The organism is Streptomyces sp. NPDC031265 (assembly GCF_055570295.1).
In genome coordinates this window covers 11,653-102,641 of record NZ_JBVIHM010000008.1, presented here as the reverse complement: position 1 = coordinate 102,641, position 90,989 = coordinate 11,653, and the positions used below count along the sequence as shown (strand labels likewise).

Here is a 90,989-nt window from a genome sequence, read left to right as displayed (position 1 = left end):
GCTGGGACGGGCGCGCTTGCCGGCCAGACCAACGCGCCAGGCGGCTCTGGGGAACGGCCGCACGAAACGGGCGCAGGGCGCCCACCCGCGACACCTCGCGGGGGCGTCTGCAACCACCGGGGTGGCTGCAGACGCCTACACCGTTTCGGGGCGGGTCCGCAGAGCGTCAGCCCAGGGACCCGTCCGGCAAGCAGCCAGGATCCTGTTGTCCATGGAGGGTCAGTCCCGCCCTGGGCAACCCTCGCGCTGCCGGGTGGCTTACCCGGGTCAGCTGCGCCAGCGCCCGAGCCAGCCGCCGGCCTTCGATGCCTGCGCCGCCTCCTTCTGGAGCTCCTGCTCCAGGCGCTCGCGTTCGGCCTGTTCCGCCTGCCGCTCCGCCTCGAGCTCCCGGGCCTTGCAGTCGTCGTACAGGTGCGGGCGACTGTCCCCGCGGCCCCAGTCGACCACGATGCTGGCCTTCCACCTGTCGTCGGTGAACTTGGCCCTGCAGCTGGCGCACACCGGACGCTGAGCCTCACGTTCGGCTGCTTCCCGCGCGAGAGACGGCGCCGCGCGTCTTCGGCGCGGCGGGCGAGGGCGGCCTCCCGGCGGGGGTTGCCGATCGCGTCCCAGAGGTTCTGCCGGTCCTCGCGGCCGAAGCGCCAGAACGCGGGCCCGGCTGTGCCGTGCTTGCGCAGCAGCTCCAGCGTGGTCGCCAAGATCGGCATCTTCTCCCTGTAGAGGTGGAAGCCGTCGGCCTCTTGGCCCTGCCAGTGCTCGCGGGTGAGGGCGGCAACCTTCTTCGTCTGGCTCAGCGCGGGCCGCGGGCCGACCTGGCGGCAACCGGGTGGGTGCCGCCGCTCGGCGTTGACGCCGGGGTCAGGGTCGGCGCCGACGGCGGGTGAGGTCGGGCACGGAGGTTTGGGCGGCCACCTGCTGCTCCAGGGCCGCGTTACTCTCCTTGAGCTTGCTGTTCTCGATCTCCAGGACATGGACGATCCGGACCAGGAGCTGCGTCTGTCCGCGCAGATCGTCGCGTTCGGCGCGGACGCGGGCCAGGTCCTGTTGCTGATTGGCCGCGCGGGCCCGCGCCGAGTCGGGCAGCGCTTCGCCGATGGGAGTGCGGGCCTTGACCAGGGCGTAGAACAGGTCTTTGAGGCCGGTGTGCTTGTGGGTGAGCTTGTTGCGGCGCAGTCCGGCTTCGGTGGCCAGGGAGACGATGGTCAGCTTGCCGTCGGAGTGCAGCGGGGCGCCGATCAGCAGGCGAACCATGGCGTCGGTGATAGCTCTGGTCTCGGCGGCGTCCTCGGTGTCGGCGTGGCCTTGGGCGTGGGTGAGCGCCTCGCCGACGAGCTGGGCCAGCGACGCGCCGTCGCGCGGGCCGGGGGCGGCCGCGGTGGGGATTTTCATCGGCGCTCCTCGACTTCGGTGTCGGCCGGTTGCTGGGCCTCGTGGCGTCGGATGATGGCGGTGAGGTGGGCCTTGCGCTGTTGTTCGCGGGCGGCGATGGGGTAGGGGTCGAGGCCGGTGTCGGCGTCCGCGTCGATCCGCGTGACCTCGGCTCGCAGGGCGGTGATCTGGCTGTCGGTGCGGCTGATGTTTGCGCACGCCGGGTGGCAGCGTGAGTGGTCGGGGGTGTTACGGCCGCTGTCGCCCGCCCGGTCGCGGTCGGGGTTGCATAGCGCGGTGAACGCGTTGTGGTTGCAGGTCAGGAACGCCTTCGGGTCCTCGTAGACCTGAAGGCGGGGGTTGGCGACCAGCGCGCGCAGTTCGCGTCTTCCGAGGTAGGTCCCGGCGTAGCGGGCGGAGAACTCGGCGGCCGCGGCGCGGTAGCGGTCGGCGGCCGGGCCGCTGACCTTCTCGCCAGCGTTGAGGCGTTCGCTGGCCTCGCTGAGGGTCTCGGCCAGGGCCAGGCCCTTCTCCTGGTCCAGGACCTCGAGCATGTCGGCCTTCGAGCGGCCGGCGTAAGACTCCGAGATGGCGGTGGCCGCGTGGCCGTACTGCACCGCGAGCGCGATCCGGCCGCCGGGCTGGCGGTAGATGAACCAGGCGATGGTGCGGCGGAAGCGGCGCAGGGCGACGGCGCCTTCGGGATCGGGCGGGATCAGCTCGTGGGGCCGGTCGTGGGCGGTGGCGAGCTGGTTGGCCCAGGCGGTGAAGGCGCGGATCCGTTCCACGGCGGTGTCGGAGGACAGGCCGGTGCGGGGCATGCAGGTGCCCTTGGCGCACCGGTAGAGGGTGCGGGTGAACAGCTGCTCACCGTCTTCGAGTTCCTCGACGACGGCGATGGCGCGCGCGACGGGCTCCAGCACGATCCACGGGTCCGCGCGTTCCTCACCTTCGCCGATCGCGTTGCCGTCCTCGTCCAACACCCCCTTGAAGTGCCGGCCGCGGACTTCGAACCGTACGGTGCCGTCCTCGCGCTCCACGCGGGTGCAGCAGCCGCGGCGCAGGGCCAGGACTACTGGCGGGAGGGTGTTATTCCCACTGTGCACTATTCCCACCTCTCCCACATGATCCTCGCCAGAGCCCGTTCAGCTCATCCCGCTTCCAGCGAGTCGGCCCGCCGCTTCAGGTCTGCCGCGATGCCGTCCCAGTTCGGTCCATGCAGCCAGAGGCTTTCGGCGGCCTCTCGCAGCAACGCCGGCTCGTCCGGTTGCTGCAGGAGCACCAGACGGTAGGGCAGGTTGCGAACCCAGACCGGAAGATGGCCGTCAACGACGTGCGGGCTCAGCTCACGCAGCATGGCGAGGATCGAATCTGCATCAGCGAAGGTCAGCTCTTCGACGAAGTAGTGCTCCTGGTGGTCGCCGTCGCACTTCGGTGTAGGTCGGTACTCGTCCCCGTAGAGACACCGGGCGTGCTCCGTCAGGATGCTGTGCATGCCCTGGAGCCTATGCCGCCTTGGTCCGCCGGGAAGAGCCCGCCCGGACCGCTCAGCGGGGAATCGGCGTCGCCCCCACGGCGCCCCGCTCCAGGCCGTCTGTTCCCAAGGAGATGGTCAGCCGTGTCCTGAGCACAGTCGTCGGGTGCTCCGATGGCCGTGAGAGCGGCGTTCACCCGTGCTGGCGCATCTGGCGGCAACTCGTCGTCGGCGAGCAACGGCAACAGGAGCAGGAGTCGGGCCGCGGTGTCGTGCACGCCGACGGCGGCCAGGTCGGGCGTCTCGGCGATGTGCATGATGTCGCGCCAGGACAAGCCCGGCCCGTACCAGTCGCCGTCAAAGCTGACCAGCTCCTCTGCCCGTGGCCAGCCCGCTCGGGTCAGCAGGTAGTCGATCCCGAAGTCACCTACGAGGTTCCGGTACACGACGACGGCGCTGTGACCGCTTGCGAACGGGATGCGGAACGTCGGCCAGGCCTGGTCGTCCAGAAGAACCTCGGCCAGGGCGTCGGTGTCCGCGCCATCGTCACCGAACCAGTCGGGTGCCGGCCGGGCCTCACCCGAGACGAACCGGCACACAGCCAGAAGGTGACTGGACCAGAACCCGGCGCGTTCAAGCAGCCGCTCACCCTCGACCAACGGCCCGAAGTCGTATCCCTTGATCAGCACGGATCAGAGTCTCCCAGGTCCCACCGACGTTCCCTCGCGCCCGGTTCGTCCGCAGTAGCGGGACAGCCCTTAAGAGCCCCCTTGGCTGCCATGGCGTGGCGGAGCACAGTCATGCCTCGAAGCGGCGGCTGGAGCGGGCGCGCTGCAAGCCTGGGGCTGATAATTGGCAACGGAGCTTTGCACACTTGGCCTGTTCAAGTTGCGCTGCGGCGGCAGACAGCTTGCGGCCGGCCCCTGTACATGGGCCTTGCTACCGGCGGGCCAGGAGGCTCAAATGACCCATCGTTTGCTTGTGCTGGGGGCAGGCCCTAAGGCTGTGGCAATTGCGGCAAAAGCATATTCTCTGAGGAAGCTCAAGCACCGACCCGACACCTTCTCGGTACCGGATGTCCTGCTGATTGATGACAAAAAGGTAGCGGCGAATTGGTCCGGGAAGCATGGCTACACCGACGGAAAGCAAGGTCTTGCCACTTCGCCCTTGAAAGACTTGGGATTCCCTTACCACTCCACAGCTTGGGGTCAGGGAAACCACGGGGTCGACTCCGCAATGATGGGGACGTTCAGCTGGTGCTCATATCTGATATCTGGCAGCGATTCCCGTACGCAGGTCTATTCCGATTGGGTCGACCGCGGCACCCCTCCACCTGACCTCAAGGAGTGGACAAAGTATCTTCGCTGGGCCTGCAGGGCATGCGAGAAGCAGAGGGAAATAAACCTCCAGAAATGGGAGGTAGAGCGCATCGACCTGCAGGATGGGGAGTGGAGGCTCAGCGGCTCCTCTGATGGAAGTCAGTTCAGCGCAGCGGCGGACGCTCTTGTTGTGACGGGCCCCGGCCCGCCCAGCACAGCCATAACTGTCGAAGGAAGCCGTGATCGCATAACGGACGCCAAGGAGTTTTGGAAGAAGAATAATCTTACGCGGCGCCAAATTCTGCGCTCCAAGGGCGGGGCCAGCATTGCCATCATCGGCAATGGGGCCGCAGCAGCCTCGCTTGCCGCCTACCTCTGCGCAGCTCTTCCCAAAAGTTTCGTCAATATCATATCTCCCTCCGGGGTCATGTACAGCCGCGGGGAGAGCTATGACGAACTCAGGCACTTCTCGAACCCAAGCGACTGGGGATCTTTCGAGTCGGATACTCGAGATGATTTCTTGCGGCGAACCTCACTCGGCGTCTTCCCTCTTGAATCCAAGAAAGTTCTGAACCTCGCAGGGAATCTCGGTGCAATTAAAGGGAAGGTGAAGGAAATCATCGGACTGCCCAATAAAGTCACAGTCACCTTCGCCGACCCGGTCGACCGGCGGAAGCTCTGCCCTGCCTGCAGGGCAAGGCTGTGCCACCCCTGCAAGCTCAAGGACGGCTCGTCGGCGGAAGATTCTAAGCCCACGCGAGATCCGGCGGATTTCGATTATGTGGTGATCGCCAATGGTTTCAATAGGGAATGGTGGATCGAAAGATTGTCCGACGATGCACGCTTGGCTATCGAATCCGAGGTGGGCGGGTCCATTCTAGGCACATCTGCCGGCGGTAGACTCAGTAGCCATATGGGAAATAGTCTGGAAATTACAAACCTCCGGCCGTGGATACACCTTCCGACGTTTGCGGAAGCCCAGGGCCCCGGGTTTGGGAGTCTCCACAGTCTGGGACTCCTGTCCGACCGCATCCTCAGCTCGCACTGCCCCAGACCCGTGGACTACCTGGATACCTCGGAGTACCCTTAACTGTCTCCTGGCCTGCCGCAAAGAAGGGGCCTCGCATGCATCAGACCACTCCATGGCAGCGACCGACCCAGGTTCGCCGCGGCATCAGGTGGCCCGTGGCTGTGCTGGATACTCTCGACGCCGAGGCGGCCCGAAAGAAGATCAACTTTACCAAGCTGGTCGAGAAGGCGGTCATCCGGACGGCTGCGAAAGGCGTGGACGATCCTCGGCAGGCGGCCGACCTCGATTCCGTCTTGAAGGCCGCACGCCAGCATCTGGACTCGTCGGAGACGTACGCGACGCGCACGCTCTTCTGGCGCGTATCGGCAGATGACCAGCTAGCTACTCTGCAGCGACGTCGGGCCGACGCTAAGCAAGAAGCGGCGTCGCAGGACGTCATCCTTCTGGCCTGTGCTCTCAAGTCCCTGCCTGAGACGAAGCAAGGTTCGCGTTCTTAGTCAACGCGAGCCGCGAGGCAGCCGGCCCGGTCGCGTCGGGCGGTTCCCTCTGGTGTGAAGGTGAAGCCGTCCGTGAACAGGGTGCCGCCGTCCCAGAATGCCCAGAGGACAGGTTCGGCATGGACGGAAGCCGACGATGAGCTTGGCCCAGGGGCGAAGCTGTTCCAGAAGTGGAAGCAGAGCAGGGCGTCGTCACGTCGATCGGTCGCGTAGGCCAGCGTCTTGGGGTAGTTGGGGTTGTTCCCCCCGAAGAGGACCGAGGGCGGGCCGAACGCCGTGACGACGTCTCTGAGGAGACGGTCCTTGCGGCACCAGGTATCGCTGACGCGGCGGATCGCGTCGTGCTCAGCCGAGGTGAGGGTCCGGTCGAGTCGCAGCCATCCCCGACGGTGTGCGATCTCGGCGTAGGCCGAGGCCACGGCACCCTCGTGTGCATCACCCCAGAGATCTTGGAAGGCTCCGCGGACGCCGGTGGAGGAGGATCCTCGCCGGGTTTGGAGGTCTTTCAGCTCCTGCTGCCATGCGGACTCGGAGGCGTCGCGAACGCCACGGCGTCGAGGTAGAGCCTGATCGCCATCTCGCCGCCGTACATTCCTGGCGACGCAGGGCGCCGTTCAAGTTCGTGAGCAGGTAATCGAGCACTTCTTGGGCTGTGCGCTCATCGTTGCGTGCGGTCGCGTCGGTCATCGTCTGCCTTCCTGTTGGTCCTCGGCGCGTGCCGCGAGGTACTCCGCCCAGTCGCGTCGGGCGTAGGCGACCCAGCGGATCGCGGTGTGGCGGTGCATGCCGGTCAGGTCGGCGAGGATGGGACTGGGGAGGTCGGCGGCGAGCGCGGCGAGGGCGGAGTTGCGGGCCGCGCGGACCGAGATTCCGTGTCGGTTGAGCTTCTGCGTCATGGCGTGGGTCGAGATGGGCTTCCCTGGGACCAGGCCCGGGAACAGCAGTCGGGGGCCCAGAGTGGCCTGGGTGAACAGAGCTCGTGAGCCGGGTAGGGGCTCTTCTGCCAGCTGGTGCAGTAGCCCGGCCAGTCGTGGGGGCAACAGGACGGGGTGACGGCCGAGCCTCAGGTGGGTGTGCTTGTTGCCGAGCTGTAGGTGGTCGGGCGTCAGATGGCAGAGCCGTTCTGTGGACGGACCGAAGAGCAGGGTGATCGCGCCGGCTGCTCGGACGTCAAGGGGCAGGGTGTCGTCGGTGAGACAGCGCTGGAGGATGTGCCAGCGGTCGTCCTCGTCGAGCAGGGCCTGGGGTTCTTGCTGCGGGATGGAGGGGACGGTGAGCTTCTGGGTGAGCTGGCGGCTCGCGGTCCAGTTCAGGAAGTAGCGGATCAAGTAGCGCCGTTGGCTTGTGCCGCCGGTGATCCAGTCGTCAATGTGCTCCTGGGTGAGGTCTTCGAGTGCCAGCTGCTGCTGGTCGAGCCAGGCCAGCAGTTCCAGGGCCACGCTGACGCGCCGTCTGAGATCGCGGTCAGCGGACGCCGGGTAGCGGCGGACGGCCGCGCGTTGGCGCGCGCGTCGGAGCAGGAACCAGTGCAGGAACGGGCGGGCGAGGTTCGCATGGGCCGCCGGCTTGACGGCCAGTTCGTGCTCCAGCCATCCGGGGATCCGTTCGAGGTCTTCATTGCGGGCGGCCAAGACGCCGGTGTGTACCAGGAGTTGGCGGATGTAGCGCTGGTTCCGGCTGGGTGGCAGCTCGTCGAGCAGCTCGTGGCTGAGCGGACGCTCCTCGGTTGCGAGGCGGGCGAGAAGCCTGCTGTTCGGGCTCTCGCGGATCCACTGAATCGCCTGGAAGGGCGCCGGAGCGGCCGCCAGTGCCGTCGCGAGCGGCTGCAACTGGTCGGGGACCACGCCGTCGGCCCCGGCGAGCAGGAGGTTCGCCCGTTCGGCGAGAACGCAGAACGCGCAACGTCCCCGGCTGTGGGGGTTGCCGGCCCGGCCGCACTGGCGGCAGGTGTAGTCGGCGGCGAAGCCGACGCATGGTCCGCAGACGCCGGCGCCGCCGGCGTCCCGCGCGATGAGCGGCTGGACCGTGCCGCAGCGCGAGCACTCGGCGGGCGACCGGAGGACGGTGTTGTAGCAGGTCATGCAGATCGGCCCGATGGGCCATCGCGTGTTGACCGGCTTGGTCCGGCCGCAGCGAGCGCATGGCTCGCCTTGTCGATTGCGCCGGTAGCAGTTGCCGCAGACGGGTTGGCCCCGGAGCTTGCTGTTGCAGGGGCGGATACGACCGCAGGCGGAGCAGGTCAGTTCGGGGCCGCGGTAGCAGCCGTCACAGAGGTCGGGCTCACCGTCGTGCGCGTTGCGCGCGATGCGCTTGAGCTGCCCGCAGCGGCCGCATGGCCGTCGTGGTCGACGGTGGCGGTTATAGCAGAGGTGGCAGACCGCGCCGTCGGCGTCGACCAGCGCCGCAATCGCGGTCTTGCCGCAGGTCACGCAGGTGTGCGTGGGGCGTTTCCAGCAGCTCTTGCACAGTCCCCGGCCGTCGTCGCGGCGAACCACAGGGTTCTGGAGTTCGCCGCACTCGGCGCATTCTTCCCGTCGGGCGGGGTCCTTTTGGTAGCAGGTTGAACAGATGCCGCCCTCGGGGCGGCGGGCGGTGATCTGCACGCCCTCGCGGTGGCAGCGCGCGCAGGTAGCGCGGCGACTCTTGGCGTCGCAGGTCGCGCAGAGCCGCCCCTCTGGCCGTAGCTGCCGAAGGTCGGTCCGCACCGTGCCGCAGTGCGCGCAACCGGGGCGGACCACTGGGTGGCCGCCCTCGTGCAGCACCTGGGTCAGCCGCAGCAGAACCGGCGGGCAGAGCGAACTCCCTGAGGTCAGGGCCTGGGGGTGGCCGGCCAAGTGCTTGGCGAGCTCCTCCAGGAAGCGGGCCGCCCCGCGCACGGGGATCGGCACCGCAAGCACCAGGGCGGCTGCGGCCCCGTCGGCGTCGAGGTCGGGCACAGCCGCGGTGAGCTTGGTGGTGACAGCGGAGGTGGCGGCCTCCAGCCGCGCGGCCTGGGCGGCGAGGCGGGCGACGACCGACGGCGCGGTCGGCGAGGGCGCGGTCACAGGCCCTCCGGGCGCCGGATGGAGGTCCGGCGCACGGCCGGAAACGGGCCGGGAGCCTCGCCGCCGGCGGTCTTGCGGACTTCCTCGTTGACGACCTGGACCTCGATCAGGTCGTTCGGCTGGCAGGCGAGGATGTCGCACAGAGCCGCCAGGACGTCCATCGACAGCCGCTGCGGGGGCTGGGTGACCAGCCGAAAGACCTGCTCACGGGAGAGGGTGACGCCCCGCTCGGCCAGCAGCGGCACCAGGTCGGTGGTCTGGAACATCTCCCGGTCGGCCATGAGCTTGCGCAGGTTCCAGCGGTAGCCCATCTTCTTGATCACTTGGGGTCCTCCCAGATGCCGGGGTAGCGATGGGTCAACTTCCGCTGCAAAAGCCGGTTGCGGTACTCGTCCGAGACGCCGGTGTAGATGGCCGTGGTGCTGGCGTAGCCGTGGCCGGCCTGGTCTTGGACGAACCGCTCCGGGTAGTCGAACTCGACGAGGTGCGTGATGTAGGAATGCCTCAGGCAGTGCATTTTCAGTTCTTCCGGCAGGTCAGCGGCCTTCCGTGCGGCGTCGAAGGCTTCGTTCGCCGACCGGCGCGACAGGCGCCCGCTTCGTTCGGTGACCCAGATCGCCGGGTGCTTCCCTGCGCCGAACCGGGGCCGCACCTCGGTCAGATAGTGGTCCAGGACATCGACGATCCAGTCCATCTCCGGGACCGTGAAGATGGTGCGGCGCTTGGGCGGGCTGCCCTTCGAGGACTTGCCGTAGCGAACGAACATCGCCCCGTGCCGCTTGTACTGCGGCGCCTTCGGGTTGCGCCGCAGGTCCGCGATGTCGAGGTGGACGTTCTCCCGGCGGCGCATGCCGTAGGCGTAGTAGGTCTTGAGCAGGGCGGAGTCCCGCATCGCAGTCAACGCGCCCTTGCGGCCGAGCTTGCGGATCTCCTCGACGCGCCCGTCGGCGGCGTCGAACAGGGCCTGGATCTCGTCGTAGGTCAGCGGTCGTCGACTCGGGTCGCCCTCGTACTCGCTGACGTGGGTGACGGTGTTCCACTCGTGCAGGATCTGCATCGGCACCTGGCCGAAGCGCTCCTGGCAGACGTTCATCCAGCCGTAGCGCGCATCGGTGATGTACTCGCAGAACAACCGCAGGTGGTTCTGGTAGCCGCGGCCGCTCGACACCGTGAACGTCGGCGTCTTCGCGCGCAGGTGGTCGACGAACGCTTCGACCTCGGCCGGCTGCCACTGCCACGGGTACTGGTTGGTGAACTCGGCGAACCGGCGGACCAGCGACAGCCGCGGCTTGATGGTCCCGTCCCAATTCAGGAAGCGGCTCCGCTGCTGCTTGGTCCACCCCTCCAGCATCGCCTCGAACACCGCCGGCTCAGGGTCCAGGTAGGAGACCCCGTCCACGAGCACCAGGTGTGCTGCACCCGCCAAATCAGCCGCTCTAGCCACTCCAGCCTCCGTTGCGTTAGATGCAACATTGTTGGGATGGCATCGGTCGAGCGCAAGAGGCGCTGGCAGATCGATCGACACTGGGTTGGCGGCCTCGAAGTCGACCCCTCCGACCTGCGAATAGGCTGTCCGCCCACCCTGCTGAATGTTGCATCAAATGCAACTCCGCCCCTTTCTCCTCAGGCCGCATGCCGGAGAGGTAGGCGCAGCAGATCAGGGCGGCAGTGGACAGGTGCAGCATCAGGGTGTCCACGTCGTCGAAGCCAATCTGCTCTCGCCATGGGGCGGTACCGATCCGGCCGGTGAGCGGAATGTCGAGAATCGGGGCGGGGCCGAAGTTGGCCGGGGTGAGCTCGTCGGACAGGATGCCGCGGGCGCGGGCAACCTGATGGAAGGTGACGCCGAGGGTGCCGGCCAGGAAGGTGTTGGCCATCGGCGGCAGCGCCCCGCCGAAGCGGGCGCGCACGGCGGTGGCGCCGGGCGCACCGCTGGAGGGCAGCTTCTCTCCGGCCGCGAGCAGGCCGCGCAAGTGGGCCACCGTGGCCTCGGTGCCGCCGAGCGGGGCGCGGGCGGGGATGGCGGCGAGCAGCCGGCGGTGCTTGCGGACGGCGGTCAGGATATCCGGTGACAGGTCCAGGACCGTGCGCAGCGCCCACACCAAGAGCGGGGCCATGACGGCCGGGTGCACGATCGCGACGTTGTTCTCGCCGTTGGGGGTGTCGTCGTTGGTGCCGAGGAAGTCGGACATGACCGCGGCCGGGTCCTCCCACGGCGGCATGACCAGCCGGTCGCTCTCGGGCAGGTAGGGGGCGTAGGCCCACAGCCGCGAGATCACCCACAGGGCCCTGGCGTCGGTGCGCCACCGGCGGCCGAGCGGGCGCAGGTGCTCAGCGTAGGCATCCAGGTCGCCGATCGTGATCTGGGAGAGTTCGGTGATTCCGCGCCCATCGAGCCAGGAGGCGAAGCGGATCCAGATCTGGAAGTAGTGGCGCAGCGTGCCCGGTTGGGTGGTGGAGCGCGCGGCCCGCTGCTGGAGCAGCACGGCCGGGGTCGGCAGGTTCAGCTCGGCGAAGGCCGCGCGCATCATGCCGGGCCTCAGCCCGGCGGGGCAGCGGCTCCAGTCGATGACCAGCGAGCGGTTCGACTCCCTGGGGCTGATCAGCGCCAAGGGCCAGGCCAGATCGCGGAACCGCGGCAGCTGCTCCGGGTCGAAGCCGGGCCGCAGTCGGTTGAACGGGAGGACGAAGGCGTCAGGGGCCGGGTCGACAATGTCCGGGCTGGCGGGGACGGGCGAGGACGCACTCACGGGTCGAGCCTCCGTTCCAGCATCGCGTGGATCAGCTCCCGCTCGCTGTCGGCCACGGCGGCGACTAGCTGGGGCCGCGCGTCGGTAGTGGTGTAGGTGGTCAGGAAGTCGCCGATCCGCGCGTGGTGCGTCGCCCAGTCCGCGGCCCAAACCGCCGGGGTCACGGCTGAGCGCAGGGACTCAAGCGCCTGGTGCAGGTAGGCGATGCGGGGCAGGTCGCGGCCGGTGGCCACCGCGTTGCGGCAGGCGAAGCACAGCAGGAACGACACCGCGCACGGCATCCCGGCCTGGCTGTGATCGGAGTTGAGGAAGTCCGCGCACGAGGCGACCGGGGTGCGCAGCCGGCCGGCCACGATCCGGCGCGCCACCTCCACGTCGATTACGGCCTCCTTGGCCACGAGCTCGGCACTCACCTCGCCCTCGGCGTCGGCCTCCTCGACCAGGCGCATGGCGACCGTCTGCCGGGCGGAGGCCACAGCCCGGGCCAGACCGAGCTCCACCGCGCCGCGCGAGGCGGCGCGGACGTCTTCGTCTTGCAGCTGGTAGTCACGCTCGTGGGTGGCCTGGGTGTTGTTGCGGGCCCGGCCGTGGTGCGCCTGCGCGCTGTGGCGCAGTGCCTGGGCGTGTACCCGGGCGGGCAGGTCGACGCCTCCGGAGCGGACCTGCTGCTGCCAGCGTCGGATCGCTCCGTCCAGGGCTGCGCCGAGCGCGTGGTCGCGCAAATTCTCGTTTCCGCCCAGGCCGCGGTGGCCGACCAGCAGCTTCGTCGTGGGACGGCCCAGCGTCTCCAGGGTGGTCCTGGCCGGCGCGGTCAGCTCCAGCACGTGCCGCAGGGCGCGGCCGCTGGAGCCCTCGCCGACGTCGGCGAGGGTGTTGCTGGCGTGCCGGCGCCGTCCGCGCCGGGCCTTGTCCGTGTCGACCTGGTGCACGGCGGGGTCCTCGCGGTCCGCGTTCGGCCACCAGGTGGGCACGTCCAGCTTCTTGAGCACCGACAGGTTCCACGCCTCGTGCACGATCAGCAGCACGGCCGCCGCCCCGATCTCCGTCGGCGTCGCGAAGAGCCGGCTCAGCGAGGCGGCGTTGCCCTCGAAGCCGCACGCGCGCTCCGCGTACGCCGTCACGGAGTGGTCGCTGCTACTGTGGTAGCGCGGAAGATCCCCGGTGCGGGCCAGCACATCCAGCACCTCACCGAGGGGCCAGTCGCCCTCCCCGCGCTCGATCGCCCCTGCCCGCCACCGCTGAAGAACCGCGGTGTTCGCCGCGATCCGCAGCCGTCCGGCACGCACCGTCGCGGCGGCCGCATCCCGGATCCGGCGCAGTTCCTCCCGAGTGTGCGCCTGCTTGCGCGGCCGTCCGCGCCGGGCCGGCGGCCGGCGCCGCGGCGTCTGAAGGAACACCTGGGTCTCCTCCGGCACCCCAGGCGCCCGCCGGACGACCGCGGCCAGGACCCGGCGGACGTGGATGTCGCCGGTCCACTGCTTCCACCACTCCACCGTGATCTGCCCGGTCGCGGCGACAGGCGGCTCGGCCGCCGCAGCATCCCTGAACAGCAGCCGCAGCGTGCTGGCGTTCGTCCGGTAGGTATCCTCGCTGCCCCAGCCCCGGCCCTGCGCGGCCAGCCCGGCCACCAGCGTCCGCCGGAAATCGACGGGCCCGGGGCTGTCCCGGAAGTCGAACACGCCCAGCGGCTTCCCGGCGCCGCTGACCGGGCGGATGACCAAGCCGTCCGCGTCCAGCACCGGCGCCTTGCGGTAGTCCGTCGGCGGCAGCGCCGCCCGGCGCCCCCGCCCGCTCACGCCGCATCCAGGATTAGGCCCGTACGGGCCGCGAGCTCCGCGATCTTTTCCGCGTCCACGGGGTTGTCGTCGTCGCCGAGCAGCGACTCCAACTGCAGCCCGCGCACCGGCTCCAGATACACGTCCCGCGTCACCTGCTCGGTGCGGTGCCCGAGCATGTCCTTGACCATCAGCCAGACCTGCCCGTACACCTCCTCGTAGTGCAGGCGCTCGGCGGGCGTCAGCCCGAGTCGGCGGTCCAGCGCGTTGTGCAGCGCGATCAGAGTCCGCAGGGCCATGGAATGCCGCAGCATCTTCGGCGTCGCGAAGACATCGAGCCCCGCAGCGGCGCACCGGTTGCTCGCCCGCTCGAAGACCTTCGTCCAGCTCGTGTACTGCAGCGGCAGCCCAGTCTCGGTCAGCCACAGCATCGCCGGTTCCAGGCCGTCCTCGCCCTCGACGAACAACCGCATCCGCCCTGCGGCCGTCAGCCGCCCCAGCACGCTCTCGCCCACACGCCCGTCCCGGCTTCTCCACTGCACGCGGCCCGCCCGACTGACCTTCTGGATGATGCGCAGGTCGGGCAGCCGGTCGTAGACGCCGCGCCGCCGGGCGCGGGCCACCGCCAAGGCGCGTGTGCTCATCCGGTAGCCCTCGACGCGCTGGAGCGCCGGATGGCCGACGTAGAAGGTGTAGCCGGCCCGCTTGGCCACGGCCTGGCCCACGCGGCCCGCGTAGTAGTTCCGTCGCCCGAGCGCCGGGAGCTCGCGGAGCAGTAGGGTGCCGCCTTCGCGGCGCCGCAGGCCGCTGGAGTAGATGAGGTCGGCGTACGCCGTGTCCCTGCCAGCCGAACGGCCGCGCCAGGCCTCGTCCTCCAGGCCGCCCGGCAGCATGCCGCCGAGCCCGACGTTGCGCCACAGCCGAAAGGCCCGCGGTGACAGCCACTTCACGTCCGAGGTCTTCACGTCCGACGGCGAGGCCAGCGTCACCGGGTTCGCCGGCACAAGGCCGCGCTTGGCCGCGATGCCGTACAGCAGCTTTAACGCGGCCTGCTCCTTCGCCCACGTGCCGCCGTCGACCGGAGCTGGATTCGTCGCCCCTCGTCGACGCCAGTCCTCCCAGTCCTCGACGTCGTCCTCCGACGCCTCGTCCCAGTCCAGTCCGCGCTGCCACAGGAACGTGAAGAACAGCCGGTAGAGCGGGGCGTACGTGACCTGGGTGCCCTGCGCTTTGGCCGAGAACGCCGAGCGTCGCAGGCACTCACTCAGCCGAGGATCGACCCGGCCATCCGGCGAGACGAGGATCGGCTGCCGCTCGCGCAGCCTGAGCGCCCGCTCGCGCTCCTCCAAGTCCTCCCAGCCGGGAACGGGTCGGCCTCCTGCGGGATTGCCCCCGTCGCCGACCCAGAACAGCCGCCATTCGTACGTCACTTGACTCCCTCAGCCGCAACACGACATGAGGCAACACAGCGTATGTCCACAGAACACAGGTACCGACCCCGGCGCGGCGCGAGACACCGTGGCATGGCGGTGATGGTGACGGGAGCCGTCGCGGTGGTGCTGTGCGGGTGCGGTGTGCCCGCGGCCCGGTTGGAAGGTGCCCGGCAGGCCGGACGGGCCTTCGAGCAGGCCATTGCCGACGCCAACTACCCACGGGCATGCGGCCTGCTGGCGCCGGAGACCCGGCAGCAGCTCGAAGAGGACCAGCACCAGCCGTGCGATGCAGCGCTGCGTGGGGAGGACCTGGCGGCGGCCGGTGAGGTGCGCGGAACGCAGGTATACGGGCGCCAGGCGCTGCTGCGTCTGCGGAAGGACACACTGTTCCTGTCGCAGTTCAAGGACGGCTGGAAAGTGGTCACCGCGGGCTGCACCCCACAGGGCGACAAGCCCTATCGGTGCTCGCTGAAGGGCGGCTGACGTGCGCTTCCTGTTCACTGCCTGCTTGCTGACGATCCTGGGCGGGCTGGCCTACTTCATCACGATCGGAGCTCTGGACCGGTGAACGGCGGGCGCCGCAGGGGCGGATTCTTGCGGGACAACAGCCTCACCCTCGCTTTCGGGGGCGGGTTCCTGGTCGTTCTGGCCGGCCAGGCGTTCGCCGGGCATGCCGGCTTCAACGAAGACCTCGCAGCCGATGGGCTGCAGCAGCTGACCATCGGTGAGTACCTGATGTCATCGGATTTCGCCGTCGACGTCACCGAGAACTGGCAGTCGGAGTTCCTGCAGTTCTTCCTCTACATCTTCGGCACGGTCTGGCTTCTTCAACGCGGCTCACCCGAGTCCAAAATGCTCCACAAGGCAGGACCGGAAAGCGACCAGGACCAGCGCATCGGGGACCACGCCGAAGCCGACTCACCGCGCTGGGCCGGCACGAAGGACTGGCGGCAGAATCTGTACTCACGCTCCCTGGGGTGCGTGATGGCCCTGTTGTTCCTCCTGTCCTGGCTCGCACAGTCCATCGCCGGTACGGCGGCCCACAACGAGCAGCAACTGCGCCAACTCCAGCCCCCCATCTCCTGGGGCGCCTACCTGGGATCCGCCGACTTCTGGAACCGCTCCCTGCAGAACTGGCAGTCCGAACTCCTGGCCGTGGCTGCCATGGCCATCCTCTCCGTATACCTGCGCCAGCGCGGATCTCCGGAATCCAAGCCTGTCGGTGCCCCGCACACATCCACCGGAGTGGAAGGCTGAACGCTGACGCCCGTGGGCGATGCGCAGCCTCTGGCCATGAGTGAAGTGAAACCTTCATGAGCAGCCCGGTCGGCATCCTGTGGCGACGTCGCGCACACATCCCCGAACACCCGTCGCGTTCGCCTGCGCGAGTGAACCATGGCTGATCGGTGGGAGGTTTCCCCGTCCCGTCCGCGCGGAGAACCCGTACCGTCCGTCATGAGCACTGTTCGGAGGTGGTTCCGCATGCGCGCCTACGGCGCCCGGAACCTTTGGAGGAGACCAGCATGGCAACAGGCAAAGTGAAGTGGTTCAACGCGGACAAGGGCTTCGGCTTCATCCAGCAGGACGACGGCGGCCCGGACGTGTTCGTCCACTTCTCCGCCATCCAGAGCAGCGGGTACAAGGAGTTGCAGGAGGAGGACCGCGTCACGTACGACGTCACTCAGGGACCCAAGGGTCCCCAGGCGGAGAACGTCGTCGTCGAGAGGTGAACGCTGACGCGAACCTCTGACCAGGAGGTCCAGGGGTTCGCTGACGCTGGTTCCCGCATCGGCCACTTCCCTGGAGAGCCGTCCGGCCGCTTGGTGGCGCGCCTTCGGCAGGGCCGGACGCCGACGAACTTTTCCCTGGCCGGGACTGGGGCGTGGGCGTCCTCGCGCCCTTCGGGGGTGACGAGGTGGGGGCCGCGACGGCACGGCCGCACTCGCCAGCGGTGCCCAGCCGGCCCGACGGGGCGCCGCAGGCGAACTCACTGGCCTGAGTGTGCTCTGGGTCCCTTGCCGGCCACTGCCACGGAGTGCACAGGGCTTGGGCTTGCCTGGCACTCCTGCGCGACCCATTTCGCCCGGTAGTGGGGCCCTACGGGTGGTATAGGGCGTGGGCACGGGCCAGGTCGACAGGCTCGTCCTTGCCGAGGTGGAGAAAGTAGTTCCCCTGCCATGCCTGCGTGCTGCCGGCCTGGCGGTTGGTCGTGGTCACCCAGGGCGGATAGACGCGGAACCCCCGCTTCCCGCCGGAGCCGTTACGGGAGACGACGCCGCGCTCGCTCAGCACCTCGCGCGGGAAGACGAACTGTCCGAAGCCGTCGTCATCGCGGCTGCTGATGACGAAGAGGTCCACCCCGTCGGCGGCGTCGAAGGGCCGGATCGGCCCCTGCTCGGACCGCTGCCACACGGTGACGAACTGGCCCACCTTCGTCGGGGTGGTCTTGGCCACGCGGAACCGGAGCGAGAGGCCATCGAGCGTGAAGGCATGAGCCGCGTACTCGGCGCTCTCCGGTTCCGGCACCGGAAGTGAACAGGAAAAACCGCTCGGGTCGTACACCAGCGCCTTCGCCGCCAGCAGATCACCGGTAAGCCCCGCCCACGGTTGATTCGTCACCATGCGCTCATCCTGCCAGGCTGGCCGGCGAGCTGAAGACCAACGGGGGCGTGGTCATACGCTTCGACAAACGCGCCCCCGTCTTCCAGACCACCCCTCGACGCAGAATCACGCCGACCGATACAAGATCGCACGCAGCCCCGACCTGACATGTGCAAAATCAACCCGTACTGGACGGCTCGACCAGAGCCGCGAAGGCCACGTGGCCCGTGGCCCACATTCTCAACGGTGTGCAGGAAGATCTCGTATCGCCCGTCCTTGCGGCCGTGAGTCCGGTTTCACTTTTGGAGGCAATGGTGGAGGAGCCAGAGTTCTGCGTGTTGTTGGCCGAGGGCGGGGCCCAAGGGCTGAACGTGGTCAAGGCGGTTCGATCCGTGACAGGACTCAGCGCCTGGCGGAGTACGCAATTGATCGAAGCCGCCCCGACCACGGTCGTACAGGAGACCTGGTTCGGACGGCAGCAGAGGCAGCGAGGTGCCTCAATGCCCTCGGCGCCAGGGCTGAACTGGTCTGCACGTGGTGCGAACGCGTGATGTCTCCCGAAGACTGCCCAGTGGACCCAGGGCCGTGCTCCAGCCCCTACCTGTCACCGACAGGCTGCCCGGCGAGCCAGCCGGAGCCTTGACCGGGCAGCCTTCGTCGGGCGGTACCCACGCGCGCTCGGCGGCGCCGTCTTCCCCGACTGGAACAAGGTCGCCCGGGACTACGCCGGTGCCTGTCACCCTCCGCGCGATCCTTGCGACCCAGGGCTTCAGGTCCGCCGTCAAGGACGGACTGACCCTCCCTACTGGGACATCGAATCCGTCCTATGGCTCCGCTGGTGCTTCCCCGTCGTCCGCCTCGTGGAAGTAACACCACCCAGCGCCACTTGACAACCCGTCACCAGACTTCGCGGACGGCGACCTGCCGGGCAGTCCGGCTGCGGGATGTCAGTAGCCGATGGTGAAGCGGCGCTGGACGAAGCGGGGCAGCTCCGCCTCGTCGATCAAGGCCACGGCCGCGTCCTCCACCGAGATGCGGCTGCGCCCCTCGGCATCCAGAACAGGCTGGTCACCGCCCACCCTGAACCGTCCGGTGCGCTCGCCGGGGGCGATCTCCTCCGCAGGGCTGAAGTAGGTCCACAGCCGGTTCGAGAGCCGCAGGACGTCAAGGGCGTCCCGGTGGCCGCGTACCGCTGCGGCGTACTCGCGGGGCAGCCCGAGCTGGTCGAGGCTGGTGTGCAGCATTTCGTCGGAGTCGGCGCGGACCACGCCCGGCGCGATCTCCAGGCTGCCGGCACCCCCGATCACGACGAGCCGGGTCCGCGGGTGGCTCTCCAACCCCTTCAGCAGGGCCCGCGCCGCCGTCGCGTAGACGGTCGGGTCGGCGATCGAACGCCGCACGGTCTCCGCGAAGTCCCTGGCGGCGTTGCCGGGTTGGAACGCGCTGATCAGGACGTCGAGGCCGGGCAGGACGCCGGCGATGCCCTGCGGGTCCAGGACATCGACGCTCGCCCACGTGAGATTGTCCCGGCGCTCCTCACGCTGCGCCTGAGCGGCGTCACGGCTGAACGCCCTGACGTGGTGGCCGCGTTCGAGGGCTTCGGTGACGACCCGGCTGCCGATGGTGCCCGTGGCTCCGATGACTCCGATGTGCATGGTTCTCCCCTGTGCATGCGGATGTGGAACGCCACCCGATGAGGTGACGCCGTGCAGAAACTATACGCTGTGAAGTATCACCACGGCACTCAGTACAGTGACGCTGTAGAGTGCCGTCGTGACAGTTACGGGAAGCAAGGGACGGCGTGAGCGACTGCGCGCCGAGACCACAGCCGAAATCAAGAAGGTGGCCCTGGCGCTGATGGCCTCGGGCGGGCCGGACGCCATCACGCTGCGGGCCATCGCCCGCGAGATGGGCATGACCGCCAACGCCATCTACGGTTACTTCCCGGCCCGGGACGACCTGGTCACCACGCTCATCAACGACGTGTACACCGCCCTGGCCGACGCCGTGGACGCCGCCTGGGAAGCCGCCCCCGCCACCGATCCCGCCGCCGGGATCGAGGCGTGGGCCAACGCCTTCCGCACCTGGGCCCTGGTGAACCCGCAGGGTTTCCGCCTCATCTACGGCGACCCCGTACCCGGCTACCAGGCTCCCGCCGGAGGCCCCGCCCCCGACGCCGCACGCCGGGTCTGCACCGGACTCACCGCACTCGCGGCAGCCGCATGGCCCCATGCCCAGCACCTCTACAAGGACAGCACCTTCGGCTGGCCCGACTTCGACCCCGGGCTCCTCGACAAGGTACGCCCGGTCTTCCCCGACCTGCCGCCCGCAGCCGTCGCCCTCGCTCTGCGCATATGGGGCCACCTGCACGGCCTCGTGTCGCTGGAGGTCTACGGCCACCTGCGCACCCAGACCACCAGCCCGCAGAAGCTGTTCCTGGAGGAACTCGACCAGCTCATCAAGGTGCTGGGTATCCCGCGCGGACGCTGAACACCCGAGCGCCGACGGCCGGCACGAGCTGTCCCCTCGTACGCCGGGAACGGCCCACCGGCGGTCGCGAGGGCCGCGCTCGATTCCCGGTTACGGAGTTCCGCTTCCCAGCTCCTCCGCGAGTGACCTCTGTACGTATGCCATGGCCTCCTTGTAGGAAGGCTCGGCGAAGCGCTTGCCCATCTCCTCGGCGGAGACCTCTTCCAACCGCTGGAAGATCCACCACAGGTGGCCCTGGGGATCGCGGATCCGCGCGGCCATTTCACCGAAGGCCAGCTCGGTCGGCCGCGTCACCAGCCGTGCCCCACAGACGAGGGCCCGCTCGACCGTCTTGCGGGCGTCCTCGACGTAGATCCTGAGATGGGACGGCAGGCTCGGCCAACCAACCAGTCTGCCGGTCGAACATCATGACCACCGCGCCCGCGACTTCCACCTCGGCGTGGGCGACCGTCCCGTCCTCATTGAGGATGCGGGAACCGCGCTCCCGGGCCCCGAACACCTGGCCAAGGAACTCGATCTCCGCGTCGGTGTCCTTCGATATCACCCACGGGTCGATCCGCGAGTAGCCGCCGGGCACGGTCTCCAGTTCACCTTTGAACGTCATACGTGGAGCCTGCCACACGGCCGGTCGCGGTGAGCGGGGCCTCGATGCGGTCGAGCCAGGAGGAGCAGGTCACACGGGGGTGAACAGCCCAGGAAGATTTGTCTCCCCGGCACGCGAGCGGGCCCCCCGGCCGTGATCGGGGGGCCCGTGTGGTCTCTACCTCTGCCCGCTGTTCACGCCCGACGCAGTGCGGAGCGGCCCGCGAAGCGCGCCGAGTCGCCCAACTCCTCTTCGATACGGATCAGTTGGTTGTACTTCGCCGTGCGGTCGGAGCGGGAGAGCGAGCCGGTCTTGATCTGACCGCAGCCGGTCGCCACCGCCAGATCCGCGATGGTGGTGTCCTCGGTCTCGCCCGAGCGGTGCGACATGACAGCCGTCCAGCCCGCCTGGTGGGCCGTGGCCACCGCGGCCAGCGCCTCGGTCAGGGTCCCGATCTGATTGACCTTGACCAGGACCGAGTTGCCGACACCGGTGCGGATGCCCTCGCGCAGCAGCGTCTCGTTGGTGCAGAACACGTCGTCGCCGGTGAGCTGACAGCGGTCGCCGACGCGGGCGGTCAGCTCGCGCCAGCCGTCCAGGTCGTTCTCCGCCATCGGATCCTCGATGGAGACGACCGGGTAGGCGTCGATGAGCTTGGCCAGGTAGTCGGCGTTCTCGGAGGGGGTGCGGCGCACTCCCTCGCCCGCGTAGTCGTACACCCCGTCGCGGAAGAACTCCGACGACGCCGGGTCCATGATCAGGCCGATGTCCGTGCCGGGGCGGTAGCCGGTGCGCTCGATGGCGGTCATCACGAAGTCGAGCGCCTCCTCAGCGGTACGCAGCGCGGGCGCGAAGCCACCCTCGTCGCCGACGCCCGTGGAGTGCCCGGCGGCCAGCAGATCGCGGCGCAGGGTGTGGAAGACCTCGCTGCCCATGCGGACGGCTTCGGCGAAGGTGTCCGCACCCACGGGCGCGATCATGAACTCCTGGAAATCCAGCGGATTGTCGGCGTGGGCGCCGCCGTTGACGATGTTCATCATCGGCAGCGGCAGGAGGTGGGCGTCGGCGCCGCCGAGGTAGCGGTAGAGGGGCTGGAGGTGGGCCGCCGCGGCGGCCTTGGCGGTGGCGAGGGAGACGCCGAGGATCGCGTTGGCGCCGAGCCGAGACTTCGTGGCGGTGCCGTCGAGGGTGACCAGCGCGGCGTCGAGACCCGCCTGGTCCGCCGCGTCCCGGCCGCGCACGGACGCCGCGATCTCCCCGTTGACGTGGGCCACCGCGCGGTCGACGCCCTTGCCGTGCCAGCGGGCGGAGTCTCCGTCGCGCAGTTCCACGGCCTCCCGGGCGCCGGTGGAGGCGCCGGAGGGGACAGCCGCGCGCCCCAGGGACCCGTCCGCCAGGACGACGTCGACCTCGACCGTGGGGTTGCCCCGGCTGTCGATGATCCGGCGGGCGGTGACGGTCTCGATGGTGGCGTCGACGGTTCCGACTGCCTTTGCGGACATGGGAGGTCCTTCCCGTTGTCGTGTGCCGTGGCCCCGGCTGCGACAACGCTGACGCTGAGCCCGACAACGGCAAACCCTACAGCAATGCTGCTCAGTTTTGCTGTACAGCATTGCTGTGCACGTCAGGTGCACAGCTTTGCTGACCAACGGGGTAAAGTGCCCTATGCCCACCTCGGAAGCCGCCGCCATCGCCGCCGAACTGCGCACCGCGATGGGCAAGCTCACCCGACGCGTCAAACACGAGGACCGCATCCCGCTGGGCCAGGCCGCCGTGCTCGGTGCACTCGACCGCAACGGCGCCATGACCACCAGCGACCTCGCCGCCGATCAGCGCGTACGCCCCCAGTCGATGGCCCGGGCGGTGGGGCTGCTCATGGAACAGAACCTGATCACGCGCCGGGCGCACCCCACGGACGGCCGCAAGTCGCTGGTCGAGCTCTCGGACGCGGGCCGGGCCGCGCTCGAAGCGGAGCGCGGTCGCAGGGCCGGTTGGCTCGCGCAGGCCATCGAGGCCGAACTCACGGATGAGGAGCGGGCGTTGCTGGCAGGAAGCGCCGACCTGCTGGAGCGGCTCGCATCACACTAGCGAGATACGCGGCGCGGTTCCGGACAGCGCCCGGGCGCGGGTCCAAGGCGACGAGGGCCCGCGGAGCACCTGCCGCGTCTTCCGCGCCCGGAGCATGCCGGACCGAGTGCGTACAGCAGCGCGTTGGTGAACTTGAGCCGCTCGTCAGCGCGTCGGTCTGACGTCAGCGCGGCAATCGGCTGCTTGCTGCAGAAGACGGCTCGGCGGTTCCGCTCGCCGTCAGCACGTACGGCCCGCGTAGTGGGCGCCTTGGGCCGCGCAGCCCCGGCAGTGGCCGAGATGCGTCGGCGCTTCGGACGCTGGCATGACCCGATTCCCCAATTGCTGGCGGCCGCCGACGAGAACGCGGTGAGGTGATGCGCCACGACATTTATGCGTTGCCGTCGCTGGCCGGTTGCGTCACCGGGCGCGCCGCGCTGCTCGGCGACGCCGCGCACGCCATGACGCCGAACCTGGGCCAGGGGGCCAACCAGGCGTTGGAGGACGCGGTCACGCTGGCCGCGCTGCTGGACGCATACCCCGATGTGGAGTCCGCACTGTCCGCCTACGACCGGCACCGACGCCCCCGCACTCAGCTGATCGCCCGCCGCTCCCACCGGATCGGCATCGCCGCGCAAGGGCACTCAGCACCCGCCACCACCTTGCGCGATCTGATGCTTCGCCCAGCTCCCAGCTCGACCCTGCTCAACGGGCTCACCCCGATCCTCAGCCGGCAGCCGCCCGGCGACGACCTCGGCGCGGCTCGCATCGGTTGAGCCCCGCCCAAACGGCGGCGCCCAAACGGAGCGCGCACATGACGGTCCTTGCGCCCCGCCTGCGTCACTGTTCGAGGTTGATTACCTCGTTCTCGAACGTGCGGAAATCTATGTTGGCCGGAGTAGACATTCGCCGGTGGCGTGGTTATGGTTTCTCTCGTAGCCAGAGAGACAAGCAGGGCCCGGCAGAGACGAACTGCCCGGGAGCAGTACCCGCAGGTGCAGTTGCAGGACGGTGCGGTGGTGGAGTCGCGAAGCCAGGGTTGTTGCAGGACGGCGACGCGGCTGACGACCGGACCGGGTGGCCCGCAGTGATCAGGGGCCGCCGTGAGCAGTACCGCAGTGGCAGTACCGGTAAGTGCAGTAAGCGGTATCAGCAGTGCAAGCAGTAGGCAGTTCGCAGTACCCCGTTTGGTAAGTGATTGTTCAGAGGGAAGAACGGAGGAGCCGACCGCCATCAGGATCGCCCGGGCGGAAGCCTTGAGCCCGGGTACCGCAGGACATCGATAGTGAGGTGGTCTCCGGTCAAGCAACCGCGATCCCCGCAGCCCCGGGAGTATTTCCGTCGGGTCTGCGGAAACAGGAAGCCGGCGCAGTATCAGGGCCGGCAGATGGTGTAGCAGTTCCTTCGGGGCCCTGGTGCCATATGGCACCAGGGCCCCTCAACGCGTTCCACAGAGACCCCAGTGACCACAGAGAGGTGCAGATGACAGCAGACGACTCCTACGGCCGTCTCGACGACGACGACTACCCCGCCTACACCATGGGCCGGGCCGCCGAAATACTCGGCACCACCCAGGGCTTCCTCCGCGCCATCGGAGACGCCCGCCTCATCACCCCACTGCGCTCGGAGGGCGGACACCGCCGCTACTCCCGCTACCAGCTCCGCATCGCCGCCCGCGCCCGCGAACTCGTCGACCAGGGCACACCCATCGAAGCCGCCTGCCGCATCATCATCCTCGAAGACCAACTCCAAGAAGCCCAGCGCATCAACGCCGAACACCGCCGCACCACCCAACCGGCCAACCCCACGAACACGGCCTGAGACGGCTGGTAGCGGCGGGCCCCGAAACACGCGTCGCGGCGGGCCCCGTCCCGGCGCCGCGTCCGCGAACTCATCGCCGTCGCGGGCACCGGCGACACCACGGAGACCTGGGACTCCGGCCTCATCGCAGCGGACCGGCTCGCACTGGTCGACGCCTTGCAGGAGGTTCGGGAACCGGCACACCTGAAGGGCCTGGGCCGGACCACGCTTCGAGCACCGGTGAATGAACGGTCGTGGGCGGAGAGCCAGGTGGTCGCGGGCCGGGCCAGCGGCATCTGTGCCTGACGCCCGCTGGGGGCGGTGGGCCGCCGGACGGATGCGGTCCGGGGTCCCCCCGGGGCCCTCCGACGGGGCGAGAGCGCGTACGGGACGGCTGGCTACCTGGGACTGATCGCACACATCAGGACTGCGTCGCCGACGACAGGAGCGCCGATCGCGCCGACGCGCCCGGGCACCTCCCACACGGATCTCCGAGCGCACCCGGCGCTCGCCCCATGTATCGGGCTGCGGCTCCGCTCCACGGCACTGCTGCCCAGGGCATACGGCGGAGACGTGGCCGTCGAGTCCGCCTTCTCGGCGCCAGTAGAATCGACGGTTATGGCCGATACCCAATACGAAGACCTGTTGCGGCTGGTGCTCACCTCCGGGACAGCCAAAGCCGACCGGACGGGCACCGGTACCCGAAGTGTCTTCGGGCACCAGCTGCGCTATGACCTCTCGCAGGGGTTCCCGCTGGTCACCACGAAGAAGGTGCACCTCAGGTCCATCGTGTACGAGCTCCTGTGGTTCCTGCGCGGCGACTCGAACGTCGGCTGGCTTCAGGAGCACGGCGTCACCATCTGGGACGAGTGGGCCGACAGCAACGGCGACCTCGGTCCGGTCTACGGGGCACAATGGCGCTCCTGGCCCACCCCGGACGGCGGGCACATCGACCAGATCAGCGAAGTTCTCGACACGCTGCGCCGGGACCCGGACTCCCGCCGGATGATCGTCTCCGCCTGGAACGTCAGCGAGCTGAACAAGATGGCGCTGGCGCCGTGTCACGCCTTCTTCCAGTTCTACGTCGCCGACGGCAAACTCTCCTGCCAGCTGTACCAGCGCAGCGCGGACCTGTTCCTCGGCGTCCCGTTCAACATCGCCAGCTACGCGCTGCTCACGCACATGGTGGCGCAGCAGGTTGGCCTTGAGCCGGGCGACTTCATCTGGACCGGCGGCGATTGCCACATCTATGACAACCACGTCGAGCAGGTGCGCGAGCAGCTCTCGCGTACCCCGTTCGAGTTCCCTCAGCTGCGTCTGGGTAAGGCCGACTCGCTGTTCGACTACGCCTACTCCGATGTGGAGGTGCTCGACTATCGGCACCACCCGGCCATCAAGGCTCCGGTGGCGGTGTGAACGTCGGGCTGATCTGGGCGCAGACCCCCGCGGGCGTCATCGGCGCGGGCAACGCGATTCCGTGGCGTCTGCCCGAGGACATGGCGCACTTCAAGGCGACCACCCTCGGCCATCCGGTGGTGATGGGGCGCAAGACCTGGGATTCGCTGCCCGTGCGGTTCCGCCCGCTGTCCGGGAGGCGGAACATCGTGGTCACACGTGATCCGCGGTGGGCGACCGAAGGGGCCGAGCGCGCCGGGTCCATCGTCGAGGCGCTGGAGCTCGCCGCCGAGCCTTTGGAGTCGGCAGCCGTCCCCGCTGAGACATGGGTGATCGGCGGCGGGGAGATTTACCGTGCCGCCCTGGGATACGCCACGAGGCTCTCGGTGACGGAAGTCGACGTGGCGGTGGACGGCGACGCCTACGCCCCGACACCCGGCCCGGAGTGGAAGGTCGCCGAGGACACGGGCTGGCAGTCCTCGGCGTCAGGGCTGCGCTACCGCATTCGCATGTATACCCAGTGAGGAACAGCCCCACTTCCCTGATCACCTACGGTGCAGCTCTGGACCTCAAACGCGCTGGTCATGGGTTGCGGCGTGCAGTTGCCCACCCGCCACCACTGGCTGGAAGCCGCGGTGGGCGCCTGCGTGCCGCCCCGAGGCAGACATCATCCGCGCTGGTCAGCGGCCTGCAGGCGGTCCCGACGGCGGGGCCGGTCTCCAGCGCGGCCGCGACCGAGTAGGGCCAGGCCGGGATCATCCGGTGCTCGAGCTGGCTCCGGCCATACGGGGCAGCAGGAACGGGTCCAGGCAGGTCACGGCATCATCCGGTCGCAACCACGGCGATGCGTCCACTGCCAGGTCTTCCACGTCGTCCCCGAGGGCTCCCCGGAGCAGCCACAGAAAGTGCTCACTGGGTCGTCGAAGTGGCCATGGCGGCGCGTAGCCGGGCCACGGTGCGGCCGGGCTCGACGGGTGCGGCGCCGGCGTGGGGGAGAGGGGCGGCTGCTGCGTTGATCAGATTGGGTCCGATGCGCAGGAACGCGGCCAGGTCCGTGAGGGAATCGGGCAGGGCGGCGAGGCCGGAAGGAAGCGGTGGCTCGATGTCGTCGTCGTGGAGGTCGCCGTTGCTGAGGCAGAGCAGCCAGGCCAGGTAGAGCAGGCGCATGTCCCCGGCCGCGACAGAGGAGCGCGCTTGGGCGATGGAAGGCAGCCACTCCTCTTCCGGGTCGGAGTCGTAGCCGTAGCCTTCGAAGTCGAAGAGCTCGTTGAAGTCGTCGAGCTCCCCGTTCTCGTCATCGGAGACCAGCGTGATGAGCACATGGCCGCCGTGCTGGCGGGCGTTGGCCGAGGGGCCGGTGCAATACCGCTCAGCAACGTGCAACGGGAGCTGATGGGCGGGCCATCGCAGAATGACCTTGCGATGGCCCCAGTTCGCGAAGTAGAGGTGAGCGTCGTAGTACCTCTCCATGAGTTGGTCGCAGCTGCCCTTGAAGTCACCCCACTGGTAGCTGTTCACAAACGTGGTGCGGGTAAGGGTGGCGCGGGTAGTCAGTTTGCGGATCGAGGCGACCTGCTCGTCCGTCAAGGGCTTGTCAGCAGCGAGGAATTGGTAGTGCTGGTACTCAGACATGACGACCTCCCACTGTGCTGACGCTCCGGGTTCTGATCCGACCGGAGCGGACGAACGCTGCGGTCGAAGCGACGTCGACGACAAGCCGTCGCCATGCCGCAGGGAAACCCTCCATAGTGATACCGCAGCCGCACCGCTTGAGGCGACCTCACCCTGGGTACTGGCCTGCTCAGGGAGGTCGGCCCGTACGGGCGTACGGTGTGAGGGGCGATGCTCAAGACATCGGTACCGAGGTCCTGGTCCTGGTCGTGAAGGATTGTCCGAACGAGCATCCTGCAGCCGACGGGCGTGTCCAGAGCGTGGTTGAGCGCCTGGGCGCTGAGGCGCACCCGCGCATGCGCCCCGACGAAGACCTACCTCAACGCGGTCACCATTCAGTACGCCAAGGAGCTGAGCGGCACCAACATCTTGATCAATAACGCCTGCCCCGGCTACGTGGCCACCGACTTCAATGGTTTCAGCGGTACCCAGACCCCTGAGCAGGGAGCGGTGATCGCCATCGGGTTGGCGACTCTGTCCGACGACGGCCCCACCGGCCAGCTGTTCGACGACAAAGGAGTCGTGCCATGGTGGCCGTCTACTGCGTGGAGGAATACTCGGTCGGCTGGCTCGTCTTCTGGAACACGGCGGAGTACGCCCGCACCCGTGACGTGCGTGACAACCTCATGGGCGGCAGCCATTACCTGGTGGAGCGGCACGACGGGAGCATCCATCACGTCCCCGCCGCCGGGTGGTTGGACGAGGGCTGGGAGGAGCACTACCTTCTGCAGACAAAGGGCATCAGACCACCCGATCCACTGGCCTCCTCTGTCCGCGCGCTCGTGCACTCCACCGGGGTCGTGGCCGCGATGAGCCACCTGCGCAAGCAGGCTCCGCGACTGAGCCCGCAGGAGGCAAAGGCCTACGTCACGACCGTTCGGGACGGCGCCGAACCACCGGAAGAGCTGGCGAACCCTACCCGGCAAGAGAAGAGGTGGCCGTTTCTGCCCATCGAACCACTGGCTGGTCCGGTCCAGTAGAGGCTTGGCTGAGGGGTCGAGACCGAGACCACGCCGCTGGTCCACGTCCGGTAGGTCGGCCCGAGCCGACGAGACGGTGTCTTCGGTTTGCCACGGCCGGAGTCTGGGGGATGCCGGCACCCGTTCCCTCTGGAGTACAGCAGGCCGGTCGCGGTGATAGGCGCAGTGGGATCAGGCGGTATCGAGGCCGTCTATCAGGCGATTGAGGAACCGGGTGAACGTGGCTTCGGGGGTGAGGGCGTGCCCGGGGGCGGAGAGGGCTTCGGCGAGTTCCGGGTGGTGGCCGTCGGCGGCGACCGCGGCGAGGTAGCGGGCTTCGGCTGCACCCCGGTCGGGGGACCGGGTGGTTGCGGCCTGCGCGATCTCATAGCTGACATGACCGGCCACGAAGGCGGTGAGTTGGGCGAAGATCTCCAGCTTCGCCGCACCGTCCAGTCCGGTGGGCCTGAGGGCGGCGAGGGCGCGTTCCAGGAAGGCCAGGGTGTTGGGACCGGGAGTGCGGCGGGTGGCCACGGCGGCGGGTAGCCAGGGGTGTCGCAGCATGTGATCGCGTTGGAGGCGGGCGATGGTCTTCAGGTCGGCTCGCCAGTCGCCGGTGAGTGGGTTCGTGGTCGGGAGTTCGCCACTGACGTGGTCGATCATCAGTTCCAGCAGCGTCTCTTTGTCGGGGGCGTAGCTGTAGAGCGACATGACGCCGGCTCCGACCTCGGCTGCGACCCGCCGCATGGTGACTGCTTCGAGTCCCTCCGCGTCCGCGAGGGTGACGGCTGTCGCCGTGATCGCCTCACGGCTGAAGGAGGGCCGACGGCCCCTGCGCGGCTCGGTGGTACGCAGCCAGAGCTGTTCGGGGTCCACGCCAGTGGCGCCGGGTCCTGCGTCATGGGGCACGGTCTCGCGCGCCTTCCCTGGTTGTTGCGGTGGGCTCTTGCCAAGGCCATCCAAGCATCCTCTATTCTCGTACACTGTACGGAATTGAGGAGGGAACAATGCCATCACGCATGTCCGACACCGTGGCCGCGCCGTCCTGGGTGCCACCTGCCGGAAAGCCGCCACTGTCCTCACGGATGATGAGGGCGACTTGGCGGGGACTTCCGGCGAAACGGCACTCTGTGGGATGGGAGCCGGGGCTCGTGGTGCCGGCCGCCGACGGCAGCCCGTTGATCACTGACCACTACTTCCCGCGCGAACAGGGCGACTTTCCCACCCTCCTGGTCCGCTCGCCCTACGGCCGAGGCCTGCCGTGGTCTCCCATGTACGGCCTGCTCTTCGCCGAACAGGGCTTTCACGTGGTCCTGCAGAGCTGCCGCGGCACCGGTGGCTCGGGTGGTGCCTTCGACCTGTGGCGCAACGAGGTCGCCGACGGGCAGGCCACGGTGTCGTGGCTGCGCCGGCAGCCCTGGTTCAACGGAACGCTCGGGACCGTCGGCCCCAGTTACCTGGGCTACGTGCAGTGGGCTCTTGCCCTGGACCCGCCGCCAGAACTGAAGGCCATGGTGGTGCAGATGGGCCTGCACGATCCGTACGCCCTGTTCCACGCGGACGGTGCGCTACGCCTGGAGAACGCCCTCGCCGTCGGTGCGGGCATGACCTACCAGCACCAGGGCGTGGGACCGTTCCTCAAGGCGACGCTGCGCCTTCAGCGCCGCCTGCGTGATGTCACCACCGCGCAGCCCTTGCGCGGGGCGTACGTGTCCGCCCTCGGGGGCGAAGTACCCTGGTTGGACGACGTCATGACGCACCCGGACCCCAAGGACGCGTACTGGCACGGTGCGTCGCTGGCGGAGTCGGCGGAGCGGCTCAGCGTGCCCACGAGTCTGATTACGGGATGGCATGACGTGCTGGCCGACCAGACCTTCGAGCAGTATGACCGGCTGCGTCGGGCCGGGTGCGAGACCGCTCTGCTCGTCGGCCCCTGGACACATACCTCCGCCCTGCAAAAGGGATGGCCCGAGGTGTTCACCGAGAGCCTCGCGTGGCTGCGCGCCCACCTGTATGCCGACCCGTCCGGCCTGCGCCCGACCGCGGTGCGCGTGCACACCGGCGGTGAAAAGGCCTGGCGGGACCTCGACGAGTGGCCGTCAACCGCGGCTGCCACCTCGTGGTACCCCCTCCCGGGCGGGACCCTCACCGAGCAGGCCCCCACGGACTCCGCACCACTGACCTCATTCCGCTATGACCCGGCCGACCCCACCCCGTCCGTCGGCGGCCCTCTGCTCTCCCGCACCGCCGGTCCCCGCGACAACAGCGCCCTGGAAGGCCGAGCTGATGTGCTGACGTTCACCGGCCCCCCACTGGCCGAGGCCGTGGACATTGTGGGCCCAGTCTCCGCTCGGCTGAGGATCTCCACGGACACCGGCCACGCCGATGTCTTCACCCGCCTGTGCGACGTGGACCCGCAAGGCCGCTCCGTCAACATCTGCGACGGACTGGGCCGGCTTCGGACGACTGAGCATGAGCCGTCGCAGGTCACCGTGTCGATGAGCTCCACGGCCCATCGCTTCGCCGCAGGTCACCGCATACGTTGGCAGATCAGCGGAGGCGCCCATCCGCGCTATGCCCGGAATCCCGGCACCGGGGAGCCGCAAGTGGACGCCACCACCTTCGCGCCGGTGCGCATCACACTCCACACGGACTCGGCATTGTTGCTTCCCCACGGCTCCGGGCCCACGTGATCTCCAGCTCCACGGGAAAGGGCTGACGAACCGGGCCGTCAGGCCCTGCTCACTCCCCGGACCACCCCCTCGGACTGCCCTGTCGCGCCGCGGCGCGATCACCCCGCGGCGGCGGGCGCCACTTCATGATCGGGCAGTATGGAGCGCATGCCTGATGCCCCGATACGTCGCGCACAGCCCTACGGCGACGACCTGATCGCCCCCGCTCTCAGCGGGCTCATCGGAGGTTCCGGATACTGGCGGGCCGGTACGCTCGCCGGATTCGCGGACGTCGGGGACTACTTGGCCGGTCGCGGCGAGCGCGTCCCGGACCAGTACAAGGGGTATGACTGGTCCCGGTTCATCGGACGCATCGGTGCCGTGGCACTGCGGGCCAGTGCCTTCCACGTCCGGCCCGATCTACGGGAAGTCCTCCTGCGGATGCTGGAGGTATGGGCCGAGACCCCCTTCGCCGACCCGGACGAACGGCGCCGGATGCGTACGGGGACCATCGAGCTCGCCGACGACCGCGTGTACGCCGCGCGTGACGGCGATGGCGCCGTGCTGGTGCTGCACGGGCTCGGCGCGGGCGAGAAGGGGCGGCACTTCGTCGAGCTGCGCACGGGGGAGGCCGATGCGCCCGCGCCCGGGCGGATCGTCGGGGCCGAGCCCGTACCCTCGGCCAGTTGGGAGACTCCGGCGCGGCTGCGCCGGCTCGCCGGTCTCGTCCGAGAGCACGGCCCGGCTCCCTGGGACCGTGCGGCGGCCGCGGCGCTCGCCCAAGCGACCGGGCTCAGCCGTGCCGCGGCCGCGCTGCTGCTCGCCGGCATCCCTGATGTGTCGTACGGGTATCGGGGCCTGGACACCGAGGCGCGCAAGGGCATGGGGCTCAAGCAGTCCGAAGCCGACGCCGGAGAAGGCGAGTTGATGGGTCTGGGGGTGCCGGCACGTCTCGATCTGCTGGCCGCCGTGCTGCCCGACGACCCGGAGCAGCTGTGGCAGCAGGGCGGGCAGGCAGCACTCGCCGAGCGCATCGCCGAAGCCTGGCGCGCTCAGCAGGGCGTACGCCCAGCGATCTCGGAGACGACGCTCGCCGTGGCGGCCGAGCACAACACCGTTCGCATGGCCCCGGCAGCGGTCTGCACGCTGTTCGCCGACCCCACGAGCGATCCGGTGCTCACCCGTGACCCCGACACCCGGCTGCGAGCCAGCAGCGTCATCGGCCACGGCTGGGAAGGTGAGGAAGGGTTTCACTTCAAGGAGCGCCTCTCCGTGGCCTGCGAAGCCATCGACTGGATCTATGCCGAACTTCCCGCAGGAGACCCCGTACGTGAGGGTGTTCCGCAGGTGGTTTCGCTGCTGCGTGAGCGGCTGGCACACCCGCGGTTGCTGCTCGACGCCGACGGCAACCGGCTGCGCGGGCGGACCGTCGCGGAACTGTGGCCGGTCTTTTCCGGCGCCGAAGCGTACGGGGACGCCGTCGAGCCGCTGGATCATCCCACGCTCGACGACGGACTGGTCGTCGTGGCCGAGGCGGGGTTCGACCGGCGCGGCGAGCGGGGTGCTCCGGGCATCTACTTCCGGCCCGGCAAGTACGGGGCGGACGAGCGCTCGCAGCGGCTGGAGGTCGTCGTCGACAGCGAAGGGTCCAACCTCGCCCGCGTCCGCTGGCTGCGGGGGTCCGCATGCGAGCGCGTCGTGGAGCGGATCACCTGCCAGGCTCTGCCGCCCGGGCGCTACGAGACCGATCCCCGTCTCTCCGCACCCGACGTGGTCGACGAGGTCGCCGCGAAGACGGGCCTCGGCACCGATGCGGCGGCACTGTATCTCCAGTTGCTCGCGCTGCCCGCGCCCACCGACCGCAGAGTCCGCCGCTGGAACCATTGGACGCCCGCCCACCACAAGGCGGCCATGACCGAACTCGTCGGGGCGTCCCTGGTAGTGGTCGACCGGCGGCCCCGGGCTGGGCGTGGTGTGTTCCTGCCCGGTGACTGGGCCGCCGCGGACAAGCCGTTCCACCCGATGGAAACCTGGAAGGCCGAGCTGCTCGGCGCCCGGCTGATCGCAGGCAAGGTCCGCTCCGTACCGGTCGCCGGACCGCTGCCCGAACTCTTCGCGCGTGCCTGGCAGTCGCGTCCCCGATGACGGAAGTCACTCCCGTATCGGACGGACCTGTTCAGGTGGATCGGTGTTGTGCCCGGTTGCTGGTCATCAGGGTGGATTGGGCGTATGACGGGGTTCCGTGAGAGGAGTGGTCACCTCCCGGGCGAACCGGACGAGGTGGCCGGGTGGTTGCCACCGGACTGGGCGATGGACCGCCCGGAGTGCGGTCATCTGATGACGGCGGACCTGCGCGCGGAGCGACCCGTCCCGCCGGCCGCGTACCGGTTGGGGCTTGAGGTCGTGGACCGGATGGTGTTCGCGGTGATGGCCGACGAGGCAGGCGAGCGGGCGGCATGCGGGCCAATGGCGCTGGGTGACGGGGTGGCTGTATCCGACCAGGTGGCCACCGAACCGGCCCACCGCAGGCGGGGGTTGGGTGCGCTGGTGACGCACACCCTGGCCGACCGCGCGGTGGCGGAGGGCGTCGAGCGGGGTGTGCTCGGTGCCACCGACAAGGGTGGCCCTGTACGAGACGCTGGGCTGGAAGCGGCACTACGGGCTCATCGACTGCGTACGACGGTCCTGACGACGCCGGTGGCGGGACCACTGCCGGGTGACCGATGTGATCGCCTTCACGTTCCACACGGGAACGCGGCCGGATGCCGGGACGAGTTGGGGCCGGCTGGAGGTGCCAGCCGTTGCCGGGCTGACACGGCGGCGGGCGGGCAGGTGCTGCGGGACGTCTGTGCGTGACTCATGAAGCCCTCGGCTTCGCTGGCCGGGCCGTTTCGAGCGGCCCAGTTGTTCCGCGTCCCGGGTCGTCTGTTGCGCTGGAGGGTTGCGTCATATGTTGCCCTTCCCGTCCGGCATCCGGGGTAACACTGCTGGTGACCACGGGTTTTCGGCGCGGTCGAGGTGCGGTCGAAGCGGGGTGGCCCGCCGCCGCACCGGGCACGGATCAAGTGGCCGAGCACCTGGTCGTTGCGTTCATTGGATCGACGGTTGAACACTTCCGCTGAGGTGTGCGGCAGGGCGGTCAGGCGGTCAGCGTCGCCAGCTCCGTATTGGCTCGCTCGGCGACCAGGGTGAGGACACGGCCGGCGGCGGCCAGGTCCTCGGCGGATATCCCGCCCCAGATGCGGGCGCTGATCGGGGCGGTCTCCGCGCTGGCGGCGGCGAGCAGGCTGCGCCCTGCCTCCGTAGGACGAAGATGCGCGCCGTCCGCGACGAGCAACTGCTCGGCCAGCAGCTCGTCGAGAGTCGTGCGGATGTCGGCCGGATCGGCCTTGAGGGAGCCCTGGACCTGGAGGACGAGGTCGTCGGGTGTCTGCGGGGCGTCGGCGGTGACGGCGGCGCGCAGGGTGACCTGCTGCTGGAACGTGATGCCGTGCCGGGCCAGGACGTGCTGCAGGACGCCGCGGGCGGCGTAGTGGGCCAGGGCGAGGTCGCGGGCGTTGGCGAGGGGTGCGGTGGTGGTTGCAGTGGTGGTCATGACGTTTTCTCCTGAGTGCTCTCGTTGTTCGGTAGGGATGGACCGAGGGGTGCGTCGAGCAGGGTTTTCAGCTCGTCGGTGAACGCGCGCGTCCGCGGGGCGTCGAGGCCGCCGAGCGGCTCCAGCAACTGCTGATGCAGTTGCTGGACCACGGCGATGGCCTGCCGCGTGACGGTCGCGCCCTGCTCGGTGAGGGCCAGCTGTACGGCGCGCGGGTCGCGGGGATCGCGGGTGCGCTCGATCAGGCCGGCTGACTCCAGGGCGCGCGCCAGCTTCGAGACGTACAGCGCCTCCAGGCCGGTGTGGTCGGCGAGTTGGCGCTGACTGGGCCGCTCGCCGGCGCGCTGCATGCCGTGCAGCGACGCGACCAGCGAGTACTGCGCGTGGGTGAGGCCCAGCGGAGCCACCGCGCGATCGACCGCGACGCGCCACTTGTTGGCGAGTCGCCATACGAGGAAACCGGGTGTGGGGCCCGGCGAACCGTTGCTCATAACGAATAGACTACATGGCTACTATGTCCATGGCTACTATTTTCCGCGCGGGTGTCACGGCACACCCCGAGACCGTGGCCCGCTTCCGCACCGAGCTGTACCGCTCCTGCCCGCCATCGGCGCCTTGGCGGGTGATGGGTGTCCGGCTCTCCGTGCGGATCAGCACCCGGCGTACCGGACGTGGTGCACAGCGGCACTGAGGCGACCGTGTGGTTGATTTCGCCTCTGACGCGTGGCCGTCATCGCCGCGCGCGACGACGTCACTCAGGTGTGCTCTCTCCTCAAGCCCGCGAGCGCGGCCCTGCCAGCCGGGCCGGCAGGTGTGGGTGCTCGCGCGGCCCGTGGCCCTTCGACGCGTAGCATTGCTCATCGCTACAAGGTCAGGGTCGGGTAAGACACGTCGATCGCCTGCTGCGAGGGGGTCAGGAGCGGCCCATGTACAGCGCCGACCGCGCACCGAAATCGACGACGCGCCCCCGAACGCGGCCGTTGCCTCCGGTGATCGCTCCGCGGCCAAGGTCGTCGCAGGTGTGATCCGTACCCGAACGTCACGCAGCTCAGGAGCCACCCATGCACCACTTCGATGTAGAGACACTGTCTGCGGGCCCGTGGCGCAACGGCGGCGGCGCGACCAGGGAGATCGCCTCACGGCCGGCGGGCACCGACGAGTTCGGGTGGCGCGCGAGCGTCGCCGACATCAAGCGGGACGGGTCGTTCTCGGCGTTCCCGGGCGTGGACCGGACGCTCACCCTGCTGACAGGAGACGGTGTACGGCTGACCTGCTCCGGGGTGTTCGACCGGCTGCTGGCGCGTGAGGGGGAGCCGTTCGGATTCTCCGGCGACCTCGTGCTGGCCGCCGAACTGCCGGGAGGCCCCTGCCGGGTGCTCAACCTCATGGTGCGGCGCGGCCGTTGGACGGCCGGGGTGGACCGGGTCGCAGGCCCGGTCGCACCACGCGCGGGCCACGCCGGGGTGCTTTATGTGCTGCATGGCCGCTGGCAGGCCGGCGCACACGGGCGTGTCCTGGCGTCCGGTCAGGGCGTGTGGTGGGACGGAGACGACGGGGCGTCGGACGGAGCGGTCGCACCGCTCTCGCCCGACGCCGCCGCCCTGTGGGCGGATGTAGCTCCGACGGGGTGACGCCGGGTCAGCCGACTGGCGCCGCCGCCCGGCCGCCGCTTCCGGTCGAGGTCGGGTGGATGGTGTCGGAGGGCGGGTTGGCGGTGCGCCGCGCCCAGAGCCAGTACAGGGCCGAGGTGACCACCAGCGCGACGATCCACGAGATGTCGGCGCCGTCGAGCTTCTTGGTGATCGCGCCGGTGTACAGCTTGGTGGCCAGGAACGGGATCTGCACGGCGACGCCGACGACGTAGCAGGCCAGCGCGGTGACGTTCCAGCGCCCGTAGCGGCCGTCCGGGTCGTACAGGGCCGGGATGTCGACGCGTTCGCGGGAGATCAGGTAGTAGTCGACCAGGTTGATCGCGCTCCACGGGGTGAACACGGTCAGGAGCAGCAGTACGAAGTTCTTGAAGTTGGTCAGGAAGTCGTCGCTGGCGGCGAGCGCTATGGCCATGGACACCGCGATGAAGCCGACGATGTAGGCAGCGCGTACGGCGGCCGAGATGCGCGAGCGGCGGTCGAACGCGGTCACCGTGGTCAGGATCGACATGAAGCCGCCGTAGGCGTTCAGGCAGTTGACGGTCAGTTTGCCGACCACGATCACCAGGTAGATGAGGAACGCGAGGAACGCCGGGCCTGCCAGATCGCCGAGGAAGCCGACCTGGTCGGGCAGGAAGGCCTTGCCCGCGACGGCCGCGGTGAGCGCGCCCAGCGTCATGGCCCACTGGGATCCGATGACGGAGCCCGCGAAGGTGGACCAGAATGTCGCGCGCGTGCTGGTGTCGCGGGGCAGGTAGCGCGAGTAGTCGGCGACGTACGGGCCGAAGGTCAGCTGCCATCCGGCCCCGAGTCCCACGGCGAGCAGGAAGGTCGCCGCCTCGAACCCCTTGTTGCCGACGTGCGCGCTGACGTCGTACTGCGTGAACAGCCGCACCAGCAGATAGCCGAGGCCGAGCGCGCCGACCACGGTCGCGATGCGGCCCGCGACGTGGATGAGGCGGTAGCCGGTGACGGCGACCACGGCGGTCAGTGCCCCGAAGACGAGGATGCCGGCGTCCGTGTTGATGTGCAGCATCTCGGAGACTGCCTGCCCGGCCAGTACGCTGCCGGTCGCAGCGAAGCCGAGATACATGAGGATCACCAACAGCAGCGGCAGGACCGCGCCGTAGACGCCGAACTGCGCGCGACTGGAGATCATCTGCGGTACGCCGAGCCGCGGCCCTTGCGCGGAGTGCAGCGCCATCACGATGCCGCCGAGCACGTTGCCGATCAGCAGCGCGGGTATCGCCCAGAGCGCGTCGGCACCGAAGACGACCGACAGTGCGCCGTCGACGATCGCGGTGATCTGCATGTTGGCGCCGAACCACAGGGTGAACTGGCTGCGTGGCGTGCCGTGCCGCTCGGTGTCCGGGACGGCCTCGATGGTCCGCCGTTCCATCGCGAGGCGTTCCCCTGGGGCGTGTTGTACCGGCATGTTGGTGACCTCTCCCCGCAGCTGTTCCGGCGTATCGGGATGAACTACGCCGTTGACCCAGGTGGTGCTGCGCCGAATCTGGCATGGAGATGAACAAACATCAAGATCTTGAATGGCAAATTTCAAAGTGGGTCGGTAGAACGAGAGGGGGAGGCGGTCGGCGGCGGTCCCAAAGGAGTTGAGGGCCGAGTGCGCTCCTGGGTCGACGCGTTGCGGCGGGCGGCTGCGTACCGTCCGGGACCAGGACGTGGTCCGCTTCCGCAACCCAAGGGGGAATCCATGGGATCGGTCAACAAGCACCTCTCACTGACCGGAGCGGTTGCCGCCCTCGGCATGGGCCTGGCCTTCGCACCCTCGGCCGACGCATCGCCGCCCCGCCGGAGCCACCGGCCTTGCACGAGCACCTGCAGACCAGCCACGTCCCTTACCGCGACCACATCACCAGAGGCCTGATCCCGTCGCCGTGGAATGGACCACCGTCGACCAGTTGCACCTCAACCCCCGCACCAGTCGCATCGTGCCCGTCATCGACGAGCGTGACCGACAAGGCGCTCAGGAACGAGAAGAGCGGCTCCGGCCCGGCGGACCGAGGTCGCAGGGGCCGCGCGCGCCGTCGCGAATATGGCCTGTTCGCTCCGACACCCACTGCTGGGGGTTCTGCCACCATCACCTCACGGAGACGAGGAGGGTGGTGAGGTGGTTGTCCGGCGGAGGAGGTGCTCCGAGGCCGATCAGACATCCCTGGGAGTGGGAGGAACACGAGTGGCGGCGGCACGTCGGGCGGGTGCGGGCGGGGCGCAGTCTCAAACCGGCGGGGTGGCCCCGGGGGGCCAGGGTAGCCGTCGCCCTGTCCTTCGATCCCGATCACGAGTCGATCCCGCTGCGCGACGGGCAGACCCAGCCGGGCAAGCTCTCCCAGGGTCAGTACGGCGCCCGCGTAGGAGTCCCCAGGATCCTGGCGGCGCTGGAGCGGCGCTCCGTACCGGCCACCTTCTTCATGCCGGCGGTGTGTGCCCTGCTGCGCCCGGAGGAGGCGCGAGGCTACACCGACCGGGGACATGAGGTCGGTATTCACGGGTGGATCCATGAGCGAAATATGGAACTGGATCCCAAGAACGAGCGCGACCTGATGTTCCGCTGCGCCGACACCCTGGAACGGCTCAGTGGCCGGCGGCCGGTCGGCATCCGCACACCTTCGTGGGACTTCAGCGATCACACGCTCGCGATCAGCCGCGAACTGGAGTTGCTGTACGACTCCTCACTGATGGCCGACGACGACCCGTACGAGATCCTCGCGGACGGAGAGCCCACCGGCATGGTGGAGCTGCCCCCGGAGTGGATCCGCGACGACGCCGTCTACTTTCCGATGGACCGTTACACGGACCTGCGCCCCTACGCGTCGCCGCGGCACGTGCTCGGCATCTGGCGGGACGAGTTCGACGCCGCGTATGCCGAGGGCGGTATGTTCCAGATGACCATGCACCCGCATGTGATCGGCCACCGCTCCCGGATGGTGGTTCTGGAAGAGCTGCTGGACCACATCGCGAGCCACCCGGACGTCTGGTACGCCACGCACGCGGACATCGCCGTATATGTGAAGGAGCAGGCGGGGGACGGCTCTTAGCCGCACACCGCCCAGCCATCGAGGAGGCGTCTTGGCGGACCTCGTGGACACTTCCGCGCATTCGTCGCCGAGCGACGGCGGAAGCCGGGCGTTGCTGCCCACTCCGGTGGTGAAAGTGACGGTTTCCGTCGACGGGCTTCCCAGGAACCTGTGGCTCAAATTGGAGTCGCACGGTCCGCACGGTTCCGTGAAAGGCCGCACCGCGCTCGCCCTGTGGGAGGACATCGCGGGCCGGGTGGACCCGGGGGTCGGCATCATCGAGTCCACGTCGGGCAACCTGGGCCTCGCGCTCGCGGCGGTCACCGCCTCGCACGGGGTCCCGTTCACCGCGGTGGTGGATCCCCGGAGCAGTGCGTCGGTCGTGGCGGCCGTACGCGCCCTCGGCGGCAGGGTGGTCACCATAGACCGGCCGGACGGCTCCGGCGGGTATCTGCTCAGCCGGATCGCTTACATCCGGGAGCGGTTGCGGACCGAGCCCCGGCTGGTCTGGCCCGATCAGTACGCCAACCCGGCCAGCCCCCGGGTCCACGCCCGGGGGACGGCCCCCGAGCTGTGGGCTCAGACCATGGGGCGGCCGATGAGCGTCCTGGTGGCGGTCTCCACGGGTGGCACGCTGGCGGGCTTCCGCGACTATGCGGCCGCGATCCGGCCGGCCTGGGAACTGGTGGGCGTGGACGTGGCCGGCTCGGCGGCCCTCGGGGGCGCGGCCGGCCCACGAGTGCTCTCCGGTATCGGGGCGAGCCGGCCCTCCGCGTTCCTGCCCGGGGGACACCGGCCCACCGTGCCGGTCAGCCCCCGGGAGGCGGTCAGTGCCTGCCTGTGGCTGTCCGCGGCCACCGGCCTGGGAGTGGGCGGGAGTTCGGGCGCGTTGATCGCCGCGGCACTGCGGCTGTTCCGTACGGTGCCCCCGCGCCGGGAGGTTGCCTGTCTGTGCCCGGACGGCGCCGACCGCTACCTCGACACCGTGTACGCGGCGGAGTGGCGTGAGCGGCAGGGGCTGGCGCCGGTGCAGATCGCGCCCGCGGTCGAGGTGACGGCGGTGGAGCACCGGCCGCCGCACGGCCAGCCGGTCGTGGAGGGCGTCCGGGAGGGGAGGGCGCGGTGACGCCGGCACAGCGGTCACGGGATTGGTACGACAGGGCCGGGGTGCGCGGCGGACCACGTCGCCGGCTGGGCGACGAACTGGCGGCCGGGCAGCTGTTCTTCCCGCCGCTGCTCATCCCGTACGGGGACCACCCGCTGGTCCGGGCCCTGCCCGAGCCGCGCCGCGCGGAAGTCTTCGCCCGTCATCTCTTTCAGTATCTGGGTTTCACCGCGCAGTTCGAGACGCGGGTGGTCAACCGCGCGACGGAGCGCATAGCCGGCGGGCGCAGCGGAATAGACGTCGGGATCCCGGTCCGGCTGGACGCCTACCGGATCTACTGCGACGAGGGGTACCACTCCCTCTACAGCCTGGACGTCATCGACCAGATCTCCACCGCCTCGGGGATATCACCGACCCCCTATGACTTCGAGCCCTTCCTGAACCGGCTGGACCAGGTGGGGGAGCAGGCCCTGCCCGGCGAGCCGGGGCTCGCCCCCTTGCTCCAGGTCGTGGTGTTCGAAATGCTGATCACGGCGATCCTCAACGACGTGCCCAAAGATCCCCGGGTGCTGACGGTCGTCCGGGACATCGTGGGCGACCACGCGAGGGACGAGGGCTGGCACCACGCCTTCTTCGCCCGCTTCTTCCGCGAGCTGTGGGCCCAGCAGCCCACTGCGCGGCGCGGGCGGGTGGCGCGCTGTCTGCCCGCTCTGATCCGCTCCAGCCTGCTGCCCGACCTCCGGCCGGTGCGGGCCTCGCTGGCCGCCGCCGGGCTCGCGCCGGCGGTGGTGGCGGAGGTCCTCCGTGACGCCTACCCCCAGGACCGGGTGAACACCGGGATCAGGACCGCCGCCCGGCACGGGGTACGGCTCTTCGAGGAATCGGGTGTCCTGGAGGTGCCAGGTGGCCGGGACGCCTTCGAGGCAGCCGAGTTGGTGTGAGCAACCCGGGCACGGCGGACCTGACCCCGCGGAGAGGCATCCGTCCTGGCGGGAGGCGTTCCGTCCTTTCCACGTATACGAGGGCATACGACTCCGGAAGAGGTACCCATGCCGAATGTCTCGCGTGTCCTCGGCTACCAGCACCTGGCCGACGACGACTTCGTGCCGCCCGCCTCCCCCCGGGTCTTCTTCGAGCCGGCCGACACCGAGACCGGCGTATGGGTGGCCCGCGACCTCATCACCGAGGGCTGCTCCGTTCTGGACCTGGGATCGGGGAGCGGTGCCGCGGCGGCCGCGATGGCCCGGGCAGGCGCGGCGCGGGTGCACGGCGTCGACGCGGGCACGGAGTCGGTCGCCTGGGCGACCGAGCATTACGCCTCCCGTGACGGCGACCTCCAAGTCACCATCGCCCAGGGCGACTTCGCCCTGCTGTCCACCGCCCAACTGCTGTCCACCGCGGCCGCCCCGCTGACCCGGCCGCTGGTCATCACCAGCAACCCGCCCTACGTCCCCCTCACCCCGCAGGCGGCCGCACGGCGCCGCTCCATCAGCGGGGGCGCCGACGGGCTGACGTGGGCACCGGCCGTCATCGGACACGCACGGGCCCTGCGGTGCGACATGGGGCTCACCATCGGCAGCTACTCCACCCCCCGCACAGCGGTGCGACTGCTGCGGTCGGCCGGATACCGCGTCGACTCCGTCACCCTGTGCCCGCTGCCCCTGGGCGAGTTCACCCTGAGCCACCGGGAACAGGTGCTGGCCCTGGAACGGTGTGGCGAGGCCGTCCTGTGGCGGACGGGCCACGAGCCGCCCGCCTACTTCATCGTCGGCCTGGCCTGCCGGTGGGCGGGCCCGGACGCCGACCGGGCCCGTGGCGACCTCACCGGGGAGGGGCTGCTCCACCTCCTGCGGACCGCCGCACGCTCGCGCACCTCCCGGCTGGAAGCCCTGGACGAGCCGGCCCCGAACGGCTGGACGGGACGGCTGCGGGTGCTGGACCTGCCGGCCGCGACCGTGCGCCATCACTGGTGAGGAGAACCGCTCATGAACGCCACATACATCGTGAAGCCCGCGCAGACGCCCGGCCCGGTGCCCGTCTCACCAGTCAGCGTCACCGCCCACGCGGTGCTGCACAGCGCCGACTTCATCCGGCCGCGCTTGCGGGCGAGCGGCCTCGGACGCGTCGTCCTGCACGCCGGAGTGCAGATCAACGGCGCTCCCCATGTGGGCACCAACGTCATGCAGACAGCCACGTTCCTGCTCGCCGCAGCGGTACGGGACCGATTCGGAGCCGAAGTGAGCATACGTTTCGGGGCCCTGGACAACGCCCCGTACGAGAGCCGCTCCTGCCCCGAGACCGGCACACACTACGAGCGTTCCTTCCGGCATGTGCTGGGGGAGCCCCGGGTCGGAGAACTGGTCCGCCGCTACTACGGCGGCCTGTTCGACGCGCTGTCCGACGCCACTGGCATCCCCTACGACGTCGAGACCTATACGGCCCAGCAGTCGAGGCCCGAGTTCAGGCAGGAGTTCCTGGACTCCCTCGGTCTGATGGACACCTTGCGCTGGGTGCTCGCGCCGTCCACCGGCACGGTGCCGGTGAGCTTTCCCTGCCCGCGGTGCGGCTGGGCGCAGAAGCATGGCGAGGATACGGAACTGCTGTCGGCCAGTACCCGGGAGGCGCGGTTCGCGGCGGTCTGCCTCGACCACGGAAAGTATCTCGTGGAGGTCACTCCGGGCATGGACACCTACATCGGACTGACGACGCTGCACCGCAATCTGGTCAAGGAGCGCGTCGCGGCCCGCGACGCCGACGCCCTCCCGCTGATCGTCAAGGGGGCGGACTGGGCGCCGGGCTGTCGGCTCCTTGACGAGGCGTTCCTGTGCTGCTCCGGCGCCGTACCGCCGCCGCGCGTCTTCACCCCGGTGGTGCTCTCCGACTCCGGGGCGAAGCTGTCCAAGACACTCCTGCGCGAGGGGACAGCCGATCTGTCGGCGGAGACCGAGCCGTGGATGCTCGACGCCACGGCCTGGGAGGGCACGGTGGAGGAGTACGCGCGCACCCTCCTGGGGCTCGGCTCCCTCATGCTGTCCGAGCCGCGGCACTTCGAGCGCGGTTACACCACGCGCGAGTTGGCCCGGCTCATCGCCGGGGAAGCGGGGTGACGGTGCGGTTGGCGAGATATGCGGGGCGGGGTTCGGGCGCCGCGTAGGGGACACCGAGGGGGTTTGCGACGCTGTTGTAGACCACGAAGAGATTGGTGCGCGGGAACGGTGAGGTGTTCCCGCTGGAGGCGTGCAGACAGTTGCAGTCGAACATGACGGCAGAGCCCGGCGCGCCCGTGAACTGCCGGATCCCGTGCCGCTCGGCCAGTGCGGTCACCCCCGCCCGGTCGGCGGACCCGGCGGGCAGGTTCTTCCCCTGGAGTGACAGCTTGTGGTAGTCGGCGGGGGTCTCGCCGATCGACGGCACGAAGGTCCGGTGCGATCCGGGGATGATCATCAGCGGGCCGTTGAAGGGCAGGTTCTCGGTGAGGGCCACGGAGAAGCTCAGCGCACGGGGCGCGGGCATCCCGTCCTCCGCGTGCCAGGTCTCGAAGTCGGAGTGCCAGCCGAACCGCGAACCCTCGAACGCCGCCTTGTAGTTCACCCGGCTCTGGTGGAGGTACACGTCCGAGCCCAGGATTTGCCGCGCCGGCCCCGCGAGGCGCTCGGAACGGACGATGCGGGCGAAGACGTTGGACAACGCGTGGACCTCGAAGACGGACCGGACGTCCGCCGAGTCCGGCTCCATCACGACCCGCCCGGTCCCGCGCAGCGAGCTGTCCGCGCCGATCCGCAGAACCTCCTGCCGGCAGGCGGCCACCTCCTCCGCAGTCAGCAGCGCGTCGAAGGACAGAAAGCCGTCCTGCTGATACCGCGCGAGCCCGTCCCCGCTCAGCGGCCCCCCTTCGTCGCCGCCCCACACCACAGCGTGAGTCCGGTCCACCGGCACGGACTCGGTCACATAGCGGGTGGGGTACGGGTCGTTCGCGGAGCCGGCTGAGCGTGACATCCCAGGATCTCCTCTGCTCGCAGAAGTGCTGCGCAGATCACCCATGTTGGACACGTATCCCAGTCCACGCTTCCCGGCGCCGCGAACCCGAAACCTGCCCGCGCCCAAGCGGCCGGACGCAGCGTCCGGGAGGGTTGCTGCCCCGATGGACCCGCGCCCGGTGGCGAGTCTCGCGACGGCGTCCTGCGCCGCGTCAACCCCCGCGAGCAGTGCCCTGGCCTGTGGCGGCCGGGCCCCTCCCAGCCTCGGTGATCGCCACGCGGCGGCCGGTTCGGTCGAACAGGTCGGCCCCGAACTCGCGCTCCAGATGAGGAAGGCGTCGGCATTTGGGTGGCAATAAACTCATTGCCGATGAGCATGTCGTGGCGATTAGCGCTGTTGCCGGGTGGAGGCCACTGTGTCCCAGACTGACGATGCCCGTATGTATGAGGTCCTCGACCTCCCCGGCCTGGACTTTGACCCCTTCCTGTGGGAGTCCCTGTCGGACGCGCCGGTCTCCCGGATCCGGCTTCCCCACGGCAAGGGAGTCTGCTGGCTGGTCACCCGGCATAAGGACGTCAAGTTCGTCACCTCGGACCCACGGTTCAGCAGGGACGTCCTGGGGCGGTCGGTGCCCAAGATGACCAAGCACTTCATCCCCCTGGACCGTGCGGTCAGTTTCGTGGACCCGCCCGAACACGCCCGGGTGCGGTCGGTGGTCTCATCGTCCTTCACCCAGCGCAGTGTTGACCGTCTGCGGTCGCGCGCCGGCCTTCTCATGGACGAGCTGTGCCTGGAGCTGGAATCCGCAGGCCCGTCCGCCGACCTCGTGCACCACGTCATCTCGCCCTTCGCCCTGGCCATGATCGGCGAGGTGATCGGCGTCCCCGCCGCGGACCGGCCTCGTGTCCGGGACTGGGCGCAGACAGTCCTGACAAGGGCCTCGGACGAGGCTCAGGCGCTACGGGCCGAGGAAGCCAAGCAAGCCGCCCGTGACTACTTCCGTCAACTGGCGGCACAGCGTCGTGCTGAGCCGCGGCAGGACGTGATGAGCACGATGGTGGCCGCCGTCAGTGCGGGACGGATCGATGAGGAAGAGCTTCTGGCCCTGGCTACCCTCATGGGCCTCAACGGCTGGCACGCGGTGTGCAACAACACGGCCAACATGATGTACGCCCTGCTCACCCAACGGCACCTGATGGAACGGCTGCAACACCAGCCCGGTCTGATCCTGCCAGCGGTGGAGGAACTCTTCCGCTGGGTACCCCACAAGCACGGCGTGGGGCAGCCACGGATCGCCACCGAGGACGTGGAAGTAGGCGGCGTGCTCATCCGCGAGGGGGAGCTTGCCTACGTCTCCTACGTGGCTGCCAACTGGGACGAGCGGGTCTACTCCGATCCCGGCAGGATCGACTTCGAGCGCAATGGTCCGCCGCACATGGCGTTCGGTCACGGCCCACATGTGTGCGTTGCCCCCTTGCTGGCCCGGATGGAAGCCGAGGTCCTGCTGTCCACTCTGATCAGCCGATTCCCCGCGATGCGTCTCGCGGTCCCGCCGGACGAGATGAACTGGCAGACCGACGTTCTCATCAGGGGCCCCGTCGACCTGCCAGTCACCTGGTAGCCCTGCTGGTACGGCGACACAGCCGTTCCCTCTGCCTGCGAGAGGTGGGCCCAGCAGTCGGCTGTGCCCCCGTGGGCGACGGATGGGACGACAGCGCCGCCCCCCGCCGGCCGCGCCTGACACCATGCAGATCAGCCCCCAGTCGGACCTGTTGGACCCAACAGGTCCGACTGGGGCTGGGTCACGCTGCGGGCTTGACGGTCGTCATGACAGCCCCGGGCCCGCCTCGGGCACGTAGACGCCCGGCTCAACACATGTGTCTCGTCAGGAGTGCGGCGCCCCGCTGGGCAGCTCCGATGCCGGCAGCTGCGTGCCCGTACCGGCCGGCGACTGCGCGGTCGGCAGGCCCGTTGCGGGGGTCGCCGGTGCGGCCGGTGCGCTCGGCATGCTTCCCACGGGAGCCGTCGTTGCGGTCGGCGGCTGACTCGTCGCGGGAGACGCCGGTTTGGCCGGCTGGCTCGCCGCGGGGGTCGTCGGCTTGGCCGGCTGTTGTGTGACGGTCCTGGCCGGCAACGGCGTGGTCGGCGGGGCCGTGACCGGTGCGGGGGCAGCCCCGTTGTCGGCGCACCGGGCGATGCTCGCGCTCGCCGAGGAGGGCCAAGACCCGGCGGCTGGGGGCTGGAGCCCGGTCCCGGAACGAGAGCAGGGCAGCATCGTTCCCCTACCCCGCCGCTGATGTCACACACCAGCGTGATCAGCAAGGCCGAGACCCAAAAGCAGCTGGCGCCAGCTGGCTGCGTAGGTGGGAGCGGAGAGCGAATGTCGGCGGTTCCTGGCATCGATTCGCCGTCGAGAGCCCCAGAATGTCGGTGAGAAGCAGCACCTGAGAGTGGTGAGTCAGGTCAGGACGGCGTCCCCGCCAAGTGGTTAGGGCGTGAAGAACTGCGCGGCGACCCGGCATTGGCGAGCACGGCAGGGTTCGAAATATCCGCTCGACACCTTGATCGTGATGGCGTTGGCTGGCTGCCATGCCAGAACTGCGTACCGAACGTCTCCTGCTCCGCCGGTGGCGGGAGTCCGACCTCGAACCGTGGGCGGCGATGAACGCCGATCCCGAAGTCCGGGAACACCTGGGCGAGCTGCTGACGCGGGAGCAGAGCGATGCCGCGGTGGCGCTCATGCAGGCCGAGTTCGACGGGCGAGGTTTTGGGTGGTGGGCGCTGGAAGCGCGGGAGACCGGTGAGTTCATCGGCCGTGCCGGCTTGGACGAGGTGGGCGAAGACATGCCGTTCGCGGGGGTGGACATCGGGTGGCGGTTGGCGCGTTCGGTGTGGGGTCACGGTTACGCCACCGAGGCCGCTCTGGCCTGCCTGGCCTTCGGCTTCGAGAGCCTCGGGCTGCCGGAGGTCGTTGCCTCGACGACCGTCAACAACCTTCGTTCCCAGGCAGTGATGCGCCGGATCGGCATGACCCGGGACCCGGCCGACGACTTCGAGGATCCGAGCGTGCCCGAAGGGCCGCTTCGCCAGTGCGTGCTGTACCGGACGCTCCGCAAAGATGCTCACGGGCCACACCACGTGGCGGGACGCGACCCCCTCTCTGTGTAGAGCACAACCATGGTCTCGAAGCAAGCATCTGGATGCTCTCAAAACTCGGCGACATCGCCTTCCCGTGGACGAGGTGCTCTCGCGGCTGAGCTGAACGCCCCGCTCGGTCTCCTCGGCACTTTGGAGGTGAAAAGTCATGGCCAGCGGCTTTTTGGAGTTCCAAGACGCCGACGGCATCGACTGGGTCAGGGACCTCCGCTCCAACACTCTGCATCGACGCAGGGGAGAGCCAGGCTTGCCAAGGCTGCTCTTCCGGCGTCGTGGCTGGGCGGTCGTCACTCGGAAGACGGCCTGTCGGCGTCAGCTGCGTCGGGGATAGGACGAGCACGCGGCGCCTCACCACGGGCCGACGTCTGCCGCCGCCCCGTCACCCGCACGAAGGCACTTCGCGCCGCAGCATCGACGCCGCCAACCGGGACACAGGAGCGGAACCCCGGACAGACAGCGAGTGTTGAGTTCCCCGCGGAAGCGAGACACCGAGGAAGGCGAACACGGCCTTCGCTGCGTCAACCCAGTGGTCGCAGACGGCCTGAAGTGGGTGTTCGCCAAACCGGCCAGCTCCGATGCCACCATCGCTGCGCAATCGGGCGGGGCAGAAGCACCTCACGGCGGGGCATCTGGCTCGTTCGAGCTCATCGCGGCCGGGAACGTCGTGGTGCAGGCGGGGCGCCGCTGCTGGCCACCACGCCGGGCCGCGCCGCCCCAAGGACGTCGTCCCGTGGAAGGTCACCCTGAACGTGGCTGAGCTGTGCCATCTCATGACATTGGTTCCCCGCTGTCAGGCTTGGCGCGCGTAGGACGCGAGGCGGTCGGCGAACGCGATGACGAGGCCGCGCAGTTCATCTGGGCGTTCGACGACAAACGGCCGGTCGAGTGAGGCGAGTACGGGAGGCAACCAGTCGAGCTGCTCCGCCCGTAGCTCGACACGCAGCCAGCGCTCGGTCTCAGGATCCGCGCCTGCCGCGGGCTCGGGCTCTTCCACGCTCGCGACGCTGACGGGAAGTCGGGTGCGGATCTGCTCGACCGTCCCGTGGATCCGCAAGGTCACCTGATGCCGGTACTCAGCCGTGGCGAACCCGGACAGGACGCGCTGTGCCGGATCGGGGCCCACGGGCGCCTCGAATGAGCCGGGCAGGGTCCTCGCGTCTGCGATGCGATCGAGCCGGAAGGTCCGGTCCTCGCCGATCTCGGGGTCCGTGCCCGTGACGTACCACCGGCCCGAATGGGCGACGATCCCGTACGCGTGCAGCCTGCGTTCGCTGAGCCGGCCGTCGCGGTCGGTGTACCTGATCGAGACCGGCCGGCGGTGGCGTACCGCATCGGCCATGGTGAGCAGGACCCCGGCGTCCGGGGTGGCGAACTCGCCGGGCGAAGCCGTGAAGGCGAGGGTTTCCAGGACCGTTTCGAGTCGGCGGGCGACGCGCTCGGGCAGCACCCTGCGGATCTTGGCCGTAGCAGTCTCGCCCGCCGTGTCCGACGTCGTCGTCAACCCCGCTCGGCGGCCGGCGACCAAGCCGAGCAGCACGGCGAGCGCCTCGTCGTCGCTGAACATGAGCGGAGGCAAGCGGTAGCCGGCGCCGAGTCGGTAGCCGCCGTAGCGGCCGCGCACCGCCTCGACAGGCACGTCGAGGTCGATCAAGTGGTCCACATACCGCCGCACGGTGCGGCCGTCGACACCGAGCCGGTCGGCCAGTTCGGCAACCGTCCGGATGCCCCCCGACTGCAACAGCTCCAGGAGGGTGAGTACGCGGCCAGCAGGTCGGGACATACCCGGAGCCTAGCGTCAATACTGGACCGATTCTGTCCGGTATTTGTTCTAGCGTGCGAAGTGCAACGGCTCCACGAACCGAGGGAGAACACCATGGACTTCGTCTCGATCCGGATCATCACCGGTGACATCTCGCGCCTCGTCGACTTCTACGAGAAGGCGACCGGGGTGCAGGCGGCCTGGTCCACCGAGGACTTCGCCGAACTCAAGACCCCCAGCGCCACCCTCGCCATCGGCAGCACCCGCACTGTGCCGCTGTTCGCGCCGGGCGCCGCTCGCCCGGCCGACAACCACAGCGTGATCATCGAGTTCCTCGTCGACGACGTGGACCGCGTGTACGGGAACCTGACCGGCTTCGTCGCCGACGTCGTCAACGAGCCCACCACGATGCCCTGGGGCAACCGATCACTGCTGTTCCGCGACCCCGACGGCACCCTCGTCAACTTCTTCACCCCGGTCACCCCGGCGGCCATCGCGAAGTTCGCTCGTTGACGCAGGCGCAGCCGCACGCGCGGGAGCCCAGGCATCTGTTGGCCCCGGGGGGAGCTGCGCCGAGCCCCCGGGGCCAACAAAAGGGGGGCGCCGCAACGTACCGCTGACCCCCGAGGGGCGTCTGTGGTCGTGCCTGCGGATCCATGCCGGACGGCCGATCCCGGACGTCGCGACGGAAGCCCCGATCTCCCGACGCTGCCCGGCCAAGTGGTACGCCCGATGGCGAGCGCACGGCCAGGACGGCTTGCTGGACCGCTCCTCGCTCCCGGTTACGAGCCCGGCCCGCACTGCGGAGCACATCGCCGACCTCGTGGAGGCTGTGGCGGCGGCAGACCAAGCATGGGCCCGCCCGGCTCGCTGCCGATCTCCAGCGGCTGCAGGGTGTCACGGTCGCGCCGACCACCGTGCACCGCATCCTGGTCCGGCGGGGCCTCAACTCTCACCCTGGGCGGACCAGCACTGAATGCTGCGGTACACCGGCGGCGGGTGGAACGACGTACAGCTGGTGAACTCCAACAGCGGGCTGTTCCCGGTGGCCCGCGGGACCGGCACAGCCGCGCAGGCCGACTGCGACCACAACCGCGGCACACGCTGGGAAGACCAGCACTGGGCGTTCCTCTTCGACCCGAACGGAAACAGTCACTTCTTGCTGTACAACCGCAACAGCAAGAAGTGCCTGGCCGTCCAGGGGTTCGACAACGAGACGGTGGGCATCCAGTCCGACTGCCACAACGAATACCAGGACCAGTGGCTCGGCTGACCGTTCACACCAGGGCCCGCATCGTCGTCGCGGGCGGGCGTGCCTGCGGGCGGGCTGATTTCACATCCACCAGTCGGTGGTGGGCAGTGAGCTGCCTCGGGCAGGATGGGTCCCATGGCGGGTGGGAGAGGCAAGCTGTCAGAGCTGCTGCAACGCGCGGGGCTGGAAGTCGTGGGGGACCGGCGGACCGAGGACGTACTGCCGCCCCAAGTCGCCTGGCGAGCGGTCGTCTCGGGCAGTGCCGAGCCGACCGCGGCCGTACGGTTGGACGTGCCCGACCTGGTCGCCGAGCTCAACGCACTGTGGCACCGGCTCGCGGCCGACAACGGGCTCATCGGCGAGGACGGTGTATTCCTCATCCACGTCGCCGGCGACTGGACGGACTGTGCGCCCCACTTCTGGACACGGGTGAGGCTCACGGGTCGGTGGGACCTCGCCGGAGTCCTCGGCGAGCGGCCCGGGCAGCCGGAGTTCGTCACCCTCTCGGCGGACGGCAACACCCTGATCGGGGTGACCACCGAGGAGTACGAGGTCTGGCTCGTCACGCTGGACCGCATCGAAGAGCGGCAGGAGGCAGCCGCGCAGGCGGCGGTCCGGGAAACCTCTCGGGAGCGGGACGCTGCCTGGGCGGCGCTGTTTCAGGGACCGGGGCCTTCAAAGAGACTGCGCGAGATGTGGGCACATGGGCTGGCCCTCAACCCGGCCACCCCCGATGACCTGCGCGTCGGCCTCCTGGGCTTGTCGCATTTCGTCCTGGCGCGCCAGGTGCCGACAGCGGTGGTCGAGGCGGCCATGGTCCACCCGGACCGGAACGTACGCCAGCTGCTGGCCGAGTTCCAGCCGCACATCACGCCCCAGCAGTGGGCTCGCCTGATCCTGGGCGAACAGGACGCCCGGTGCCGGCGGATCCTCACCATGCTCGCGGGCGACCGGGGCGCCGAACTCACCGGAACCGCCTACGAGCAGCTCGCCGCGGACCCCTCCACACGGGTCCGTAGAGTGACTGCTCGCCTCCCCGGACTGCCCGTACGCGTACTCACCACCCTCGCCTCCGACGCCGATCCGTCCGTACGGACTGCGGCCGGCCCGGAGGCTTGGCCTCATCTGGACGGCCGGGCCCGGAAGGCGCTCCGCGACGACCCGGACGGCAAGGTCCGCGTCGTGGCGTTGATCCAGCACCACCTCGATCACCCGATGCCTCGATCGGTCTTCGACTCCGAGGAACTCGCAGACCATGTGGTGCAGGTCTGTCTCCTGGAGCGCGGCCTCGCCGAACACCTGGCCCAGCACGGCGATCCCGCCCAACGCCGTTCCCTCGCGGGCAACCGGCGTCTGGACCCGGACCTGGTCGTGCTCCTCGCCCAGGACCCCGACGAATCCGTCCGCTTCGAGGTCTCCAAACGCCCCGATCTCACCGAGGAACAGCGGGCGGCCATCGACATCGCCTTCGATCCGCACATCCACCACTCCCCGCTCAACTGGGTCATGGCGCTGCACGAGGATCCCGGCGCCATGCGCCGCCTCGCCGCCTCCTCCCACCCCCTCGTACGCAGAAGCGTCGCCCGGGCCAGGCACCTACCGCCGGACGTCGTGGAACGCCTGGCCCGCGACGAGGACCGTGTCGTGCAGCTCTTCCTCGCCGAGTCCTGCGACGACGCGCCCGCGGACATGCTGCTGAGGGTGTGGCAGTGGTGGACCGGCAGCCTCAGCACCCCCGGTCGCCCCCACAGCCACCCGAACTTCCCCCGCCGCGACCTGCTCCGCCACGCCGCCGACCCGAACCCGCGGATGCGGCGGCTCGCCTTGGACGACCCGGAGTCGACGGCCGACCTGGTCGAGCGGTTCAGCCGGGACAGTGCCGAGGAAGTACGGTACCGGGCCGCGACCGACCCCCGGCTGACACCCGCGTCGGCCGTACGGCTGCTCGACGACCCGCACGGAAGCGTGCGTCACGCGGCTGCCCGGCACCCCGGACTGCCCGCACGGGTGCTGACCCGGCTGCTGCGGGACACCGACACCGCACAGACGGCGGCCCAGCACCCGGCGTTGCCGCTCCCCGTCATGGAACAGATGCTCCAGCGGATCCAGCACCCGGCCGGTGCCGCACCGGGGCCGTGAGCCGGTGGACCGAGGGCTGCAGTCCGCCGCACCGGCCTCTCCGAAGGGCTGGGACTGTCCAAGGTCATCCGGGATCGTCCAAGCAGCCTTCGTTGCCGTGCGGGCTGTCACGCCGATGCCGTCGTGGCCGGTCCACCGCCTTCTCGGACTCCCTCTGCTCCCAGAGAGAAGCCGCATGCGCATCAACGATCTGTCGCTGCTCGGACGCAACCTGGTACGGCCCCTGGTCATGGCCATATCCGTACTCGGCCTGGGCACCATGTCGATCAGCACGAGTACCGCCGCCGTCCACACGCGGGCATGCGGCGCCCCCTATCCCATGCCGGGGGAGCACAAGGTCCAAGTCGACAGGTCGCATGCCGCGTGGGTCCACCTGGTGTACGACCCTTGCAAGTACTCGACGTACGCAGTGATCAGCGCGTCTGGGCTGGGCGGCACATCAGCGTGGTGGCTCGCGGTCGACCTGGTCGACCAGAACGGAGTTGCCTACTACCACGGAGACACCCGTGGGTACGGCCACGAAGACCACGCCCAGACCCTTGACCTCACGCTGAACCACACGGGCGGCGCCAAGGAGTACCAGGCTCGCGCCTGGTTCCGGAACCAGGCCGGCTGCAGCGTGTTCTTCGACTCCGACTGGCACGCCTACAGCGACGGAAGCAACCAGGGCGGCGGCTGGGACACCAGCTGCTGACAGAGCACCCCGAAGTGGAACGTGTGGGCCGGCCCCAACAACCGGCCCCCACCCATGCGGTGACTCTTCGACACGTTCTGACGCCTCCGCCGCAGGACGGCGGTCCGCTTCTGTTCATCGAGGTCTTCGAATGCCGCATCCGCCTGTGTTGCCGGTGTTCAACCACATCGGCGTCAACTCGGCGACAGGCACCCGGAGCCCCGGCCGGCTTCCGCCTACGACACCGCTCGGGTAACCACGGCCGCCGCGTCCGCGATCAGTTTGTTGTCGTAGTCGGCGTCCTGAGTCCCGCGGTTCGACAGGATCGCCATGACGATGGGCGCCGCGTCGGGGGGCCACACCACGGCGATGTCGTTGCGGATGCCGTAGACGCCGCCCGCGCCGGTCTTGTCGCCGACCGTCCAGCCCTTGGGGACTCCGGCCCGGATGAGCTCGTCTCCGGTGGTGTTGGTCCGCAGCCAGCGCGTCAGCTGGGCGCGTTCGGCTGTGCCGAGGCGGTTGCCGAGGACGAACGCGCGCAGGTCCTGGGCCAGTGCGCGGGGCGTGGTGGTGTCCCGTACAGTGCCGGGGGCCCACTGGTTCAGCTCCGGCTCGCGGCGCTCGACGCGAGTCACCGCATCGCCCGTCTCCCTGAGGGCGTTCTCCAGCCCTTTCGGTCCGCCGAGCGCGTCGAACAGCAGGTTCCCGGCCGTGTTGTCGCTGTAGCGCACGGCGGCGTCGCACAGCTCGCCCAACGTCATTCCGGTGTCGACGTGCTTTTCGGTGACGGGCGAGTTGGCCACCAGGTCGTCCTTGGAGTAATGGATCACCTTGGTCATTCCGCCCAGGGAGTACTTCCGCAGGACGGCCCCGGCGGCGAGCGCCTTGAACGTGGAGGCGTAGGCGAACCGTTCGCCGTCGCGGTAGGCCACCTCACGCCCGTCGCCGGTGTTCACCGCGTACACCCCGAGCCGTGAACCGTACTTGCGCTCCAGCTCCTTGAAATCGGCCACGGGCGGTTTCGCGTTCGTCTGCGGCCGAGTCGTCCCGGTGGGCGGCGCCGGTGACGACGCCTGGCCGCCGGCCTGCGTGCAGGCCACCAGAGGAAGAGTGGCGAGCAGGGCGAGCCCGCCCAGGGCGGTACGTCGTGCGCGTGAGTACTGCATGGTCCAACCTCCGGGTGCGCCGGGGAAATCGGTGCGTATCAGGGATGAAAGGCACATGCCCCGATCTTGCCCGCGGAACCCGATCATCGTCACTCCCGCACGGTGGCGCAGGTCAGCAACCGAGAGGCGGCTGAGGTGTTCGCGCTTCGAGGGTGGACGGGACCTTGGGTGTGCCGGCACAGGGCAGCCACCGAGCCCCGGCTCCGGGAGCGTCCCCTGACCCGGATCACCGGGGTGTGGCACCCGCCGGGACCGGGTGCGGGAAGCGGACGGTGTGTCCATCCACCGGGCCGGGTCGACTTCGCCAACGGCCAGGCCCGCAAGCGCGGTGCGGACGACAAGGTGCGCACCCCGGGGCGACTCTGTCGTCTGGGTCACACTCCCAATTTGCTGCGCGACGCAGTGATTTGGGCTATCGTCTGCGTAACGCAATTAATGCTTCACGCAGTGATATGCCCTATGGGGGGAACCATGCTCACCATCGCCGTCACCGGAGCCACCGGAGCCCAGGGCGGGGCCACCACCCGCGCCCTGCTGGCAGCCGGCCACCAGGTACGCGCGCTCACCCGCCAGCCCGACTCACCCGCCGCCGACGCCCTGCGCAGCCTCGGTGCCGAGGTACGCCACGCCGACTTCGACAACGCTCCCTCGTTGGGGGCCGCCCTCACCGGAGCGGACTCCCTCTTCGCGGTCACCACCCCGTTCGGCACGGACACCGCCACCGAAGTCCGACAGGGCAAAGCCCTCATCGACGCGGCGGCGCTGGCCCATCTGGGACACATCGTGTTCACCTCCGCCGCCCACGCCGACCGGAGCACCGGCGTCCCGCATTACCAGAGCAAGCACCTGGTCGAGCAGCACCTGCGCGCGGCCCAAGTGCCCTGGACCGTGATCGCCCCGGCCGCGTTCATGGACAACTACGCCGACGGCTGGACCCTCGACGGGCTGCGCGAGGGCACCTTCGCCTGGCCCATGCCTGCCCACCAGCCCCTCACGCTCATCCCCGCCGCCGACATCGGCGCCTTCGCTGCGCTGGTCCTCCAGCGCCGTGACGACTTCGCCGGCCACCGCATCGACATCGCCTCCGACGAGCGCACTCCCGCGCAGATGGCGGAGATCCTCGCCACCGCGATCGGTTGCCCGGTCGCCCACCAGGAAGTACCCCTGGCCTACGTCCGGACCCGATCGGCTGACCTGGCAGCCATGTTCGAGTACTTCACCAGTGTCGGCCTCGACGTCGACGTCACCGGGCTACGCCGCGACTACCCCGAAGTGAGCTGGCACAGCTTCACCGACTGGGCCGTCGCCCAGGACTGGGCCGCCCTCCTGTCCCACACCCCCACGCCTCGGTGACATCCTCCGCCCGCACCGCCGTGCCGGGGGACGCAACCCACCACCCCTGCCCGGACGAGGGCAGGTCAACACGGCCACCACTGAAAGAACACACTCATGAAACCGATCGGCTACTGGCTCAACCGCACCGACAAGGCCCTCACCTGCTATATGAACGGCATGCTGGAGGAGTTCGGCCTCACACGGATCGCCTGGCAGGTTCTCAACGTCATCCAGGACACCCCCGAGGCCACCGACACCGAGGTTCTGTCGGCCCTCGCCGCCAACGCCGACATCTCCACGCTGACCGCAGCCATCGACACCGTTCTCTCCGGTGGCTGGGCCCACCGTCCCGCGCCAGGTCGGCTCGCCCTTACGCCTCGTGGTCGCCAGCACCTCGCCGACGTGGCTGTACGCGTCGACGCGTTCCGCGAGCTGTCCACGACCGGCATCTCCCTGGACGAGTACCGCACAGCCGTCCAAGTCCTGGAACGCATGAGCCACAACCTTGAGAAGGCGACGACCGCCGGCGGACGTCTGCGCTGACCTCCCGAACAGCGGTGGCGCACCGACCGCTTGAGGTCGCCGACGTTTACTGCCATGTGCGAATGCCGTCGGGTGAGCGCCGTCGACGCAGCAGCCTGAAAGACGGCTGCCGGGGCGGGACGGTGACGGCAGCATCAACGCCGTGCCGAGCACGACCACCACCAGATCGGTGGTACTTGTCAGCCCCATGTCCCAGGAGGGCAAGAGCCGACGGAGTTCGTTCATCGGCGGGGCGAAGGTGTGGTGTCCCGCCCCGCCGTGCGCTCAGCGCGTCTGCGCTTTCCGCTGTCGTGCGTAACCGATCGCGGCGAGCGTCAGCGCCAGTCCGCCGGTGAAGTAGAGCTCCACCCGCGTCCCGGAGTCCAGGGCCATGAGCACCAGCACGCCGGTCACAGCGGCCAGGGTCGCCCATGTCAGATACGGGAAACCCCACATCCGGACGGCCGGTTGGGCGGATGCCGTGCGCTCCAGGCGGCGGCGCAGCACCAGCTGGGACACCGCGATGAAGCCCCACACGATCAGCACGACCCCGCCGACCATGTTGAGCAGCCAGGCGAAGACGGTCGTGGGCCACCAGTACGACAGGAGCACGGCGACGAACCCGAACGCGCACGACGCGAGGACCGCGCGGCGCGGGACCCGGCCGGAGACCTTGCCGAGGAAGGCGGGGCCCTGCCCGCGCGCGACCAGTGAGTACGCCATGCGCGAGGAGCCGTAGATGTTGGCGTTCATCGCGGAGAGCAGCGCGATCAGGATGACCGCGTTCATGATCTGCGCGCCGCCGGGGACACCGAGCCGGTCGAGCACGGCGGCGTACGGGCCGCAGTCGGTGACGGCCTTGTCGTTCCACGGGATGAGCGTGACGATCGCCAGCATCGAGCCCACGTAGACGATGCCGATCCGCCACATCGTCGTCTTCACGGCCTTGGCCACGCCCCGCGCCGGGTCCTCGGACTCGGCCGCCGCGATGGTCACCGTCTCCAGGCCGCCGTACGCGACGACCGAGGCGAGCAGCCCGACGAGCAGTCCGCCCATGCCGGTCGGCAGGAACCCGCCGTCGTGGACGAGGTGTGCCGTGCCGGGGGAGTCGGTGCCGGGCAGCAGGCCGACGACCGCCAGGGTGCACAGCGTCAGGAAGAGCGCGATGGCACCGATCTTCAATGCGGCGAACCAGAACTCGAACTCGCCGAAGTTGGAGACGGCAGTCAGGTTCGCGCCGCAGAACAGCGCCATGAGGGCCAGCACCCACAGCCAGGACGGGGTGCCCGGGAACCAACCCTGCATGATGTGCGCGGCGCCGATCGCCTCGATCCCGACCCCCACGACGAGCAGCGTCCAGAACATCCATCCGGCGGTGAATCCCGCCCAGGGGCCGATCGCGCGCTCGGCGTGCACGGAGAACGAGCCCGAGTCGGGGTTGGCGGCGGACATCTCGCCGAGCATGCGCATCACGAACATCACCAGGATGCCGGACGCGGCGTAGGCCAGGACGATAGACGGCCCGGCGGCAGCGATACCGGCGCCGGACCCGACGAAGAGACCGGCCCCGATGACCCCGCCGAGCGCGATCATCGAAAGGTGCCGTTGCTTGAGCCCGTTCGAGAGCGGGGTGCCCGGCCCGGGCGTGTCCTGTTGTTGACGGGGAGTGGGTGTCAGTGTCTGGCTCATGTGCGGGTGTGTCCAATTAATGAGATGCAAGTACGCCTGATTATGAGACGCCCAAGCGATCTTCCATCCGCTCTGTCCGTTATCCGGAAGATGTGATGGCTTTCTGTCATCTCGCCCGTACGGAGTGGAATGCCCGGGCAAGGTCAGGGGTGGGGGGCGTATGGCGTGGTGAATCGCCGAGCTTCTGCTCGCCTTGTTGCTCTTTCCGGCCTGACGGGGACCGGACCCAAGGCCCAGACCGCCTTGAATGCGGCCGGCTCGGCGCGCAGGCCCGCGACCTGTCGTCCAGGCTGCCTGGGGCGTGACGTGCAAGGCTCGGGAATTCGCAGCTCCGCTCAGCGTCAGGAACTACTGTCGTGAGCATGGTCGAACATGATGCCCTCGGCGTTACTCGCGAGGCCTACGACGCTGCTGCCGCCACCTATGCGCAGCTGTTCCGCGACACACTGCGTGACAGCCCCCTGGACCGTGCGATCTTGGGCGCCTTCGCCGAGGTCGTACGTGCGAAGGGGGACGGTCGGGTCGCGGACTTGGGTTGTGGGCCTGGCCATATCACCGCATATCTGGGCGAGTTGGGGTTGGTGGCGTCTGGTGTTGATGCCTCTCCTGCGATGATCAAGTTGGCTCGACAGGCCTATCCGGGCCTGCCCTTCGACGTGGGCTCGATGGCCGCGTTGAACATCGCTGACGGCGTGCTGGGCGGCGTACTCTCACGCTGGTCCATCATCCATACGCCGCCGCAGGAACTCCCCGTCATCCTGGGGGAGTTCCATCGTGTGCTGGCACCTGGCGGCCACCTTCTGGTCGGCTTTTCGGCAAGCGATGACCCCTCTCACCCGACGCAGGTCTTCGATCACACCGTCGCGCCGGCCTATCGGTGGTGGCCTGATCACCTCGCCGCGATGCTGCGCAAGTCCGGGTTGGCCGAGGTGGCCCGGATGGTTCGCGAGCCTCAGCCCACTGACCGGCGGCAGTTCCAGGAGGTTCAACTGCTCGCCCGTAAAGCCTAGGCAGGGCTGTCTGAGCGAACGCATGACCGCATCTGACCTGCTGGACGGGGAGGCGGCTCCAGGCGGCGGCTCACGCTCAGGGCGCACTGCCCGCGGCAGGGCGCAGGGCCGGAGCGGATGGCGTCGGTCTTGAACATGCGCCGGAAGCCGAACGCGACCGTGACGGGGGCCGCTGAACTCCCCGCGCAGTACGTCGGGCATCGCCAAGGGGCTGGGCATCAGCGAGTCCTCCGCCTTCGAGCACGCCATGGCCCTCCGGGATGCCCGCCTCATCGCCACCCAGCGCGACGGCAAGGCCGTTGGGCACTGTTGCACACCGCTCGGCCTGGAACCGCTGCGGGGAGCGGGCACCCCCGGGTGAGCGCTCGCCGCGGCCGGCCGCGCCCGGAGGGGGCGGCTCGCTCGCCGCGGAAGACCTGTCGGGGTGAGGCGGCGGGCTTGGGTACGGCGGGTACGGCGGCCGCTGCAACCCGCGCCGGGAGACAGGGGTGAGCAAGGCCCCGAGACGTCCTGGGGCGCCGAGCTGGAGCACCGGCCCGGTCACCCGCCGAACACGCCAGAAGCTGTCAGCCCGAACTCTTCTGCCGACACCAGGGCGAACAAGGGAGCGGGAGCTCGGCGCCGTCTTCGTCGCCGGGGGCGGACCGGTACCCGGCCGGGCGAGTGGCACGTGCACGGTCTAGGCCCTGGCTCGCAGGGTGAGTTCCCGGCGAAGTGCCGCAGCAGCCAGGCTGTTTGCCCTAGGGTCGGACCTACAGCGGCGGCTGTCCGCCCAAGGGGAGCGGGGCGCGGACGTCAGGGGCGGCAGGGGGCGGTGGCAAGCGGCCTCCGCTCGCGTGCCGGAGCGAGGGGACTGGCGTGAACGGAGGCGAAGCGGGCCGTCGGAGCACGGACGCGGGGCGCCGCTACCTGGTGTCCATCGGTGTCTCCCAGTACCGCTCACCGGGCCTGCCGGACCTTCCCGGCGCCGGGTCGGACGCGGAACGTGTGGCCGGCCTGCTCGCGAACTTCGGGTACGAGCGCGTCCTTTCCGAACTCGGGACCTCTCCCACCGTCGAACAGCTGCGGTCCGGTGTGGTGCGCTGGACCAGGGAAGCCCGGCTCGGGCCGGACGACGTGCTGGTCGTGTACTTCGCCGGCCACGGCTCCGGCGACGGGCCGCGTCTCCATCTGCTCGCTTCGGACAGCGAACCGGGGCGCGCGTACACGTCACTGGCCGCCGACGACCTCACTGCCATGATCGCCGACAGCGGTGTGGGAAGCATCCTGACCGTTCTCGACGTGTGCGCGGCGGAAGCCGGTGACCACGCGGCGGCCGGATGGGCTGTTCCCCACGTTCACACGCAGCCCCAGGACGGCGCGTACCACCTGGTCACGTACACCCGGAACACCGACGGCGCCGTGTCCCTGGTGGACGCCTGGACGTACGCGCTCACCCACCCGTACGCCGGGCCGCGGCAGCGCTACCTCCCCGTCGCCGACGTGTTCAAGGCCATGCACCGCCACCTCACGGACTACGGGACAACTGGCGGACCCTTCTACGCCGGACACCGGACGGCGGAGACGGAGGGCTTCTTCCCGAACCAGCGATACGTGCCGGACCTGCCGCGCGACACCTTCGACCCCGTGGGTGTGGCCCGGCTGCGGCACGAGCACCGCGACCACTTCGAGCCGCGCAGCCGTGGCGTCGCGCACGCCGCCGAGCCGGGTGACTTCTTCGTGGGGCGGACGAACGCCCTGGCCCGGATCGCCTCCTGGGTGCGGGCGGCGCCCGGCGCCGCGGTGCCACCGCTGGCGGTCACCGGCGCGCCGGGCTCCGGCAAGACCGCCCTCCTGGGCCGCTTCCTGGCACTGACCGACCCGGACAGCCCGGCGAGGATGAACACCGCGCCCCAGACGCTGCCGCCGCCGGGGCTGGCCGTCATTCCGCTCAGTGGCCGAGGCGTCAACGGGCTGCAGTCGCTGGCCGCCGACCTGGCCGCCGCGCTCGGCCGGGCCCCGGGCTCGGCCCCGGGACACGTGCTCGCCGCGCTTCGCGCACGGACCGACCCCGTCGTCATCGTCCTCGACGGCCTCGACGAGATCGCCCCGTCCGCGTACGACGACGGGCTCGCCGGCTTCGTCCGCTCGCTCGGTCGCATTCCCGCGGTGCGGCTCCTCGTCGTGACCCGCCCGACCCAACTGGAGTCACTGGGCCCGGACGTCGAGGTTCTCGACCTCGACTCGCCCGAGTACCGGGACGAGGACGCGCCGCGCCAGCTCGCCTACCGGCTGGCCCAGGATCCCGGCCAGGCCGCCGCGATATTGGCTGAGCTCGAACGCGACTTCACCCGCGAGGTGGGCCACTCCTTCCTGATGGTGCACCTGTTGGCGGCGCGTGCGCTGGCGGCTGACGGCATACCGTTGAACGCAGGGGACCTCCCCTCGCTGTTCCAGGGCCTGATCCAACGCCTCGGCCCCGACGAGGCACGCTCGCAGCGCCTGCTGTCGCCGCTCGCCTACGCTCAGGGAGCGGGCCTGCCTCACGGACTGTGGGCGCCACTGGTCGAGGCCCTCACCGGCGATGTGTGTACGCCCGAGGAGCTTCGGAGGTTCCGCGACCGGGCGGGCACGCTCGTGGTCGACAGCACCCGGCCCGACGGCACCAAGGTCCACCGGCTCTTTCACGTCGCACTCGCTGAGTTCTTGCGGGCGTCCGCCGACGAGCGGGAGCAGCAGAGGCACATGGCCCGGGGACTGGCCCGCCTGGTACCGCGCACGGCCGACGGACGAAGCGACTGGGCCGCGGCGGACCCGTACATCCTCGAACACCTCGCCACCCACGCCGCAGCCGGCCGGATCCTCGGCGAAGTTGTGCGGGACAGCGCCTACCTGAGCCATGCGACGCCGGAGCCACTGCTGCGGGCGCTGGCCGACAGCGGCGCCATCGGCCCGCCCACCGCGGCCCCCGCGGTCGAGGCCGAGGAGCCCGATGCTCCCGCCGACGAGGACGTGGGCGCTGACCCCGACACCGACACCGGTATGACCACGGACGAGGACCTGGTCACGGACGCCGACGAGGCCGAGGACGCCAGCTTCGACGACGGACTTGACTTCGACCTCGACCGGGTGACCGCCACCGAACTGGCCGCCGTCCACGTCCTGTCGGAGCGGCCCTGCGTCCTGGTCGTCGCCACCGAATGGTCCTCGGGCCGCGGCGGCCTGAGCACCTTCAACCGGCACCTGTGTGTGGCGATGGCGGCCGCGGGCGCCCAGGTCTTCTGCATCGTGCTGGACGCCGACGCCTCCGAGGTGACCGACGCCAAGGAGAAGGGCGTCACCCTGCTCACCCACCCCGGCGCGCCGGGAGCCCCGGACTACGGCCGGCTCACCCGTCGGCCGCCCCTCCCGCACGGTACGCAGCCCGACCTGGTCATCGGACACGCCCGCATCACCGGACCGGCGGCCGCCCACCTCAAGGAGGACTTCTTCCCGCACGCCCGTCGGCTGCACTTCGTCCACATGGCGCCGGACGAGATCGAATGGCACAAGCTGGGTGACGGCGTCGACCGTGCCCGGCAGGCCGAGGAACGCACCGAGATCGAGCGCGAGCTGGGCCTGACGGCCCACCGGGTGGTCGCGGTCGGCCCGGCGCTGAAACGCCGTTTCAGCAACGAGCTCTGGGGCCTCGGAGTCCCCGAACCGCTGCGCCTGGATCCGGGCTTCGATTCGCCCATGTCCACCGGGCCGGCCGACGCGGGGGGTCTGCCGAACGTCTTCGCGCGCCGCAGGCCTCCACCGGACGGGCTGCACAAGGTGCTGTTCGTCGGCCGCACCGAGGACGTCCGGCTCAAGGGAGTCGACCTCGCCGCCCGGGCCTGCGGAATGGTGCACGAGCTGCGGAACAGAGCGGCGGGAGAGCCGATCGAGCTGTTCGTCCGCGGCGCACCGCCGGAGAAGGCCGACGAACAGCAGCAGCTCATCCAGGACTGGTCAGGCTGTCCCGGCCTGCGCGTGGTGGTACGCCCCTACTCCTCCGACCCGCGCAAACTGGAGTCCGACATGCTGCGCGCCGGGCTGGTGGTGATGCCGTCCCGCTCGGAGGCCTTCGGCCTGGTCGGACAGGAGGCCATCCTGCGCGGTGTGCCCGTACTCGTCAGCGACCAGAGCGGACTGGCGCAGTTGCTGCGCGAGGAACTCCGCTCCGACGCCGACCACTTGATCGTTCCCGTTACGGGCGACTTCGCGGACGACACCAGGGAATGGGCCGCACGGATCGAGAAGTGCCTGAGCGGCCGCGAGGAGGAGTTCGAACGGATGCACACCGTGCGCAGCCGCCTCTCCGCCTCAGTCACCTGGGCGGCCGCCGCCCGCCTGGTCCTGGCCGAGGTCCCGCCCCGCGGTTCGCGGGGCACGGGGCCGGGCCGGATGACCTGACACGGTCGGCAGCCGTTCGGGAACCGGCGGCTGACGGCCGTCGGGTCAGGCCCTCCGTAGCCGTGGACGTGCCCATGGCCCCGTGGGTGCTGTCGCGGTTGCCGACTCGCCGCCACACGATGTGGCACGCCCGGTACCTGCTCCAGCCCGTACTCCGTGTCACGCGGCCGTCGCTGTCCCAGGTGAGCTCGAAGACGCCGGGTGCTCGCTGGACGCCCGTGACGCGGAGGGCAACGCGGAAGCGTCCGCCGCGCCCTGCGCGCCACGGCGTGACCGGCCGTCCGGACAGCGCTCCCGGCCGGGACGACCCTTGCGCCGGACGGTACGCGTGCAGTGCCCTGACTCCCATGACTTCATTGCCGTGCTGCTCGTGCTGCTCGTGCACGTGGCACAGGGGCCACTCGCCAGTGCCCGACCCCCCCCACATCCCCACGGTGACTGGCCCGCTCGGGCCGGAGGAGGAGGGGCCCCACGGTGAGCGGGTCGTGCCGGGTCGGCACAGGGGGCCTCGCCATCCATGTGGCCCAGCCGCACTCCCTGCCACCCCGCACTGGCTGAATCACGTCTGCCCGCCCGCCGACAGCCGTCCCCATGAATTCGGAACTTGATGAAGAACGCACAGCTATTGACGTGGATCGTTCAGGAAATTTATGGTCCCAGGACCCTCGCAGGCGAACCAGAGTGACGGAGAACAATGACGTACTCCCTCGGTGTGCGGCCGCGTGCCGCCCGACTGACCGCGGTGCTACTGGCCGGAGCGCTCGTCGCCTCCGTGCCCTCTGCGGCCTCGCAGCCGGCGATGAACACCGCCGCCACGACCGCGACCTGCCGCGACAGCGACGGCTGGACGCTCGGCACCACCCGTGCGGACGCGGCAGACACCCACCATGCCTTCGTCGGCAACGGCTACCTGGGCCAGCGCGTGCCCCCCAACGGTGCGGGATACGCCGACAGCACGGCCAAGACCGGCTGGCCGCTGTTCACCCCGCGCTACGACGGCTCCCTCGTCTCCGGTCTGTACGCGCACAACAAGCAGACCGCCTCGGACCGGCAGGCCGTCGCCGCGCTGCCCACCTGGACCGCACTCAGCGTCAGTACCGGCGGGGCGCAGAGCGATACCTTCAACTCTTCGACATCGCCGGGCCGGATCTCCCACTACCGTCAGTCGCTCCTCCTTCACTGCGGAGTGGTGCGTACATCGCTGACCTGGACCGCCGCCGACGGCCGCCGCACCGACCTCGTGTACGAGGTGCTCGCCGACCGAGTCAACCCGCATGTGGGCGCCGTACACATGAGCATGATCCCGCACTGGAGCGGGGAGGCGACCGTCACCGACATGCTGGACGGTCGCGGCGCGCGGCGCATCCAGCAGACCGGCGGCGGTGACCGGACCAGGGGGCAGCGCGGCGACGGCCGGACCGCACCGACCATGGACGTGGCTTTCCGCACGGACGGCACCGGCGTCGACGGCGCCGTCGCCTCCACCCTGCGTGCCGGACGCGGGGCCCACGGCGCCACGACCCAGCAGGCCGGCCACGCCCAGAACATGACCGCTCGCCAGGCCCTCGCCCTCCCGGTCCGGCGCGGGCAGTCCTACGACTTCACCAAGTACGTCGGCGTCGACACGGCTCTGACCTCGCACGCGCCGCGCCGCGACGCCACCGCCGCGTCGCAGCGTGCCGCCGACCGTGGCTGGGACGCCCTGCTGCGGTCCCACACCGCCGCCTGGTCGAGGCTGTGGCGCAGCGACATCGAGGTCCCCGGGCAGCGCGAGATGCAGTCGTGGGTGCGGTCCGCGCAGTACGGGCTGCTCTCCAACACCCGCGAGGGCGCGGCCAACAGCATCGCTCCGGCGGGCCTGACCAGCGACAACTATGCGGGTCTCGTCTTCTGGGACGCCGAGACGTGGATGTACCCGGGCCTGCTGGCCACCCGGCCCGAACTCGCGAAGACCGTGGTCGACTACCGCTACCGGACTCGCGCGGGGGCGCGCGAGAACGCCCGCAAGCTCGGCTATCAAGGGCTCTTCTACCCCTGGAACAGCGGAAGTTCGGGCAACCTGGCCCAGGAGTGCCACAGCGTCGACCCGCCGCACTGCCGCACCCAGATCCACCTCCAGTCCGACATCTCCCTGGCCACCTGGCAGTACTACCTGGCCACCAAGGACACCCAGTGGCTGCGCGAGCGCGGCTGGCCGGTGCTGCAGGGCATCGCGGAGTTCTGGGCGGGACGTGTCAGCCGCAACACGGACGGCAGCTACTCGATCAAGGACACGGCCGGGCCCGACGAGTACAGCAACGGTGTCGACGACGCGGTCTTCACCAACGCCGGCGCCGCCACGGCGCTGCGCCACGCCACCCGCGCCGCCGAAGTGCTCGGCAAGCAGGCTCCCACCGCGTGGAAGGCGATCGCCGACCGCATCCGGATCCCGTACGACGCACAGAGCAAGGTCTTCCAGCAGTACGACGGCTACCACGGCAGCACCATCAAGCAGGCCGACACGGTCCTGCTGATGTACCCGCTGGAGTGGCCGATGCCCAAGGGCGCCGACGCCGCCACCCTCGACTACTACGCGCAGCGCACCGACCCGGACGGCCCGGCCATGACGGACTCGGTGCACGCCATCGACGCCGCTGGAATCGGGGAGCCGGGCTGCTCCACGTACACGTATCTGGAGCGTTCCATCAAGCCGTTCGTCCGCGGCCCCTTCGCGCAGTTCTCGGAGGCCCGTGGTGCCAAGGCGGGCGCCGATGACCCCTTGGCGGGCTCGCCCGCGCATGACTTCCTCACCGGCAAGGGCGGCTTCCTGCAGGTCTTCACCAACGGCCTGACCGGGATGCGGATGCGCGAGAACCGCCTGCACCTCGACCCGATGCTGCCGCCGCAGCTCGACCGCGGCGTCACCCTGCACGGCCTGACCTGGCAGGGGCGCACCTACGACATCGAACTCGGCGCCCACCGCACCACCGTGCGCCTCACCGACGGCGCGCCGATGACGCTCGACACTCCCCAGGGCGAGCAGATCGTCAGCAAGGACGTCCCGGCCGTCCTCAAGACCCGCCGCCCCGACCTCGACCGCACCACCAACGCGGCCCGCTGCACCACGGCCACGGCCTCATCCGAACAGCCCGGCATGTACGCGGGCGCCGCGCTCGACGGCAACACGGCCACGGCCTGGGTCCCGGACGGTGCACGGGGCGAGCTGACGGCGGACCTCGCCAAGCCGGTCCGCGTCACGAAGGTCACCCCCACCTGGAACGACACCAAGCCCACTGCCTACAGCATCGAGCTCTCCCTTGACGGGCGGCACTGGCAGCGCGCGGTGGCGGACGATGCGCGGCTCGCACGGTATGTACGGGTGACGGTGCAAGGCGATGCGGAGGCCAAGAAGCACCCGGGCGTCGCGGAGCTGACCGTGAACTAGGGGAGAGATGACCGGCGTTGGCGGTCGGCGGCTTCGCTCGCCGGATAAGGCGTCTGCTGCCCCGGACGCCTTACGCCGGCGGGCGAGGGTCGCGCGGGTGGCGACCGTCGGCAGCTCAAACAGGGGGCTGGTCACCGCCCCCAACCGCAGCTCGACGGCGCTCGGTTGGGGGAGCGGCCGCCCGGCAGTGGCCTCATCGGATGCGCAGAATGAGCAGGCGCTCCGTTCCGTCGTCCGCGGACAATTCCCAATGTCCGCCGCCGACCTGGGCTTTTGAGCGGATCAATTGACGGACAAACCGGGGGCGGGTGACGTTGGGGCTTTCGTAGTCTCAACCTCATTCGGGAGGGCCAGTGAAGATCGCACCCCGGTGGCGCGTGCGGACCCCGCTTCACCGCGGAAAGGCGGAAACCGGTATCCGCACCCGACGGATACGCCGCCGTATGGCAACCCTGGCGGTCTCGACCGCGGTCGTCGCAACGACACGTCATCGTGGGCCGCCCGCTTCCACAAGGGGCCGTATCACTGCGACTGACCCACCCCACTGGTCGGCGGCTCCAGCCGGTCCATTCCTCTGCCCCAACTCGCTTGGCCGACAAGAACTCACCGCGAATGCAGTGAGCACGAAGCCCTGCGGGGAACGGTTCACCGGCCGTTCGACGGGGCGCCGGACAACAAACCGTTACGCCTTCCCCGCTCTTTCCCGTAAGGATGGCGGCCGATTCTGTCCGCCGTCACCGCCCACGTACAGATGGCGCACGGCAGACGAGGAGATTTTCGGAATGAAGGCCGGACAGATCAGTATCAGGGTGGGATTCACGGCGCTCGTTTCGGTGGCCGGTCTGATCGCGGTTCCGGCGACGGCCGAGGCGGTACCGGCGGACGGGCAGTACAACGGCGCGTGCGGCTCCGGATATCGCGTGGTCGATTCACTCGACATCAGTGGCTATGGACGCACCTTTCTGACCTGGAACGACTCCAACGGTCACAACTGTGTCGTCACCCAGAAGTACGGGGCGAACGAGGGCAACGACCTCTACTTCATGACCGCGTGGATCCAGCGCACCGCCGATGGTTACGAAGAGGAAGACAAGGACCTCTACCGCCACTACGCGGGCCCGGTCTACGTGAACGGGCAGGCCACCTGTCTCAACTGGGGAGGCTACGTGGATCCCGCGGGCACCGGTTCCTATCAGTTCAACAAGCACTGCGGGTAGCGCAGCCGGGGCGCGCATTCCTGAAAACGCGCGGGTCTGGAAGTGAACGCCTTCACGCACGATCCGGCAACGGCAAAGACTCACGCAAGGATGCCGTCATGAAACACGGGAAGAAGCTCACGGCCGCGGCCCTGACCCTGTCCTCGGTTGCGGCGGGCGTGCTGCTGGCCGCGCCCGAAGCGGGCGCTGTCGCCGCTCAGGGCAGTCGGCCCGCGGTGGCGGCCCAGCCGGCCGGATGGGAGTACAACGGCGCCTGTGGCAGCGACTATGAAGTGATCGACAAGCAAAGACTGGAATCCGGCGCGATGGTGTATCTCACCTACTCCGCTTCGGGATACAACTGTGTTGTCACAGTGCGTTACCAGCAGGGCGGCGCCGCGCAGTCGACAAGGGCATGGATCGAACGTGCCGATGACCCCTCCTTACGTGACGAGGACTGGGGCGACTACTCGGCATACGCCGGCCCCGTCTACGTCTACGCGAAAGGGAGTTGCGTGAGCTGGGGAGGCGCCTTCATGTACGGATCGACCTCCGCGACCGGACACTGCGACTGATGGCGCGGCCATCACATACCCCCACCCCGCGGTCAGGTTTCCGCCCATGATCGGGCACACCGTTGCTGCGGTCACCGCCGCGACGGTCGCGGCGGGGCTGCTCCTCGCCGCCGCGCCGGCCGCCCGAGCCGCAGGATACGGACTGTGCGGAAAAGGGCACGAGCTGGTGGATTCCGCGCCGGTCGGTGACCTGGGAACCGTATACCTGACATGGAACGCCGGTTCCGGGGAGAACTGCGTGGTCGTCGTGCGCCACGGGTCGGGAGCGGCGGTGGCGATGACCGCATGGATCGGGCGCGACAATGGCGTCCAGGACGTGGATTCCGGCCGCTATACCCTGTACGCCGGTCCGGTCCAGGTGGACGGCCGCGGAACCTGCGTCGACTGGGGCGGTGTGATCCACGACCGGGAGGTCAGCCGCTGGAACAGCCACTGCGGGTGAAACCCACCGACGGCTGCGTACCGGGGCGGTCGGGCGGCCGGCTCTGTCTGGGGGAGAGGGCGGTTGCGCCGAGTCGTCGGCATCCCGGGTGCCCCGTTCAGCAGTCGCGGGAGGGTGTCGGAGGTGCGATGCCCGGCATATTTTGGAACGGCCCGGACGGGGCGTTGTCGCCATCCCGTCCGGGCCGTTGATCAAGGCCGGTGCAGCTCCGCGCGCTGGATCAGCCGGTGGTGACCGAGGTGTCGTCGATCAGGAAGCTGGTCGCCAGTGAGGAGTCCTCGGCGCCCGTGAACTTGATGGTGACCGTCTTGCCCTTGAAGGCGGACAGGTCGAGGGTGCGCTGGACGTAGCCGCTCGGTGTGGCGTTGGAGTACGTCGCCAGGGTGGTCGTCGTGGTGCCGGAGACGACCTGCGCCTTGAGGGTGTCGTACGCGGTGGTGCCGGTCTCCTTGGTGTCGATCGCGAGCCAGAAGGACAGCTTCGGAGCCGTGGCCGTCGCCGGGATGGTCACCGACTGGGACAGGGTGTCGGTGTGGGAGGAGCCGTATCCGTCCAGCCAGGCGTAGTACGAGCCGGCGTGGGCGGTGGCGCCGGTGTCATTGGTGATGGCACCGGAGGACGCGGACCAGGTGGTCGCGCCCGACTCGAAGCCGGGGTTCGACAGCAGGTTGGAGCCGCTCGGCGGCTGAGTGGTGCCGCTGCCGCCGCACGTGGTCGCCGTCGGCGCGACGGCGACGCCGCTCCAGGCCTTCTCGACGGTGGTGCACTGGGTGCTGCTGGCACCGTACAGGTCGGTCGCGGCCTTGATGGTCGCGGTACGGGCATCCGCATACGTGGAGGCGGCCGTCAGGTACGTGGTGAGCGCGCGGTACCAGATCTTGCCGGTGGCGTCGTTGCCGAGGCCGGTGACCGTACCGCCGTCGCAGGTCGGGCTGTTGCCGTAGCTGGACGAGCCGGAACCGACCGCCATCAGGTAGAACCAGTGGTTGCCGACGCCGGACGAGTAGTGCGGGTCCAGGTTCTTGGTGTTGGTGGTCCAGCAGCTCTGGGAGGCGCCGTCCTTCTTCGGGTCGTCCATGTACCGCAGCGGTGAGGTGCTGATCTTCTCGCCGATGAGGTAGTCGGGCGTGTCCGCGGGGCTCTTGGCGTTGAACTCGACCAGGGTGCCGAAGATGTCCGAGGTGGACTCGTTCATGCCGCCGGCGTCACCGAAGTAGTTGAGGCCCGCGGTGGCCGCGGTGACGCCGTGGCTCATCTCGTGGCCGGCCACGTCCAGTTCGGTGAACGGCTTCTGGCCGGAGGCGCCGTCGCCGTAGATCATGCTGAAGCTGTCGTCGTCCCAGCCCGCGTTGGCGTAGTTGACGCCGTAGTGGACGAAGGAACGGGCGCCGACGCCGTCGTTCTTGATGCCGTTACGGCCGTGGACGTTCTTGTAGTAGTCCCAGGTGGCCTGGATGCCGTAGTGGGCGTCCACGGCGACCGTGGCGCGGTCGCTGAGGGTGCCGTTGCCCCACACGTTGTCCGTGTCGGTGAAGGCGGCGCCCCAGCCGGCCGGCGGCGAGTCGTTGGTGACGGTCTTGTTCTGGGCGTCCCGCGTCTCCCCGTTACCGCGGGTCGGGTCCTTGAGCTCGTATCCGCCGGAGACGCTGTTCGTGCCCAGCGTCACGTCGCCGACCTGGTAGCCGTGGGCGGTGCCCGAGGCGGGAGGAGCAGACCCGGCAGTGGTCTGCGAGGTGGTGGTGTGGCCCGGGACCACCGTGCTGTGGAAGGTGTTCCAGGACTTCCCGGCCTGTCCGGTCGTCGCATCGACCAGCGTGTGGAAGTGGCTGGGCGAGCCGTCGGGGGCGGTGCCGTCGACGACGACCTGCCAGGCGAGCGTCGGCGTGGCCGACGTCGCGTCGACGACGAGCTCGGCCTTGCTGCCCTTCCTGACGCCCTTGAACTTCGCGACGGCCACGGCCACGGCACGCTGCTTGCTGACCTTCGGCGTCACCGAAAGCGACAGCGGAGCCTTGAGGGTCATGGAGGTCGAGCGCAGCTCACCGTTGGGGGCCGAGTGCACGATGAAGTCGCCGCCCAGGACCGGCAGGCCCTGGTAGCGGCGGTCCAGGTGGACGTGGCGGCTGCCGTCCTTGTCGACCGTCACATCGTGTGACAGGAAGGTGTCGTGGACGCCTGCCCGGACGGTGTTGGGGCTTGCGGCCACCTCGGCGGTGGCATCCCGCAGGGCCTGGGCCTTGCTCGGCTTCGGCGAGACGGCCCGGGGACCCTTGGCGGCGGAGGCGGGGGTGCCCGCACCGGCTATCAGAAGGCCGCTGACCGCGAGGGACAGCGTACCGACGAGTAGAGATCGTTTCATGGGCACGGAGAATGGCGGGATCTACGTCTCCGGGGCAATGAGATGCCAATTCTGTTTAATAAGCATCCCTGTGAAACGATCATGACAAGTAACGGGTGTGTGTCCCCGTTGTTTCCCGCCCTGATGGGCGCGTGTGTACGGAGCGGAACGAACGGTCGGTGCTCGCCCCTGCGCAAGCAGGGCCCTGGTCAAGACTGTTCACATCGTGACGTGTGTCACCTGCCGTTTGGCTGGAAGTCGCTAGCATGTGGTCCCCCGCACGGCATGCAGGACGGATCACCTGTGCCCCCTCAACTCCCGCCGCCCGACCTGGCCGACGCCTTGCGCCACGGCCCGTTCGAGGTCGCGCTCGACTGCGCCGTGCGCGCCAGCGGCCTCAGCCTGGAACGCATCCAGCACCGGCTGGCGGCCCGCGGAGTTGCCGTCAGTGTGACCACTCTCAGCTACTGGCGGCGTGGCCGCAGCCGCCCCGAACGCCCCCAGTCCCGGCAGGCCGTCCGGCTGCTGGAGGAACTGCTGGGCCTTCCCACCGACTCCTTGGTCTCCCTGCTGGGTCCCCAGCGCCCGCGCGGGCGCTGGGTCAACCGCCCGCCTCGGGTGCTGGAGACCGAGGACCTGTGGCAGCAGTACAAGAGCCTGCCCGGCCTGCTCGACGCGATGGGCTCCACCGACGACGGGCTGACCCGGCTTGCTGTGCACGACCGGTACGAGATCGACGAGAACGGCGCCGAGCGGCGGCTGACCGTCACCATGGTGCTGCGCGCCGAGCACGAGCGGGTGGACCGGCTGGTGCTCATCAGCCGTGGCGACGACCCGCAGCGCACACTGCCCGAGCTCACGGGCATCCGCAATGCCCGCAAAGGACGGGTACGTTCTGATGTCTCGGTGCCGCTGTCCGTCGCGGAACTGCTCCTGGACCGGGTGCTCACCAAGGGCGAGACCGACGTAATCGAGTACACCTACGCCTTTTCGACCACCGGTGCCCGCACCAGCGAGGTCGGCACCGGCTTCCGCGCCCCCGCCCGGCTCTACACCCTCGAAGTCCAGTTCCATCCCGACGCCGTCCCCATCCGGTGCCACCGTTACTACGGCACCACCGCCGGCGGTCCCATGGACCCCGCCGAACAGGTCTGGATCAGCGCCTCCGGCCGCGCCGCCTTCACCGTCGAAGACCCCGGCCCGGGCTTCCAGGCCATGCGCTGGGAATGGGATTGACGTACTCCCGCTCCAAAGGGCGGGGGTTCCGGGCTGGGGCGTTTGGCCCTTCCGGTGTCTTCCTGTTTCACCGCGCTGTGCCGGGACTTTCGTCCTGGTCTGACCGGCGCTCCACGAGGCGTTTAACCTGTCCGCCTGTCCGCCTGTCCGGCGGCCGGGATGTTGCGTGCGGCGTTCAGTTTCTTGCCACCGGTGAGACTGCGGTCGTGCTCACTCAGGTCCGTGCTCGCGCTCGTGCGACCGGCCGTGAACTCAGCTTCCCCATCCTGCAGACGATCACGATCACGATCACGATCACGATCACGATCACGATCACGATCACGATCACGATCACGATCACGATCACGATCACGATCACGGTCAAGGACGGGCAGATCGCCGAGGTCCGTCCGTTCTGCAGGCTGCGAGGGCTGGCTCGACAGCGGGCACGAGGTCGGTACCGGCGAGGCACACGTCCGCGGCGCATTCAAGCTCGGCCCCAGCAACCGGGGCACCACCTGCAAGGGTTGGCTGGAGCGCCGGACCTCCTCCGACGCGCCCTGGCAGCGGATCTCCGACATCCACACCGCCAGCGACACCACTTACTGGTACTACGACGGCGGCACCTACCAGGCGCGGGTCTGCGTCGGCGACCTGCTTTACTCCAACTCCTACTCCTGCGAGGGCTACTGGTGGGCCTCAGCCGCGCAGGGCCTCGGGGGGCAACCGATGCGCGCAGGACGACCGGTCCGACGTCCCTGCGCGCATCGGGTACGGGGGAGGGAGCGACTCTGGGTGGGCCAAGCATGGAGGTGCTCCAGCGGAGTTTGGCCGCTGGGCACACCCGCCCGTCAGATACGCGCCCACCTCGGATTCGGGGGAGCGATTCCTGCTCCTCCGTGGGGCGGGGCGCCGGCCCGGCCGCGCGGGCCGAGGGGGATCATGATCCACATGACTTCCGCAGCGTCCTTCCCTTCCAGCGAAACCGCCACTTCCACCGGCACCTCCCCCTCAGCACGAGCCTTCCCGCCCACCGGCCGTCGCGTGCTCGTCAGCGGTGCCTCGCGCGGGCTCGGCCGTGCGCTCGCTCAGGCGTTCGCCGCCAATGGCGACCGGGTAGCCGTCCACTTCGGCTCGCGGCGCGAGGAGGCCGAAACGACCCTCGCCTCCCTCGTCGGTACGGGGCACGTGCTCGCCGGAGGCGACCTGTCCGCCCCGGACGGTGCGCACGCCGTCGCCGAGACGGCGGCCGCAGGACTCGGTGGGCTGGACGTGCTCGTCAACAACGCCGCCGTGAACCTCCCACATCCGCTCGCCACCACCGCGTACGAAGACTGGGCGGCCGCCTGGCAGAGTCACGTATCCGTCAACCTCCTCGCGACGGCCAACCTCAGCCACCTCGCGGCTCGCCGGATGATCGAGCAGGGCGGTGGTGGCCGGATCGTCAACGTCGGCTCGCGCGGGGCCTTCCGCGGTGAACCGGACCACCCGGCGTACGGGGCGACGAAGGCGGCGGTGCACGCGCTGGGCCAGTCCCTCGCCGTGCACCTCGCCACGTACGGGATCGGCGTCGCCTCCGTGGCACCCGGGTTCTTCGAAACCGAGCGGGTTGCGCACCGGTTGAGCGGGGCGGAGGGCGAGGCGATCCGCGCCCAGAGCCCGTTCGGACGGGTGGCGTCGGCGGACGAGATCGCGGCGGCCGTGCTGTGGCTGGCCTCACCGGCGGCCGAATGGGCCTCGGGGACGGTCCTGGACCTCAACGGGGCCTCGTACCTGCGTACGTGAGACACCCGCTCAGGCACAGCCATGCTGACGTGCGGCCCGTCGGCAAGGGGCGGCGTCGACGACCCTGCGCCTTCGCCCATGAGGAGGACGGACAGGTCTTGGCCCTGGCCCGGCTCGCCGGCCAGCACAAAGGGATCGTCCGGCTCCGCGAGACCGCTGGAGCCCTCATCCGTTCTCGACGGAACCGTCGCCTCGCGCGTATGCCCAGAGTGCGGCGCCCTCCGCCGCGGCCCGCTCCATGACGAGGACGATCGCGCCGTCCAGCGACGGCCGGCCCGGCGCGCTGAGGACCAGGGAGTCGAGGAGCCGGACGAGCCTCGGGTGGCCCGCCCCGCGGCCCGGTTCGAGTTCGCGGCGGGCGGTCTCGGCCACGGTGCGTGCCTGGCGGGGCGCGAGTCCGGCGGTCGGCATGACCTTGAGGGCGACCTCGTGCTCGTCCGGCTCGTCCTCGTCCGGCCGGTCGGGGAGGCCGTCCGCGAGGCCTTCTGCGGGTTCGCCCGAAATCCGGTCCGCGGGCCCGTCGGCGAGGCGGTCCTCGGACCGGTCCGTGGCCCGGTCCGCCGGCCGCCCCGGCGTGGACGTTGGCCCAGCCGCCGGCGCCGATCGGTTCGCCGACGATCCAGGAGCCGATCCGGTGGCCCACGGGCAGGAGACGCACCCGGCCGGCGGCCCGCATGGCCGACCAGGTGCGGGCCATCCGGGCGAGGCGCCGGGCTCGTACGGCATGGTGCCCGGGGCCGCGGTGCCCCGTGAAGGATGCTGATGTCTCCCCCCGCAGGAGAGCCCGTGAGCGATCCCAGCCCCCGCGTGACCCCGAGGCCGGCATCCGTCGCGGCAAGCGATGACGTTCCGGCTCCGGGTGTCATCGGCATCGGACTCGCCGCGGTGCTGACGTTCGCCCTCGCCCAGGGCTCGTGGCAGTGGTTCGCCACGTTCATCGGGGCGACGCTTCTTGCGGTGATGCTGGCCTTCCAGCGCCGGGCGCAGTGGACGCCGGACATTCGCTCGGCGTACATGCGCGGCCTGGTCGCGTACGCGCTGGTCGTCGGCCTCTGTGTGGCGGTCGCGCTGGCACCCCTGCTGCAGCGCGGGGCCTGGCTGTTCCCGATGCCGGGCACGCGCGGCGAGTGCGAACTGATGGGCAGGTACGAGGCCCTTCAGGTGAAGGCCGCGCTGGGGAACCTGGCCGGCAACGACGGTGCCGCCCTGGCGTTCGCGCAGGATGTCCAGGCCCGCAAGGCCGTTGCCGAGTGCCTGGCGGCCACGACGACTCTGTGGCTGCCGGTGTACGGGGTGGGGGCGGCGGTGCTGGTGGGGGGCACTGCGTGGTTCCGCGACCGGGCCCGGGCCCGCCGGGCCCCCGTTGGCCACTGAAGTTTTCGGGCGCACCTTCCGCCGCCCGCCCGGTTGCCGGGCGGCCGTGCGGTGTGGCGGCCGGGCACGGGGCAGCGGCGGTGTCGCCTTCGGTCCGTACCGTGGGCGGTATCTGGGCAGGGGCGGCCGGGTTTGCTAGCTTCGAGCCATGGTCGCCCAGGCTGAGAACTTCGCGTCGCGTCGCTATGTCGACCTGCGGCGCCAGGCCACCGCCACCTGTCTCTCCCGCTGAGGCGGCCGGAGCGGGTCCCGTCCCGATCGCCGAGAAGCAGACGGCGCAGTGTCGGACCAGCTCCCCGAGGAAGTTCCCCATGTACCGCTCCGCAGCACCCGTACCCCCGCTTGCCTCCCCGCCGTACCGTGCGGCCCCGGCGGTCCGCCGGGTGTCGGACAGCGCGCGGCGCAGGACCAGCGCCAGCGTCGTCCTGCGGTCCGTCCTTGAGTACGGTCCCGTCGCGCGCAGCGGCATCGCCCGTCTGACCGGCCTCTCCCCGGCGTCGGTGACCGACTACTGCGCACAGCTGGGCGCGGTGGGCCTGATACGGGAGGGCGCGGTGCCCAGGCAGTCCAAGGGGGCCGGGCGCCCGTACATACCCGTCGACCTGGACACTTCGCGGTTCGTGGTCGGCGGGGTGCACGTGGCTGTGCCGTACACCACCGTCGCGCTGCTCGACCTGCGCGGGCGGGTGGTCGCCGAGCGGCGGCTGGACCACGGCGACGGCATCGAGCCAGGCCGGATCCTCGCCAACGCCGCCGACGGGCTCGACGCGCTGTTCGCGCAGGCCGGCGGGCGCACCCCACTGGGCGTCGGTGTGGCGGCCGGGGGATGGGTGGACCGGGACTCCGGCACCATCGTGGAGCACGGGCTCCTCGGCTGGCGCGACGTGGCCGTCCGAGAGGTGATCGGCGCCCGTACCGGCCTGCCGGTCCATGTGGACGGGCACGCACGGGCGTTGGTCGACGCGGAGCGGTTGTTCGGCCGGGCCCGAGGTGGTCGCAGCGTGCTGCACCTCTTCGTCGGCAATGGGGTGGACGCCGCCTTCGCCACCCACGACGAGGTCCATCACGGGCCCCGTTCACAGGCCGGCGCGATCGCCCATCTGCCGTTGGAGGGCGGGACGGAGCCGTGCGACTGCGGCCGGAGCGGGTGCCTTCAGGCAGAGCTCAGCGAGCAGACACTGTCCCGCCGGGCGCGGGAGAGCGGCGTCATCCGGACGGCGAACCCGATGCACGTGGTGGGCGCCGCGGCCGATGGCGATCCGGTCGCCGTACGCCTCCTGGTGGAGCGGGCCCGGATGGTCGGGCGGGCGACTCGGCTGCTGCTGGACGTGCTCAACCCGGAGACGGTCGTCATCACCGAGGTCGGTGTGATGTACCGGGAGGACTGCCTCGGCGCGTTGCGCGAGGAGGTGGGGCGGGAGCGGGGGGCGCTGGTCGTGCCCACCAGTTTCGCGGAATCGGTGCTCGCGGTGGCGGGCGGTTCGGTCGCCCTCGACGTGCTCTACCGGGATCCGCTGGGCATGCCGACGGACGCCAATTAATTCAGAAACTCCGAATGTTGACAGGGGCAGTGCGGGGCCGCGAACATTCTGGGCATGAGCAGCGCGCAGGAATTCTCCCCGATGGCCCGGTCGCGGCAGGTCCGCGAGCGGAGCGTCGGTGTCGCGCCGTCGAAGGCGTCGTCGCTGCTGGCGCTGCGGCGCACTCCGCTGACCAGGTGCCGTGTCATCGACCTGATGCGGGTAGGCCGCACCCTTTGTTGCTGACGCGTCACGCCCAGGTGTCCGCGTGTCCTTTTCCCCACGCGTCCCCACGCTGACGCGCGGTTGAATCGACGCATTGTTGCGTGCGTTGCCATGCGCTGAGGTGGTGACGCACCGGCGTCGCGAACTCCCTTTCTCCCTCGCTCCTTTGGCGTGCGTATTTCCTCCCGTGTATTTCTCCTTCCGGGCTTGGCCCTGGCCGGAATTTCACGTGGTATTCCTCCCTCCCAGCTCACGGAGTCCTCCCATGCCACCAGTGTCCCCGCTCGCGGCCGGTGTCGACCGGCGACTGTTCCTGTCCTCCCTGCTCGGAATCGCTGCCGTCGGTCTGAGCGGCTGCGCGGGGGCCGGCGCCGCCGGCAACGAAGCCGAGGCCACGGGGGGCGTGCTCGCCCCGCCGGCGGCCGAGGTGCCCGCCGGTACGAGCCTCAAGGTCGCCTCGTACCAGGGCGTGCAGCAGCTCCAGTTCAAGTTGGCGGGCCTGAATGACCTGCCCTTCGCCGTGTCCAGCTGGCTGAACATCGGTGCCGGACCCGACGTCATCAACGCCTTCCGTGCCAAGTCCCTGGACCTGGCCAACAACGCGGGTATCCCGCTCATCCAGGCGCACTACCAGGGCTACGCGGCGAAGATCGTGGCGATCGGCATCACCCGTAAGCCCAACTACCTCTTCGCCACGAAACCCGGCAGCGGCATCGAGGACGTCCACGGCTTCAAGGGGAAGAAGCTGGCCTTCTCGCAGGGCCAGGCACAGGGAGTGGTTCTGCTGCGCGCCCTGAAGAAGGCCGGGCTGACCCACGACGACGTGAAGCTGGTGCCGCTGACCAGCAATCAGTTCCTCACCGCGCTCCAGGCGGGACAGGTCGACATCGCCCCGCTGGCCAACCAGCAGGTCCCGGCCTACCTCAAGCGGTACGGCCCCAAGGGGGCGCACACCCTCACGACCGATGTCGTGGACCTGCTCAACCTCCTGTGGGCGCCCGCCACCGTCCTCGCCGACCCCGCGAAAGCCGCCGCGATCGCCGCGTACATCCCTCGCTGGGCCAAGGGACAGGTGTGGGCGTACGAGCACCCGGACACCTGGAACGAAGAGTTCTACGTCAAGACCCAGAACCTCACCACCGCACAGGCCCAGTCGATCACCGCGCTCGCCAACAAACCACTCTTTCCCCCGAGTTGGGACGAAGCCGTGAAGTGGGAGCAGGAGACCGCCGACCTGCTGGCGGAGGGCGGCTTCGTGAAGAGGTTCACGGTCGACTCGCTCTTCGACCGGCGCTTCGAGGGCATCGCGGCCAAGGCCGTCCCCGCCGGATATCAGAGGTGACGGCCATGACCACCACCACGACGCCGCCCCTCCTTGTGTCCGCGCCCACCGAAACACCCCAGGCGGTACGCCCGGCCAGGCGGCGCAGCCTCGCCCCGGGCAAACGGCTACCCGCCTCCCGCCTCATAGGTCCGTCCCTGGTCCTCGCCCTGTGGGCCGCGGCGTCCGCGGCCGGACAGCTGGACCCCGCAGCGATCCCGGCGCCCTGGACGGTCCTGCGCACCACGGGCGACCTGTGGAGCGGTGGCACGCTGCCCACCGATGTGCTCACCTCACTGGAACGCGCCGGATACGGGTTCGCGCTCGGGCTGGCGGCCGGTGTCGTACTCGCACTCACCGCCGGACTCAGCCGGATCGGCGAGGCGCTGATCGACGGAACCGTCCAGCTCAACCGCGCGATTCCCACCCTGGGCCTGATTCCGCTCTTCATACTCTGGCTCGGCATCGGTGAGACCTTCAAGATCGCGATCATCGCGATCGTCGTCTACATCCCGATCTATCTGAACCTGCATGCCGCGCTGTCGGGCATCGACCACCGCTATGTCGAACTCGCGGAAGCGCAGGGCCTGTCCAGGATCCGTTTCATCCGGCAGATCGTCATCCCCGGCGCCCTGCCCGGCTTCTTCGTCGGGCTACGGCTCGGGGTGACCGGTTCCTGGCTCTCGCTGGTCGTCCTGGAGCAGATCAACGCCACCAGCGGTCTCGGCTACATGATGTTCCAGGCCCAGAACTACGGCCGCACGGACATCATCCTTGTCGGCCTGCTGATCTACGGAGTCCTCGGCCTGCTCTCCGACAGCGCGGTCCGCCTCTTCGAACGAAGGGTGCTGTCATGGCGACGCACGCTGAGCAACTGACCACCGACGTCACGGCCCCGGCGGTCCGTCTCACCGGGCTCACCCGCTCCTTCGAGGGCCGCACGGTCCTCGAGGGCATCGACCTCGCCATCCCGGCCGGGCAGTTCACGGCCCTGCTCGGACACAGCGGCTCCGGCAAGAGCACGCTGCTGCGGGCCGTCGCCCGGCTCGACCACCGGGTCGCGGGCAGCGGCGACCTGACCGCCCCGGCCAGGGTGTCGGTGGTCTTCCAGGACTCCCGGCTGCTGCCCTGGTGCCGGGTGCTGGACAACGTCCTGCTGGGCACGGACGGCAAGGAAGCCGTGGGGCGCGGTCGCGCGGCCCTCGCCGAGGTGGGTCTCGCGGGGCGCGAGAGGGCCTGGCCCAACGAGCTGTCGGGCGGCGAGGCCCAGCGTGCCGCACTGGCCCGCTCCCTCGTCAGAGAACCCGAACTGCTCCTCGCCGACGAGCCGTTCGGCGCCCTGGACGCGCTCACCCGCATCCGTATGCACACACTCCTGCGCGAGTTGTGGGAGCGCCACCGGCCCTCCGTCCTCCTCGTCACGCACGACGTGGACGAGGCGATCGTGCTGGCCGACCGGGTGCTCGTGCTCGACCGGGGCCGTATCGGCCTCGACCTCACCATCGAGCGGCCGCACCCGCGCCAGTACCGCGACCCCCTGCTCGGCAACTACCGCGAGCGGCTCCTCGCCGCCCTCGGCGTGACGGAACACCGGGAACACCAGGAACACGAGGAACACGAGAACGACAACGACCAGGACAGCGACCAGGACGACGAGCCGAACCCACCACACCAGGAGGACCACCAGTGACCCGGCGTCAACTCCACCTCAACGCGTTCCTCATGAGCACCGGACATCACGAGGCATCGTGGCGCCTGCCCGAGAGCGATCCGTACGCGAGCGTCGACCTCGACCACTACCGCGACCTCGCCCGCATCGCCGAACGCGGCACCTTCGACTCGCTCTTCCTCGCCGACGGTCCGGTCCTCTTCAACAACGTCGGCCAGCGTCCGTCCGGTGTTCTGGAACCCCTCACCCTGCTCACCGCCCTGGCCGTGGCCACCGAGCACATCGGTCTGATCGCCACCGCCTCCACGTCGTACAACTCGCCCTACAACCTGGCCCGCAGATTCGCCTCCCTCGACCACGTCAGCGGCGGACGGGCGGGCTGGAACATCGTGACCACCGCCGGTGGCGAGGCCGCCCGCAACTTCGGGCTGGACGACGAACCCGCCCATGCCACCCGCTACGAGCGAGCCGACGAGTTCCTGGACGTGGCGCTCAAGCTCTGGGACAGCTGGGAGGACGACCTGATCGTCGCGGACAAGGCGGCAGGGGTCTGGGGCGACGAGTACAAGCTCCACCCGCCGCGTCACCAGGGGACGTACTTCAGCGTCGAGGGCGCCCTCAACGTACCGCGCAGCCCCCAGGGGTACCCGCTCCTCGTCCAGGCGGGCTCGTCGCGGGACGGCAAGCGGTTTGCGGCGCGCCACGCGGAAGCCGTCTTCACCGCCCAGCAGACGCTCAACGACGCACAGGACTTCTACGCCGACCTCAAGGCCCGAACGCGTGCGGCCGGCCGGGACCCCGACCGCGTAAAGGTGCTGCCCGGCATCGTCCCGGTCATCGGCTCCACCGAGGCCGAGGCACGCGCACACGAGCGGCTGCTGGACGACCACATCGTCCCCGAACACGGCCTCCACCGCCTCGAACACCTGCTGCACCTGGAGGCGGGCGTGCTGGAACTGGACTCCCAGCTGCCCGCCGAACTGCCTCCGGAGAGTGCCATCGAGGGCGCCAAGAGCCGCTACACCCTCGTCGTGGAACTCGCCCGGCGCGAGCGGCTCACCGTACGGCAGCTCATCGGCCGCCTGGGCGGCGGACGCGGCCATCTGACCTTCGCGGGCACGCCCGAGCAGGTGGCCGACGCCATCGAGGACTGGTTCCGCCTCGGCGCCGCCGACGGTTTCAACATCATGCCCGCGGTCCTGCCGTCCGGCCTCGACCGGTTCGTCGACCACGTCGTGCCCATCCTGCGCCGGCGCGGCCTGTTCCGCAGCGAGTACGGCCCCAGGCAGACCCTGCGCGAGCGCTACGGCCTGCCGCGCCCCGCCAACCAGCACAGCTCCCCGACCCTGACCCACGTCTAGAAAGGCAGGACCCCACACATGTCCGACATCGAGTTCCGCAAGGTCACCGCGCACATCGGCGCCCAGGTGTCCGGCGTCGACATCGCCAAGCCCCTGGACGCCGAGACCGTCACCGCCCTGCGTACGGCCCTCAGCGAGCACAAGGCCCTGGTCTTCGACGACGTCGACCTGGACGACGAGGGCCAGCAGGCCTTCGCCCGCCACTTCGGGGAGCTGACCACCGCACACCCCACCGTGCCCGCCGTGGCCGGCGCCCCCAACGTGCTCCCCGTCGACAGCGAGCGCGGCCGCGCCAACCACTGGCACACCGACGTCACCTTCGTCCTCAACCCGCCGCAAGCCAGCACCCTGCGCAGCATCACCGTCCCGCCCTACGGAGGCGAGACACTGATCGCCAACGCGGCGGCCGCGTATCGCAGCCTGCCCGAACCACTGCGGCTGCTCGCCGACACCCTGTGGGCCGAGCACACCAACGACTACGACTACGCGGTGCCGGACGAGGAGGTCGACGAGGAGAAGGCCGAGCAGCGCGCCCAGTTCACGTCCGTCACCTACCGAACCGCCCATCCGGTCGTACGGGTCCACCCGCTGACCGGCGAACGCGGGCTGTTCATCGGCGGATTCGCCCAGCGGATCGTCGGCCTGTCAGCGGCGGAGTCCCGCAAGATCCTCGAACTGCTCCAGAGCTACGTCACCCGGCCGGAGAACATCCTGCGCTGGCGCTGGTCCCCGAACCAGCTCGTCCTGTTCGACAACCGGATCACCCAGCACTACGCCATCGACAACTACGACGGCCTGCCGCGCCGCCTGCACCGCGTGACCGTCGCCGGTGACGTGCCGGTCGGCATCGAGGGCAAGGAGAGCTATTCGATCGCGGGCGACGCCTCCCACTACACGTCCGTCTACACGCCGCCGACCGCATGACACATGAGGGGGCCTGTCTCCACTCGGGGAGAGGCCCCCTCACCGTTTCGCCTCCGTCCGCGCCCGCGCGTACGGATGGGGCGAGCTGAAGATCAGCGTCGTGCCGACCGCGAAGACCCGGCCCGGCTGGAGGGGCGGCTCGCGGACGAGCGGGTGCTGTGACCCCACCGCCTGGCTGAAACCGAACCGTCACTGCTCCGTCCGCGACCCTCCATCGAGCGCCGCCAGCCGGTCGCGGCACCCGGCTGCCGCGATGTCCGCGCCGAGTTCCCCGTAGATGCCGAGCGCCTCGGCGTACGCGGCCCGCGCCTCGGCCTGATGCGGCATTACGCCTCCCAGGGCGCACAGGATGTCGGCGAGGCCCCGGCGGGAGCCGACGCGTTCGAAGGCGGCGCGGGCCTCGTCGTAGGCGGCGCGCGCCTGGTCCGGCCGGCCGTCGGCGCGTTCGGTGTCGCCGAGCACGCGCAGCGTGAAGCCCAGGCCGCCCGCGTTGCCCAGCTCACGGTGGACGGCGGCGGAGCGGGCCAGCGTCTCGCGGGCCTGCGCGTAGTGGCCCCGCAGGCGCTGTACGTCGCCGAGCCCGCGCAGCATGTCGGCCTCCCCGCGCCGGTCGCCGATGCGGCGGGACAGGTCGCGGGCCCGGACGAAGAGGTCGGCGGCCTCGTCGTGGCGGCCGTCCAACCGGGCCACATGGCCGAGGCCCCTCAGCGCCTGCGCCTGCCCGCGCACGTCACCGATCTCCTCGTACGTCACGAGGGCGGCCCGGTAGCCCTCGTGCGCCTCGATGCCCCGGCCCCGGTTGCGCGCGATGTCGGCCATGCCCCGCAGCGCCTGCGCCTCGCCACGGCGGTCGGTGAGCCCGGCATACAGCTCGCGCGCCTGCCGGAACTCCCCGGTGCCCGTCTCGTAACGGCCCTGCGAGAGGCTGACGTTGGCCAGGCCCCAGAGCGCGTCGGCGCGGCCCGCCCGGTCGTCGAGCTCCTCGTAGACGCGCAAGGCGCAGGTGAAGAGCTCACGCGCATCGTCGTAGCGGCTGCGGGAGCGTTCGGTCTCGGCGAGCCCCCACAGGGCGTCCGCCTGGCCGCGCCGGTCAGCGAGGGCCTCGTACAGCTCGTGGGCGGCCCGGTAGTTGTCCCGCGCGGCCGCCAGATCGCCGCGCGTCCGCTCCGTATCGGCCAGGCCCCGCAAGGCGTCGGCCCGGCTGGGCCGGTCGTGATCAGCCATGGCGGCATCCCTCATGGCGGTCCAGATCCTGGCGAGTTCAGTGGTGGCGCCGAGCCCGCCCAGGACGGCGTGCGCCAGTGCGGCGAGGCGTCTGGCATGCGGGGAGCGGCGTTCGACGGCGGCCACCGTCACGGCGATCAGATTGGTGCGCTCCGCCTCGACCCAGGCCCGTGCGGCGCCCGGCTCGCCCCCTCCGGTTGCCAGCGCCTCGCGAGCCGCCTCGCCCCGGTTCAGCTGGTGGGTGAAGAGCCGGTCGAGGGCCTCGTCCCAGTGCTCCTGCGGCTCGTGTCCCACCGCCAGGCTCCGGGCGTACGCGAGGAACAGGTCGTGGAAGCCGAAGCGTCCCCGGCCGTGGCGTTGCAACATGTGCCTCTCGGCCAGATCGGCCATGCGACGGCGGCACTCGCGCACCGTCATCCCGGTCATCGCCGCGCACGCCTCCACCTCCAGCTCGGAGCCCGGATGCATGGCCAGTACCCGCAACAGGCCCGCCTGCACCGGGTCCTCCGCCTCCAGCGCCTGCCAGGACACCGCGAACGCCGCGCCGACCCGCCGGTCGGCGTCGGGGATCTCCAGCAGCGGCGAGTCCGTCTCCCGCATGGCGAGCAGCAGCTCCGCCGGTTCCTCGAAGCGCAGCCGGGCGGCGACCGCCTGCACGGCCAGCGGCAGGAACCCGCAGGCCCGGCAGATCTCCTCCAGGGCGGGGTCGGACGCTTCCTCCACGGACAGTCCGGCGCCCGCCACCAGGAGCCGTACCGCCTCGTCGGCGGGCAGCACGTCGAGTGCGGTGAGTGTGATGCGGTCGGGGTCGTGCAGCGCGATACGGCTGGTGATCAGGACCAGGCTGCTGTCGTCCCCGGGGAGCAGGCAGGACACCTGGTCGAGCGATGCCGCGTTGTCGAGCAGCAGCAGGCCGCGTCTGCCGTGCAGCCAGTTTCGCCACAGCGCGGCCTTCGCGTCCAGGGTGGGCGCGTCGTCGCCGCGGATGCCCGCCCAGGTGAGCAGCGCGTCCATCGCGGCGTGCGCGTCCAGCGGCGCCCGGTCGGGGGTGTGGCCGTACAGGTCGAGTTCGAACTGCGCGTCGGGGAAGTCGGCGGCGAGCTGGTGGGCGAGGTGGCGGGCCAGGGCGGACTTGCCGACGCCCGGCATCCCGACGATGGCATGCACCAACTCGGGGCGCCCGGTGAGGTTCCCGGCGACCAGCTCGGGCAGCCGGTGGCGTTCCGCGACCCGGTCCACGATCTGGCGGGGCGGCGCCTTGAGGGTGGTGCGCAGCGCCTCGGCCGGACCCGGCGCGGCCGGCAACCGGGCGGAGTCGGCCGGGCGTTCGGGATCGAGCGCCCGCAACAGCGGGTCGTGGCCGGTCAGTTCCCGCAGCACGTCCCGGAATCCGGGGTCCGCGAGCAGGGCCCGCACGGGAACGGCCGTCAGCCGCCGTCCTTCGTAGGGCCGGTCGCTCCAGTCGACGACGCCCAGCAGGGCGCCGCTCTTGTGCACGACCGCGCTGCCGGACATGCCCGACCACTGGTCCCAGCCGGACGGCCAGGCGGTCGACACGTCGACGGCGTAACGGTCGCTGCGCGTGTATGTCAGCGGGTCCAGGACACCGCGTACCGTCTCGGTCTCCGTGCCGTCGCCCGTGCTGCGCGCCGCGGCGGCCGACATGCCGGTCACGGCGACGGTGACCGGTTCGGTCCCCGTCACCTCGGCCCAGCGCGGCTCGGGTACGCCGTGCGCGCCGGGTACGCCGTGTGCACGGGAAACGCTGTGTTCGTCGACGCCGAGCCGCAGTAGCGCCGCGTCGAGCCCGGCGTCCCCCTGCCAGAGGACGGTGCCCGGCACGGGGTCGGTGAGACGCACCGCCCCCCGCCCGCCGACGACGGCCCTGACCGTGATGTCCGGCCGGTGCCGGCCGTCCGCGAACGTCACCCCGTGGCGGGAGGTGAGTACCAGCGAGGGCGCCAGCAGCCGCCCGGACGAGAACTCCCTGCGCCCCTCGGCGTCCACCGGGCCCGCGGTGACCGCCACGAGGCCCGGGTGCAGCGGTGCGGCCCCCTCGTGTACGCCCGTGGCCCCGTCGTACGCGCCTTCGGCCCGCGAAGCCGTCACCGTCGGCCGGAGACCGTGGCGGGGTCCCCGGTCAGGGTGTCGCGCACATCGAGCTTGAGGCGCAGCCGGTGCGTCGTACCCTGCGACACCTTCGCGTCGGCGCCGAGCTTGACCACGCCGAGGCGGACGCCACCCGATCCGCCGGCGTCCTTGCGCACCTCGACGAGGAACTCCATCTCCACCTCGGTGATACGGAATTGAAGCCGCGCGCCCTCGCCGTACTCCTGCGCCTGGGCCAACTGCGTACGCAACTGCTCGATCGCCTCGGTGATCTCATTGCCGTCCGTCGTCATCCCATGCCCCCGTCGCTCACGATCACTGCCGCCGCATCCTGCCGCACGGGCCCGGACGCCCGCCAGCCCCTCGGCCCGCCGGGCCCTCACCCGCTCGCCGGAGCGGCGTGAACGCCGACCCCCCGGCCCGGCCTCCTACGAAACCGCCGCCTTCACCCTGGCCTACAGCTCAGCCTATGCTGGGCTGACAGTGGGAAACACAGAAGGAGCCTCGGGGGTCGTGTGCACGCATCAGCGCAGCCGCGTCCGGTCGACCAACATCGGCCCTACTTCTCTCTGAGTTACGCGCACACGCCGGGGTACGGCGCGGGCGGCCCGGACCCCGACATGTGGGTGGAGCGGCTCTTCCATGATCTCTGCGATGGGCCGCAAGCACGGGCGGGATGTCCGCCTGGTGCACCCCGCGCACACCACGATGGACTGCGTGCGGCGCGGAGCGAGAACCAAGCACGCACTACCTCTGTCAGAACGAACGTATGCCTGCACCGCGTGCGGAGCCGTATCCCCCAGGGACAAGAACTCCGCTCGCGTGATGCTGCTCCGGGCTGGTCTCAACCCGGCTGGTACTGATCGTGGAAGCCCAGACGGGGCGCTGCCCCCGTCTGGCAGCGTGAGCTGGAAATCCCGCATCAGCCCTGGAGGGTGAGGAATCCCCTCCCTTCAGGGAGGGGAGGATTCAACACGCGTCTACCGCCGCTCAACGAGCGGTATCCGCTCGCCGCACTCGGCCACCGCTTCGTCGACATCGATGCCTCCGACATGTACGTGCGGAGTCGTCGCCCAATCCGGCGGGAGCCCACTCCGACCATGTGCGTGCCGAGTCGGCCCACCTGCTGCTCACCCTCGCGGACTATTCACGCTGACCAGCACACCCCCTCGTTCCCGGGCAGCCGCCAGGGCAGCCGGCGAGTGGCCGTCACGATGGGGGTGGTGGGTACGCGTCGGCCGCCCGGGGGAAACTTCCGGGCGGCCGACGTCGGAGACCAACCTGCTGGTCAGCGGCCCTTCAGGCGTTCGACTGCGGCGACGCCGACTGCGGCGAGTGCGATCTGGATGGCGAGTTCGATCCAGTCGATGCCCTTGGTGTCCGCGACGCCTGCGGCGGCGGCGATGGCGGTGCCGACCAGGGCGGCGACGATACCGACGGCGATGGTCCACAGGATGCCGGTGTGCTGGCGGCCAGGCAGGGCGAGTCGGCCCAGCACGCCGATGACGGCGCCGATGACGATGGCGGTGATGATGCCGGAGATCTCCATGCTGTCCCTTCCTCGAAGTCGTTCGCTGCCCGGATGCCCGCCCGCCGCGTGCTCACACACCACGTCGTCGGGACAGAGGTCCTGGCAGTCACGCTCCAGAGGCCATGGTGGCTACAGTTCCAGAAGGGGCTCCAGGGCGCGCAGCTCATGGCGGATCTCGTCCAGGGGCAGCGCCCGTTCGCGGTCCAGGACGAGGTAGATGAAGAGTCCGCCCTCCCGCAGCCGCAGCACAGGCCGGATCATGTGCAGCTCGGTGCCGAGCGTGATCAGGATGTCCTCGACGCTGTCCGGGGCGTAGCCAAGGAGCTCCAGGGTGTACAGCTTGGCGCGCATCACATCGCTGTCTCCGTAGGCGACCTTGTCCATGTCGAGCCCACTGCCGCGATCCAGGGAGCCCAACACCCGGCGCTGCCGGAAATCGACCACGGCCACCCCCGTGGCACCGCCGATCGCCAACGCTTTCTCCAGCACCATCGCGATGGTGTCCATGCCGCCTCTCCTTGCTTCGGCCGGCCCCGGCGACATTCAGCCGCGTCCGGCCCGACTGACTTCGTCGACCAGGCACCTTAGCGAAGACGGCACATGTCGTGCGCCGGCGGCCCGAGCCTCACCCTTGCAGCCGGTCTGTCTGTCAGGGTTCGTCGTGGGGCTGACGGATGGAGTGCTGGGGGACGGCGGCTCGTTGGCGAGGTGACCCTGGATGCCGTGCGGGGGAGCTTGCCTCCGCGAACTCAGGCAGGGGAGCAGGGGGCGGTTTTTGGCGGCTCCGTTGAGCGTGGGGACTCCCGTGGGCAAGGCGTCCGTCGGCCGCGTCGGTGCCACCACGGCGTGCCGTCCGGCCGGGATCTGGCCCGCGTGACCCGCGTGGCGGGGGTCTCGCCGATGGCCGTGCCGAAGGCAGCCCGCACTTGGGCGGCTTCCCGGCGCACGGCCTCGTCGAGGGTGGGGTCGCGCGTGACCGCCTCCAGAATGGCCTTGGTGTCGCGGCGGCTGCGGCGGCGCATGTCTTCGGCCTCGTACGGCGTGAGCTCGCCCATCTGGCGCTCCGGGGCAGCGCACCCGCCGAACGCGCGTGTCTGCTGCGCGCGTTGTCCACCGTGTTCCGCGCGCCGGCGGACGTGGTGCGCGCGCTGCGGGGCGGGGCGTGACGAGGCCGGATGTCTCACGGCCGGGGATGATGCCGGCGGACGGGGCGACTTCGTCCGGATTCACGTAAACGTGACCTCACGGCCAGGGGCGGACGGTGTCGAGAACGGCGCGCACGGCGCACGCGCCGGGCGCCTGTGCCTCACCTCGCGGGTGCGTCCTGTCGTTCAGCACGGGCCTAGCCTTCGGCGCGGCTGACCTGGCGGCCGAACTCGGCACAGGGCACCGGGACATGCCGGACGCCACCGTCCATCGCGTCCTGCGCGCCGCGGCCGCGGCCCGCCGGCCTACGAGCGTCTTCCCCGCCGTACGTGACCTCGACGGTCTGGCGACAGTCTGCGACCGCGGTCGCGAGCAGGGCTTCTTCGGTCGCTCGGTGGTACACCTCACCCAAGTCCCGGGCGCCAACGCAGCTTTCACCCCGACCGGCCAGGAGGTGGCCGCCGCACCGCGCCTCATGAAGTGCGTCGAGGCAGCACACTCGGCCGGTTCGGCCGCCTGCCTCGACGGAACCGGCGCGCCTTCTGGGCCGCCCGGCGGGTGTCAGGCGGGGCCGGACGGCGGCCGGGAGTGGGCGGACCACCTCGGCCCGGATCCGCCGACGGGACCTGGCCACCCGGGCTCCGGTCGATGCGATGTGACGCAGATCGCACGACTTTCCTCCCCTCCCCGGCAACTCCGCCGTGTGCGGCGGCAACTGAGGGCCGACAGAGCAGTACTCCGCTCCACCTCCGCACAAGGAACGCCACCCCATGCCCCCTTCCTCTCACCGCCGCCTCCCCGCCCGACGCCGTATGGCCCTGCTCAGTACGGGACTTGTCGCTGCGGCGGGTCTCGGCGCCCTGCCGTTAGCCATGCGCGCCGACGCGGGCGCCGTCGATCTCGCACACGCCGTCCTGGCCGCCAAGGACGGCTGGGCGTCAAGCGGCTCCGGCACCACCGGCGGACAGGCCGCCGACGCGGCGCACGACGTCACCGTCACCACACGGGCCGAACTGGTCAAGGCCCTCCGCGCGGGTCCGTCCGGCGCCCCGAGGATCATCCGGGTGAAGGGCCGCATCGACGCCAACACCGACGACCAGGGCCGCCCGTTGACCTGCGCCGATTACGCCAAGGGCACGGGCTACACGCTCGCCGCGTACCTCAAGGCCTACGACCCCTCGGTATGGGGACGGTCCAAGCTGCCGTCCGGCGCGCAGGAGTCCGCTCGGGCGGCGGCGCAGGCGAGGCAGGCCGAGCGGGTGGGCATCACCGTGCCGTCGAACACCACGGTCATCGGCGTGCCCGGCACCGACGCGGGCATCAACGGAGGCAGTCTGCTGGTCCAGAAGGCGGAAAACGTCATCGTCCGCAACCTGACCTTCGCCGACACCCGTGACTGCTTCCCCCAGTGGGACCCCAAGGACGGCTCCGAGGGCAACTGGAACTCCGCGTACGACGCCGTCACCCTGCGAGGGGCGACGCACGTGTGGGCCGACCACAACACGTTCACCGACAGCCCGCACTTCGACGCTTCGAACCCGCGTTACTTCGGCCGCGAGTACCAGGTCCACGACGGAGCCCTCGACATCACCAACGCCTCGGACCTGGTCACCGTCTCGTACAACCGCTTCACCGACCACGACAAGACCATGCTCATCGGCAGCAGTGACAAGGATTCAAAACTCCGTGTCACCCTGCACCACAACGTCTTCCAGGGCATCGTGCAGCGCGCGCCGCTGGCCCGGGTCGGACAGGTCCACCTGTACAACAACCACTTCGACACCACCCCGCGCAACGGCTACACCCACAGCTACAGCGTGAACGCGCGTGCCAACGTGCAGATCGTGGCGCAGAACAACTACTGGACGCTCTCCTCCGACCGGAAGGCGTCCCAACTCCTGTCGGGCGACGGTACGGGCGCTTTCGCCGGCAGCGGGAACATGGTCAACGGCTCGGTCTCCGACCTCGTCGCCGCCCACAACGCCGCGAACAGCAAGAAGATCAAGCCCGAGACGAAGTGGAAGCCCGTCCTCGCCGGTGGACTGGAGTCCTCTGCGGCGGGCCTTCCCACGTCCCTCGCCCGCCGTGCGGGCGCGGGCGTCCTGAGGTGATCCCACCGCCCCGGGGGGGGGGGGGGGGGGGGGGGGTGCGTGGGGGGGAGGGGGGGGGTGGGCGGAAGGGGGGAGGGGGGTGGTGGGAG

82 protein-coding genes and 4 pseudogenes are annotated in these 90,989 nt (G+C 69.9%); 51 read left to right on the top strand and 35 right to left on the bottom strand.

Annotation, left to right across the window (positions count from 1 at the left end; genetic code table 11):
- Positions 1-267: 267 nt before the first annotated feature.
- The 5 genes from ACZ499_RS15065 to ACZ499_RS15045 all read right to left on the bottom strand — a co-directional run bounded on the left by ACZ499_RS15065 (position 268) and on the right by ACZ499_RS15045 (position 3,531).
- Positions 268-501, bottom strand: coding sequence for a hypothetical protein (locus tag ACZ499_RS15065; protein ID WP_468675183.1), 234 nt, complete (start codon positions 499-501; stop codon positions 268-270).
- Positions 502-858: 357 nt separating this feature from the next.
- Entirely contained in the window at positions 859-1,389 is a 531-nt protein-coding gene (locus tag ACZ499_RS15060) for a hypothetical protein (protein ID WP_468675181.1), read from the bottom strand.
- On the bottom strand, positions 1,386-2,474 hold the full coding sequence (locus ACZ499_RS15055) for a hypothetical protein (protein WP_468675180.1): 1,089 nt from the start codon (positions 2,472-2,474) through the stop codon (positions 1,386-1,388). Before ACZ499_RS15055 ends, ACZ499_RS15060 begins: the two co-directional genes overlap by 4 nt.
- A 44-nt stretch (positions 2,475-2,518) precedes the next feature.
- Positions 2,519-2,863 carry a hypothetical protein gene (locus tag ACZ499_RS15050; RefSeq protein WP_468675178.1) on the bottom strand — a complete coding sequence of 115 codons (345 nt, stop codon included), beginning with the start codon at positions 2,861-2,863 and terminating at the stop codon, positions 2,519-2,521.
- Positions 2,848-3,531: a hypothetical protein gene (locus ACZ499_RS15045; RefSeq protein ID WP_468675177.1), complete on the bottom strand. Its 684-nt coding sequence runs from the start codon at positions 3,529-3,531 to the stop codon at positions 2,848-2,850. Before ACZ499_RS15045 ends, ACZ499_RS15050 begins: the two co-directional genes overlap by 16 nt.
- 274 nt (positions 3,532-3,805) lie before the next feature.
- Here ACZ499_RS15045 and ACZ499_RS15040 point away from each other — a divergent pair, with 274 nt between their 5' ends.
- Together ACZ499_RS15040 and ACZ499_RS15035 are read left to right on the top strand one after the other, a co-directional pair.
- The gene (locus ACZ499_RS15040; RefSeq protein WP_468675176.1) at positions 3,806-5,251 is read left to right on the top strand and encodes a SidA/IucD/PvdA family monooxygenase; all 1,446 of its coding nucleotides are present in this window, start codon (positions 3,806-3,808) and stop codon (positions 5,249-5,251) included.
- 95 nt (positions 5,252-5,346) lie between these two features.
- A complete protein-coding gene (locus ACZ499_RS15035; RefSeq protein WP_468675174.1) occupies positions 5,347-5,688 on the top strand; it encodes a hypothetical protein in 342 nt (113 codons plus the stop codon).
- On the opposite strand, the gene ACZ499_RS15030 is transcribed toward ACZ499_RS15035, so the two are convergent.
- The 7 genes from ACZ499_RS15030 to ACZ499_RS15000 form a co-directional block, all read right to left on the bottom strand.
- Positions 5,685-6,107 (bottom strand): hypothetical protein, encoded by a 423-nt coding sequence (locus tag ACZ499_RS15030; RefSeq protein WP_468675172.1) that lies wholly within the window; start codon positions 6,105-6,107, stop codon positions 5,685-5,687. The genes ACZ499_RS15035 and ACZ499_RS15030 overlap by 4 nt on opposite strands.
- 264 nt (positions 6,108-6,371) lie before the next feature.
- Positions 6,372-8,732, bottom strand: a complete 2,361-nt coding sequence (locus tag ACZ499_RS15025; protein ID WP_468675171.1) for an XRE family transcriptional regulator — start codon at positions 8,730-8,732, stop codon at positions 6,372-6,374.
- Positions 8,729-9,055: a helix-turn-helix domain-containing protein gene (locus ACZ499_RS15020; RefSeq protein ID WP_468675169.1), complete on the bottom strand. Its 327-nt coding sequence runs from the start codon at positions 9,053-9,055 to the stop codon at positions 8,729-8,731. Before ACZ499_RS15020 ends, ACZ499_RS15025 begins: the two co-directional genes overlap by 4 nt.
- Positions 9,052-10,176 carry a tyrosine-type recombinase/integrase gene (locus ACZ499_RS15015; protein WP_468675167.1) on the bottom strand — a complete coding sequence of 375 codons (1,125 nt, stop codon included), beginning with the start codon at positions 10,174-10,176 and terminating at the stop codon, positions 9,052-9,054. Before ACZ499_RS15015 ends, ACZ499_RS15020 begins: the two co-directional genes overlap by 4 nt.
- 16 nt (positions 10,177-10,192) lie before the next feature.
- On the bottom strand, positions 10,193-11,482 hold the full coding sequence (locus tag ACZ499_RS15010) for a hypothetical protein (protein ID WP_468675165.1): 1,290 nt from the start codon (positions 11,480-11,482) through the stop codon (positions 10,193-10,195).
- Positions 11,479-13,278, bottom strand: coding sequence for a hypothetical protein (locus ACZ499_RS15005; protein WP_468675163.1), 1,800 nt, complete (start codon positions 13,276-13,278; stop codon positions 11,479-11,481). Before ACZ499_RS15005 ends, ACZ499_RS15010 begins: the two co-directional genes overlap by 4 nt.
- Positions 13,275-14,687 (bottom strand): site-specific integrase, encoded by a 1,413-nt coding sequence (locus ACZ499_RS15000; protein WP_468675160.1) that lies wholly within the window; start codon positions 14,685-14,687, stop codon positions 13,275-13,277. Before ACZ499_RS15000 ends, ACZ499_RS15005 begins: the two co-directional genes overlap by 4 nt.
- Before the next feature lie 93 nt (positions 14,688-14,780).
- Here ACZ499_RS15000 and ACZ499_RS14995 point away from each other — a divergent pair, with 93 nt between their 5' ends.
- The 3 genes from ACZ499_RS14995 (at position 14,781) to ACZ499_RS14985 (ending at position 16,420) form a co-directional block, all read left to right on the top strand.
- The gene (locus ACZ499_RS14995) at positions 14,781-15,173 is read left to right on the top strand and encodes a hypothetical protein (protein WP_468675159.1); all 393 of its coding nucleotides are present in this window, start codon (positions 14,781-14,783) and stop codon (positions 15,171-15,173) included.
- 111 nt (positions 15,174-15,284) lie between these two features.
- A complete protein-coding gene (locus ACZ499_RS14990; RefSeq protein WP_468675157.1) occupies positions 15,285-15,947 on the top strand; it encodes a DUF6766 family protein in 663 nt (220 codons plus the stop codon).
- A gap of 266 nt (positions 15,948-16,213) precedes the next feature.
- Complete coding sequence (locus ACZ499_RS14985) at positions 16,214-16,420, top strand: cold-shock protein (RefSeq protein WP_385534549.1); 207 nt, start codon at positions 16,214-16,216, stop codon at positions 16,418-16,420.
- A gap of 367 nt (positions 16,421-16,787) precedes the next feature.
- On the opposite strand, the gene ACZ499_RS14980 is transcribed toward ACZ499_RS14985, so the two are convergent.
- Complete coding sequence (locus tag ACZ499_RS14980; protein ID WP_468675155.1) at positions 16,788-17,312, bottom strand: MepB family protein; 525 nt, start codon at positions 17,310-17,312, stop codon at positions 16,788-16,790.
- A gap of 926 nt (positions 17,313-18,238) precedes the next feature.
- Positions 18,239-18,946 carry an NAD(P)-dependent oxidoreductase gene (locus ACZ499_RS14975; RefSeq protein ID WP_468675153.1) on the bottom strand — a complete coding sequence of 236 codons (708 nt, stop codon included), beginning with the start codon at positions 18,944-18,946 and terminating at the stop codon, positions 18,239-18,241.
- A 118-nt stretch (positions 18,947-19,064) separates the two neighbouring features.
- On the opposite strand from ACZ499_RS14975, the gene ACZ499_RS14970 reads away from it, so the two are divergent.
- Positions 19,065-19,781: a TetR/AcrR family transcriptional regulator gene (locus ACZ499_RS14970; protein ID WP_468675152.1), complete on the top strand. Its 717-nt coding sequence runs from the start codon at positions 19,065-19,067 to the stop codon at positions 19,779-19,781.
- A 90-nt stretch (positions 19,782-19,871) separates the two neighbouring features.
- On the opposite strand, the gene ACZ499_RS14965 is transcribed toward ACZ499_RS14970, so the two are convergent.
- The 3 genes from ACZ499_RS14965 to eno all read right to left on the bottom strand — a co-directional run bounded on the left by ACZ499_RS14965 (position 19,872) and on the right by eno (position 21,866).
- A complete protein-coding gene (locus ACZ499_RS14965) occupies positions 19,872-20,135 on the bottom strand; it encodes a VOC family protein (protein WP_468675471.1) in 264 nt (87 codons plus the stop codon).
- The gene (locus tag ACZ499_RS14960) at positions 20,044-20,385 is read right to left on the bottom strand and encodes a VOC family protein (protein ID WP_468675151.1); all 342 of its coding nucleotides are present in this window, start codon (positions 20,383-20,385) and stop codon (positions 20,044-20,046) included. The genes ACZ499_RS14965 and ACZ499_RS14960 overlap by 92 nt, the downstream gene beginning before the upstream one ends.
- A 173-nt stretch (positions 20,386-20,558) precedes the next feature.
- Positions 20,559-21,866, bottom strand: a complete 1,308-nt coding sequence (gene eno, locus ACZ499_RS14955) for a phosphopyruvate hydratase (RefSeq protein ID WP_468675149.1) — start codon at positions 21,864-21,866, stop codon at positions 20,559-20,561.
- Between the two features lie 163 nt (positions 21,867-22,029).
- Between eno and ACZ499_RS14950 the strand changes: the two genes are divergently transcribed.
- The 5 genes from ACZ499_RS14950 (at position 22,030) to ACZ499_RS14930 (ending at position 26,150) form a co-directional block, all read left to right on the top strand.
- Positions 22,030-22,452 carry a MarR family winged helix-turn-helix transcriptional regulator gene (locus ACZ499_RS14950; protein WP_468675147.1) on the top strand — a complete coding sequence of 141 codons (423 nt, stop codon included), beginning with the start codon at positions 22,030-22,032 and terminating at the stop codon, positions 22,450-22,452.
- A gap of 356 nt (positions 22,453-22,808) precedes the next feature.
- Positions 22,809-23,207, top strand: coding sequence for an FAD-dependent monooxygenase (locus ACZ499_RS14945; RefSeq protein ID WP_468675145.1), 399 nt, complete (start codon positions 22,809-22,811; stop codon positions 23,205-23,207).
- A gap of 706 nt (positions 23,208-23,913) precedes the next feature.
- Positions 23,914-24,252 (top strand): helix-turn-helix domain-containing protein, encoded by a 339-nt coding sequence (locus tag ACZ499_RS14940; RefSeq protein ID WP_468675143.1) that lies wholly within the window; start codon positions 23,914-23,916, stop codon positions 24,250-24,252.
- A 597-nt stretch (positions 24,253-24,849) separates the two neighbouring features.
- On the top strand, positions 24,850-25,647 hold the full coding sequence (locus ACZ499_RS14935) for a thymidylate synthase (protein WP_468675141.1): 798 nt from the start codon (positions 24,850-24,852) through the stop codon (positions 25,645-25,647).
- Positions 25,644-26,150, top strand: a complete 507-nt coding sequence (locus ACZ499_RS14930) for a dihydrofolate reductase (protein ID WP_468675139.1) — start codon at positions 25,644-25,646, stop codon at positions 26,148-26,150. Before ACZ499_RS14935 ends, ACZ499_RS14930 begins: the two co-directional genes overlap by 4 nt.
- Positions 26,151-26,535: 385 nt before the next feature.
- Here ACZ499_RS14930 and ACZ499_RS14925 read toward each other — a convergent pair whose 3' ends face one another.
- Positions 26,536-27,258, bottom strand: coding sequence for a hypothetical protein (locus tag ACZ499_RS14925; RefSeq protein WP_468675137.1), 723 nt, complete (start codon positions 27,256-27,258; stop codon positions 26,536-26,538).
- A gap of 333 nt (positions 27,259-27,591) precedes the next feature.
- On the opposite strand from ACZ499_RS14925, the pseudogene ACZ499_RS14920 reads away from it, so the two are divergent.
- Together ACZ499_RS14920 and ACZ499_RS14915 are read left to right on the top strand one after the other, a co-directional pair.
- Positions 27,592-27,828 (top strand): annotated as a pseudogene (locus ACZ499_RS14920) (dehydrogenase); the annotation flags it as partial.
- Positions 27,825-28,277: a YrhB domain-containing protein gene (locus ACZ499_RS14915; protein WP_468675135.1), complete on the top strand. Its 453-nt coding sequence runs from the start codon at positions 27,825-27,827 to the stop codon at positions 28,275-28,277. The pseudogene ACZ499_RS14920 and the gene ACZ499_RS14915, both read left to right, overlap by 4 nt.
- A 171-nt stretch (positions 28,278-28,448) precedes the next feature.
- Here the strand turns inward: ACZ499_RS14915 and ACZ499_RS14910 are convergent, their stop codons facing one another.
- The gene (locus ACZ499_RS14910; RefSeq protein WP_468675134.1) at positions 28,449-29,165 is read right to left on the bottom strand and encodes a TetR/AcrR family transcriptional regulator; all 717 of its coding nucleotides are present in this window, start codon (positions 29,163-29,165) and stop codon (positions 28,449-28,451) included.
- Positions 29,166-29,344: 179 nt separating this feature from the next.
- Here ACZ499_RS14910 and ACZ499_RS14905 point away from each other — a divergent pair, with 179 nt between their 5' ends.
- From ACZ499_RS14905 to ACZ499_RS14895, 3 genes are all read left to right on the top strand, one after another.
- Positions 29,345-30,949, top strand: coding sequence for a CocE/NonD family hydrolase (locus ACZ499_RS14905; RefSeq protein ID WP_468675469.1), 1,605 nt, complete (start codon positions 29,345-29,347; stop codon positions 30,947-30,949).
- 147 nt (positions 30,950-31,096) lie between these two features.
- Entirely contained in the window at positions 31,097-33,073 is a 1,977-nt protein-coding gene (locus ACZ499_RS14900; protein WP_468675132.1) for a hypothetical protein, read from the top strand.
- Between the two features lie 84 nt (positions 33,074-33,157).
- Positions 33,158-33,784 carry a GNAT family N-acetyltransferase gene (locus ACZ499_RS14895; protein WP_468675130.1) on the top strand — a complete coding sequence of 209 codons (627 nt, stop codon included), beginning with the start codon at positions 33,158-33,160 and terminating at the stop codon, positions 33,782-33,784.
- A gap of 283 nt (positions 33,785-34,067) precedes the next feature.
- Here the strand turns inward: ACZ499_RS14895 and ACZ499_RS14890 are convergent, their stop codons facing one another.
- Complete coding sequence (locus ACZ499_RS14890; protein WP_468675129.1) at positions 34,068-34,523, bottom strand: MarR family transcriptional regulator; 456 nt, start codon at positions 34,521-34,523, stop codon at positions 34,068-34,070.
- Positions 34,520-35,014 (bottom strand): MarR family winged helix-turn-helix transcriptional regulator, encoded by a 495-nt coding sequence (locus ACZ499_RS14885; RefSeq protein ID WP_468675127.1) that lies wholly within the window; start codon positions 35,012-35,014, stop codon positions 34,520-34,522. The genes ACZ499_RS14890 and ACZ499_RS14885 overlap by 4 nt, the downstream gene beginning before the upstream one ends.
- 570 nt (positions 35,015-35,584) lie before the next feature.
- Here ACZ499_RS14885 and ACZ499_RS14880 point away from each other — a divergent pair.
- Positions 35,585-36,154, top strand: coding sequence for a HutD/Ves family protein (locus ACZ499_RS14880; RefSeq protein WP_468675125.1), 570 nt, complete (start codon positions 35,585-35,587; stop codon positions 36,152-36,154).
- A gap of 7 nt (positions 36,155-36,161) precedes the next feature.
- On the opposite strand, the gene ACZ499_RS14875 is transcribed toward ACZ499_RS14880, so the two are convergent.
- A complete protein-coding gene (locus ACZ499_RS14875) occupies positions 36,162-37,571 on the bottom strand; it encodes a purine-cytosine permease family protein (protein WP_468675123.1) in 1,410 nt (469 codons plus the stop codon).
- 727 nt (positions 37,572-38,298) lie between these two features.
- Here ACZ499_RS14875 and ACZ499_RS14870 point away from each other — a divergent pair.
- The 5 genes from ACZ499_RS14870 to ACZ499_RS14850 all read left to right on the top strand — a co-directional run bounded on the left by ACZ499_RS14870 (position 38,299) and on the right by ACZ499_RS14850 (position 43,422).
- Entirely contained in the window at positions 38,299-39,231 is a 933-nt protein-coding gene (locus ACZ499_RS14870; protein ID WP_468675121.1) for a polysaccharide deacetylase family protein, read from the top strand.
- Positions 39,232-39,262: 31 nt separating this feature from the next.
- Entirely contained in the window at positions 39,263-40,336 is a 1,074-nt protein-coding gene (locus ACZ499_RS14865; protein ID WP_468675119.1) for a pyridoxal-phosphate dependent enzyme, read from the top strand.
- Positions 40,333-41,256 carry a diiron oxygenase gene (locus ACZ499_RS14860; protein WP_468675118.1) on the top strand — a complete coding sequence of 308 codons (924 nt, stop codon included), beginning with the start codon at positions 40,333-40,335 and terminating at the stop codon, positions 41,254-41,256. Before ACZ499_RS14865 ends, ACZ499_RS14860 begins: the two co-directional genes overlap by 4 nt.
- A 108-nt stretch (positions 41,257-41,364) precedes the next feature.
- A complete protein-coding gene (locus ACZ499_RS14855) occupies positions 41,365-42,288 on the top strand; it encodes a methyltransferase domain-containing protein (protein WP_468675117.1) in 924 nt (307 codons plus the stop codon).
- Positions 42,289-42,300: 12 nt separating this feature from the next.
- Positions 42,301-43,422, top strand: coding sequence for a hypothetical protein (locus ACZ499_RS14850; RefSeq protein ID WP_468675115.1), 1,122 nt, complete (start codon positions 42,301-42,303; stop codon positions 43,420-43,422).
- On the opposite strand, the gene thpD is transcribed toward ACZ499_RS14850, so the two are convergent.
- Both thpD and ACZ499_RS14840 read right to left on the bottom strand, forming a co-directional pair.
- Positions 43,400-44,311: an ectoine hydroxylase gene (thpD, locus tag ACZ499_RS14845; RefSeq protein ID WP_468675113.1), complete on the bottom strand. Its 912-nt coding sequence runs from the start codon at positions 44,309-44,311 to the stop codon at positions 43,400-43,402. The genes ACZ499_RS14850 and thpD overlap by 23 nt on opposite strands.
- Before the next feature lie 193 nt (positions 44,312-44,504).
- Positions 44,505-44,657 (bottom strand): helix-turn-helix domain-containing protein, encoded by a 153-nt coding sequence (locus tag ACZ499_RS14840; RefSeq protein ID WP_468675111.1) that lies wholly within the window; start codon positions 44,655-44,657, stop codon positions 44,505-44,507.
- Between the two features lie 75 nt (positions 44,658-44,732).
- Between ACZ499_RS14840 and ACZ499_RS14835 the strand changes: the two genes are divergently transcribed.
- Together ACZ499_RS14835 and ACZ499_RS14830 are read left to right on the top strand one after the other, a co-directional pair.
- Positions 44,733-45,914, top strand: a complete 1,182-nt coding sequence (locus ACZ499_RS14835; RefSeq protein ID WP_468675109.1) for a cytochrome P450 — start codon at positions 44,733-44,735, stop codon at positions 45,912-45,914.
- 968 nt (positions 45,915-46,882) lie between these two features.
- The gene (locus ACZ499_RS14830; protein ID WP_468675108.1) at positions 46,883-47,461 is read left to right on the top strand and encodes a GNAT family N-acetyltransferase; all 579 of its coding nucleotides are present in this window, start codon (positions 46,883-46,885) and stop codon (positions 47,459-47,461) included.
- A gap of 778 nt (positions 47,462-48,239) precedes the next feature.
- Here the strand turns inward: ACZ499_RS14830 and ACZ499_RS14825 are convergent.
- Positions 48,240-49,229, bottom strand: coding sequence for a helix-turn-helix transcriptional regulator (locus tag ACZ499_RS14825; protein ID WP_468675106.1), 990 nt, complete (start codon positions 49,227-49,229; stop codon positions 48,240-48,242).
- Positions 49,230-49,322: 93 nt separating this feature from the next.
- Between ACZ499_RS14825 and ACZ499_RS14820 the strand changes: the two genes are divergently transcribed.
- The 5 genes from ACZ499_RS14820 to ACZ499_RS14800 all read left to right on the top strand — a co-directional run bounded on the left by ACZ499_RS14820 (position 49,323) and on the right by ACZ499_RS14800 (position 53,293).
- Positions 49,323-49,721, top strand: coding sequence for a VOC family protein (locus tag ACZ499_RS14820; protein WP_468675105.1), 399 nt, complete (start codon positions 49,323-49,325; stop codon positions 49,719-49,721).
- Positions 49,722-49,824: 103 nt separating this feature from the next.
- Entirely contained in the window at positions 49,825-50,184 is a 360-nt protein-coding gene (locus ACZ499_RS14815; protein ID WP_468675467.1) for a leucine zipper domain-containing protein, read from the top strand.
- Positions 50,185-50,481, top strand: coding sequence for an RICIN domain-containing protein (locus ACZ499_RS14810; protein WP_468675103.1), 297 nt, complete (start codon positions 50,185-50,187; stop codon positions 50,479-50,481).
- Between the two features lie 114 nt (positions 50,482-50,595).
- Complete coding sequence (locus ACZ499_RS14805; protein WP_468675101.1) at positions 50,596-52,599, top strand: PE-PGRS family protein; 2,004 nt, start codon at positions 50,596-50,598, stop codon at positions 52,597-52,599.
- Positions 52,600-52,774: 175 nt separating this feature from the next.
- A complete protein-coding gene (locus tag ACZ499_RS14800) occupies positions 52,775-53,293 on the top strand; it encodes a hypothetical protein (protein WP_468675098.1) in 519 nt (172 codons plus the stop codon).
- A gap of 215 nt (positions 53,294-53,508) precedes the next feature.
- On the opposite strand, the gene bla is transcribed toward ACZ499_RS14800, so the two are convergent.
- Positions 53,509-54,438 carry a class A beta-lactamase gene (gene bla / locus ACZ499_RS14795; RefSeq protein WP_468675096.1) on the bottom strand — a complete coding sequence of 310 codons (930 nt, stop codon included), beginning with the start codon at positions 54,436-54,438 and terminating at the stop codon, positions 53,509-53,511.
- 161 nt (positions 54,439-54,599) lie between these two features.
- Positions 54,600-54,714, bottom strand: a pseudogene (locus ACZ499_RS14790) (IS630 family transposase); the annotation flags it as partial.
- Between the two features lie 195 nt (positions 54,715-54,909).
- On the opposite strand from ACZ499_RS14790, the gene ACZ499_RS14785 reads away from it, so the two are divergent.
- Positions 54,910-55,791 carry an NmrA/HSCARG family protein gene (locus tag ACZ499_RS14785; RefSeq protein WP_468675095.1) on the top strand — a complete coding sequence of 294 codons (882 nt, stop codon included), beginning with the start codon at positions 54,910-54,912 and terminating at the stop codon, positions 55,789-55,791.
- Between the two features lie 96 nt (positions 55,792-55,887).
- Positions 55,888-56,316 carry a MarR family winged helix-turn-helix transcriptional regulator gene (locus tag ACZ499_RS14780; RefSeq protein ID WP_468675093.1) on the top strand — a complete coding sequence of 143 codons (429 nt, stop codon included), beginning with the start codon at positions 55,888-55,890 and terminating at the stop codon, positions 56,314-56,316.
- Positions 56,317-56,580: 264 nt separating this feature from the next.
- Here the strand turns inward: ACZ499_RS14780 and ACZ499_RS14775 are convergent, their stop codons facing one another.
- Positions 56,581-57,984, bottom strand: coding sequence for an amino acid permease (locus ACZ499_RS14775; protein ID WP_468675090.1), 1,404 nt, complete (start codon positions 57,982-57,984; stop codon positions 56,581-56,583).
- 362 nt (positions 57,985-58,346) lie between these two features.
- On the opposite strand from ACZ499_RS14775, the gene ACZ499_RS14770 reads away from it, so the two are divergent.
- The 6 genes from ACZ499_RS14770 (at position 58,347) to ACZ499_RS14745 (ending at position 69,047) form a co-directional block, all read left to right on the top strand.
- The gene (locus ACZ499_RS14770) at positions 58,347-58,994 is read left to right on the top strand and encodes a class I SAM-dependent methyltransferase (protein WP_468675465.1); all 648 of its coding nucleotides are present in this window, start codon (positions 58,347-58,349) and stop codon (positions 58,992-58,994) included.
- Between the two features lie 858 nt (positions 58,995-59,852).
- Positions 59,853-63,410, top strand: a complete 3,558-nt coding sequence (locus tag ACZ499_RS14765; protein ID WP_468675088.1) for a glycosyltransferase — start codon at positions 59,853-59,855, stop codon at positions 63,408-63,410.
- A gap of 694 nt (positions 63,411-64,104) precedes the next feature.
- Entirely contained in the window at positions 64,105-66,834 is a 2,730-nt protein-coding gene (locus ACZ499_RS14760; RefSeq protein ID WP_468675086.1) for a discoidin domain-containing protein, read from the top strand.
- Between the two features lie 782 nt (positions 66,835-67,616).
- Positions 67,617-68,051, top strand: coding sequence for a spore-associated protein A (locus ACZ499_RS14755; RefSeq protein ID WP_468675085.1), 435 nt, complete (start codon positions 67,617-67,619; stop codon positions 68,049-68,051).
- 98 nt (positions 68,052-68,149) lie between these two features.
- The gene (locus tag ACZ499_RS14750; protein WP_468675083.1) at positions 68,150-68,605 is read left to right on the top strand and encodes a spore-associated protein A; all 456 of its coding nucleotides are present in this window, start codon (positions 68,150-68,152) and stop codon (positions 68,603-68,605) included.
- Between the two features lie 46 nt (positions 68,606-68,651).
- Positions 68,652-69,047, top strand: a complete 396-nt coding sequence (locus ACZ499_RS14745; RefSeq protein WP_468675082.1) for a spore-associated protein A — start codon at positions 68,652-68,654, stop codon at positions 69,045-69,047.
- Positions 69,048-69,267: 220 nt separating this feature from the next.
- Here ACZ499_RS14745 and ACZ499_RS14740 read toward each other — a convergent pair whose 3' ends face one another.
- A complete protein-coding gene (locus ACZ499_RS14740; RefSeq protein ID WP_468675080.1) occupies positions 69,268-71,406 on the bottom strand; it encodes a M4 family metallopeptidase in 2,139 nt (712 codons plus the stop codon).
- 282 nt (positions 71,407-71,688) lie between these two features.
- On the opposite strand from ACZ499_RS14740, the gene ACZ499_RS14735 reads away from it, so the two are divergent.
- From ACZ499_RS14735 to ACZ499_RS14725, 3 genes and pseudogenes are all read left to right on the top strand, one after another.
- Positions 71,689-72,621, top strand: coding sequence for a hypothetical protein (locus ACZ499_RS14735; RefSeq protein WP_468675079.1), 933 nt, complete (start codon positions 71,689-71,691; stop codon positions 72,619-72,621).
- A gap of 176 nt (positions 72,622-72,797) precedes the next feature.
- A pseudogene (locus ACZ499_RS14730) lies at positions 72,798-73,016 on the top strand (hypothetical protein); the annotation flags it as partial.
- Positions 73,017-73,551: 535 nt separating this feature from the next.
- Positions 73,552-74,385 carry an SDR family NAD(P)-dependent oxidoreductase gene (locus tag ACZ499_RS14725; protein WP_468675078.1) on the top strand — a complete coding sequence of 278 codons (834 nt, stop codon included), beginning with the start codon at positions 73,552-73,554 and terminating at the stop codon, positions 74,383-74,385.
- Positions 74,386-74,550: 165 nt separating this feature from the next.
- Here ACZ499_RS14725 and ACZ499_RS14720 read toward each other — a convergent pair whose 3' ends face one another.
- Complete coding sequence (locus ACZ499_RS14720; RefSeq protein ID WP_468675077.1) at positions 74,551-75,111, bottom strand: hypothetical protein; 561 nt, start codon at positions 75,109-75,111, stop codon at positions 74,551-74,553.
- Between the two features lie 60 nt (positions 75,112-75,171).
- On the opposite strand from ACZ499_RS14720, the gene ACZ499_RS14715 reads away from it, so the two are divergent.
- The 8 genes from ACZ499_RS14715 to ACZ499_RS14680 all read left to right on the top strand — a co-directional run bounded on the left by ACZ499_RS14715 (position 75,172) and on the right by ACZ499_RS14680 (position 82,779).
- Positions 75,172-75,759: a hypothetical protein gene (locus ACZ499_RS14715; protein WP_468675076.1), complete on the top strand. Its 588-nt coding sequence runs from the start codon at positions 75,172-75,174 to the stop codon at positions 75,757-75,759.
- 311 nt (positions 75,760-76,070) lie between these two features.
- Positions 76,071-77,300, top strand: a complete 1,230-nt coding sequence (locus tag ACZ499_RS14710) for an ROK family protein (protein ID WP_468675074.1) — start codon at positions 76,071-76,073, stop codon at positions 77,298-77,300.
- Between the two features lie 54 nt (positions 77,301-77,354).
- Complete coding sequence (locus ACZ499_RS14705) at positions 77,355-77,525, top strand: hypothetical protein (RefSeq protein WP_385821095.1); 171 nt, start codon at positions 77,355-77,357, stop codon at positions 77,523-77,525.
- Positions 77,526-77,769: 244 nt separating this feature from the next.
- Positions 77,770-78,846: an ABC transporter substrate-binding protein gene (locus tag ACZ499_RS14700; RefSeq protein ID WP_468675072.1), complete on the top strand. Its 1,077-nt coding sequence runs from the start codon at positions 77,770-77,772 to the stop codon at positions 78,844-78,846.
- A gap of 5 nt (positions 78,847-78,851) precedes the next feature.
- Positions 78,852-79,703 carry an ABC transporter permease gene (locus tag ACZ499_RS14695; protein WP_468675071.1) on the top strand — a complete coding sequence of 284 codons (852 nt, stop codon included), beginning with the start codon at positions 78,852-78,854 and terminating at the stop codon, positions 79,701-79,703.
- On the top strand, positions 79,679-80,515 hold the full coding sequence (locus ACZ499_RS14690) for an ABC transporter ATP-binding protein (RefSeq protein WP_468675070.1): 837 nt from the start codon (positions 79,679-79,681) through the stop codon (positions 80,513-80,515). Before ACZ499_RS14695 ends, ACZ499_RS14690 begins: the two co-directional genes overlap by 25 nt.
- On the top strand, positions 80,512-81,855 hold the full coding sequence (locus ACZ499_RS14685; RefSeq protein ID WP_468675068.1) for an LLM class flavin-dependent oxidoreductase: 1,344 nt from the start codon (positions 80,512-80,514) through the stop codon (positions 81,853-81,855). The genes ACZ499_RS14690 and ACZ499_RS14685 overlap by 4 nt, the downstream gene beginning before the upstream one ends.
- 18 nt (positions 81,856-81,873) lie before the next feature.
- The gene (locus tag ACZ499_RS14680; protein ID WP_468675066.1) at positions 81,874-82,779 is read left to right on the top strand and encodes a TauD/TfdA dioxygenase family protein; all 906 of its coding nucleotides are present in this window, start codon (positions 81,874-81,876) and stop codon (positions 82,777-82,779) included.
- A 39-nt stretch (positions 82,780-82,818) separates the two neighbouring features.
- Here the strand turns inward: ACZ499_RS14680 and ACZ499_RS14675 are convergent, their stop codons facing one another.
- From ACZ499_RS14675 to ACZ499_RS14665, 3 genes are read right to left on the bottom strand one after another with little or no spacing between them, the layout of a single operon-like run.
- Positions 82,819-82,947, bottom strand: coding sequence for a hypothetical protein (locus ACZ499_RS14675; protein WP_468675064.1), 129 nt, complete (start codon positions 82,945-82,947; stop codon positions 82,819-82,821).
- A gap of 21 nt (positions 82,948-82,968) precedes the next feature.
- Positions 82,969-86,112, bottom strand: a complete 3,144-nt coding sequence (locus tag ACZ499_RS14670; RefSeq protein ID WP_468675062.1) for a tetratricopeptide repeat protein — start codon at positions 86,110-86,112, stop codon at positions 82,969-82,971.
- Positions 86,109-86,405, bottom strand: coding sequence for a trypco2 family protein (locus tag ACZ499_RS14665; protein WP_468675060.1), 297 nt, complete (start codon positions 86,403-86,405; stop codon positions 86,109-86,111). Before ACZ499_RS14665 ends, ACZ499_RS14670 begins: the two co-directional genes overlap by 4 nt.
- 361 nt (positions 86,406-86,766) lie before the next feature.
- On the opposite strand from ACZ499_RS14665, the pseudogene ACZ499_RS14660 reads away from it, so the two are divergent.
- Positions 86,767-87,051: pseudogene (locus tag ACZ499_RS14660) on the top strand (zinc ribbon domain-containing protein); the annotation flags it as partial.
- Between the two features lie 349 nt (positions 87,052-87,400).
- Here the strand turns inward: ACZ499_RS14660 and ACZ499_RS14655 are convergent.
- Both ACZ499_RS14655 and ACZ499_RS14650 read right to left on the bottom strand, forming a co-directional pair.
- Positions 87,401-87,661 (bottom strand): GlsB/YeaQ/YmgE family stress response membrane protein, encoded by a 261-nt coding sequence (locus tag ACZ499_RS14655; RefSeq protein WP_385538563.1) that lies wholly within the window; start codon positions 87,659-87,661, stop codon positions 87,401-87,403.
- Between the two features lie 111 nt (positions 87,662-87,772).
- A complete protein-coding gene (locus ACZ499_RS14650; protein ID WP_385538561.1) occupies positions 87,773-88,150 on the bottom strand; it encodes a hypothetical protein in 378 nt (125 codons plus the stop codon).
- A 419-nt stretch (positions 88,151-88,569) separates the two neighbouring features.
- Here ACZ499_RS14650 and ACZ499_RS14645 point away from each other — a divergent pair, with 419 nt between their 5' ends.
- Positions 88,570-88,809, top strand: a complete 240-nt coding sequence (locus ACZ499_RS14645; protein ID WP_468675057.1) for a hypothetical protein — start codon at positions 88,570-88,572, stop codon at positions 88,807-88,809.
- A 750-nt stretch (positions 88,810-89,559) separates the two neighbouring features.
- Positions 89,560-90,900 (top strand): pectate lyase family protein, encoded by a 1,341-nt coding sequence (locus ACZ499_RS14640; protein ID WP_468675056.1) that lies wholly within the window; start codon positions 89,560-89,562, stop codon positions 90,898-90,900.
- The last annotated feature ends 89 nt before the right edge of the window (positions 90,901-90,989 follow it).

What these genes read in the sequence shown, in the direction of transcription:
- ACZ499_RS15060 (WP_468675181.1), bottom strand. Translation starts at nt 1,389, where the DNA reads ATGAAAATCCCCACCGCGGCCGCCCCCGGCCCGCGCGACGGCGCGTCG.
- ACZ499_RS14655 (WP_385538563.1), bottom strand. Translation starts at nt 87,661, where the DNA reads ATGGAGATCTCCGGCATCATCACCGCCATCGTCATCGGCGCCGTCATC.
- ACZ499_RS14855 (WP_468675117.1), top strand. Translation starts at nt 41,365, where the DNA reads ATGCCGAATGTCTCGCGTGTCCTCGGCTACCAGCACCTGGCCGACGAC.
- ACZ499_RS14995 (WP_468675159.1), top strand. Translation starts at nt 14,781, where the DNA reads ATGGCGGTGATGGTGACGGGAGCCGTCGCGGTGGTGCTGTGCGGGTGC.
- ACZ499_RS14875 (WP_468675123.1), bottom strand. Translation starts at nt 37,571, where the DNA reads ATGGAACGGCGGACCATCGAGGCCGTCCCGGACACCGAGCGGCACGGC.
- ACZ499_RS14775 (WP_468675090.1), bottom strand. Translation starts at nt 57,984, where the DNA reads ATGAGCCAGACACTGACACCCACTCCCCGTCAACAACAGGACACGCCC.
- ACZ499_RS14935 (WP_468675141.1), top strand. Translation starts at nt 24,850, where the DNA reads ATGGCCGATACCCAATACGAAGACCTGTTGCGGCTGGTGCTCACCTCC.
- ACZ499_RS14950 (WP_468675147.1), top strand. Translation starts at nt 22,030, where the DNA reads ATGCCCACCTCGGAAGCCGCCGCCATCGCCGCCGAACTGCGCACCGCG.
- ACZ499_RS14885 (WP_468675127.1), bottom strand. Translation starts at nt 35,014, where the DNA reads ATGAGCAACGGTTCGCCGGGCCCCACACCCGGTTTCCTCGTATGGCGA.
- ACZ499_RS14940 (WP_468675143.1), top strand. Translation starts at nt 23,914, where the DNA reads ATGACAGCAGACGACTCCTACGGCCGTCTCGACGACGACGACTACCCC.
- ACZ499_RS14835 (WP_468675109.1), top strand. Translation starts at nt 44,733, where the DNA reads ATGTATGAGGTCCTCGACCTCCCCGGCCTGGACTTTGACCCCTTCCTG.
- ACZ499_RS14890 (WP_468675129.1), bottom strand. Translation starts at nt 34,523, where the DNA reads ATGACCACCACTGCAACCACCACCGCACCCCTCGCCAACGCCCGCGAC.
- ACZ499_RS14830 (WP_468675108.1), top strand. Translation starts at nt 46,883, where the DNA reads ATGCCAGAACTGCGTACCGAACGTCTCCTGCTCCGCCGGTGGCGGGAG.
- ACZ499_RS14725 (WP_468675078.1), top strand. Translation starts at nt 73,552, where the DNA reads ATGACTTCCGCAGCGTCCTTCCCTTCCAGCGAAACCGCCACTTCCACC.
- ACZ499_RS14700 (WP_468675072.1), top strand. Translation starts at nt 77,770, where the DNA reads ATGCCACCAGTGTCCCCGCTCGCGGCCGGTGTCGACCGGCGACTGTTC.
- ACZ499_RS14770 (WP_468675465.1), top strand. Translation starts at nt 58,347, where the DNA reads ATGGTCGAACATGATGCCCTCGGCGTTACTCGCGAGGCCTACGACGCT.
- ACZ499_RS14905 (WP_468675469.1), top strand. Translation starts at nt 29,345, where the DNA reads ATGAGGGCGACTTGGCGGGGACTTCCGGCGAAACGGCACTCTGTGGGA.
- ACZ499_RS14780 (WP_468675093.1), top strand. Translation starts at nt 55,888, where the DNA reads ATGAAACCGATCGGCTACTGGCTCAACCGCACCGACAAGGCCCTCACC.
- ACZ499_RS14900 (WP_468675132.1), top strand. Translation starts at nt 31,097, where the DNA reads ATGCCTGATGCCCCGATACGTCGCGCACAGCCCTACGGCGACGACCTG.
- ACZ499_RS15040 (WP_468675176.1), top strand. Translation starts at nt 3,806, where the DNA reads ATGACCCATCGTTTGCTTGTGCTGGGGGCAGGCCCTAAGGCTGTGGCA.
- bla (WP_468675096.1), bottom strand. Translation starts at nt 54,438, where the DNA reads ATGCAGTACTCACGCGCACGACGTACCGCCCTGGGCGGGCTCGCCCTG.
- ACZ499_RS14785 (WP_468675095.1), top strand. Translation starts at nt 54,910, where the DNA reads ATGCTCACCATCGCCGTCACCGGAGCCACCGGAGCCCAGGGCGGGGCC.
- ACZ499_RS14805 (WP_468675101.1), top strand. Translation starts at nt 50,596, where the DNA reads ATGGCGGGTGGGAGAGGCAAGCTGTCAGAGCTGCTGCAACGCGCGGGG.
- ACZ499_RS14850 (WP_468675115.1), top strand. Translation starts at nt 42,301, where the DNA reads ATGAACGCCACATACATCGTGAAGCCCGCGCAGACGCCCGGCCCGGTG.
- ACZ499_RS14705 (WP_385821095.1), top strand. Translation starts at nt 77,355, where the DNA reads ATGAGCAGCGCGCAGGAATTCTCCCCGATGGCCCGGTCGCGGCAGGTC.
- ACZ499_RS14945 (WP_468675145.1), top strand. Translation starts at nt 22,809, where the DNA reads ATGCGCCACGACATTTATGCGTTGCCGTCGCTGGCCGGTTGCGTCACC.
- ACZ499_RS14825 (WP_468675106.1), bottom strand. Translation starts at nt 49,229, where the DNA reads ATGTCCCGACCTGCTGGCCGCGTACTCACCCTCCTGGAGCTGTTGCAG.
- ACZ499_RS14760 (WP_468675086.1), top strand. Translation starts at nt 64,105, where the DNA reads ATGACGTACTCCCTCGGTGTGCGGCCGCGTGCCGCCCGACTGACCGCG.
- ACZ499_RS14915 (WP_468675135.1), top strand. Translation starts at nt 27,825, where the DNA reads ATGGTGGCCGTCTACTGCGTGGAGGAATACTCGGTCGGCTGGCTCGTC.
- ACZ499_RS14650 (WP_385538561.1), bottom strand. Translation starts at nt 88,150, where the DNA reads ATGGACACCATCGCGATGGTGCTGGAGAAAGCGTTGGCGATCGGCGGT.
- ACZ499_RS14980 (WP_468675155.1), bottom strand. Translation starts at nt 17,312, where the DNA reads ATGGTGACGAATCAACCGTGGGCGGGGCTTACCGGTGATCTGCTGGCG.
- ACZ499_RS14840 (WP_468675111.1), bottom strand. Translation starts at nt 44,657, where the DNA reads ATGAGTTTATTGCCACCCAAATGCCGACGCCTTCCTCATCTGGAGCGC.
- ACZ499_RS14680 (WP_468675066.1), top strand. Translation starts at nt 81,874, where the DNA reads ATGTCCGACATCGAGTTCCGCAAGGTCACCGCGCACATCGGCGCCCAG.
- ACZ499_RS14740 (WP_468675080.1), bottom strand. Translation starts at nt 71,406, where the DNA reads ATGAAACGATCTCTACTCGTCGGTACGCTGTCCCTCGCGGTCAGCGGC.
- ACZ499_RS14665 (WP_468675060.1), bottom strand. Translation starts at nt 86,405, where the DNA reads ATGACGACGGACGGCAATGAGATCACCGAGGCGATCGAGCAGTTGCGT.
- ACZ499_RS14695 (WP_468675071.1), top strand. Translation starts at nt 78,852, where the DNA reads ATGACCACCACCACGACGCCGCCCCTCCTTGTGTCCGCGCCCACCGAA.
- ACZ499_RS14895 (WP_468675130.1), top strand. Translation starts at nt 33,158, where the DNA reads ATGACGGGGTTCCGTGAGAGGAGTGGTCACCTCCCGGGCGAACCGGAC.
- ACZ499_RS14640 (WP_468675056.1), top strand. Translation starts at nt 89,560, where the DNA reads ATGCCCCCTTCCTCTCACCGCCGCCTCCCCGCCCGACGCCGTATGGCC.
- ACZ499_RS14975 (WP_468675153.1), bottom strand. Translation starts at nt 18,946, where the DNA reads ATGCACATCGGAGTCATCGGAGCCACGGGCACCATCGGCAGCCGGGTC.
- eno (WP_468675149.1), bottom strand. Translation starts at nt 21,866, where the DNA reads ATGTCCGCAAAGGCAGTCGGAACCGTCGACGCCACCATCGAGACCGTC.
- ACZ499_RS14690 (WP_468675070.1), top strand. Translation starts at nt 79,679, where the DNA reads ATGGCGACGCACGCTGAGCAACTGACCACCGACGTCACGGCCCCGGCG.
- ACZ499_RS14720 (WP_468675077.1), bottom strand. Translation starts at nt 75,111, where the DNA reads ATGCCGTACGAGCCCGGCGCCTCGCCCGGATGGCCCGCACCTGGTCGG.
- ACZ499_RS15050 (WP_468675178.1), bottom strand. Translation starts at nt 2,863, where the DNA reads ATGCACAGCATCCTGACGGAGCACGCCCGGTGTCTCTACGGGGACGAG.
- ACZ499_RS14810 (WP_468675103.1), top strand. Translation starts at nt 50,185, where the DNA reads ATGCTGCGGTACACCGGCGGCGGGTGGAACGACGTACAGCTGGTGAAC.
- ACZ499_RS14745 (WP_468675082.1), top strand. Translation starts at nt 68,652, where the DNA reads ATGATCGGGCACACCGTTGCTGCGGTCACCGCCGCGACGGTCGCGGCG.
- ACZ499_RS14925 (WP_468675137.1), bottom strand. Translation starts at nt 27,258, where the DNA reads ATGTCTGAGTACCAGCACTACCAATTCCTCGCTGCTGACAAGCCCTTG.
- ACZ499_RS14750 (WP_468675083.1), top strand. Translation starts at nt 68,150, where the DNA reads ATGAAACACGGGAAGAAGCTCACGGCCGCGGCCCTGACCCTGTCCTCG.
- ACZ499_RS14710 (WP_468675074.1), top strand. Translation starts at nt 76,071, where the DNA reads ATGTACCGCTCCGCAGCACCCGTACCCCCGCTTGCCTCCCCGCCGTAC.
- thpD (WP_468675113.1), bottom strand. Translation starts at nt 44,311, where the DNA reads ATGTCACGCTCAGCCGGCTCCGCGAACGACCCGTACCCCACCCGCTAT.
- ACZ499_RS14755 (WP_468675085.1), top strand. Translation starts at nt 67,617, where the DNA reads ATGAAGGCCGGACAGATCAGTATCAGGGTGGGATTCACGGCGCTCGTT.
- ACZ499_RS14960 (WP_468675151.1), bottom strand. Translation starts at nt 20,385, where the DNA reads ATGACGTTCAAAGGTGAACTGGAGACCGTGCCCGGCGGCTACTCGCGG.
- ACZ499_RS14820 (WP_468675105.1), top strand. Translation starts at nt 49,323, where the DNA reads ATGGACTTCGTCTCGATCCGGATCATCACCGGTGACATCTCGCGCCTC.
- ACZ499_RS14800 (WP_468675098.1), top strand. Translation starts at nt 52,775, where the DNA reads ATGCGCATCAACGATCTGTCGCTGCTCGGACGCAACCTGGTACGGCCC.
- ACZ499_RS14985 (WP_385534549.1), top strand. Translation starts at nt 16,214, where the DNA reads ATGGCAACAGGCAAAGTGAAGTGGTTCAACGCGGACAAGGGCTTCGGC.
- ACZ499_RS14880 (WP_468675125.1), top strand. Translation starts at nt 35,585, where the DNA reads ATGCACCACTTCGATGTAGAGACACTGTCTGCGGGCCCGTGGCGCAAC.